General features: G+C 66.4%; 101 protein-coding genes, 1 pseudogene and 1 riboswitch (1 of these 103 running past the window's edge). Of the genes and pseudogenes, 47 read left to right on the top strand and 55 right to left on the bottom strand.

From position 1 onward, the window contains the following. Positions 1-190 precede the first annotated feature (190 nt). A riboswitch (cobalamin riboswitch) is annotated at positions 191-393 on the bottom strand. Positions 394-464: 71 nt separating this feature from the next. After that, positions 465-1,859, bottom strand: coding sequence for an amidase (locus GN330_RS06560; protein WP_156711801.1), 1,395 nt, complete (start codon positions 1,857-1,859; stop codon positions 465-467). A gap of 51 nt (positions 1,860-1,910) precedes the next feature. Further along, positions 1,911-2,816: a helix-turn-helix domain-containing protein gene (locus GN330_RS06555; RefSeq protein WP_156711800.1), complete on the bottom strand. Its 906-nt coding sequence runs from the start codon at positions 2,814-2,816 to the stop codon at positions 1,911-1,913. 199 nt (positions 2,817-3,015) lie between these two features. On the opposite strand from GN330_RS06555, the gene GN330_RS06550 reads away from it, so the two are divergent. Beyond that, a complete protein-coding gene (locus tag GN330_RS06550; RefSeq protein ID WP_156711799.1) occupies positions 3,016-3,459 on the top strand; it encodes a YtoQ family protein in 444 nt (147 codons plus the stop codon). A gap of 86 nt (positions 3,460-3,545) precedes the next feature. Here the strand turns inward: GN330_RS06550 and GN330_RS06545 are convergent, their stop codons facing one another. Next, positions 3,546-4,298: a helix-turn-helix transcriptional regulator gene (locus GN330_RS06545; RefSeq protein ID WP_246188514.1), complete on the bottom strand. Its 753-nt coding sequence runs from the start codon at positions 4,296-4,298 to the stop codon at positions 3,546-3,548. A gap of 308 nt (positions 4,299-4,606) precedes the next feature. Between GN330_RS06545 and GN330_RS06540 the strand changes: the two genes are divergently transcribed. The 5 genes from GN330_RS06540 (at position 4,607) to GN330_RS06520 (ending at position 9,256) form a co-directional block, all read left to right on the top strand. Continuing rightward, on the top strand, positions 4,607-5,806 hold the full coding sequence (locus GN330_RS06540; RefSeq protein WP_156711797.1) for an acyl-CoA dehydrogenase family protein: 1,200 nt from the start codon (positions 4,607-4,609) through the stop codon (positions 5,804-5,806). Positions 5,807-5,862: 56 nt separating this feature from the next. Further along, complete coding sequence (locus GN330_RS06535) at positions 5,863-6,429, top strand: NAD(P)H-dependent oxidoreductase (protein ID WP_156711796.1); 567 nt, start codon at positions 5,863-5,865, stop codon at positions 6,427-6,429. 20 nt (positions 6,430-6,449) lie between these two features. After that, positions 6,450-7,235, top strand: coding sequence for an alpha/beta fold hydrolase (locus GN330_RS06530; RefSeq protein WP_156711795.1), 786 nt, complete (start codon positions 6,450-6,452; stop codon positions 7,233-7,235). Positions 7,236-7,277: 42 nt separating this feature from the next. Next, entirely contained in the window at positions 7,278-7,736 is a 459-nt protein-coding gene (locus tag GN330_RS06525; protein WP_246188513.1) for a cupin domain-containing protein, read from the top strand. A gap of 434 nt (positions 7,737-8,170) precedes the next feature. Next, positions 8,171-9,256, top strand: a complete 1,086-nt coding sequence (locus tag GN330_RS06520; protein WP_197435054.1) for an endonuclease/exonuclease/phosphatase family protein — start codon at positions 8,171-8,173, stop codon at positions 9,254-9,256. 10 nt (positions 9,257-9,266) lie between these two features. On the opposite strand, the gene GN330_RS06515 is transcribed toward GN330_RS06520, so the two are convergent. The 11 genes and pseudogenes from GN330_RS06515 to sppA all read right to left on the bottom strand — a co-directional run bounded on the left by GN330_RS06515 (position 9,267) and on the right by sppA (position 19,862). Further along, entirely contained in the window at positions 9,267-10,040 is a 774-nt protein-coding gene (locus GN330_RS06515; RefSeq protein ID WP_156711793.1) for an MBL fold metallo-hydrolase, read from the bottom strand. Between the two features lie 158 nt (positions 10,041-10,198). Next, on the bottom strand, positions 10,199-11,035 hold the full coding sequence (olsB, locus tag GN330_RS06510; RefSeq protein WP_246188575.1) for a l-ornithine N(alpha)-acyltransferase: 837 nt from the start codon (positions 11,033-11,035) through the stop codon (positions 10,199-10,201). Between the two features lie 116 nt (positions 11,036-11,151). Then, a complete protein-coding gene (locus tag GN330_RS06505; protein WP_156711791.1) occupies positions 11,152-13,440 on the bottom strand; it encodes a hybrid sensor histidine kinase/response regulator in 2,289 nt (762 codons plus the stop codon). Between the two features lie 91 nt (positions 13,441-13,531). Then, on the bottom strand, positions 13,532-14,527 hold the full coding sequence (gene acuI / locus GN330_RS06500; protein ID WP_156711790.1) for an acrylyl-CoA reductase (NADPH): 996 nt from the start codon (positions 14,525-14,527) through the stop codon (positions 13,532-13,534). A 61-nt stretch (positions 14,528-14,588) separates the two neighbouring features. Next, positions 14,589-15,068 carry a signal peptidase II gene (gene lspA / locus GN330_RS06495; protein ID WP_156711789.1) on the bottom strand — a complete coding sequence of 160 codons (480 nt, stop codon included), beginning with the start codon at positions 15,066-15,068 and terminating at the stop codon, positions 14,589-14,591. Then, complete coding sequence (locus GN330_RS06490) at positions 15,065-15,922, bottom strand: TrmH family RNA methyltransferase (protein ID WP_156711788.1); 858 nt, start codon at positions 15,920-15,922, stop codon at positions 15,065-15,067. Before GN330_RS06490 ends, lspA begins: the two co-directional genes overlap by 4 nt. Then, complete coding sequence (locus tag GN330_RS06485) at positions 15,919-16,980, bottom strand: RsmD family RNA methyltransferase (RefSeq protein WP_343040333.1); 1,062 nt, start codon at positions 16,978-16,980, stop codon at positions 15,919-15,921. Before GN330_RS06485 ends, GN330_RS06490 begins: the two co-directional genes overlap by 4 nt. A gap of 85 nt (positions 16,981-17,065) precedes the next feature. Beyond that, positions 17,066-18,031 (bottom strand): bifunctional Delta(1)-pyrroline-2-carboxylate/Delta(1)-piperideine-2-carboxylate reductase, encoded by a 966-nt coding sequence (gene lhpI / locus GN330_RS06480; protein WP_156711787.1) that lies wholly within the window; start codon positions 18,029-18,031, stop codon positions 17,066-17,068. Positions 18,032-18,094: 63 nt separating this feature from the next. Next, complete coding sequence (locus GN330_RS06475) at positions 18,095-18,424, bottom strand: lipopolysaccharide assembly protein LapA domain-containing protein (RefSeq protein ID WP_156711981.1); 330 nt, start codon at positions 18,422-18,424, stop codon at positions 18,095-18,097. A 130-nt stretch (positions 18,425-18,554) separates the two neighbouring features. Next, positions 18,555-18,848 (bottom strand): annotated as a pseudogene (locus GN330_RS06470) (integration host factor subunit beta); the annotation flags it as partial. Between the two features lie 33 nt (positions 18,849-18,881). Then, positions 18,882-19,862 (bottom strand): signal peptide peptidase SppA, encoded by a 981-nt coding sequence (sppA, locus tag GN330_RS06465; RefSeq protein WP_156711785.1) that lies wholly within the window; start codon positions 19,860-19,862, stop codon positions 18,882-18,884. A 310-nt stretch (positions 19,863-20,172) separates the two neighbouring features. Between sppA and lptC the strand changes: the two genes are divergently transcribed. From lptC to ptsN, 6 genes are all read left to right on the top strand, one after another. Beyond that, complete coding sequence (lptC, locus tag GN330_RS06460) at positions 20,173-20,856, top strand: LPS export ABC transporter periplasmic protein LptC (RefSeq protein WP_156711784.1); 684 nt, start codon at positions 20,173-20,175, stop codon at positions 20,854-20,856. Position 20,857: 1 nt separating this feature from the next. Next, positions 20,858-21,418 carry an LptA/OstA family protein gene (locus GN330_RS06455; protein WP_156711783.1) on the top strand — a complete coding sequence of 187 codons (561 nt, stop codon included), beginning with the start codon at positions 20,858-20,860 and terminating at the stop codon, positions 21,416-21,418. 98 nt (positions 21,419-21,516) lie between these two features. Then, on the top strand, positions 21,517-22,230 hold the full coding sequence (gene lptB, locus GN330_RS06450) for an LPS export ABC transporter ATP-binding protein (protein WP_246188573.1): 714 nt from the start codon (positions 21,517-21,519) through the stop codon (positions 22,228-22,230). Between the two features lie 130 nt (positions 22,231-22,360). Then, positions 22,361-23,893, top strand: coding sequence for an RNA polymerase factor sigma-54 (rpoN, locus tag GN330_RS06445; RefSeq protein WP_156711781.1), 1,533 nt, complete (start codon positions 22,361-22,363; stop codon positions 23,891-23,893). A gap of 240 nt (positions 23,894-24,133) precedes the next feature. Further along, entirely contained in the window at positions 24,134-24,718 is a 585-nt protein-coding gene (gene hpf / locus GN330_RS06440; protein WP_156711780.1) for a ribosome hibernation-promoting factor, HPF/YfiA family, read from the top strand. 118 nt (positions 24,719-24,836) lie between these two features. Next, positions 24,837-25,301: a PTS IIA-like nitrogen regulatory protein PtsN gene (ptsN, locus tag GN330_RS06435; protein WP_156711779.1), complete on the top strand. Its 465-nt coding sequence runs from the start codon at positions 24,837-24,839 to the stop codon at positions 25,299-25,301. A 135-nt stretch (positions 25,302-25,436) separates the two neighbouring features. On the opposite strand, the gene GN330_RS06430 is transcribed toward ptsN, so the two are convergent. Both GN330_RS06430 and GN330_RS06425 read right to left on the bottom strand, forming a co-directional pair. Further along, positions 25,437-25,703 (bottom strand): BQ00720 family protein, encoded by a 267-nt coding sequence (locus tag GN330_RS06430; protein WP_246188512.1) that lies wholly within the window; start codon positions 25,701-25,703, stop codon positions 25,437-25,439. A 64-nt stretch (positions 25,704-25,767) separates the two neighbouring features. Further along, entirely contained in the window at positions 25,768-26,193 is a 426-nt protein-coding gene (locus tag GN330_RS06425) for an Hsp20 family protein (protein WP_156711778.1), read from the bottom strand. Between the two features lie 113 nt (positions 26,194-26,306). Between GN330_RS06425 and GN330_RS06420 the strand changes: the two genes are divergently transcribed. Then, positions 26,307-27,248, top strand: a complete 942-nt coding sequence (locus GN330_RS06420) for a nucleoside hydrolase (protein WP_156711777.1) — start codon at positions 26,307-26,309, stop codon at positions 27,246-27,248. A gap of 148 nt (positions 27,249-27,396) precedes the next feature. On the opposite strand, the gene GN330_RS06415 is transcribed toward GN330_RS06420, so the two are convergent. The 4 genes from GN330_RS06415 to GN330_RS06400 form a co-directional block, all read right to left on the bottom strand. After that, positions 27,397-27,768 carry a hypothetical protein gene (locus tag GN330_RS06415; RefSeq protein WP_156711776.1) on the bottom strand — a complete coding sequence of 124 codons (372 nt, stop codon included), beginning with the start codon at positions 27,766-27,768 and terminating at the stop codon, positions 27,397-27,399. After that, entirely contained in the window at positions 27,765-28,658 is an 894-nt protein-coding gene (locus GN330_RS06410) for a ribokinase (protein ID WP_156711775.1), read from the bottom strand. The genes GN330_RS06415 and GN330_RS06410 overlap by 4 nt, the downstream gene beginning before the upstream one ends. A 151-nt stretch (positions 28,659-28,809) precedes the next feature. After that, positions 28,810-29,688 carry a methylated-DNA--[protein]-cysteine S-methyltransferase gene (locus GN330_RS06405; protein ID WP_156711774.1) on the bottom strand — a complete coding sequence of 293 codons (879 nt, stop codon included), beginning with the start codon at positions 29,686-29,688 and terminating at the stop codon, positions 28,810-28,812. Positions 29,689-29,768: 80 nt separating this feature from the next. Then, entirely contained in the window at positions 29,769-30,254 is a 486-nt protein-coding gene (locus tag GN330_RS06400) for a DUF2244 domain-containing protein (protein WP_156711773.1), read from the bottom strand. A gap of 21 nt (positions 30,255-30,275) precedes the next feature. Here GN330_RS06400 and nth point away from each other — a divergent pair, with 21 nt between their 5' ends. Together nth and rpsU are read left to right on the top strand one after the other, a co-directional pair. Further along, a complete protein-coding gene (gene nth, locus GN330_RS06395; RefSeq protein WP_156711772.1) occupies positions 30,276-31,022 on the top strand; it encodes an endonuclease III in 747 nt (248 codons plus the stop codon). Between the two features lie 258 nt (positions 31,023-31,280). Then, positions 31,281-31,574, top strand: a complete 294-nt coding sequence (rpsU, locus tag GN330_RS06390; RefSeq protein ID WP_156711771.1) for a 30S ribosomal protein S21 — start codon at positions 31,281-31,283, stop codon at positions 31,572-31,574. A 234-nt stretch (positions 31,575-31,808) separates the two neighbouring features. Here rpsU and GN330_RS06385 read toward each other — a convergent pair whose 3' ends face one another. From GN330_RS06385 to GN330_RS06350, 8 genes are all read right to left on the bottom strand, one after another. After that, a complete protein-coding gene (locus GN330_RS06385) occupies positions 31,809-33,113 on the bottom strand; it encodes a polyhydroxyalkanoate depolymerase (RefSeq protein ID WP_156711770.1) in 1,305 nt (434 codons plus the stop codon). A gap of 125 nt (positions 33,114-33,238) precedes the next feature. Beyond that, entirely contained in the window at positions 33,239-33,763 is a 525-nt protein-coding gene (locus tag GN330_RS06380) for a GNAT family N-acetyltransferase (RefSeq protein ID WP_156711769.1), read from the bottom strand. Positions 33,764-33,777: 14 nt separating this feature from the next. Beyond that, a complete protein-coding gene (locus tag GN330_RS06375) occupies positions 33,778-34,071 on the bottom strand; it encodes a DUF1330 domain-containing protein (protein ID WP_156711768.1) in 294 nt (97 codons plus the stop codon). Positions 34,072-34,098: 27 nt separating this feature from the next. Then, entirely contained in the window at positions 34,099-34,797 is a 699-nt protein-coding gene (pyrF, locus tag GN330_RS06370) for an orotidine-5'-phosphate decarboxylase (protein WP_156711767.1), read from the bottom strand. Then, on the bottom strand, positions 34,797-35,387 hold the full coding sequence (locus GN330_RS06365; RefSeq protein WP_156711766.1) for an NADPH-dependent FMN reductase: 591 nt from the start codon (positions 35,385-35,387) through the stop codon (positions 34,797-34,799). The genes pyrF and GN330_RS06365 overlap by 1 nt, the downstream gene beginning before the upstream one ends. A 326-nt stretch (positions 35,388-35,713) precedes the next feature. Beyond that, the gene (locus GN330_RS06360) at positions 35,714-36,331 is read right to left on the bottom strand and encodes a transglutaminase-like cysteine peptidase (RefSeq protein WP_246188511.1); all 618 of its coding nucleotides are present in this window, start codon (positions 36,329-36,331) and stop codon (positions 35,714-35,716) included. 137 nt (positions 36,332-36,468) lie between these two features. After that, positions 36,469-36,906: an alternative ribosome rescue aminoacyl-tRNA hydrolase ArfB gene (gene arfB / locus GN330_RS06355; RefSeq protein ID WP_156711765.1), complete on the bottom strand. Its 438-nt coding sequence runs from the start codon at positions 36,904-36,906 to the stop codon at positions 36,469-36,471. Positions 36,907-37,072: 166 nt separating this feature from the next. Further along, positions 37,073-38,683, bottom strand: coding sequence for a phosphoenolpyruvate carboxykinase (locus GN330_RS06350; RefSeq protein WP_156711764.1), 1,611 nt, complete (start codon positions 38,681-38,683; stop codon positions 37,073-37,075). A gap of 351 nt (positions 38,684-39,034) precedes the next feature. On the opposite strand from GN330_RS06350, the gene GN330_RS06345 reads away from it, so the two are divergent. The 12 genes from GN330_RS06345 (at position 39,035) to trxA (ending at position 56,869) form a co-directional block, all read left to right on the top strand. Then, a complete protein-coding gene (locus tag GN330_RS06345) occupies positions 39,035-39,736 on the top strand; it encodes a response regulator transcription factor (RefSeq protein ID WP_156711763.1) in 702 nt (233 codons plus the stop codon). A gap of 35 nt (positions 39,737-39,771) precedes the next feature. Continuing rightward, positions 39,772-41,541 (top strand): sensor histidine kinase, encoded by a 1,770-nt coding sequence (locus GN330_RS06340; RefSeq protein WP_156711762.1) that lies wholly within the window; start codon positions 39,772-39,774, stop codon positions 41,539-41,541. Between the two features lie 22 nt (positions 41,542-41,563). Beyond that, a complete protein-coding gene (locus GN330_RS06335) occupies positions 41,564-42,031 on the top strand; it encodes an HPr kinase/phosphorylase (protein WP_156711761.1) in 468 nt (155 codons plus the stop codon). Positions 42,032-42,426: 395 nt separating this feature from the next. Beyond that, on the top strand, positions 42,427-42,828 hold the full coding sequence (locus GN330_RS06330) for a PTS sugar transporter subunit IIA (RefSeq protein ID WP_156711760.1): 402 nt from the start codon (positions 42,427-42,429) through the stop codon (positions 42,826-42,828). Next, positions 42,825-43,115: an HPr family phosphocarrier protein gene (locus GN330_RS06325; RefSeq protein WP_156711759.1), complete on the top strand. Its 291-nt coding sequence runs from the start codon at positions 42,825-42,827 to the stop codon at positions 43,113-43,115. The genes GN330_RS06330 and GN330_RS06325 overlap by 4 nt, the downstream gene beginning before the upstream one ends. A 325-nt stretch (positions 43,116-43,440) precedes the next feature. Beyond that, entirely contained in the window at positions 43,441-44,841 is a 1,401-nt protein-coding gene (ahcY, locus tag GN330_RS06320) for an adenosylhomocysteinase (RefSeq protein ID WP_156711758.1), read from the top strand. Between the two features lie 202 nt (positions 44,842-45,043). Next, the gene (locus tag GN330_RS06315) at positions 45,044-47,602 is read left to right on the top strand and encodes a sensor histidine kinase (protein ID WP_156711757.1); all 2,559 of its coding nucleotides are present in this window, start codon (positions 45,044-45,046) and stop codon (positions 47,600-47,602) included. A 6-nt stretch (positions 47,603-47,608) separates the two neighbouring features. Further along, a complete protein-coding gene (gene tsaE / locus GN330_RS06310; RefSeq protein WP_281349365.1) occupies positions 47,609-49,102 on the top strand; it encodes a tRNA (adenosine(37)-N6)-threonylcarbamoyltransferase complex ATPase subunit type 1 TsaE in 1,494 nt (497 codons plus the stop codon). Further along, positions 49,099-49,833: a nucleotidyltransferase family protein gene (locus tag GN330_RS06305; protein WP_156711756.1), complete on the top strand. Its 735-nt coding sequence runs from the start codon at positions 49,099-49,101 to the stop codon at positions 49,831-49,833. Before tsaE ends, GN330_RS06305 begins: the two co-directional genes overlap by 4 nt. Next, positions 49,830-52,955, top strand: coding sequence for a double-strand break repair protein AddB (gene addB / locus GN330_RS06300; protein ID WP_343040325.1), 3,126 nt, complete (start codon positions 49,830-49,832; stop codon positions 52,953-52,955). The genes GN330_RS06305 and addB overlap by 4 nt, the downstream gene beginning before the upstream one ends. Continuing rightward, positions 52,952-56,473 (top strand): double-strand break repair helicase AddA, encoded by a 3,522-nt coding sequence (addA, locus tag GN330_RS06295; protein ID WP_156711754.1) that lies wholly within the window; start codon positions 52,952-52,954, stop codon positions 56,471-56,473. The genes addB and addA overlap by 4 nt, the downstream gene beginning before the upstream one ends. 72 nt (positions 56,474-56,545) lie before the next feature. Continuing rightward, positions 56,546-56,869: a thioredoxin gene (gene trxA, locus GN330_RS06290; protein WP_156711753.1), complete on the top strand. Its 324-nt coding sequence runs from the start codon at positions 56,546-56,548 to the stop codon at positions 56,867-56,869. A 161-nt stretch (positions 56,870-57,030) separates the two neighbouring features. Here trxA and GN330_RS06285 read toward each other — a convergent pair whose 3' ends face one another. The 3 genes from GN330_RS06285 to GN330_RS06275 all read right to left on the bottom strand — a co-directional run bounded on the left by GN330_RS06285 (position 57,031) and on the right by GN330_RS06275 (position 60,208). Beyond that, on the bottom strand, positions 57,031-58,362 hold the full coding sequence (locus GN330_RS06285) for a bifunctional folylpolyglutamate synthase/dihydrofolate synthase (protein WP_343040368.1): 1,332 nt from the start codon (positions 58,360-58,362) through the stop codon (positions 57,031-57,033). 155 nt (positions 58,363-58,517) lie between these two features. Next, positions 58,518-59,441, bottom strand: coding sequence for an acetyl-CoA carboxylase, carboxyltransferase subunit beta (accD, locus tag GN330_RS06280; protein WP_156711751.1), 924 nt, complete (start codon positions 59,439-59,441; stop codon positions 58,518-58,520). A 125-nt stretch (positions 59,442-59,566) separates the two neighbouring features. Then, on the bottom strand, positions 59,567-60,208 hold the full coding sequence (locus tag GN330_RS06275; protein ID WP_156711750.1) for a phosphoribosylanthranilate isomerase: 642 nt from the start codon (positions 60,206-60,208) through the stop codon (positions 59,567-59,569). Between the two features lie 121 nt (positions 60,209-60,329). Between GN330_RS06275 and GN330_RS06270 the strand changes: the two genes are divergently transcribed. After that, positions 60,330-61,418 (top strand): AI-2E family transporter, encoded by a 1,089-nt coding sequence (locus GN330_RS06270; protein ID WP_246188510.1) that lies wholly within the window; start codon positions 60,330-60,332, stop codon positions 61,416-61,418. A 73-nt stretch (positions 61,419-61,491) separates the two neighbouring features. Here the strand turns inward: GN330_RS06270 and GN330_RS06265 are convergent, their stop codons facing one another. Further along, positions 61,492-62,250, bottom strand: coding sequence for a M48 family metallopeptidase (locus GN330_RS06265; RefSeq protein ID WP_156711749.1), 759 nt, complete (start codon positions 62,248-62,250; stop codon positions 61,492-61,494). 156 nt (positions 62,251-62,406) lie between these two features. On the opposite strand from GN330_RS06265, the gene GN330_RS06260 reads away from it, so the two are divergent. Next, complete coding sequence (locus GN330_RS06260) at positions 62,407-62,679, top strand: hypothetical protein (protein ID WP_197435053.1); 273 nt, start codon at positions 62,407-62,409, stop codon at positions 62,677-62,679. A 73-nt stretch (positions 62,680-62,752) separates the two neighbouring features. Here the strand turns inward: GN330_RS06260 and GN330_RS06255 are convergent, their stop codons facing one another. Further along, a complete protein-coding gene (locus tag GN330_RS06255; protein ID WP_156711747.1) occupies positions 62,753-63,196 on the bottom strand; it encodes a DUF2852 domain-containing protein in 444 nt (147 codons plus the stop codon). Positions 63,197-63,417: 221 nt separating this feature from the next. Next, entirely contained in the window at positions 63,418-64,197 is a 780-nt protein-coding gene (locus GN330_RS06250; RefSeq protein WP_156711746.1) for an alpha/beta hydrolase, read from the bottom strand. A 209-nt stretch (positions 64,198-64,406) separates the two neighbouring features. Between GN330_RS06250 and infC the strand changes: the two genes are divergently transcribed. The 8 genes from infC (at position 64,407) to GN330_RS06210 (ending at position 74,982) form a co-directional block, all read left to right on the top strand. After that, positions 64,407-64,943, top strand: a complete 537-nt coding sequence (gene infC, locus GN330_RS06245) for a translation initiation factor IF-3 (RefSeq protein ID WP_106573047.1) — start codon at positions 64,407-64,409, stop codon at positions 64,941-64,943. Positions 64,944-65,241: 298 nt separating this feature from the next. Beyond that, positions 65,242-65,442 carry a 50S ribosomal protein L35 gene (gene rpmI, locus GN330_RS06240; protein ID WP_156711744.1) on the top strand — a complete coding sequence of 67 codons (201 nt, stop codon included), beginning with the start codon at positions 65,242-65,244 and terminating at the stop codon, positions 65,440-65,442. 41 nt (positions 65,443-65,483) lie between these two features. Further along, positions 65,484-65,885: a 50S ribosomal protein L20 gene (rplT, locus tag GN330_RS06235; RefSeq protein ID WP_156711743.1), complete on the top strand. Its 402-nt coding sequence runs from the start codon at positions 65,484-65,486 to the stop codon at positions 65,883-65,885. Between the two features lie 158 nt (positions 65,886-66,043). Then, positions 66,044-67,129, top strand: coding sequence for a phenylalanine--tRNA ligase subunit alpha (gene pheS / locus GN330_RS06230; RefSeq protein WP_156711742.1), 1,086 nt, complete (start codon positions 66,044-66,046; stop codon positions 67,127-67,129). Further along, positions 67,126-67,551: a GFA family protein gene (locus GN330_RS06225; protein ID WP_343040321.1), complete on the top strand. Its 426-nt coding sequence runs from the start codon at positions 67,126-67,128 to the stop codon at positions 67,549-67,551. The genes pheS and GN330_RS06225 overlap by 4 nt, the downstream gene beginning before the upstream one ends. Further along, positions 67,548-70,124, top strand: a complete 2,577-nt coding sequence (gene ytpR, locus GN330_RS24190; protein WP_156711741.1) for a YtpR family tRNA-binding protein — start codon at positions 67,548-67,550, stop codon at positions 70,122-70,124. The genes GN330_RS06225 and ytpR overlap by 4 nt, the downstream gene beginning before the upstream one ends. 144 nt (positions 70,125-70,268) lie before the next feature. Further along, positions 70,269-71,255, top strand: coding sequence for a Gfo/Idh/MocA family protein (locus tag GN330_RS06215; protein WP_156711740.1), 987 nt, complete (start codon positions 70,269-70,271; stop codon positions 71,253-71,255). A 94-nt stretch (positions 71,256-71,349) separates the two neighbouring features. Next, positions 71,350-74,982, top strand: a complete 3,633-nt coding sequence (locus GN330_RS06210) for a CHAT domain-containing tetratricopeptide repeat protein (protein WP_156711739.1) — start codon at positions 71,350-71,352, stop codon at positions 74,980-74,982. Between the two features lie 83 nt (positions 74,983-75,065). On the opposite strand, the gene GN330_RS06205 is transcribed toward GN330_RS06210, so the two are convergent. Further along, a complete protein-coding gene (locus GN330_RS06205) occupies positions 75,066-76,760 on the bottom strand; it encodes a glycine/sarcosine N-methyltransferase (protein ID WP_156711738.1) in 1,695 nt (564 codons plus the stop codon). A 452-nt stretch (positions 76,761-77,212) separates the two neighbouring features. Beyond that, positions 77,213-78,331: a zinc metalloprotease HtpX gene (locus GN330_RS06200; RefSeq protein ID WP_156711737.1), complete on the bottom strand. Its 1,119-nt coding sequence runs from the start codon at positions 78,329-78,331 to the stop codon at positions 77,213-77,215. A 307-nt stretch (positions 78,332-78,638) separates the two neighbouring features. On the opposite strand from GN330_RS06200, the gene dnaK reads away from it, so the two are divergent. Next, positions 78,639-80,555: a molecular chaperone DnaK gene (dnaK, locus tag GN330_RS06195; RefSeq protein WP_156711736.1), complete on the top strand. Its 1,917-nt coding sequence runs from the start codon at positions 78,639-78,641 to the stop codon at positions 80,553-80,555. Between the two features lie 339 nt (positions 80,556-80,894). Continuing rightward, positions 80,895-82,013 carry an acyltransferase family protein gene (locus GN330_RS06190; protein ID WP_156711735.1) on the top strand — a complete coding sequence of 373 codons (1,119 nt, stop codon included), beginning with the start codon at positions 80,895-80,897 and terminating at the stop codon, positions 82,011-82,013. A gap of 193 nt (positions 82,014-82,206) precedes the next feature. On the opposite strand, the gene hemA is transcribed toward GN330_RS06190, so the two are convergent. The 3 genes from hemA to GN330_RS06175 form a co-directional block, all read right to left on the bottom strand. Beyond that, a complete protein-coding gene (gene hemA, locus GN330_RS06185; RefSeq protein ID WP_156711734.1) occupies positions 82,207-83,421 on the bottom strand; it encodes a 5-aminolevulinate synthase in 1,215 nt (404 codons plus the stop codon). 269 nt (positions 83,422-83,690) lie between these two features. Continuing rightward, on the bottom strand, positions 83,691-84,392 hold the full coding sequence (locus tag GN330_RS06180; RefSeq protein WP_156711733.1) for a histidine utilization transcriptional repressor HutC: 702 nt from the start codon (positions 84,390-84,392) through the stop codon (positions 83,691-83,693). Next, complete coding sequence (locus GN330_RS06175; protein ID WP_156711732.1) at positions 84,389-85,759, bottom strand: formimidoylglutamate deiminase; 1,371 nt, start codon at positions 85,757-85,759, stop codon at positions 84,389-84,391. Before GN330_RS06175 ends, GN330_RS06180 begins: the two co-directional genes overlap by 4 nt. An 80-nt stretch (positions 85,760-85,839) precedes the next feature. Here GN330_RS06175 and hutI point away from each other — a divergent pair, with 80 nt between their 5' ends. The 7 genes from hutI (at position 85,840) to GN330_RS06140 (ending at position 94,343) form a co-directional block, all read left to right on the top strand. Further along, positions 85,840-87,048 carry an imidazolonepropionase gene (gene hutI / locus GN330_RS06170; protein ID WP_156711731.1) on the top strand — a complete coding sequence of 403 codons (1,209 nt, stop codon included), beginning with the start codon at positions 85,840-85,842 and terminating at the stop codon, positions 87,046-87,048. Then, positions 87,045-88,586 (top strand): histidine ammonia-lyase, encoded by a 1,542-nt coding sequence (gene hutH, locus GN330_RS06165; RefSeq protein WP_156711730.1) that lies wholly within the window; start codon positions 87,045-87,047, stop codon positions 88,584-88,586. Before hutI ends, hutH begins: the two co-directional genes overlap by 4 nt. Further along, complete coding sequence (gene hutG, locus GN330_RS06160) at positions 88,583-89,395, top strand: N-formylglutamate deformylase (protein ID WP_156711729.1); 813 nt, start codon at positions 88,583-88,585, stop codon at positions 89,393-89,395. The genes hutH and hutG overlap by 4 nt, the downstream gene beginning before the upstream one ends. Next, positions 89,392-91,065, top strand: coding sequence for a urocanate hydratase (hutU, locus tag GN330_RS06155; RefSeq protein ID WP_156711728.1), 1,674 nt, complete (start codon positions 89,392-89,394; stop codon positions 91,063-91,065). The genes hutG and hutU overlap by 4 nt, the downstream gene beginning before the upstream one ends. A gap of 86 nt (positions 91,066-91,151) precedes the next feature. Beyond that, positions 91,152-92,243: a TRAP transporter substrate-binding protein gene (locus GN330_RS06150; protein ID WP_156711727.1), complete on the top strand. Its 1,092-nt coding sequence runs from the start codon at positions 91,152-91,154 to the stop codon at positions 92,241-92,243. A gap of 52 nt (positions 92,244-92,295) precedes the next feature. Further along, entirely contained in the window at positions 92,296-92,799 is a 504-nt protein-coding gene (locus GN330_RS06145; protein WP_156711726.1) for a TRAP transporter small permease subunit, read from the top strand. Next, positions 92,799-94,343: a TRAP transporter large permease gene (locus tag GN330_RS06140; protein ID WP_197435077.1), complete on the top strand. Its 1,545-nt coding sequence runs from the start codon at positions 92,799-92,801 to the stop codon at positions 94,341-94,343. The genes GN330_RS06145 and GN330_RS06140 overlap by 1 nt, the downstream gene beginning before the upstream one ends. Before the next feature lie 117 nt (positions 94,344-94,460). On the opposite strand, the gene mgrA is transcribed toward GN330_RS06140, so the two are convergent. The 11 genes from mgrA to GN330_RS06090 form a co-directional block, all read right to left on the bottom strand. Next, positions 94,461-95,507, bottom strand: a complete 1,047-nt coding sequence (mgrA, locus tag GN330_RS06135; protein ID WP_156711725.1) for an L-glyceraldehyde 3-phosphate reductase — start codon at positions 95,505-95,507, stop codon at positions 94,461-94,463. Positions 95,508-95,547: 40 nt separating this feature from the next. Beyond that, positions 95,548-96,960: an NADP-dependent phosphogluconate dehydrogenase gene (gene gndA, locus GN330_RS06130; RefSeq protein WP_156711724.1), complete on the bottom strand. Its 1,413-nt coding sequence runs from the start codon at positions 96,958-96,960 to the stop codon at positions 95,548-95,550. A gap of 36 nt (positions 96,961-96,996) precedes the next feature. Next, a complete protein-coding gene (locus GN330_RS06125) occupies positions 96,997-97,947 on the bottom strand; it encodes a glycosyltransferase (RefSeq protein WP_197435052.1) in 951 nt (316 codons plus the stop codon). A gap of 4 nt (positions 97,948-97,951) precedes the next feature. Further along, a complete protein-coding gene (locus GN330_RS06120) occupies positions 97,952-99,703 on the bottom strand; it encodes an ABC transporter ATP-binding protein (RefSeq protein ID WP_156711722.1) in 1,752 nt (583 codons plus the stop codon). Next, positions 99,703-100,926 carry a glycosyltransferase family protein gene (locus GN330_RS06115; RefSeq protein WP_156711721.1) on the bottom strand — a complete coding sequence of 408 codons (1,224 nt, stop codon included), beginning with the start codon at positions 100,924-100,926 and terminating at the stop codon, positions 99,703-99,705. The genes GN330_RS06120 and GN330_RS06115 overlap by 1 nt, the downstream gene beginning before the upstream one ends. A gap of 99 nt (positions 100,927-101,025) precedes the next feature. After that, on the bottom strand, positions 101,026-101,766 hold the full coding sequence (locus tag GN330_RS06110; RefSeq protein WP_156711720.1) for a GNAT family N-acetyltransferase: 741 nt from the start codon (positions 101,764-101,766) through the stop codon (positions 101,026-101,028). Beyond that, the gene (locus GN330_RS06105) at positions 101,763-102,770 is read right to left on the bottom strand and encodes a glycosyltransferase (RefSeq protein WP_156711719.1); all 1,008 of its coding nucleotides are present in this window, start codon (positions 102,768-102,770) and stop codon (positions 101,763-101,765) included. The genes GN330_RS06110 and GN330_RS06105 overlap by 4 nt, the downstream gene beginning before the upstream one ends. Then, on the bottom strand, positions 102,767-104,002 hold the full coding sequence (locus GN330_RS06100; protein ID WP_156711718.1) for a lipid-A-disaccharide synthase-related protein: 1,236 nt from the start codon (positions 104,000-104,002) through the stop codon (positions 102,767-102,769). The genes GN330_RS06105 and GN330_RS06100 overlap by 4 nt, the downstream gene beginning before the upstream one ends. Further along, a complete protein-coding gene (locus GN330_RS23410; RefSeq protein WP_197435051.1) occupies positions 103,999-104,790 on the bottom strand; it encodes a DUF2334 domain-containing protein in 792 nt (263 codons plus the stop codon). The genes GN330_RS06100 and GN330_RS23410 overlap by 4 nt, the downstream gene beginning before the upstream one ends. Positions 104,791-104,867: 77 nt before the next feature. Then, positions 104,868-106,475, bottom strand: a complete 1,608-nt coding sequence (locus GN330_RS23405; protein ID WP_197435050.1) for an ArnT family glycosyltransferase — start codon at positions 106,473-106,475, stop codon at positions 104,868-104,870. A gap of 18 nt (positions 106,476-106,493) precedes the next feature. Next, a complete protein-coding gene (locus GN330_RS06090) occupies positions 106,494-107,699 on the bottom strand; it encodes an LptF/LptG family permease (protein ID WP_156711717.1) in 1,206 nt (401 codons plus the stop codon). 281 nt (positions 107,700-107,980) lie between these two features. On the opposite strand from GN330_RS06090, the gene GN330_RS06085 reads away from it, so the two are divergent. Next, on the top strand, positions 107,981-109,693 hold the full coding sequence (locus tag GN330_RS06085) for an ArnT family glycosyltransferase (RefSeq protein ID WP_156711716.1): 1,713 nt from the start codon (positions 107,981-107,983) through the stop codon (positions 109,691-109,693). A 15-nt stretch (positions 109,694-109,708) separates the two neighbouring features. Here GN330_RS06085 and GN330_RS06080 read toward each other — a convergent pair whose 3' ends face one another. The 5 genes from GN330_RS06080 to GN330_RS06060 all read right to left on the bottom strand — a co-directional run. Continuing rightward, entirely contained in the window at positions 109,709-110,566 is an 858-nt protein-coding gene (locus GN330_RS06080; RefSeq protein WP_156711715.1) for a sugar phosphate isomerase/epimerase family protein, read from the bottom strand. Between the two features lie 42 nt (positions 110,567-110,608). Beyond that, positions 110,609-111,607, bottom strand: coding sequence for an ABC transporter ATP-binding protein (locus GN330_RS06075; RefSeq protein ID WP_156711714.1), 999 nt, complete (start codon positions 111,605-111,607; stop codon positions 110,609-110,611). A 73-nt stretch (positions 111,608-111,680) separates the two neighbouring features. Continuing rightward, complete coding sequence (locus tag GN330_RS06070) at positions 111,681-112,742, bottom strand: Gfo/Idh/MocA family protein (RefSeq protein WP_156711713.1); 1,062 nt, start codon at positions 112,740-112,742, stop codon at positions 111,681-111,683. Beyond that, positions 112,739-113,578, bottom strand: a complete 840-nt coding sequence (locus GN330_RS06065; RefSeq protein ID WP_156711712.1) for a carbohydrate ABC transporter permease — start codon at positions 113,576-113,578, stop codon at positions 112,739-112,741. Before GN330_RS06065 ends, GN330_RS06070 begins: the two co-directional genes overlap by 4 nt. A gap of 11 nt (positions 113,579-113,589) precedes the next feature. After that, positions 113,590-114,246 carry the 3' portion of a carbohydrate ABC transporter permease gene (locus GN330_RS06060; RefSeq protein ID WP_156711711.1) on the bottom strand. 273 nt of this gene lie beyond the right edge of the window, so 657 of the gene's 930 nt are visible here — the last part of the coding sequence; its start codon lies beyond the right edge, outside the window; it ends in the stop codon at positions 113,590-113,592.

Genomic DNA, 114,246 nt, shown 5'->3' with positions numbered 1-114,246 from the left:
GTCCCTTGTGCGGTTGGTCGCGCAACGCGGCATGGCGTTGCGCGGCATCAATCAACCGCAGGCGGAGATCGGTCTTGGGCAAATCGGCAGACATAGGCGTCCTCACCCCTCGGCCGTTCCCGGCTGCGGCAACACTTCATCAAATGTCACCGCAACGGACGGCCGCGCCGGGACACACCCCGTGTCCTGGCATGGGTGACCGGTCCTGGCAGGTCTCCTGACTTCCGTCTCGTCGCCCGGGTCCGCCTTCCCGGCCGCGAACGGCCAGTGGCATCATGGAAGCGGGCTCAACGGTTACAGTTGCGGGGGCAGCCACGGATTTGGCCGGCATGCGGCCTCACCGTGTTCCCTTTTCATCCGCCCGAGGGCGGAACCAGTTCCGTGCGCGACCCTAGAGATATCAGCAAAAGCTTGTCAAGCGCATGCGCGGACAACTCCAGCGTGGTCCATCGGAAAGTTCTCCCTCATCGTTCCGTGCCAGAATAGGCCGGGAGGCGCGTCTCGATCGTGGCGCAGAGATCGAGCAGCGCCCGCTCCCTGCCCGGCTTGCCGACAACCTGGACGCCGAGCGGAATTCCGTTCGCATCGCGCCCGATCGGCAGTGTGACCACAGGCCACCCCAGCAAGGTGACCGGGACGGCGAAGCGGGTCAGTGCGTCGAAATAGAAGAGCGGACCGGCGGCGGTGTCGAAGCGCTGTGCGTAGTCGCGCACCCCGGCCCTGTCCGAGCTTGGATCGAGATGTCGGAACGCACACAGGCCGGTGACCGGCAGCACCAGCGCGTCGACGCCGTCAAAACGCGCGGCGGCCTCGCGCCGCGCTACGGCCATGCGCGCCAGATTGTCGGCATGGCGCGTGCCGTCCCTGCGATATCCGGTGTGAACGTGGGCGAGGAAACCTGGCGAGCGGCGCGCCGGGCTCCGGTCGCGCCGCAGCAGCCAGCGGATCGGCGCGGGAATCAGCGCACCGGTCTCGTAGCCCATGATCTCGCCGAACAGCCGGTAGCTCTCGGGCTTAAACAGCGGTCGCATCGGGTCGGGCTCGACCGTGACGCCCGTGGCGGCGAGCCGGGTGGAAAACCCGTCCCAGACCGTGCGTGCCGCTGCCTCCATCGGCGCGGGCCCATCCGGCGTCCACAGGCCGATCCGGTACGATCCCGACGTTTCTTTTCCGGCTTCGGCTCCGGCAAGACAGTCCCAGAGAAAGGCGAGATCGTCGACCCGCCGCGCGATCGGCCCTATCCGCGCGAAGTGCTGCAGGCGCTGTCCGCCGGGCAGCATGCCGTCGGCAGGCCAGCCGCCCTCCGTCGGGGTGAGCGAGGTCACGCCGCACCATGCCGCCGGCAGGCGAAGCGAGCCGGCAAGATCGGCGCCGATATCGAGAAGGCTCATGCCGCTCGCCACCGCCGCCGCGCCGCCGCCCGAGCTGCCGCCTGCGGTGAAGCGGGGATCGTGCGGATTGCTGGTACGGCCGCGACGGCGGTTGAACGTCTGGAAATCGAGCGCGTTGGGCGGCAACGCGGTCTTGCCGGTCACCTCGGCGCCGAGCCCGACCAGCCTGGCCACGATCGACGCGCTCGCCCGGTCCGCGCGCCGGCTGGGGCGCTCGAGCCCGAATGTCCGCGGCCACCCCTCTGCCGCGATCTGGTCCTTGACCGTGACGGGCAGACCGTTCAGCGGCCCTTTTGCCGCGCGGGGCGACTGTTCGCGACGGGCCTCGAAAGCGTTGACGACCGGTTCGACGTCTTCGCGTCGTGCGCGCAAGGCGCGGTAGAGGGTTTCGCGCGTCGTATCGTCGGCGAGCTCGGCGACGGTCTCGCGCAAAGGGCGGGTCAGGATTTCAGGTATGTCGACGGTCATGATCTTCTCCAACGGTCTGTTCGCCCCGTTGGATACGCCCCGCCGACCGGCCTAGGCTTTCCCGATCGTGCTTTTGTGGACGGGAAGGTGGACAAGCGCACTCAGCGCTGTGCCCGGTGCCTCGATCCGCGACGTCAGATAGGTTTCCACCATCCATCCGGGACGCAGCGTCAGGTTCAGCCGCCCCAGACCGACGCGCGCGGCGCGATGCCAAGTCAGGTGCAGCGTGTTCAGCGGCCCCTTATGGGGAAAGACTGCGTAGAGCCCGGCCTCGATCCGCGTCCGCCCCTCCGCCCAGGCCAGGCTGCGCTCGGTGTCGAAAAGCGCGCCGAAATGGGCGACGGCGCTCTGATCCTCGAAGGCGGCGGGGCCTTGGGCATAGCCGGCAGCGAAAGCCGCCTCGTCCTTGCCCAAGATGCGCGCCAGCTCGCCGAACGCGGCTCGTGTCGCAGCCAGGTCGGGAAAGTAGCGCCCGTCGATCATGCCGGTCGCCCGCCGCCAGCACAGCCATTGCTGCGGCATCTCCACCAGATCGCAGGCCATGGCGAACGATCGAGCCTCGACGGGTTTCAGGAAAGGACGCGGCGGCGCGCCGCACAGGGCCGGATCGAGCCCATCGCGGCGAAAGGCATCGGGCGTGATGCCGAAATGCGCCTTGAAGGCACGCGTCAGCGCCGCGTGGGTCTCGAACCCGCAATCGAGTGCGATGTCGAGAATGCGCGCGTCGGTTTGGCAGAGCGCGATCGCCGCGCGCTCGAGCCGCCTGCTTCGGAGATAGCCGGCGACCGTTTCCCCGGTGGCCTCCGCGAAGCGGCGCTGGAAATGATGCTGAGCCATTCCGCTATCCCTGGCGAGGTCGGCGATGCGGTGGCGGGCAGTCAGGTCACGCTCGATCGCCGCGCAGGCACGGGCGATATTGGTGGCAGTCCCGGCGAACCTTTCGGACGGAGCAGGCATCGCCCGTCACTACGGAAAAATCGTCGCCGATCAAAGCCCGTAAAGCGCGCGGCCGGCTCGGATGCCGGCCCCACCTTCGAGCGTGCGCCGGCCGCGGCGGGAAAATTTTCGAGAATGCCTGCTGCAGGACATAGCGTGTTCGTGATAGCCGTTCGGCCACATGTCATCATCATCCAGCGAAACCGAACGGGAGGTTCCCATGCAGCTCAACGTCTATCTGGCAGGTGAAATCCATACCGACTGGCGCGAGACGATCATGATGGCCTGCGAGGGTCTCGACATCGACTGGTTCGGACCCGTAACCGACCACGATGCCTCCGACGATTGCGGCGTGGAGATATTCGGCGCCGAAAGCGAGAAATTCTGGCACGACCGCAAGGGCGCGCTGCTCAACGCCATGCGCATCCGCACCGGCATCGAGCGCGCCGACGTGCTGGTGGTGTGTTTCGGCGAAAAATACCGGCAATGGAATGCGGCCTTCGACGCCGGCTATGCGGTCGCCCTGGGCAAACCGGTCATCGTTCTGCATCCGACGGAGTTCGACCACGCGCTGAAGGAGGTCGACGCCGCCGCCAACGCAGTCGCCCGCACCCCCGGCGAAGTGGCGCGCGCGCTGCGCTATCTGGTCACCGGCACCCTTTGAGGCAGGTTGCCGCCATTACCGGCAAAACGGCGTGCCCCGATCAAGACCGACCGCGCAGGCGCATGCACTCCGGATCGGAAGACGTCTCAACCGGGCGCGGCGCGACCGGCCGGAGCCGACAGCCGGGCAGCCAGTTCGGTCCGGTTGCGGACGCCGAAACGGTGACGGAGATTGGCCACGTGCTCCTTCACCGTGTTTTCGGAGATCGACATGGCGCGGGCGATCTCCTTGTTGCTGCGTCCCAGGCGCACCTGGCGCGCAACCTCGGCCGAGCGGGGCGGCAAGGCGGCTTCGACACTGTTTCTGGACTGCGCGTGTGGACCAAGTCCGCTTTCGGCGATCCGGTCCAGCGCAATCGAACTCGTGCGGCAGATGATGTCCATGCGTTCGCGCACAAGCTCGTTGGAGCGGCTGCCATGCCCAAGGCCGGCTGTGTACAAGATACCCGCCAGTTCGCCGTCGAGGCATAACGGACCGCATAGATTGCCGTCATAACCCCAGCGCCTGAGCAGCCTGAACATTTCGCTGTGGCGCCAATGGCGGTCGCCATAGATCGACATGCCGGTGGTCGCGACAGGCCGGTGATGCAGGCTTTCGATCAACGGATCGTTGGCACCCAGCCGCTCGGTATAGTCGTCGAGCATGCCGGGATCGACGTGGTGACTGTATTTGAGCACCGGCATCGACCCGTCGAGCAAATAGAAACCGAGCGTCGGCGAGCCGACAAGTCGGCTCACGGCACGCTGGCAGGCGAGCCCGAGTTCGCTCATCGAACCGCTGCAGGCGATCGACGCCACGCAGTCGGCCAGCACGGCCTCCGTTACGTGCGGAGCATGCATTCCTCCCGTCCTCCCGACTTCGGCCTCCTCGTCCGATCCGATCGTCCGAACCGCCCCTCCCAGGCCGGTCCCCCGGCTGGTCGCGCACAGGCTTTGACCAGTCGAGCATGTCATCATATCGCGTCGTGCCGCCGGCACCTACCCCTCCGGGCGCAGGGGTTGTCGCCTGGAGCAGGCCGCCAGCATGGTTGTCACATCGGGCGCCGGGCGTGACCGCATACGCAGCGACCAGCCGGCGATAGTTCGACGACAATCACGCGGCGGCGATCGGGTCTCCGCGCCACGGATTCCACAGGGAGCGCAGATCGATGAACGTCCACCCCAAGCAACGTGAATATCTCGAACGCGTCGACGAGATCCTGCCGCTCGTGGAGGAACGCGCCGGCGCGGCCGAAGCGCAGGGACACCTGACCGACGACGTCGTGGCCGCGATGCGCAGTTCCGGGCTCTACACGATGATGTATCCGGCCGCCGTCGGCGGCGGCGACGCGACGCTGGTCGAGATGATGCGCGTCGTCGAGCGCCTGTCGCACGCCCACGCCTCGGTCGGCTGGTGCACGATGGTCAACAACATGGAAGGCATGATGATGGCGGCCTTCATCGCCGACGAAGGCATCGCCACCGTGTTCGCCAACGGGCCGGACATCACGATCGCCGGCAACGGCGTGCCGCGCGGTTTCGCGCGTCCGGTCGACGGCGGCTACATGATCCGCGGACGCTGGGCCTATGGCAGTGGCATCCATCACGCCGAATGGATCCACACGGGCTGCTTCATCACCGACCAGGAGGGCAACATGGTGATGGGCGAGGACGGCCCGAAGATCATCATCACCCACCATCCCCGCGACACGATCAAGCTGCTCGGCAACTGGGACGTGCTCGGCCTGCGCGCCACCGGCAGCTACGACTACACCTTGCCGGACGGGCAGGAGGAACTGTTCGTGCCCGCCACGATGACCTATAATTTCGACGACACGGTGCCGCTGCGCGGCGGTCCGCAATGCGGTCTCGGCCTGGCCGGGCTCAGCGCGTTCGGCCACACGAGCTGGGCACTCGGCGTCGGCCGGCGCGTCCTCGACGAACTGGCCAAGGTGATCGTCGAGCGCACCGATCCGTTCGGCAAATCGGCCGACAGCCCGAGCTTCCGGTTCCAGTTCGCGCAGGCCGAAGCACGCTACCGCGCCGCACGCGCGCTCGCTTATGAGACGTGGCTCGCCATCGACGCGCGCGCCATGAAGGGCGAAGCCCAGCCGCTCGAGGCGGTGACGATGGCCAAATTGTGCCTGCGCCACCTGCACGACGTGATCTCCGACGTCGCCACTTTCGCCCATCGCGCCGCGCGTGGCGCCTCCCTGCACGCCACCCCGATGCAGCGCGTCTATCGCGACATCCACGCCGGCACCCAGCATATTCTGATGGCCGACCAGATCGTCGAGGAATGCGGGCGCGCCTTGCTCGGCTCAACCGGCGAGAACGCCGAGTGGACCGTCTTCGGCATCAAGGGATGACGCCCGACCTCCACCGCCCGCCGCATGGCCGACAGAGATCCGCCGGGAGAACGCCGATGAATGCCGAGCCCGCCCAGCGTGCGCCGCGGATCGTCGGCTTTTGCGGCACGACCTGGCGTCCGGCCCGCGCCCGCGCGCTGGTTGACGCCGTCGGCGGCGAATTACGGCGCGCGCACGGCCTGCACCCGGTCATCCACGATCTGGTCGATGTCGTGCCTGATTTGTGCTCGACACGGCCCGAGGGGATGGGGCCGCGCGGCCGCGCGCTTCTGGCCGAATTGCAGGCAGCCGACGGCATCGTCATCGGCTGCCCGGTGTTCCAGGGTTCCTTCCCGGGCCTGTTCAAGCACGTCTTCGACATGATCGCGCCGGGTGCGTTGCGCGACCGGCCGGTGCTCTTGACGGCGGTGGGCGGCGGCATGCGCCATTCGCTGATGGTGGAGCATCAGCTTCGCCCGCTGTTCGGCTTCTTCGAGGCCCGGACCGTGCCGACCGCCGTATATGCCTGCGCGGCCGAACTCGAGCCGGGCCGGCCGCTGCCGGCGCCGCTGACGGCGCGGATCGGCATCGCCGCGGAGCAGTTCGCCAGGCAGTTCGACCACCGCAGGGCTTCGGCCGCATGACAACAGGAAAACGAACCGCCATGAAAGACACCCATCTGCAGGGTTTTGCCCGCACGAGCCGGACGATCAACGGTATCCGGACCGAATTGCTGGAGATCGGCGACGGTCCGCCGCTGGTCTTCCTGCACGGAACCGGCACCTTCACCGGCTTCGAGATGGCGAGGCAATGGGCCGCCTCGCATCGGGTAATCATCCCGTTCCACCCGAATTTCGGACTGTCGGCCGACAGTCCCGACTATGACGGTATCGAGGACTACGTGCTGCATTATCTCGACCTGTTCGACAGCCTCGGACTCGGAGCGGTCGATCTGGTCGGCTTTTCACTCGGCGGCTGGATCGCGGCCGAACTCGCCCTGCGTCAGCCCGCACGTGTCTCCAGACTGGTGCTGGTGGCTCCGGCGGGGCTGGTCGACCCGCAGGCGCCGGCCCCGAACCTGTTCGCGTTCGAGTCACAGGAGGTGCCGGCCTATCTCGCCCACGACCCAACGCGGATCCTGCATTATCTTCCGGCCGGGCCGGACGCGGCGTTTGAGGCGGCGCTGGGACGCGAGATGGGCGCGGCGCAGCGGATTGCCGGCGGCAACATCCAGGGCAATCCCTTGCTTTCGCGCTGGCTGCACCGCCTGACGATGCCGGTCCTGCTGCTGTGGGGCGCCAAGGACCGGCTGCGTCCGACGGCGCAAGCGCAAAGCTGGGCCGACCGGCTGCCCGATGCCCGAACGCATCTGGTCGCCGAGACCGGCCATCTCGTTTTCGAGGAAACCCCCGAGGCGGCGCGGGTCGTCACCGATTTCCTGGGCGACTGAGCCTTTTCCAGAATCACGACACACAGCGGAGCAAGTCAGCACATGAGCTTTCCCACCGATACCATGCCCGCCGGCATCACCACCAAGGACGAGGCTACGGACGGCCTGGTGTGGAGCATTCTCGGCCAGACCTACACGCTCAAGCAGACCGCGGCGGATTCGATGGCCTGGCATGCCGTCTTTCCGTCGGGAACCTTCGTGCCGCCGCACGTGCACCCGACGCAGGACGAATTCGTCTATGTGCTTGGCGGCGTCTATACGATCTGGCTCGACGGCAAGGAGCAACAGGCACGGCCCGGCGACCTCGTGCGCATGCCGAGGGGTATCGCGCACGGCATTTTCAACAAGGGCGACGAAACCGCCACCAGCCTGTTCTGGGTGACGCCGCGGCGTTCCCTGCAGGAGCTGTTCGCGCGCATCCACAACGTTCCCGACCCGGCCGAGGTGGTGCGCATCGCCGCCGAGCACGAGGTCGACTTCCTGCCGCCACCGGCGGCGTAACTCTCCCGGCGGGCGTCGTCCGCCACGCAAGACGGCGCCCACGCGGCCGCGCGGATCCCGTCCGATCTCCACGCGCCGGACCGGCTCAAGGCGGTCGCCGGTGTCCATGAAATCGCCACGGGCAAGGTCGATTTCTTGTAGCGCTTTGCAAAAAAGTCTCCCTATCACGGCCGCGCGGCAACGAAGCGTCAACGTGATGCGGGTCGTCGTCCGGGGCGGGGTCCGTTCGCCCAAGCGAAGCTGATCCCGCCCGATTTTTCCGTGATCCGGCCATGACCCCGGTCCTAACTATGGATATCTGTCCCGACACCGCGGCCGACGGTGCGGCAAACAGGGTCGGAACGCTCCGGCGGCAATACCGTTATCGTCAGGCTTGGCAGCGGCAAGCAAGCCGCGCAAGATACCGTGTTTGCACGGGAGGAGACGAGGCGACGATGGCGCTCGCGATCTATCTCTTGCTTGCGGCGGTGCTTCTCGCCGGCACGCTGCTGCCTGTCCTGCCGGTTGCACACGGCCTTGTCCGCGTCGGCGATTTTCCGCGCCAGCAATATCTCGCGCTGGCGCTTGTGTTGCTAGCGGCCGCGCCGTTTGTCGCCGACTGGACGGCGATATGGCTCGGGGTGCTCGCCGTGCTGGCGGCGACCGCGTTCGTTCAGATTGCGCTGATCGCGGAATTCACGCCGCTTGCGCGCAAACAATCCTCTGGCTTCGACCCGCGTCAGGACGACGGAGACGCTTTCCGCCTCGTCGCCGCCAACGTCAAGATGTCGAACCGGCAGCGCGAGGCCATGCGTGCCGAACTGGCGCGCGCCGATCCCGACATCCTGGTGCTGATGGAAGTGGATGACGGTTGGGCCGAGACGCTGTCATCCCTGACCGGCCGGTATCCGCATGTCGTGTCGCGCCCGCAAAACAACAGCTACGGCATGATCGTCGCAAGCAAGCTGGAACTCGCCGACATCGTGGTCGACTGTTTGCTGACCGCGGACGTGCCGTCGGTGGTGACGACGGTTCGAACGAAGGCGGGCAGGCTTTTCCGGCTCTACGCCATTCATCCCGAGCCGCCTGTGCCGCACCGCGGCACCACGGGCCGCGACGGCGAAACCGCCCTCGTCGCGCTCAGGGCGAGGAAGGAGACGCGGCCTGTCGTCGTAACCGGCGACCTCAACGACGTCGCCTGGTCGAAGACGACCCGCCGCTTTCGCCGTCTCAGCCGCCTGCTCGACCCGCGTATCGGCCGATCCGTGTTTTCCACCTTCGACGCCCGCATTCCGTTGTTGCGCTGGCCTCTCGACCATTTGTTCCATTCCGCCGAGTTCCGGCTTGCCGGCATGCGGCGCCTGGCACCGTGCGGCTCCGACCATTTCCCGGTCGCGTTCGATCTGGTGCTGTGCTCCGAGCCCGACGCGGACAGCCACCCCCAACCGGCCGATGGCGACGACGTCGCACACGCGCGCGAATTGGTCGAATCCGCCCGCAAACGTGACGAAAAGCCGATCGGCGGCGACTGGGAGACCTGACGGCGCCGGATCAGCCGTACCAGGGCCCCTGAACGATTTCGGTCTCAACTCCCGCTTCGGCAACCTTGCCGGCGAAGGCCTGCGGATCGCTGCCCTTATAGTGGTACGGATAGGCGTAATCCGGCTTGAATTCGGCGACGGCCGAACTCGCCTGGTCGATATCCATCGTGAACGGCAAGTTCATCGGCACGAAGGCGACGTGGATATTCTCCAGCGCCCGCATTTCGGGGATATCCTCGGTGTCGCCGGCGATATAGACGCGGCGGCCGTCGATCGTCAGCACATAGCCGTTGTCGCGGCCCTCGGGATGGTATTTCAGCCGCTCCTCGGTGGTGTTGTAGGCCGGAATCGCGTCGACCGTGAGCGCGCCGATATCGGTGCTCTGGCCATTGCCGATGGCGGTGGCCCTGGACTTGAGATCGTCGGGCAGCATGTCGAAGACGGCCGGATTGGTGATCAGCCGGGTGCCGTCTGCGACCAGCGCCGCCAGCGTCTCGACATTGTAGTGGTCGCCGTGCTCGTGCGTGATCAGGATCAGGTCGGGGGCCGGCCGGCCCTGATAGGCCTCGGCTCCACCAACCGGATCGTTGTAGATCACCAGGCCCGGCACGGTCATGACAAAGGATGCGTGGGCGATGGGGTGGACGGTGATTTTTCCGCTATCGGTTTCATAGCTGTCACCGCTATCCTGGCCGCGGGCGTGAAACGGCACCAGTGTGGTCGCGCCGAACCCGACGAGGCCTGCGGCACCGAGCTTGAGAGTATCGCGTCGTGTGAAGGTCATTCCTTCCTCCGTTCGCTGAAGAAACGTCTTGCATGTCGCACGGACGGGTAAGATCCTCCCACATTCCGCGCCGGCGGCAATTGACGATAATGTGAGCGGGTCGGGACGAGCAGCCGTCGCGCAGGCAGCCGCTGCAGCCGAAGCGCCGTTGCGACGGGTCAGGCCGCGAAGCGCTGGGCGTCGGCGCCGTAATAATTGATGTAGCGGCCGGCGATCCATTCGACGGGCAGGATCACGAACACGTCGGTGGTGTGGAAATCGGCATCCACCACGCAGCCCTCGCCGAACCGGGCCCCGACCCGCATATACCCCTTGATCAGCGGCGGCAGCTCGGCCATCGCGGCGCGGGTGTCGATCGCTTCGGCCGGCATCAGGTCCATCGTCTGGTAGCGCGACGGAACGGCGCGGACGCGCCACGCGCCTTCGGCGCGGAATTTATGGGCGAGATAAGACAGGCCCCGCGCATGGGCGGCCGGGAAGACGCCCGGGAAGGACGCGCAGCCGGTCATCACGTCGATGCGATGGCGTCGGCAATAGGCCCAGATGCCCTGCCACAACAGCTCGACCGTGCGCTTGGAGCGATAATCGGGCAGGACGCAGGAACGACCCAGCTCGAGGAACCGGCGATCGGAATGCCGGGCCAGCAGCGATTCGAGCTCGAACTCGTCGGTGGAATAGAACCCGCCGGCCGAAGCGGCGATTTCCTGGCGCAGAAGCCGGTAGGTGCCGACAATGCGACAGGAATCGGGGCCGGGCAGCGTCGTGTCGAAAACAAGCAGGTGATCGCAGATCGAATCGAAATGATCGGCATCGCGCCGCTGCTGCAACTCGCCGCGTGCGCCGAGCTCATCGTAAAATACGCGGTAACGCACCTCCTGCGCGGCCGCGATTTCGGTCTCGTCACGGGCAAGGCGGACATCGAGCGTGCCGATTCGGCCCAGCACCTCGCCCGGCGCCACGACCGTTTCCAAGCCGCGGGCGGCTGGCGAAGGCATGTCCTTCCCGATCGCGCGCATCGGCATGGTCGATTCTCCCTCGTCGCGAGACTGCTCGCGCAGATACGAAGCCACTACTACAATAGGATGACAGCGGACTCGCCGCAAGCATAGCCTCAGGCCGCGGCCTGATGGCGGACGGCCTCCACCAGTTCGTGAGGGTCGAGCGGCTTGGTCACAAAACCGTTGGCGCCGTGGGACAGTACATCGTGACGGGTCTTTTCCTGACTGTCGGCCGACAGCACCATGATCGGTATCGCGGCAAGCCCTTTTTCCTCCTCATGCTTGCGGATAAGGGCGATGGCGTCGAGCCCGTCCATGACCGGCATATGCAGATCCATCAGGACGATATCGAAGGGACGGCGGACGCGCGCGGCACGCACCGCGTCAACGGCGGCCTTGCCGTCGCGGACGTGATGAACGGTATTGCCCGCCTTTTCGAGCACCGAACGAGCCATCAGAGCGTTGATCTCGTTGTCCTCGGCAATCAGCACATGCAGGCCCGAAGCGGCCTTGGCGGCCGGCTTGCGGCGTTTGACCTCAAGGCGGTGAACCGTGCCGTGGGGCGCCAATTCGCCGGCGCCATGGGTCAGGATGCGCAACATGGTTCGCCCGCGCACCGGGCGAGCCAGGAAGGTCGCGTACCCGACCGAACGGTACTGGAACAGGCGGCCCCGATCGCCGGGGGCGATCAGGATCACGCCTTCGAGCGCGCGGGCGGAAACGCTGCGAAGCCTGTCTAGGGTCGTCCCGTCGCCCGATTCGAAGGCAGCGTCGATCAGAACGATCTCGAACGGATCCTTGCGTGCGCGAATCAACTTCTCCGCGTCGGAAGGGCTGCGGGCCACCGAAGCGCTGCCGCCATGGGCGCTCGCGGTCGCCATCATGGCCTCGGCTTCGACCGCGTTCGCCGATACGATCAGGATCGATTTGCCGTTGAGAGCCGCCGGACGGTCCTGCGTGAACACGGTGTCAGCGGGCAAAGGCAGGTCGAAGGAGAATTCCGAGCCCTTGCCGACCTCGCTCTCCACGACGATGCGCCCGCCCATGGCATCGACGATGCGCTTGGAGATCGCGAGCCCGAGCCCCGCACCGCCATGTTTGCGTGTCGGCGTGCCGTCGACCTGCTCGAATTCGCGGAAGATGCGCCCGATCTCGGCCGTCGTCAGGCCGGGACCGCTGTCGACGACCGAAAAGCGCAAGGCCGGCGGCTCGCCATCGCCGCTGATGTCGACACGAACCGTCACGCCGCCTTCCTCGGTGAACTTGACGGCGTTGCCGATGAGGTTGAGCATGATCTGCCGCAGGCGTCCGGGATCGGCCTCGATGGAGGCCGGCACGCCTTGCGCGATATGGCAGCCGAGACCGATATTCTTGGCGAAGGCGCGTGCCGCCATCAGCTCCACGACATTCTCGACCAGTTCGTGCGGCGACATCTGCTGCGGCTCGAGTTCGAGTCGGCCGGCCTCGATCTTGGAAAAATCGAGCAGATCCTCGATCAGCGCCAGGAGCGCGTTCGCGGAGGTGGAGACGGCTCCGACATAGGTGCGTTGTTCGGGCGACAGATCGGTATCGGCCATAAGCTTGGCCATACCCATGATGCCGTTCATCGGCGTGCGGATTTCATGGCTGACCGTGGCCAGGAAACGCGATTTGGCCTGGCTCGCGAATTCGGCCCGTTCTCGCGCCGCGATCAACGCCGTCTCGGCGCGTTTGCGTGCGGTGATGTCGCGCGCGATGGTGCGGTGCGACACCGTTCCGGTTTCCTCGTCGCGCACCGATAGCTCGATCCAGGAAAACCAGCGCATTCCTTCCGGTGTTTCGATCGGAACGTCGGCCGAACTCAGATATTCTCCGTCGGCAAAGGCGGCGTCGGAAACCATGCCTACATCGACGCCAAGCTCGTCCAGCGTGCGTCCGCATAGATCGCGCGGCTCGCGGCTGAAAATCTCCGCGAACACGCGGTTGGCATAGACGATCCGGCCGTCCCTGTCCCGGTGCACGACGATATCGCCAAGCGCGTCGATCAGCCCGCGGAAACGCTCCTCGCTTTCGCGCAGCTCCCACATGCGGTCGGCGAGTTCCTCGATCTCGGCGCGGGTGCGCTCGGCGTCCGAGTGCGAAAGCGCCTCGACACGCCGATCCTGCGTGATCATGGCCCCGAGAACGGCCAGGCCGGCGAGGCCGGTGCCGACGAGGCCGAGGCTCAGGAGTTGCGGCGCGCCGGACAGGAACGACAGTCCGGCAAGGACAAGAACCGCCACGACGATGGCCAGACTGCCCAGAACATGGCGGTCGTGCGCACGAGACACCATCGAGGAGGCGCGCTCGAGCCGCCGCGGCACGGCGGCTGCGATGCGCCGTGTCGATGGCGGGTGCCTGGAGAAAATCTTCCTCGCGTCCATGGCCGGACACTAGCCCGGCACTGATTAGGGAAGATTTTGGCTGCCTGCTAAAATTTTAGCGAAACCAGTGGGTTTGCTTGCCGGATGCCGTTCAGGCGCTCATATCGACCACGACGCGTCCGCGAATGCGGCCCTCCACGATCGCCTTCGCCGCCTCGATGATGCCATCGAAGCCGATCATGGTCGACAACGCCGACAGCTTGTTGCGATCGAGGTCGTCGGACAGCCTGCGCCACGCCTCCTCGCGCAGGCCAAGCGGCGCCATTACCGAATCGATGCCGAGCAGGGAAACACCGCGCAGGATGAAGGGCGCGACGCTCGACGGCAGATCCATGCCCTGGGCGAGGCCGCAGGCCGCGACCGCGCCACCATAGGAGGTCATGGACAAGACATTCGCCAGCGTATGGCTGCCGACGGCGTCGACGCCGCCCGCCCAGCGTTCCTTGCCGAGCGGCCGGGCCGGGCCGGAGAGCTCGTCGCGGTCGATGATCTCGGCCGCGCCCAATTCCTTCAGATAGGCCTCCTCGCTGGTCCGCCCGGTCGAGGCGACGACGTGATAACCCAATCGGGACAGGATGGAGACGGCGACCGAGCCGACGCCGCCGGCCGCGCCGGTGACGACGACCGGGCCGCGGTCGGGCGAAATCCCGTGGCGCTCGAGCGCCATGACACACAGCATGGCGGTATAACCGGCCGTGCCGATCGCCATCGCGTCGAGCGGCGTCATCGTCCCGGGCAGCGGCACCAGCCAGTCGCCGCTGACGCGGGCACGCCCGGCAAAGGCGCCGTAATGGGTCTCGCCCACGCCCCAGCCATTGAGGACGACCTTGTCGCCCTCCTTCCAGCGGGCGTGACCGGACGACAGCACCGTGCCGGCAAAGTCGATCCCCGGGATCAGCGGAAAGCGGCGGATCACAGGTGCCTTGCCGGTGATGGCGAGGCCGTCCTTATAGTTCACCGTCGTCGCTTCGACGGCGACCGTCACATCCCCTTCCATCAGATCCGCCTCGGACATCTCCTCAACGCGTACGGCCTGGGTCTTGTCCTCGTTGCGGGAGACGAGAATGGCTCGGAAGGTTTCGGACATTGGGCTTTCCACGGTCTGGTTGCACGACTGAGCCCGACTGTGCTGGCTCGGGGCGGCCAGGTCAACTGCCGCCGGAGCGCCGCTGTCGCCGCCACAGCAGGATTTCCTGCAGGATGACCAGCCCGGCGCCGAGCGTGATCATCACGTCGGCGAGGTTGAAGACGGCGAACGACCAGACCGGCGTGTGAAACAGCACGTAATCGACCACGTAGCCGAGCCACACGCGATCGATGAGATTGCCGAGCGCGCCGGCGATGATCAGCGCGAAACCGAGCCGGGCGGCGAGCTGATCCGCGTCGCTGCGCGCCGCAAGCCACAGCACGAACAGGATCACCGCCGAGGTGACGATCACCAGGGCGGTGTCGCCCAAATCCGCAAACAGCGAAAAGGCGATGCCGTAATTGCGGGTGTGAAACAGCGCCAGAAAAGGTAACAGGTCGATCCGATCGTGGAGCGCCATGCCGCCTTCCACCAGGCGCTTGATCCATTGATCGAGCACCACCCCGCCCGCCACGATCGCCAGATAACCCAATCGCATCATGCCGAGGGACCATCCAGAGCAAGGGCCGAGCGCCTGATTTCGTAAAGCATGACGCCGGTGGCGACCGCGAGGTTGAGCGAATCGGCGCGGCCGGCCTGGGGAATGCGCAACAGCCGGTCGCAGGCCGATGCCAGGCTGTCGGGCAGACCCTGCTGTTCGTTGCCCATCACAAGCACGACCGGCCGACCGGCATAGTCAAGGCTGCGATAGTCGACCGCACCCTCGAGATGGGTGCCGGCGACGAGCCCCGAAAACCCGGCCCGCCAGGCCAGGAACGCATCGGCCGAGGCCCGCGCCACCGGCACGGCGAAGATCGACCCCATGGTCGCGCGCACCGTTTCCGTGGCGAAGGGATCGGTGCACTCGCCGACCAGGATGACGCCGCGGGCGCCGACCGCGTCGACGGTGCGGATGATGGTGCCGAGATTGCCCGGGTCGCGGACCCGGTCGAGCGCGACCCAGACATCGTCGCCGGCGGGCGCAATCTCGGCGAGCGGCATCCAGCGCTGCGCGAACACGCCGGCCACGGCCTGCGGATTGTCGCGCCGCGAGATCGCCGCCATCACCTTGTCGTTGACTTCCAAGACGAGGCCGCCGGCGGCCACGACGCGCGCGGCGGTCTTTTCGACCAGGGCGTTGCCCAGCGCCGATCTGGAAAACAGCAGCGTGTCGAGCCGCCAGCCGAGATCGAGCGCGTCGATGACCAGCTTCAGCCCCTCGGCCAGAAACGCGCCCTGCTGGTCGCGGTGCTTCTTCATCGACAGGGCGCGGATGTCCTTGACCGCCGGATTGGCGAGGCTGGTCACTTCCTTGACCTGGCCGACGCGGCGGCCGGTTGGCGAGGGCGGCGTCATGCGCGCACCCAGCGTGAAAACAGCGAGGTCGACAGCGCGCGCCCGGCCGCCTTTTCGCGGATCACGAGTTCGCCCGATTCGACCCTGCCGCCGAGCCCGGCGCAGGCATCGCGCATCAGGGCGTGGATGGCGAAGAACGAGGCGCGGATGGAGTAGGTGGTGAGCACGAGCGCGATCGGCTTGTCGGCCAGGATGGCGCGGCAATTGGCGACCATCGACGGCAGGTGCTCGAACAACTGCCAGACCTCGCCCTTCGGGCCACGGCCATAGGCGGGCGGGTCGAGCAGGATGACCTCGTAACGCTTGCCGCGGCGACCCTCGCGTTCGACGAATTTGGCTGCATCCTCGCAAATCCAGCGGATCGGCCGGTCAGCGAGCCGCGCGACCTCCTGGTTCTCGCGCGCCCAGGTGATCGCCTTCTTGGAGGCGTCGACATGGGTGACCTCGGCGCCGGCGCGCGCGGCCACCAGTGAGGCGAGCCCGGTATAGCCGAACAGGTTGAGGACCCTGACGGGGCGGTTGGCCGCCCTGATGCGGGTTTCCATGTCGGCCCAGTGCGAGGCCTGCTCGGGAAAGACGCCGACATGGCGAAAGGAGGTGAAGCGGCCGAGATAGTCGATGCCGTCATGGCGCATCGGCCAGGTTTCGCCGAGCGGGGCGGCGGGAAAGCGCCAGCGTCCCATGCCCTCCTCGTCGATGTCGCCGGTGAAGACGGCGTCGATCGCCTCCCATTCGGCCGCCGGCAGAGCCCGGCCCCAAATGGCCTGGCCCTCCGGCCGCCTGATGCGGTAGGGGCCGTATTGCTCGAGCTTTTCGCCGTCGCCGCTGTCGAGCAGCGCGTAATCGTCGTTCGGGCCGACCTCGAGAATCAGCGGCACGGTCTGCGCCGGCAAGGGCGCGCCGGGACGCGCTATGATGTGGGGACGGGCCCGAGCGTCGGACGGGTTGCCCTCGTCCTCGTCGGGCCTGACCTTGGCCGCCAATGCCTCGCGCCGCTCCGGCCGACTGCCGGCGGCGGACGACCGCGCGGCGCGGCGCTTGTCGCGGGACGGTTTCACGGCCAGTCGCTTCCTTTGAACATTGCCGGCTTTTGACACAGCGCCGGCCGGCGCGCAACGCGGCGCACGCACGGTTCCGGTCGTTCTAGCGCTCCGTCGCCTCGTAGACGGCGACGCCTGCGGCTAGGTCCTCCAGAGCGGCGCCGACCGACTTGAACAGCGTGATCTCGTCGGCGTCGCGCCTTCCGGCCCGTTCGCCACGCGTCAACTCGTATAGGTCGGCAAGAATCCGCTCGGGGGTCAAGACGCCCGACTGCAGCGGCTGGACGATGTCGCCGGCTTCCTTGGTGGCGCCGGCACGGGTGTCGACAAAGACCCGCGCGCGGCGGACCGCCTCGTCGTCGGCCTCGCGCATGGCCGGCGTGAAGCCGCCGACGAGATCGACATGGACGCCCGGCCGCAGCGCGGCGCCCTTTATCAGCGGTTCGGTCGAGATCGTCGCCGCCGAAACGATGTCGGCCCAGCCGAGCGCGGTGTCGAGATCGCCGGCAACCGCTGCGGCAAAGCCGAGATCGCGCAGTCCCGCCGCCGCCTTCTCGGCGTTTTCGGCGGTGCGGTTCCATATCCTGATTTCGGTGATCGGACGCACCGCGGCATGCGCCCGGACGAGAAACGGGCACAGCGCGCCGGCGCCGAGGACGAGCAGGCGGGCGGCATCGGCGCGTGCGAGATAGCTTGCCGCCAGGGCCGAGGCGCAGGCGGTGCGCCATTGCGTGAGGCGCTGGCCGTCGATCAGCGCGCGCGGCTCGCCGGTCTTGCCGTCGAGCAGCAGGTAAAGCCCGTTCACCGCCGGCAGGCCGACTGCGTTGTTGTCGGGGGTGACGGTGACGATCTTGACCCCGATATAACCGCCATCCGAGGTGCCGGCTTTTTCGAAATCGCCCCAGGCCGGCATCAGCAGCAGGGTGGAGGCGGCGCCGTCCGGCCGCTCGACCGTATGGTGGTGACGCACCGGCTGCACCGCGCCGTCGCGAAAACTTGCCCGCAGGGCGTCCACCAGCCCCTTGAAAGTGAGTGAACGGTCGACCTGGTCCCGATCGATCATGCGCATCACGCCGCACTCCTTCCCACTGATATCGACGATGGAAGAAAACCGGACCGTCTGGGTCCAATCTCAGGCGCGCGTGGCCGGCACGCCGGCGCCTGCGTCCGGTGCGCTCTGGCTGGTCTGGCGCAGCAGGTTCTGCACTTCCTTGCTCTTGGCGCGCGCCTCGCGTCGATAACGGCCCTGACGCAACCAGGTGACGAGGCTGCCGATGATCATGCCGCAGGCGAGCGCCAGAAACAGCAGCACGAACAGCGGCAGGGCGGTCGTCAGCGCCGGATTGCCGGGATTGAAGGGATCGAGCGTGAAAGCGACCGGCGCGCGGTTGGCCACGGCGAGCGCGATCAGCGCTACCGCCACCGGTACCACCACGATAATGAGCACGACGCGGTTCAGCATCTTCACTCCGAATATCCGTCCACGGAACCCTTGGCCGCGACTTTTCCCGAAACCCGGCCTGTCGGCTTCCGGGCCACGCTCCACGCCGTTCGCGTAACCCGAGCCGGCACGGCGCGCAAGCGCGACCGTCTCATTTTGCGTTGAGGCGCTCGCGCAATTCCTTGCCGGTCTTGAAAAAGGGAATCCACTTTTCCTCGACGTCGACCGCGTCGCCGGTACGCGGATTGCGCCCGATGCGCGCGGGCCGATTCTTGACCGAAAAGGCGCCAAAGCCGCGCAGTTCGACTCTGTTTCCTTCGGCCAGTGCCTCGCTGATTTCCTCGAAAATGGCATTCACAATGTTTTCGACATCGCGCAGAAACAGATGCGGATTGCGATTTGCAATCGTCTGTACGAGTTCGGATTTTATCATTTTGCGCCGATCCTGTTTTGCCCGAAATCCTTGATTGTCCGAGCTTTATTGTTCCCCTGCCGCTCCCTCGGCAGGTTGCCAGAGCGATACCAGACCGTCAAGCAACAGCCGCTCCGCGCCAAGCGCGCGCAGCAGCGCGGTGCCGCCTTTTCCCAGCCCCAGCCCGTCTTCGGCTCCCCCCACGAGCGACTTGATCAAAAGATAGGGTGAAGTGGTCCGTTTCGGCTTCCATTCGATCACGTCGAGTTCGGTGTCGACCCCGTTCGATTTCAGCCACGCAAGCGCTGCCTCCTCGCCGCCGAGAGCGTCGACGAGCTTGCGCTCGAGCGCCTGGCGCCCGGTGAAGACGGAACCGTCGGCAAGCCGCTCGGTTTCGGCGCGCGACAGCGGCCGCCGCTCGGTGACGAGACCGACGAACCAGTCGTAGGAATCGAGGATCATGGCGCGGATCATGGCGCGCTCCTCCTCGGTGGTCGGATTGAACGGCGAGGGCTCGGCCTTGAGCGGCGAGGATTTTATTTCCTCAAGCTTGATGCCGACCTTGTCCATCAATCCGGTCAGGTCGGGAAACTGCACCAGGACGCCGATCGAGCCGACGATCGATGATTTACGGGCCACGATATGATCGCTCGCGCTGGCGATCATATAGCCGGCCGAGGCGGCGAGCGTGCCGACCTGGGCCACGACGGGCTTTTTCTCGGCCAGGCGGCGCACCGCCTCGAAGATCGCCTCGCCGCCGGCCGTGGTGCCGCCGGGCGAATCGATCGCCAGGATCACGCCCTTGACCCTGTCGGTCTCGGCAATCCGCTCGAGGCGATCGAGAAGCTCCTCGTCCTCGGTGATGGTGCCTTCGATGCGGACCTTGGCGATCTGGTCGCTGCCGCTGCCGGGCAGGCTGTCGCCGAACAGGCGAAAACCGTAGGCGGCAATAGCCAGCGCGGCCACCACAAGCGCGACGACGCGCCAGAAGGTGAGTTTCCGCCGCAAGCGGCGGCGGTCTATGAGGTCGTCGGCGCGCAATGCCATTTATGCCTCGCAAGAATCGTCTTTGGTGCCGGTGTCTTAGACCAGATCGAGCATGCAATGAAACGCCCCGGAGCGGACATTTCTATGCTGTGCGGCTTCACCCCGCAGCTTGAGAGACCTGTCGTTTCGGCAAAATCCTCGCCTGTCACCCAAAAATAACCATATTGGACTGAAAATCGAGATAAGAAGTACATATCCTGAAACAGGCGGGTTTGACCGATGCGGAAAAGCCGTCATTTCATGGAATGTCCAATCCAGCGCGAAACCGACATACTGATGATTTCGACAGCCCTCAAACAGGAGCGAGCCTTTGCATAGCGCGCATGGCCTGGAACCCGGCGCGATCGGGCGCGAGGAAGCCGCTTTTCTCAAGGCCAGGCGCTATTCCAGAAAGGTGCGCGTCGTCAAACTCGCCCTGCCCCTGGTCGGAGCTGCGCTCGCGATCGGCTTTTTTGGCTATTCCTACCTGCTGTCGCCCAGTTCGGTGTCGATCGGCGTCGAGGGCACGGCGGTGCGCGACGGCAAGCTGGTGATGGCGAACCCGAAGGTGACCGGATACACCAAGGAAAACCTGCCCTACACGCTGACGGCAATGCGCGCGATCCAGGATCTGTCGCAGACCGGGATGATCCAGCTCGAGGAAATCGACGCGAAATTTCCGGTCGACGATAACAATTGGGCGCGGGTGCTGGCCCGCACCGGGACCTACGACGACACCGGCAACACGCTTGACATTACCAGCCCCGTCACATTCAAGACCACCGACGGCATGACCGCCAATTTGAAGTCGGCGTTCATCAATATCGAGGCGGGCGAGATGAGCACGGCCGAGCCGGTCGACATTCTGCAGGATGGTTCCAGGGTGACGGCCGACACGTTCAAGGTGCTGGACAAGGGCAAGGTGTTCGTTTTCGAAAAACGCGTCCGGGTCATGATCGAGCCGCGGAAGCGGCCTGACGGAACGCCGCGCGACGAAGCCAAAGCCGGGAACTGAAATGAACAAAGTCGCGATTGTCCTGTCCGGTCTCGGCCTGAGCGCCCTTCTGGCGGGAGCGGCGCAGGCCCAATCCGAACCCCGTGTGACGGGACTGCAGCTTTCGGGGGACGAACCGATCCAGATCGAAAGCGACCGGCTTGAGGTGCGCGACGCCGAGGGAATCGCGATCTTCACTGGCAATGTGAACGTGGTTCAGGGGCCGACCCTGCTCAAATCGGGCAAGATGACGGTCTACTATGCCACCGACGGAACCGCGGAACCCTCGGCGGCCGGCCCGGATGCGAGCCGCATCGAAAGGCTGGAAGTCGACGAGAACGTCTATGTCAAGACGGAAACGCAGGTCGCGACCGCGGACAAGGCGTCCTTCGACATGAAAACGGAAGTTTTGGTCATGACGGGCAAGGAGGTCGTGCTCTCCGACGACGGCAACGTGCTGGTCGGCTGCAAGCTCACGGTCCAGATGGCGACCGGCCACGCGCTGCTTGACGGCTGCGGCCAGAGCGAGGGCGCGAAAGGGCGGGTGAAGATGCTGCTTCAGCCCAAATCCCAAAGCCAATAGGCCATGTCTTGACCGTATTCTCGAGATTTTTTGGCGGCGGCAGCAATGGTGGCGAGACGACGGGCGTTCGTCCCGACCGCGAGAAGTACAAGGGCACCCTGATCGCGCGCGGCCTGTCGAAGAGCTATCGCGGGCGCTCTGTGGTCAGCGGCGTGTCGATCGGCCTGCGCGCCGGCGAGGCCGTCGGCCTGCTGGGACCGAACGGAGCCGGCAAGACCACCTGTTTCTACATGGTGACCGGGCTGGTGCCGGTCGATGAAGGCATGATCGAGATCGACGGCTTCGACGTGACGACCATGCCCATGTACCGGCGCGCACGGCTCGGCATCGGCTATCTCCCGCAAGAGGCCTCAATCTTCCGCGGCCTGACCGTCGAGGGCAATATCCGTGCCGTGCTGGAGGTGGTTGAGAAAAACCGCAAACGCCGCGACGAGAAGCTCGACGAGCTTCTCGAGGAGTTTCACATTCCCCATCTGCGCAAAGCGCCGGCGCTGTCGCTGTCCGGTGGCGAGCGCAGGCGGCTCGAGATCGCGCGCGCGCTGGCCTCCAACCCCAATTTCATGCTGCTCGACGAGCCGTTTGCCGGCGTCGATCCGATCGCGGTGTCCGACATCCAGCAATTGGTGCGCCACCTGACCGCGCGCGGCATCGGCGTGCTGATTACCGATCACAACGTTCGCGAGACGCTGGGGCTGATCGACCGCGCCTATATCCTGCATGCCGGCCAGGTGCTTACCCATGGTCGTGCCGCGGACATCGTCAACAACCCGGACGTGCGCCGCCTTTACCTCGGCGAAGGCTTTTCCTTGTAGGTTTCCCGCAAGTCGGGCTTCCGGCACGGTTTCGCCGTACGGAGCTTGACAAGCAAGAGCCGGGCCAGTTTCTAGTGGCTCTGAGATTTTCGGGCAATGATCCGGGAGCGGCGGAAACGCGGGATTCTTGATGGCGCTGACAGCAAAACTCCAGCTGCGCCAGTCGCAGTCGCTGGTGATGACGCCGCAACTGATGCAGTCGATCCGGCTGCTGCAGTTGACTCATCATGAGCTGGAGCGCTTCATCGACGAGGAGATCGAACGCAATCCGCTGATCGAGCGCCAGGACAGTGACGAAGCCGGGACGGAGCCCGGCATGTTCGAGGCGGATGCCGGCGAGAGCCATGGCGAGGGCGACTGGTTCGAAACCAGCCTCAACAACAACGCCGAAACGCTGGCCGGCCAATTCGACACCACGCTCGAGAACGTCTTTCCCGACGATCCCGGCGGCGGCGACCGGCTTGGCCCCGCCTTGTCGGCGAGTTGGAAATCAGGCGCCGGCGCGGGGCCGGGCCCCGGCGCGACCGGCACGGACGGTTTCGATTTCGAGGACGTGACGGCGGCCGCGCCGAGCCTGCGTGACCATGTGCGCGAGCAATTGACGCTCGCCTTTGCCGGCCTCACCGAGAGACTGATCGCGGCCGATCTCGCCGAGGGCCTCGATGAATGCGGCTATCTGCGGGTCGATGTGACGGAGGTCGCCGGGCGGCTCAATGTGGAGACCGGAGCGGTGGAGGCGGTTCTGCGGATCTGCCAGGCTTGCGACCCGGCCGGGCTTTTCGCCCGCGACCTGTCGGAATGCCTCGCCCTGCAGCTCGAGCGGCGACAAAGGCTCGACCCGGCGATGCGCGCGCTTCTCGACCATCTCGACCTGCTCGCGCGGCGCGATTTTGCCGCATTGCGGAAATTGTGCGGTGTCGACGAAAGCGACCTCATCGACATGTTGACCGAAATCCGCGCCCTCGACCCCAAGCCGGGGTCGGCTTTCCTCCACAGCGGCATCGAGACGGTGCTGCCGGACGTCGTGGTCTCCGCCGCGCCGCATGGCGGCTGGGCGGTCGAACTCAATCCCGACGCCCTGCCGCGCGTGCTTGTCGACCAGACTTATTTTGCACGCGTTTCGCGCGAGGCAAGCTCGGCGGAGGACCGCGAATTCGTCTCGCAATGCATGCAGAACGCCAATTGGCTGACACGCAGCCTCGACCAGCGCGCCAGGACCATTTTGAAGGTCACCTCCGAGATCGTGAAACAGCAGGACGCGTTCCTGGCCTACGGAATCGGCCACATGCGGCCACTCAATTTGCGCACGGTGGCTGACGCGATCGGCATGCATGAATCGACCGTCAGCCGGGTGACGGCCAACAAATATGTGCTGACGCCGCGCGGCATGTTCGAACTGCGCTTCTTCTTCACCGCGGCCATCGCCTCGGCCGAGGGCGGCGAGGCCCATTCGGCCGAGGCCGTCAGGCACCACATCCGCGAGATGATCGCCCAGGAAAATCCCGCGAAAGTGCTGTCCGACGACGCGCTTGTGGATATCCTGAGGAAAACCGGGATCGACATCGCCCGCCGCACGGTCGCCAAGTACCGGGAAAGCATGAGCATTCCCTCTTCGGTCCAAAGGCGCCGCGAAAAGCGTGCCATGGCCGCAGCAGCCCCGTGAACACGGCGGGTCGAGGCCGGGCACGGGCCCCGCGTTGACAAACCCGGATGGAGTGACTAGAAGCCCCGCCACCCGACGGGCGGTCGCCGATCGCGGCCGCGGCAGGACGATGGCGGAACGGTATTCCGGAATTTTTCACTGAAGCCAGCACTGGTGTCGCCGCGGAACCTTGTAAGCGGCGGCCACGGGTATAAACTCGGGCGATTGCATCATGTGTGGCAAGGAAAGGTCGGCTTTCAAATGAGCCTGCGCATTTCTGGCAAGCAAATGGAAATCGGTGATGCGTTCCGCGCACGCATCGACGATCGGATAGCCGAAGCGGTCAACAAATATTTCGACGGAGGCTTCTCGGGACGGGTGACGGTCGAAAAGACCGGCTCGCGCTTCGCCGCGGACTGCATGCTGCATCTCGACACCGGGATGACGCTGCAGGCGGAAGGCAGGGCGCAGGACCCGCAGGCCGCCTTCGACGCGGCGGCCGACCGGGTCGAAAAGCGGCTGCGCCGCTATAAGCGACGGCTGAAATCGCATCAGGGCGCGCCCGAAGAAGCGGCCTGGACCGACATCGCCTACACGATCATGGCGCCGGTCGCGGAAGAGGACGAGGAAGTTCCCGAAGACTTCGCGCCCGCCGTTGTGGCCGAATCCTCGCTTGCACTCAAAACGATGTCGGTGGCTTCCGCTGTCATCGAACTCGATACCAAGGACAGTCCCGTCTACGTATTTCGTAATGCCGGGACAGACGCCGTCAACATCGTCTATCGGCGGGAGGACGGCAATATCGGCTGGATCGACCCTTCAACGGTTTCCGGCAACGGTGCCTAGGGCCAGACCCCATTGCTATGACTGAATGGGCTCTGACCCTAGATCCACGATCTGACAGCCGCGGCGCTCCTTTATCGAGGAGCCTCGGAGCGGTATGCAGAGAAAGGAATGCGCGAAAATGGACCTCAGCGATCTGATCGAGGTTCCGGCGGTGCTGCCGGCCTTGAAGGCGAATTCCAAAAAGCAGGTGCTGCAGCTTCTGGCCGAAAAGGCCAGCGCCATCACCGGTCTTTCGGAGCGCGAGATTTTTGATACGATCTTGCAGCGTGAGCGGCTCGGCTCGACGGGCGTCGGCAACGGGATCGCGATCCCGCATGGCAAGCTTCCCGGCGTGGACGCGATCACCGGCGTCTTCGCCCGACTGGAAACGCCGGTCGATTTCGAGGCGCTCGACGACCAGCCGGTCGATCTGGTGTTTTTGCTGATCGCGCCGGAAGGCGCCGGCGCCGACCATCTCAAGGCGCTGTCGCGGATCGCCCGCGTGCTGCGCGACAGCGACACCGTGGCCAAGATCCGCGGCACCAAGGACGCCTCGGCGATTCACACCTTCTTGGCCTCCACCCCGGCCTCGCACGCCGCATAGGCATCGAGGCCCGCGGCGCGCGATCTTCAACTCAGGCGTGACCGGCGTTTTTTCGGAAACCGGCGCCTGATTTTTGCAATCACAGGCTGAAGGGCGGCGAGGCTCGGCCGCCCGGCTCGACGTGTACTGCTGCGGTCAGTGAATGCTGAGCGGCGTCAAATCGTTCTGGATCGCCGCGCCGAGCGCGCTTTCGCGCTCGTCGGTCAGCATGATCGGCTGGCCGTTGGCGGCGAACAGCGCCCACAATTCGAGCCCCGGAGCCATGTCGGGCAGGCCGGGATATCGCCCGCGCAGATCGTCGCTGGACACCTTGCGCAGATACGCGACCGCACCCTCGCCGAGATGCGCGAACTGCGTCTGGCTCATGGTCGTTTTGACGTCGTGATTCTCGTTATGCGTCATGGCAGCCTCCATCCGTCGGACCACCCACCCGGGCCGGCCCTCTTCAGAGCTATCGGTGCAGAAATCAGTCTTTCACCGAGATGTTTATTTTTTGTACATGGTGCTCGGGTTCCGGCCGGTCGAGATCGACCGACAGCAGACCGTTCTTCAGTTCGGCGCCGATCACGCGCATGCCTTCGGCGAGCACGAAAGCGCGCTGGAACTGGCGCGCCGCGATGCCGCGGTGCAAAAAATCGCGCTCGACGTCATCGACCTGCTTGCCACGGATGACGAGCTGGTTGTTTTCGGTTGCGACATCAAGATTGCTCTCGCAAAATCCAGCCACCGCGAGCGTGATCCTGAGACAGTCGCCGCCGCCATTGTGGCCGCGTATGCGCTCGATATTGTACGGCGGATACCCGTCGGCGGCCTTCGTCGCCCGCTCCAGGGTCTTTTCCATCGCCTCGAACCCCAGAAGCAGCGGGCTCGAAAAAGGCGTCATTCGCGTCATCATCATGTCCTCAAAGAGCGACGTGGATAGTAGAAAACCCAGATGGCGTTTTTCCACATGCACCTGATATGGTCCGCTCCAACAACGAGTTCAAGTAGGTTTGGAGGATGCCGATGGCCGGCGGACGCAAGATCATTATCGATACCGATCCGGGCCAGGACGACGCAATCGCCATCCTTCTCGCCCTGGCCAGCCCCGAGCTCGACGTGCTCGGCATCACGGCGGTCGCCGGCAATGTGCCGCTGGCGCTGACGGAAAAGAACGCGCGCAAGATCTGCGAACTGGCCGGCAGGCCCGAGACGAAAGTCTTCGCAGGAGCGGTCCGCCCGCTGGCGCGCACGCTGGTCACGGCCGAGCATGTCCACGGCCGCACCGGCCTTGACGGGCCCGACCTGCCCGAACCGGCAATGGAACTGCAAAACGACTATGCCGTCGACTTCATCGTCGACACGCTGATGGCCGAGGAGGCCGGCCAGGTGACGCTGTGCCCGCTCGGGCCGCTGACCAATATCGCGCTGGCGCTGATCCGCGAACCGCGCATCGCCCCCAGGATCCGCGAGATCGTGCTGATGGGCGGCGGGTTCTTCGAGGGCGGCAACGTCACGCCGGCGGCGGAGTTCAACATCTATGTCGACCCGCAGGCGGCCGACATCGTGCTTGGCGCCGGCATTCCCGTGGTGATGATGCCGCTCGACGTCACCCACAAGGCGCTGACGACCGCCAGGCGCGTCGCCCGCTTTCGCGACCTGGGCACGTCGGTGGGCACGGCGACGGCCGCGCTGCTGGAATTTTTCGAACGCTTCGACGAGGAGAAATACGGCACCGATGGCGGTCCGCTGCACGATCCCTGCGTGATCGCTTATCTTCTCGAGCCAGAACTCTTCGGCGGACGGTCGTGCAATGTCGCGGTCGAAACCGCCTCGGAGCTGACGATGGGGATGACCGTCGTCGACTGGTGGGGCGTCACCGATCGGCCGAAGAACGCCATGGTCATGCGCGACATCGACGCCGACGGGTTTTTCGAACTTCTGACCGAAAGGCTGGGCCGTCTTTAGACTATCTGGGGACAAGCGCCGGCGCGCCCGCGAATGGGAGAACAGCCGGCGGGATATTCGCCGCGCCGGCCTCGGCGATGCTGCGATGGGGCGAGATCTTTTTTCGTCCATGCACCGGGCGGCGCGCGAAGCGGTTCCTTACGTTCGTTCAGTTCAGCGCGTAATGCGACGTGCCGTCCGGCTTGACGGTGTGAAGGATCGTCACCTTCGTCCCCGGCTCGATGCCGGCGGAGCCTTCGACCACGACTGTTTCGGCGCTGTTGTCGATGCGAATGGTGATACGCGCCCCTGAGGCCGCGCCGTCTTCGGCCGGCTCGACGGTCACCACACTGCCCAGCATTTCCATCTGCTCGAAGATCGGCTTGTTGTCCTGCATCAGCCAGATGATGATCGGACCGGCCAGGAGCACGCCGATCAGAACGATCGGCAAGAGCAGCGTCAGGCGGATACGCCGGAGCCAGCCGGACCGTTCAGCCAGCATATCGTGGATCGCGCGCGCCTTGTCCTCGCCGGAGGTCATCGCCGCGCCTCGACATCCTCGGCGAGCGGGATCGCAGGCTGGGCGCCCGGCTTGAGGCAGGCGAGCGAGCCGGCGACTGCGGCACGGCGCAAGGCGGCTTCGAGGGCTTCGCCCCGTTCCAGGGCTGCGCCCAGATAGCCGCAAAACGTATCGCCGGCGCCGACCGTGTCGACCGGCGTGACCGCAAGCGCGGCGACGCGGTAAAACCCGTCGGGCGATGCGGCAAGCACGCCCTCGCCACCGAGCGTGACCACGACGGTACGCCCCGTCGTGGCGACGAAGTCGCGCATGCGCGCCTCGCGCCCGTCGCCCCCGAGCCCGAGCGCGCGCGCGCAAAGGTCGAACTCGGTTTCATTGGCCACGACATAATCGGCGAGCGCAGGCAGATCGACGGCCTCGTCGCTATAGGGCGCGGTGTTGAGCACGGAGACGGCGCCGGCCGCGCGCGCGGCCTGGAGCGCGGCGCGGATCGTATCGAGCGGGATTTCCTGCTGCATCAACACCACGTCGCCCGCATCGAGCGCGGCCTTGGTCACGTCGCCCGGCAGCACAGCCGCGTTGGCGCCGGCCACGACGGCGATCATGTTTTCCCCGTCGGCTCCGACGAGAATGAGGGCGGTGCCGGTCGAGGCATGGGTTTCGCCGACGCCTGTCAGGTCAACGCCACCCCGGTCGAGGAGAGCCAGCGCCTCCGCGGCAAAGGCATCCTTGCCGACCGCGCCGACCATGCGCACCGCCGCGCCGGCCCGCGCCGCCGCCAGCGCCTGATTGGCGCCCTTGCCGCCGGGCGTGTTGGAAAACGTATCTCCCGCGACGGTCTCGCCCGGGCCGGGTAGACGCCCGACAGTGGCGATCAGGTCGAGATTGATGGAACCGATGACAATGACCAACAGACGCCTCCCGCAAACCGGCGGCGACGCTAACGCATCAGGCGTTAAAATGGAATCAGCACGCTGGCGGGCCGCTCCGGCTAGATTAACGAGACCTGACCATCGGCGCGTGTCGAATTGGCCACCGTTCGCGGCGTGCCGCGCCCCCGACTTATGTTTCGGTCTGGCCAGCCTCCCAGCCGAGGATCGCCCGCTTGCGTGTCAGGCCCCAATGATAGCCGGTAAGCGCGCCCGACTTGCCGAGCGCGCGATGGCAGGGCACGACGAAGGAGAGTGGATTGGCGCCGACCGCCGCGCCGACGGCACGGCTCGCCCTGGGCGCACCGATCTCGGCGGCAATCGCCGAATAGGGCTTTGCGCGGCCCATCGGAATGCGCAACAGCGCCTCCCAGACCCGGACCTGGAAATCCGTGCCGATCAGCACGACCCGCAACGGCTCCTCGTGACGCCAGCGGCCGGGATCGAAGATGCGCGCGGCATAGGGCGCGGTCGCGGCCATGTCCTCGACATAGGCGGCATTCGGCCAGCGGCCGGCCATGTCGTCGAGGGCGGCGCGCTCGCCGCCGGCGTCGCAAAAGGCGAGACCGGCGAGGCCGCGTTCGGTCACCATGACCAGCGCGACGCCGAACGGCGAGATGTGAAAGCCGTAGCGGATCGTCAGGCCGGCGCCACGGGTTTTGTAGTCGCCGGGCGACATCGCCTCATGGGTGACGAACAAATCATGCAGCCGGCCGGGCCCCGACATGCCGAGTTCGAGCGCGGTCTCCAGAAGTGGCGTGCCCTCATCAAGAAGCCGGCGCGCATGGTCGAGCGTGACCGCCTGCAAAAACGCCTTCGGCGACAGCCCGGCCCAGCGGGTGAACAATTTCTGCAGCCCGGTCGGCGTCTCGCCGACATCGGCGGCCAGATCCTCCAGGGACGGTTGGTCGCGATAGTCGAGGCTGATCTTTTCGATAACGCGGCGCACGATCTCGTAGTCGCCACCTTCGGGGGTGATGTCGCGTTCAAGGACTGCGGTGTGAGCGTTCATGGTCATATCTCCTTGAACGCCAATATCGTCCCGCCGCACAGCGATCTCCACCCGATTCCTGACAACTTCAAGCTTCGCTTTCAGCGCATTTTGGCGCTCGCCAGCGCGCGGCCGAATTCGGCCGCGAAACTTTCGCGATCGCCCGGGTTGAGGAAGCCGCCGAGCGGCACCCGTCGTCCCGGCGCCTCGACTGCCATCCCGGTAATGCCGATCTCGTCATGACGGGCGACCGAAAAACGGGCCCAGAACGGATTGAACCGGTGCTCCTCGGTGCGCCCTGACGGCGCGGTTTTGCGGATCGCCACGCGAGTGCGCGACACAGACACTTCCTCGCGGGCGCGGGCGGCGCGGTAGTTGACGCGAAAGGCGATATAAAGCGCCAGGATATCGAGGCCGAAAAAGCCGAAGACCGGCCAGGCGCCGGCGGCGAGGAAGAACAGCCCGACCGCACCCCATCCCGCCACCAGCGCGCCCATCAACAGGATGAAGCCGGTCCGGCCGAGCGAGCGGTGCGGCGTAAGCAGCGCCTTGAAGAAAGGTTGGTCCGCAGCATAGGTTTCGCTCATGAGAGGGATTATAGAGCCTTCATGCTGAAGCCAAAGGACAAAAAGGCCGCACGCGCGCCAGCCCGCGCGAAGACGCCGCGCAAGAAGCCCCGGTCGCGCTATTCTTCCGACGAGGTGCGCGAGATTTTCCGCCGTTTCGCGGTGCAGCGCCCAGAGCCCAAGGGCGAGCTTGAACATGTCAACGCCTTCACGCTGCTGGTCGCGGTGGTGCTGTCGGCCCAGGCGACCGATATCGGCGTCAACAAGGCGACGCGCGGGCTGTTCGCCGTCGCCGACACGCCGCAAAAGATGCTGGCGCTCGGCGAGGACAGGGTCGGCGATCATATCCGCACCATCGGACTGTGGCGCAACAAGGCCAAAAACGTCATCGCGCTGTCGCAAGCGCTGATTCGCGATCATGACGGACAGGTGCCGGCCGACCGCGACCAACTGACCAAACTGCCGGGCGTCGGCCGCAAGACCGCCAACGTGGTGCTGAACATGGCGTTCGGGCAGCCGACATTCGCCGTCGATACGCATATATTGCGGATCGGCAACCGGCTGGGGCTGGCACCCGGCAAGACGCCCGACGAGGTCGAAAAGCGCTTCCTGGACATCATTCCACAGGACTATCTGCGCCACGCCCATCACTGGCTGATCCTGCACGGACGCTATGTGTGCAAGGCGCGCAAGCCCGAATGCGAACGCTGCGTGATTGCCGATCTGTGCCAGGCCGCTGAAAAGACCAGTGCAATCCCCGCCGCCCTCACGCCGATAGAAATCGGCTGAAGACGGGCCTGACGGCGTTGGCGCGGCCTTCCTTGCACTTCGCGGCCGGATGGATTACATCGTGCCCACATCCTGATTGCCCGGCGTATGTGCAGACGGTCCCCGACCGTTCCACGCCAGCCCGCTGAGAGGCGAAGGCTTTCGTTTCGCCCCCGGGAAGGGAAACAGTTCCGTGTCGTACCAGTTCAGGACGCGGGCCACACCGGCCGCAAGGCTGTTTGCAACCAGCGACGCTGTCGCGCAGACGAAGGAAGACCATTGCAGGTACTTGTCAGAGACAACAATGTCGAGCAGGCGCTCAAGGTGCTGAAGAAGAAGATGCAGCGCGAGGGCGTGTTTCGCGAGATGAAGGCGCGCCGGTCCTATGAGAAGCCGTCGCAGCGCCGCGCACGCGAAAAGGCCGAGGCCGTTCGGCGCTCGCGCAAGGCCGCCCGCAAGCTGGCGCAGCGCGAAGGGCTGTTGCCCGGACCGAAGAAGAAGCCGCGTCCGGTGCGCCCGGGCGCGCCGCGTCCCCAGGCTGCCGGCGCCGCCGCGACGCCGGGCCAGGCCTGAGCCGACCCTTTACGGCTTTAAAGTCGATCGGGCCGCGCGCCTCCCGCACGGAGGCACGCGGCCCGTTTTTCGTTACGCAGGTCCGCTCTCGATCCGTTCTGCTTTTCGCGGAATCGCAGACCGGCTCTATTTTATTGTTTTGACGCCTTTCCGAACGGCGAACCGGTTTCCACTTCGCCTGGAAACGCTCTCTCCCGCGCCGCCCGTGCGCGGCAGGGTCGGTCAGGCCCTGAATCAGGCCTTGGTGCGCCCCGCCGACTTGGCGGCGGCCTTTTTGGCGGGCAGGTGCCGGCCGAGCGCGTCGCGGTTTTCACGGCCATAGCTGGTGATGAAATCGACGATGCGCGGCACGATCTCGGCGCGGAAGCGCGAGCCGTTGAAGACGCCGTAATGGCCGACGGCCGGCTGCATGTAGTGCACGCGCATGTCGTCGGGAATATTGGTGCACAGCGTCTGCGCGGCCTTGGTCTGGCCGACGCCGGAAATATCGTCGTTCTCGCCCTCGACCGTCATCAGCGCGATCGAGCGGATCGCCGCCGGATCGACCGGTTCGCCGCGATGGGTCATCTCGCCCTTGGGCAAAGCGTGGCGGATGAACACCGTGTCGACCGTCTGCAGGTAGAACTCGGCCGTCAGATCCATCACCGCGAGATACTCGTCGTAAAAATCGCGGTGCTTGTCGGCCGAATCGCCGTCATTCTTGACCAGATGCAGGAAGAAATCCTTGTGGGCGATGATGTGCCGGTCGAGATTCATGCTCATGAAGCCCGAAAGCTGCAGAAAGCCCGGATAGACCTCGCGGGCGAAGCCGGGATTGGGCCAGGGAACCTGCATGATGGCGTTGTCGCGGAACCAGGCGAGGTCCTTTTCCTCGGCGAGTTGGTTGACGGCGGTCGGGTTGATGCGCGTGTCGATCGGCCCGCCCATCAGCGTCATGGTCGAGGGCGCGAATTTATCGCCGCGCGCTTCCATTACCGCGGCAGCCGCCAGGACCGGCACGGAGGGCTGGCACACGGCCATGACATGCGTGTCAGGCCCGAGCGCGTGCAGCATCTCGATGACGTAGTCGATATAGTCGTCGAGGTCGAAACGCCCCTTGGAGAGCGGTACCGTGCGGGCGTCGACCCAATCGGTGATATGAACGTCGGCGTGTGGCAGCATCGCCTCGACCGTGCCGCGCAACAGGGTCGCGTAGTGTCCCGACATCGGCGCCACGATCAAAAGCTTGGGATCGGGCTTGCGGCCGGCCGGCAGGTCGCGCCTGAAACGGATTACGTTGCAGAACGGCCGCTTCCAGACGATTTCCTCGCTGACCGGCACTTGCTTCCAGTCGACCACGGCGGAGGTCAGGCCGAAATCGGGCTTGCCGTAACGCCGCGTGGTGCGCTCGAACATTTCCGCCATCGCCGCGGCAGAGCGCCCGAACGCGGTGTGGGAGAGCGGGTTGAGCGGATTGCTGTAAAACAGCCGCGTCGCGTCCGCCACCGCGCGATAGGGCTGGATCGCGGCATGATTCCACTCATAGGCCTGATAAAACATCGAAATGTACCGCCTTCCGTTCCGATAGCCGCCCAGAATCGCGACGCGAAGGTTAATTAGTTATGACCGATGACGGTAACAGGCTTTTGCTGCATTGCAATAGAGCCGTTTCGCTCTGCACCAAGCTAATCGCCGATGCGACGCACCATCAGGACGCGCGCCGATGCCTCGACGCCCGGCGGCACCTCACGCAGGAACCGGGCCCGCAATGCCGGCTCCGCGCGCGCCGGTTCCAGCTCGACAAATCCCAGCTTGCGATAGAAGGGGGCGTTGAAGGGCACGGCGCGGAAGGTCGAAAGCGCGGCGTTGCGATAGCCCGAGCGCCTTGCCGCGGCGAGCGCGGCCCGCACCAGTGCCGTGCCGAGCCCGCGCCGGCCATGGGCGGGGTCGACGGAAAGCTCCATCAGGTAAAAATAGCCGCCGATATCGCCGGCCACGACAAAACCGGCCGGCATGGCGTCCCCGCTCTCGGCGACGAGCACGCTGTTTCCGGCCGTAAAGCGGGCGAACTCCTGCAACGTACGCGGCGCCTCTTCGGCGAGCGCGGGATAACCGTGGTCGGCGAACAGGCGTGCGGCCGCCGTCTCCACCGCGATCAGCCGCCTGGTCTCGTCGGGCCGGGCGCTTCTGATGGCATAACCGACCGGCAGGGCGGGGATGCCGCTCAGCCTTCGTAGCCCTCGACTATGACCATTTCGGCGTCGGCGACCGTCACCCGGATCGCCTTGGCCGCCTGGTATTCGGGCGAATTATAGCAATCCTTCGCCGCCTGCAGGGAGGGAAACTCGATGACGACGTTGCGCGCGCGGCCCTTACCTTCCATCGCCTCGTAGGCGCCGCCGCGCGCCAGGAAATTGGCGCCGTATCTTTCGAAGGCCGGCTTCGCGGTCGCGACATAGTCCTTGTAGCGTTCGGGATCGCGGACATCGACATGAGCGATCCAATAGGCTTTCGGCATTGTTTCTCCTCCCGGGACGGTTCTGGTTCAGGCCGTTTGCATTTCGGCGACGATCGCCTGGGCGGCGGCGCGGCGGTCGCGGGCGCCGACGATCGGGCGGGCGACGACGAGATGGCTGGCGCCGGCGCGCATCGCGTCTGCCGGCGTCATCACCCGTTTCTGGTCGCCATGTGCGGCACCGGCCGGGCGGATGCCCGGCGTCACCAGCGCCAGTTCCGGTCCGACGATCGCGCGCACGGCCGTCGCCTCGGTGGCTGCGCAGACGATGCCGCCCATGCCCGCTTCGCGCGCCTGGCGCGCGCGGCGTTCGACCAGCGCGCGGGCGTCGAAACCGTATCCGGCCTCGGTGAGGTCGCGATCGTCCATCGAGGTGAGCACGGTCACGCCGAGCAGGCACAGATCGCTGCCGGCGGCCGCCTCGACGGCGGCGCGCATCGCTTTGGGATAGGCGTGGACGGTGAGCATCGACACGCCCATCGCTGCCACGTTCTCGACGCCCTCGGCCACGGTGTTGTCGATGTCGAGCAGCTTCATGTCGAGAAATACGCTCTTGCCCGAGGCGACGAGATCGCGCGCCAGTTCGAGCCCGCCGGCGAACACAAGCCGATAGCCGATCTTGAAGAAGGAGACGACGCCGTCGAGCTCCGAAACCGCCTTTTCGGCCGTCGCCACATCCGGTAGGTCGAGCCCGACGATCAGTCTTTCGGCAACGTTGTTCGCGATCATCACATATCCACCCTTGTCGACAGCATCGAGGCCCGCTCGATCAGCGTGCGGCAGACCTTCTCCAGCATCTTGTGCTGGCGCTCGTTGTTCAGCCGCCCCTCTTCGTCGAAGGCATCGGCCGCGCCCGAGACCGAGCATTGCGGGGTGATGATCTCGGCCTGGCAATTCATCAACACGGCGCGCAGATGATAGAGGCCGCGCGCGCCGCCGAACTGGCCGTTGGACGACGAGCACAGGCCGACGACCTTGTTTTGATAAGGTTGCAGGGGCGCGGCGCCGTCCTTGCGGACCCGGCTGACCCAGTCGAGCGTGTTCTTGAGCAGCGGCGGGATCGAGGCATTGTATTCGGGACTGGCGATCAAAAGCCCGTCATGGGCTGAGAACAGGCGCGCGAGCTTGAGCGCGTTTTCGGGGATGCCCTTTTCCTTTTCCAGATCCTCATCCATGATCGGCAGCGGATAATCCTCCAGCGAAATACGAGTGACCTCCGCGCCCTGCAGGGCCAGTTCCTTCATGGCCGCGTCCGCGGTGCGGCCGCTGAACGCGCCGGTGCGGATCGAGCCCGCGAAAACGAGGATTCTTGCGGTCATGTCCAACTCTGTCGATTTCGGTTCCAGTCCGGGTATAGGGGATATGCGCGGCAAATCAATCGTGACGGCCGATGTCGGACCATTCGCCGACGGGTAGGGCGTCAACGGTCGGCGTGCGCAGCTTCGCGCGGCGCGCGACGCCGCTTTCGTCCTATCGCCGCCGGCCTTCGACGCCGGCCTGGCCGATCAGCGCGATCAAAATACCCGTCCTGACAAGCGCGTCGGGCAAAAACCGACGGAATCGCTGCATCGGATAGAGCGATAGGAAGCGTTGAGGGGCACCGGCCCGGGCCGGGTTTCTGGCGAAAGCGGCGGCCGGGTTCGGCTCAGCGATTGACCGAGCCGACGAACCGGTTGCGCTCGGCGTAGAGATTGACCCAGCGGCCGGTATGGTTGCTGGCCTGACGTTTCAAGAACCGGTAGCCGGTCTTGCTCCACGGGCGGATATCGTCGCGCAGATTGTCGAGAATGAAGTCGCCCTTGTCGGTGCGCACGGTCAAAACCGCGTGGCCCTCGCCGTCAGGCTTGCGCACCACGGTGATCAGCAGGTTGGTAAGCGACACGCCCTTGCCCTGCAGCAGGCGGCGCTTTTCAAGCACGTAATCCTCGCAATCGCCGACACCGTCGGGATAGCTCCACACCTCGTCCTTGCCGAAAATGTCGATGTCGTTCATCGGCTTGACGGCGCGGTTGACCGACACGTTCACGCGCGACAACGTCGACAACAAGTTCTTGGTGAGCCGCGCGGGACCGCGGTCGCGCATGGCGATGGAACATTCGCGCGGATTGGCCTTGCAGAACTCGTAATGGCCGATCGGCTGCGAGGTCAGGCTGCCGGTCACCATGGAATCGACCGGCTGCGCGGCGGCAGGCGCGAACGCCCCGGCCACGAGCAGTGCCGCGAGGATCAATGGCCGGAGTCCCAGCGTCGTCTTGCCATGCATCGGCTCGCCCCCTGCAGCCCGTGTCTTATCGTTAAGAAAAGGTTAAGAGGCTTGCACCGCCGCTGTCAATTCACGACACCGCCAATCCCAAGATCATGGTTACCATCCACAGGCGCCAGGGCACTGGCCCGGGCCGGTCAATCGCCGTCGACGCGCCCGCGGGTCTTCTTGATCGCCGAGCGGCCTGCCTTGGCCTTCAAACGGCGTTCAACCGCCCCTTTCGACGGCCGCGTCTTCTTGCGTGGCGGCGGCGGCGGTTCGGCGGCGCGGGCGACGAGCGCGAGCAGGCGCTGGCGCGCATCCTCGCGATTGCGCTCCTGGGTCCTGAACCGGCCGGCCTCGATGACGATCACGCCGTCCTTGGTGGCGCGCTGGCCGGCCAACTTCAGAAGGCGATCGCGTACTTGATCCGGCAGGCCGCGCGCATTGCGCACGTCGAACCGCAATTGGACCGCCGTGGCGACCTTGTTGACGTTCTGGCCGCCCGGGCCGGAGGAGCGGATGAAATGCTCCTCGAGTTCGGCCTCGCCGACCGTCACGCCGGACGCGATCGAAAAAACCTCTTCGCCGGCCATACTCTTCTCCTGGGGTCCGGCCCCGACTTGCGGCGCGGTTTAGCAAGGAGAGCCTTCGTCGTTTTGCCGAACCCGCCACAGCACACACATGCCGCGCCGCAGCCAAAAAGAAAAGGCCCGGCGCGAGGCCGGGCCGATATCGGAACGGGAAACCCTCCCGGAACCGTTATTCGGCCGCCACCTGAACCTGCGGCGCTGCGCTGCGCACGCCGGCGTCGACATGGGCCTCGAACTTGGCGAAATTGTCGATGAACATGCCGACCAGCTTGGCGGCCTGCCGGTCATAGGCGGCCTGGTCGGCCCAGGTCGCGCGCGGATCGAGAATGGCGGCGTCGACGTCGGGCACGGCAACCGGCACCTCGAAGCCGAAATTCGGATCGGTGCGGAACTCGCAGGCGTTGAGCGAGCCCTCCAGCGCCGCCGTCAGCAGCGCGCGCGTGGCCTTGATGGGCATGCGCGAACCGGTGCCGTAGGCGCCGCCGGTCCAGCCGGTGTTGACCAGCCAGCAATCGACGCCGTGACGGGCGATCAGCTCACGCAGGAGATTGCCGTATTCGGCCGGATGGCGCGGCATGAAGGGGGCGCCGAAGCAGGTGGAGAAGGTCGCTTCCGGCTCGGTCACGCCCTTTTCGGTGCCGGCGACCTTGGCGGTGTAGCCGGACAGGAAATGATACATCGCCTGGGCCGGCGACAGCCGGGCGATCGGCGGCAGAATGCCGAACGCGTCGGCCGTCAGCATGATGATGTTTTGCGGATGGCCGGCGCGGCCGCTGTCGCTGGCATTGGGGATGAAATGCAGCGGATAGGCGCAGCGCGTATTTTCGGTCAGCGACCCGTCGTCGAAATCGGGAACGCGGTTCTCGTCCAAAACGACGTTTTCGAGCACGGTGCCGAAACGGCGCGTCGTGGCGAAGATTTCCGGTTCGGCGGCGGCCGACAGGCGGATGGTCTTGGCGTAGCAGCCGCCCTCGAAATTGAAGATGCCGTCCTCGCCCCAGCCATGTTCGTCGTCGCCGATCAGCGTGCGACGCGGGTCGGCCGAGAGCGTGGTCTTGCCGGTGCCCGACAGTCCGAAAAACACCGCCGCGTCGCCGTCGGGGCCGACATTGGCCGAGCAGTGCATCGGCATGACGCCGCCATTTGGGAGCAGATAGTTGAGCACCGTGAACACCGACTTCTTCATTTCGCCGGCATAGGAGGTGCCGCCGATCAGCACGATCATGCGGCTGAGATCGACCGCGATCACCGTCTCGCCGCGGGTGCCGTGGCGCGCCGGGTCGGCGCGGAACGAAGGGAGGTCGATAATGGTCAGTTTCGGCTCGAACGTGTCGAGCGCCGCACGGTCGGGGCGGATCAGAAGATTGCGGATGAACAGCGAATGCCACGCATATTCGGTCACGACCCTGGTCGGGAGCCTGTTTTCAGGATCCGCGCCACCGGCAAGGTCCTGCACGAACAGGTCTCGGTCCTCGACCTGGGCCTGGAAATCGGCCAGCAGAAGATCGAACTGCTCGGGCGTGATGGCGTTGTTGTTGTCCCACCACACATGCGGCTCGCTGGCGGCATCGCGCACGACGACCTTGTCCTTGGCGGAACGGCCGGTGTGCTGGCCGGTCAGGGCAACGAGCGCGCCATGCGCGGTCAGCCGGGCCTCGCCGCGGCGCAACGCCTCCTCGTAGAGCTCGGCTTCGCAGAGATTGTAGTGGGCGGCCCCCGCCTTGCCGAGCCCGATAGTGTCGATCCCGCAACGGGGATTGCGCTTGCCGATCTCTCGCATTCGTTCCGCTCCCTGGCGTCCTTTTTTGCGTTGGTTCGCACGCCGATGCGCTAACCTCGACCCGGCAAGCATCGGCCAAAGGTCACAAACAGAAAAGCCTTTTTGTTTCAAATCATTAATCGATTTAAATTTTTTGAAATTTTCTTAAATCGTTTAAAAACGGTTTGCCTGTTGAAAAAGGGTTAAATTTTTCCACCCTTGGCGACGCGTCATGCACAGGCAATGCGGCGGCCGCGCGGTCGCGCATGTGACACGACCTTCGATCTGTGCCACATTTTGTACCCAATTTGTCCGCCTATAGCCCTTTCCGGAAGCAGGAAGGGACGCCCGCTTATGAGGGATACGTTTGACATGGCAACGATCGCGCTCGTCGACGATGACCGCAACATCCTGACTTCGGTCTCCATCGCCCTGGAATCGGAGGGCTATCGCGTGGAAACCTATACTGACGGAGCGTCCGCGCTCGACGGCTTTTCCGCCCGCCCGCCCAATCTCGCCATTCTCGACATCAAGATGCCGCGCATGGACGGAATGGAACTGCTGCGCCGGCTGCGGCAGAAATCGGACATGCCGGTGATCTTCCTGACGTCGAAGGATGACGAGATCGACGAACTGTTCGGCCTCAAGATGGGCGCCGACGACTTCATCCGCAAACCATTCTCGCAGCGCCTGCTGGTCGAGCGGGTCAAGGCGGTGCTGCGCCGCGCCAACGCGCGCGAAGCCGCCGCCAAATCGCCCGGCACCCAGACGAAGTCGCTCGAGCGCGGACAGCTCGTCATGGATCAGGAGCGCCACACCTGCACCTGGAAGGGCGAACCGGTCATCCTGACGGTGACCGAGTTCCTGATCCTGCATTCGCTGGCCCAGCGTCCCGGCGTGGTCAAGAGTCGTGACGCGCTGATGGATTCGGCCTATGACGAACAGGTCTATGTTGACGACCGCACGATCGACAGCCACATCAAGCGCCTCAGGAAGAAGTTCAAGGTGGTCGATCAGGAATTCGACATGATCGAAACGCTTTATGGTGTTGGATACCGCTTCCGCGAGGCGTGAAACTGGGACAGGCGTCGGGTGGAACCCGGCAACAGATGGTGGCCGAAACCGAACGCAAACGGACAGGCACGGCAAGAAGCAGTCCATCCGTCGTCGGATGGCTGACCGTGCCCCTGCGCCGGTTTCTGGGCCATCACATCTTTTCCAGCCTGACCCGGCGCATCCTGTTTCTCAATCTCGCCGCGCTCGGTGTGCTCGTTCTTGGCATTCTTTACCTGAACCAGTTCCGCGACGGGCTGATCGAGGCGCGGGTCGAAAGCCTGATGACCCAGGGCGAGATCATCGCCGCCGCCGTCGCCGCCTCCGCCACGGTCGAGACCGACGCAATCAGCATCGACCCGGAAAAACTGCTCGAACTGCAGGCCGGCGAAAGCCTGGCGCCGGGTACCGACCAGCTCGACAGCCTCGAATTCCCCATCAATCCCGAGCTGGTCGCGCCCCTTCTGCGCCGTTTGATCTCGCCAACGCGCACCCGCGCGCGGATTTATGATCGTGACGCCAACCTGCTTCTGGATTCGCGTCATCTCTATTCGCGCGGCCAGATCCTGCGCTACGACCTGCCGCCGCTCGAGGAGGCCGAGCCGGATTTCTTCGACCGCGTCGAAAAGTTCATCTCCGATTTCTTCCGCCGCAGCGACCTGCCGCTTTATCGCGAACAGCCGGGCGGCAACGGAGCGGCCTATCCGGAGGTGATGCGGGCGCTGATCGGCACGCCCGGCTTTGTCGTGCGCATCAGCGAACAGGGCGAGATGATCGTGTCGGTGGCCGTGCCCGTCCAACGCTTCCGCGCCGTTCTGGGCGTACTTTTGTTGTCGACCCAGGGCGGCGACATCGACAAGATCGTCGCCGACGAGCGCAAGGCCATCTTCCGCGTTTTCGGCGTCGCCGCGCTGGTGACCGCGATTTTGTCGATGCTGCTCGCCTCCACGATCGCCAATCCGCTGCGGCGGCTGTCGGCGGCGGCGGTGCGCGTGCGGCGCGGGGTGAGGAGCCGCGAGGAAATTCCCGACTTTTCCGAGCGGCAGGACGAGATCGGCAATTTGTCGATCGCGCTGCGCGATATGACAAAGGCGCTTTACGCCCGCATCGATGCGATCGAGAGTTTCGCCGCCGACGTCTCGCATGAACTCAAGAACCCGCTGACCTCGCTGCGCAGCGCGGTCGAGACGCTGCCGCTGGCTCGCAACGAGGATTCACGCAGCCGGCTGCTGGCGATTATCCAGCACGACGTGCGCCGGCTCGACCGCCTGATCACCGATATTTCCGATGCCTCCCGGCTCGACGCCGAACTCGCGCGCGCCGATGCCGCGCCGCTCGACCTGCAGAAGTTCCTGACCGAGCTCGTCGCGGCCGCCGGCGCGCATACGCGTGACAAGAAACAGGTCGCAATCGAATTCCGTATCGCCAAGGCCGGCCAGAACGGGCGCGGTTTCCTGGTCAACGGCCACGATCTCCGGCTCGGCCAGGTCTTCACCAACCTGCTCGAAAATGCCCGCTCCTTCGTGCCGGACGAGGGCGGACGCGTCCAGTTGACGCTCGCGCGCAGCGCCCGCAACATCATCGTCACCATCGACGACAACGGACCGGGAATCCGCGCCGAGAACATCGATCGCATCTTCGAGCGGTTTTACACCGACCGGCCGCAGGGCGAGGCGTTTGGGCAGAATTCGGGGCTCGGCCTGTCGATCAGCCGGCAGATCGTCGAGGCCCATGGCGGCACGCTGACCGCCGAAAACATCCCCGGAAGCAAATCCGGCGACGTGCGCGGCGCGCGCTTCATCGTCAAGCTGCCCGCCGAAGTTTGAGGAAAACACCCGTGACCGGCCGATGAAAAACGTTCATGCAAGCGGGCTTGTCATCGGCGACCGCGGCGTGATCGTGATGGGGCCGTCTGGGGCCGGTAAATCGACGCTGGCGCTTGCCCTCGTGGCGCGCTGCCGGGCGAGCGGCGTGCCGGCCCGGCTTGTCGGCGACGACCGGCTCTTGCTTCGTCGGCACGGCTCCAGGGTGGTGGCGCGGGTGCCCGACACGATCGCCGGGCTGGCCGAAATTTACGGATATGGCCCGATCGCGGAGGCACATGAACAGGCGGCGGTGATCGATTTGTGCGTCAGGCTGATGCCGGCGCGGGACGTGCCGCGCCTCGACCCCGGCGGCGCGGAGCTGGTGGAGGAGGTCGAAATCGCCGCGCTCATCGCCGCCGAGCGTGCCGCCACCGCCGCGATACCGGCCATTCTCGCCCGGCTGGAAGCGCTCGGCCGGTCAAAGACTGGTTGCGACGAAACGCGCGCCTGAGCGCTGCGGCCTGTCGGCGCGGGCGGACATCATCGCCGTGCCGGCGGCGCCGGATCGACACGGGAACGGACAGTACTGCTGACGACGAATATCGTTGCCTTTCAATTCGTTACAGGGAATTTTCCGAGGCGAACGGCATTCGTAGGAGCCGATTTGATTCCCGTCCTCCCGCCACGCCGAACCACTGAAAACGGTCGGAGTTCGCCATCGTTTCCCGTGTTTTTCGCCCGCGCGAACCCGTTTTCGGCCATATTGATCGGACGTGATCCGACATTTGGGCTTGTCAAAGGCCGGCCCGTCGACAAGATAGCGCACCTGCCGCCGGGTTGGCGGGCGACGAAAATGTAGAACAGATGCGCTCCGATCCAGGGAGCGCTGACGGGAGCGAAGCATTCATGATCGGAGTCGTGCTGGTCACGCACGGTCGCCTTGCCGAAGAATTCCGGCATGCCGTCGAACATGTCGTCGGGTCCCAGGACGCTTTCGAGACCGTACCCATCGAAGCCGACGACGATATCGAACTGCGTCGACAGGACATCGTCGAGGCCGTCGCGAGGGTCGATGACGGCGCCGGCGTGGTCATCCTCACCGACATGTTCGGCGGCACGCCGTCCAACCTCGCCATCTCGGTGATGGAGCCCGGGCGCATCGAGGTGATCGCGGGCATGAACCTGCCCATGCTGATCAAGCTCACCAGCGTGCGCGCCAATAACGACATGGCCGCGGCGCTGGAAGGCGCCCAGGCCGCCGGGCGCAAATATATCAACGTGGCGAGCCGGGTCCTGAACGGCAAATGACGACGACGCGCGAAGACATGATCGTGCGCGACCTCGAGATCGTCAACAAGCGCGGTCTGCACGCACGCGCCTCGGCGCGCTTCGTCCAGCTCGCCGGCAGTTTCGAGGCGGAGGTGACGGTGGAAAAGGACGGCGTTTCGGTCGGCGGCACCTCGATCATGGGACTGATGATGCTGGCGGCGAGCCCCGGCTGCAGCATTCGCGTCACCGCAACCGGCGCTGACGCGGCACGGGCCATGGCGGCGCTGGAAACGCTGATCGCCAACCGCTTCGGCGAGGATATATGAGGGCAACGCCGTGATGCCCGTCGCGATCCCTGGCGGACGACCGGACGGGCACACCGCATATGCACAGATAAAGATTTCCTTATATCCTGTTGTGAGGCTTTCGCCGATCTGCTAGACAGCGCCCCGTCGGGCAGGGCGCACCCGCGCCCGCAGGCGCTCGTCGTGCGGTCTGAACCAACCGGATCCGCAGCGTGCCGCGGCACATGCGCCGGTCGGTAACGGCCGCGCCCGCCCCGCGCACCGTCCGACGAGAGTTCGAATGACCGGCCGGCTTATTCATCACCGCCGCCGGCTGCCGCGCAGCGAAGACATCAGGAGTAATGCGATGACAGAAAAACTGGATTACAAGGTCGCGGATATCGCGCTGGCGGACTGGGGCCGCAAGGAGATCGATATCGCCGAAACCGAAATGCCGGGTCTGATGGCGTGCCGGGAGGAATTCGGCGAGGCGCGGCCGCTGAAAGGCGCGCGCATCACCGGTTCGCTGCACATGACGATCCAGACGGCCGTGCTGATCGAAACGCTGCAGGCGCTGGGCGCGGAGGTCCGCTGGGCCTCGTGCAACATCTTCTCGACCCAGGATCACGCCGCCGCCGCCATCGCGGCCACCGGCACGCCGGTCTTCGCCATCAAGGGCGAAACGCTCGAGGACTATTGGAATTATTCCGACGCGATCTTCCAGTGGCCGGACGGCGAACCGTCCAACATGATCCTCGACGACGGCGGTGACGCCACCATGTATATCCTGATCGGCGCGCGCGCCGAGGCCGGTGAGGACGTTCTGTCGAAGCCCGGCAACGAGGAAGAGGAAATCCTCTTCAAGCAGATCAAGAAACGCATGGCCGAAACGCCCGGTTTCTTCACCCGCCAGCGCGACGCCATCAAGGGCGTGACGGAAGAGACGACCACCGGCGTGAACCGGCTCTACCAGCTGCAGAAGAAGGGGCTGCTGCCCTTCCCCGCCATCAACGTCAACGATTCGGTCACCAAGTCGAAATTCGACAACAAATATGGCTGCAAGGAATCGCTGGTCGACGGCATTCGCCGCGCCACCGACGTGATGATGGCTGGCAAGGTTGCCGTGGTCTGCGGTTATGGCGATGTCGGCAAGGGCTCCGCCGCCTCGCTGCGCGGCGCCGGCGCCCGCGTCAAGGTGACCGAGGTCGACCCGATCTGCGCGCTGCAGGCCTCGATGGACGGTTTCGAGGTCGTGACGCTCGACCAGGCCGCGCCGACCGCCGATATCGTGATCACCACGACCGGCAACAAGGACGTGATCACCATCGATCACATGCGCAAGATGAAGGATATGGCCATCGTCGGCAATATCGGCCATTTCGACAACGAGATTCAGATCGCTGCGTTGCGCAACCTGAAATGGACCAACATCAAGCCGCAGGTCGACATGATCGAGTTTCCCGGCGGCAACCGCATCCTGCTTCTGTCGGAAGGGCGCCTGCTCAATCTCGGCAACGCCACCGGCCATCCGAGCTTCGTGATGTCGGCCTCGTTCACCAACCAGGTGCTCGCTCAGATCGAGCTGTGGACCAAGGGGGCGAACTACCAGAACGAGGTCTATGTGCTCCCTAAGCACCTGGACGAGAAGGTGGCGCGCCTGCATCTCGACAAGCTCGGCGCGACATTGACAACGCTGTCGGACGACCAGGCGAGCTATATCGGGGTGACACCGACAGGTCCGTTCAAGCCTGAACACTACAGATATTGATCTAGCGGACCAACAACACAAGATATTGATGCCGGGCGGTTGACAAACCGCCCGGCATTACTTTTGTCGCACGCCCTTCTTCACGCCGATTCGCTTGGCCGGTACAGTGACGTGATTCGCCATGATGGCGCGCCCGGGACGGGGCATTGCCGACGATGCGGCCGGGCGGCCATGGCGTTCACGCGGCGGAGAGGAAAAGGGAATGCGAGGACAAGGCCCGCAGGATTCGGGGATCAGCGGGCATGACAAGCGAGCCAGGACAGCAGACCGACCGGATTACGCAGGCAGCCGGCGGGTGCGCTTGCGCATTGCGGCGGGCGCCGGGCTGGCCTGCTATCTGTCGTCGACGATCCTCGCGCGCGCCCAGGATATTCCCAAAGCCGGGTTCGACGCTTTCGGAGACACGGCATTCGGCGCGTCCGAGGTGATCCAGATCGCCACCTTCGCCGGCGTGATGGGCGCCGCGATGGTGTCGGCTATATGGCTCATTCGAGAGCGTGGCCGCATCGCCGCCGAAAATCTCGTGCTGCGGGAGCGGATCGCGGAGCTGAACGCGGCGGTGCAGCGCGCCGAAGCGATGCTGACCACCAAGGACCAAAGAACCGTGGTGTGGTCGGGCGAACGACACAAGCCGGACCTTGTCGGCACTCTGTCGGCTGCTCCCGGCGTTCCCGACGAGCGCAGTTCCTTCCTGGCCTTCGGACGCTGGCTGACGGCGCGCTCGGCCGCCATGCTCGATAATGCGATCGCCGCGCTGCGCGAAACCGGAACATCCTTCGATCTTGTCGTGGAGGCGCAGTCGGGCACCTTGCTGGAGGTGCTGGGCCGTAAATCGACTTCGCACGCGATCGTGCGTTTTCTGTCGCTGACCCGCCGGCAGACGGAGCATGCCGCGCTCAAGGCCGACCATGCCGCGCTGGCGGTCGACCACGAGGCCGTACTGGCGCTGGTCGCCAGTCTCGACATGCCATTCTGGCTGCGTAGCGAGACCGGCCGGTTGCGCACCGTCAACGCGGCCTATGCCGCGGCGGTGGATTGCGACACGCCCGACGCAGCGATTGCCCAGGGCAAGGAACTGCTGGCGACCCAGGCGCGGGAAAACATAGCGCGGCAACACCTGACCGAACCGGCATTGCACCGGAATCTTCCCGCCGTCGTCGACGGGGACCGCAGGCTTTATTCCGTGACCAGCGTTTGCGCCAATGGCGTGGCCGCCGGCCTGGCGGTCGACAAGAGTGATATCGAGGCGCTGCGGGCCGAGTATGAACGCACCGTCAAAAGCCACGCCGAAACGCTCGACCAGCTTTCGACGGCGGTCGCAATCTACGACGCCGACCAGAAGCTGCGCTTCTTCAACCAGGCCTTCCAGAAATTGTGGGAACTCGACAGTGCCTTCCTGGAGGCGCGGCCCGACAACACCATGTTTCTCGACCGCCTGCGCAGTGACGGCAAACTCGCCGAGCAACCGGAATGGCGGCGCTGGAAGGAAAACCTGCTATCGGCCTACCGGGCCGTGGAGCCGCAGGAACATTGGTGGCACATCCCCGACGGGCGCACGATCCGCGTCGTCGCCAGCGCGCATCCGCAAGGCGGCGTGACCTGGGTGTTCGAGAACATGACCGAGCGCTTCGACCTGGAGAGCCGGTACAATGCGGCCGTGCGCGTCCAGGGCGAAACGCTCGACAATCTCGCCGAAGGGGTTGCCGTTTTCGGGCCTGACGGACGCGTCAGGCTGTTCAATCCGGCCTTCATCGCGCTGTGGCGCCTCGACGGGGCCGAAATCGGCACCAACACCCATATCGCCAAGATCCGCGACGCGTGCGAGCGAAACTGCCCGCAAAGTCCGTGGACCGACTTCGTCGCCGCCGTGACCGGTTTCGACGACGAACGGCTCGAAACGCACGGCAAAACGGAACTCGTCGACGGCACGATCCTGTCCTATGCGATGATCCCGCTGCCCAACGGGCAGGTCATGACGACCTTCGTCGACGTGACCGACGGCGTGAACTTCGAACGCGCGCTGCAGGACAAGAACGAGGCGCTGCAGAAAGCCGACCAGCTCAAGAACGACTTCGTGCAGCACGTCTCCTACGAATTGCGGTCTCCGCTGACCAACATTATCGGCTTCACCGAATTGCTGATGATGCCCGATACGGGTCCCCTCAACGAGCGCCAGCGCGATTATGTCGACCATATCGCCTCCTCCTCCTCGGTGCTGTTGACGATCGTCAACGACATACTCGACCTGGCTACGGTCGACGCCGGCATCATGCAGCTCGAGATCGGCGAGGTGCAGGTCACACGCATCGTCGGCGAGGCGGCCGAACTGATCGGCGAAAAGCTGCGCGAACACCAGATCGCGATCGCGGTCGACACCAAGGAGGCACCGCCGAGCCTGCATGCCGACGAGAACAGGCTGCGTCAGATCCTGTTCAATCTTTTGTCCAACGCCGCCAATTACGCCCCCGAGCGCAGCACGATCGCGCTCACGTGCCGGATGACCGGCGACCAGGTCGAATTCCGCGTCCATGACGACGGACCCGGCATGCCGCCGGAAATCCTCGATGCCGCCTTCGAGCGCTTCGAGCCCCATGCCAATGGCGGCCGCCGCCGTGGCGCCGGCCTCGGCCTGTCGATCGTCAAGAGCTTTGTCGAGTTGCATGGCGGCTCGGTCGAGATCGACACCGGCGAAGCGCGCGGCACCACCGTCACCTGCCGCTTTCCGGTCGCGCCGAAAGGGGTACGGGCGGCAGCGGAGTAAAGGCGGTTGCGTATCGTCCTGCCCGACGAGGCGGCCACGGTTCGATTGGGTGAAAACCTCGCCATGGCACTTACGCCCGGAGACGTCGTGCGGCTGCAAGGCGACCTCGGCGCCGGCAAGACGGCGCTGGCACGCGCGATCATTCGCGCCGTCGCCGCCGAGGCGGATCTCGAGGTTCCCTCGCCAACCTTCACGCTGGTGCAAAGCTACGCGCTGCGCTTCGATCTGCACCATTGCGACCTCTACCGGCTGGCCGCGCCGGACGAACTCGACGAACTCGGCTTCGACGAGCTGGCCGAGACCGGGGTGGTGCTGGTCGAATGGCCCGAGCGCGCCGGCGACCGTCTCGACGGGGCCGCGTTGACGGTGCGGCTCGACCATCATGGCGACGGGCGGCTGGCGACGATCGACGGCGCAGCAGGTGCGATGGCGCGGCTCGCCCGTTCGCTGGCGGCACGGCGTTTCCTTGATAAGGCCGGCCGGGGTGCCGCCCATCGGCACCATTTGCAGGGCGACGCCTCCTACCGCACCTACGAGACCGTGACGGCCGGCGGCGAGCGCACCATCCTCATGAACGCGCCCGAGCAACCGGCCGGGCCGCCGCTCAGGGACGGCCGCTCATACAATCAGATCGCGCACCGGGCCTTGTCGGTCACGCCGTTCGTGGCGATGGCGAACGCCCTGCGCGCGCGCGGGTTCTGCGCGCCGCGCATCGAGGCCGCCGATCTCGACGAGGGTTTCCTGCTGCTCGAGCATCTGGGAACCGGCCGGTTCCTGTCGGAGGCCGGCGAACCGGTGGCGGAGCGCTATTTTGAGGCCGCGCGCCTGCTCGCCGCGCTGCACGACAAAGCCTGGCCGGACAGCCTGCCGGTCGCCGGCCGCGCGCCCTACCGCGTCCCGCCCTACGATCGCGATGCTTTGATGATCGAGGCGGAGCTTTTTATCGACTGGTATGCGCCGCATGTGCTCGGCCGGGCCGCCGACGCGGCGCTGAAGGCGCGTTTCGCAGCCGCCTGGAACACGGTATTCGACACGATCCGGGACGCCGAAACCGGCATCGTCCTGCGCGACTTTCATTCGCCCAATTTCGTCTGGCGGGCAGAACGGCAGGGCTTCGACCGGATCGGGCTGCTCGATTTCCAGGATGCGCTGATCGGCCCGACGGCCTACGACCTCGCATCGCTGGCCCAGGATGCGCGCGTGACGATCCCCGAGGGGCTGGAGCGGCAGATCGTGTCGGCCTATTGTGCGGCCAGGCAATCGGCCGGGCCGTTCGACGCGCAGCGGCTGGAACGGGATTTCGCGGTCATGGCGGCGCAGCGCAACTCAAAAATTCTCGGCATCTTCGTGCGCCTCGACCGCGGCGAAGGCAAGGCCGGCTACCTGCGCCACCTGCCGCGCATCCGGACCTATCTCGAGCGCGCGCTGCGTCACCCCGCCCTGGCGCCCGTCGCCGCCTTCTACCGCGACAACGCGCTTTTGGACGAGGCCGCGCCATGAGCACGGTCCCCGCCACCGCGATGGTGCTTTCGGCCGGGCTCGGCCTGCGCCTGCGCCCGATCACCGAAACCCTGCCGAAACCGCTGGTGAAAATCGGCGGCAAGGCGATGCTCGACCGGGCGCTCGACGCGCTGGCCGAGGCCGGCACCACGACCGCCGTGGTCAACGTCCACCATCTGGGCGTCCGCATCATCGACCATGTCGCCGCGCGGCAACGGCCGAAAACGCTGATATCGGACGAACGCGCCGTGCTGCTCGATTCGGCCGGCGGCATCGTCAAGGCGCTGCCGCTGCTGGGAGCCCAGCCGTTTTTCGTCGTCAATTCCGACACGTTCTGGATCGACCAGGGTCAATCCAACCTCGTCCGGCTGGCCGCCGCCTGGGACGAGGACCGCATGGACATCCTTTTGATGCTCGCCGACCCGGCGCTCGCGGTTGGCCATAGCGGCGGCGCCGATTTCTCGGTCGACAAGTCCGGGCGGCTGCAGCGGGCGCGCGGGGCGCCGGACGGAGCCATCTATGCCGGGGCGGCGATCCTTCATCCACGCATCTTCGCGGGCGCGACAGCCGAGCCGCATTCGCTCAATCGCTATTTCGACCAGGCGATCGCCCGGGGCCGACTGTTCGGACAGCACCTCGCCGGCCGCTGGATCACGGTCGGCACACCCGAGGCGATTGCGCTCGCCGAGGCCGCGCTGGAAGCGGCGATGGCGGAGGCCGAGGCGCGGTGAGAACCGCGCCGCGCCTCTATTCGATCCCCCCCGGCGCGGCCTTTCTGCCGACCTTGGCCGAAGCCCTGTTGAACGGCACGCTGGTCGAGGATTTCGTCTTCGGCGGCGATCCGCTGACGCTCGCCGACGTGACCCTCTACGTGCCGACACGCCGGGCAGCGCGCGCGCTGCGCAGCACCTTCGTCGACCGACTCGGCTCCGGCTCGGCGATCCTGCCGGTCATCCGACCGCTCGGCGATTTCGACGAGGACGCCGCCCTGTTCGACGAACAGGGCGCGGCCGGGCTCGACCTCGCCCCGCCGATCGCGCCGATGGAACGCCTGCTGGCGCTCGCGCCGCTTGCGCAGGCCTGGAAAAGACGGCTGCCGGCCCATGTCGCCGCCCTGTTCGAGGAGGAGATCACGGTACCGGCCTCGATGGCCGACGCGATCTGGCTGGCGCGCGACCTCGCCGCCTTGATGGACGAAATCGAGACCGAGGACGCGGACTGGAGCGCGCTCGCCTCGCTGGCCGGCGGCGATCTCGCCGCCTGGTGGCAGGTGACGCTGGAATTTCTCGAAATCGTCACCACGGCCTGGCCGCGGGCGCTTAAAGAGCGGGACCGCGCCAACCCGGCCGCGCACCGCAACGCCCTGATCGACGCCGAAGCCCGGCGGCTTGCCGCCGCGCCGCCGCGCGGGCCGGTGATCGCCGCCGGCTCGACCGGTTCCATTCCGGCCACCGCGCGCTTGTTGTCGGCGGTCGCCCGCCTGCCGCGTGGCGCTGTGGTGCTGCCCGGCCTCGATCCGGCGCTCGACGAGCGGTCGTGGAACGCGATCGGCGACCCGCGCCAGCCGGGCTCGGCCTTCGGCCACCCGCAATACGGGTTGAAGAAGCTGCTCGCCACCATCGGCGCGGGGCGGCACGACGTGGCCGAGATCGGCCAAGCACCGCCGGCGCTGGCCGCACGGGCGCGGATCGTCAACGAAGCGCTGCGGCCGGCAGAAACCACCGATGCCTGGATTGACGGCCGCGCGACGGTCGAGGCCGGGCTCGCGGCCGGCGCGCTCGACGAGGTGGTGCTGGTGGAAGCGGCGCACGAACGCGAGGAAGGGCTCGCCGCGGCGATCGCGCTGCGCCGGGGTCTGGCTGAGGGCGCGAACCATGTCGCGCTCGTCACCGGCGACCGGGCGCTCGCCCGCCGGGTCGTCTCGGAATTGTCGCGCTTCAACATCACGGCAGACGATTCCGGTGGCGCCCTTCTGGCGCGCGCCATGCCCGGCCAGTTCCTGACCGACCTCGTCGCCGCCGTGTTTTCTCCCGGCGACCCGGTGCCGCTGCTGGCATTGTTCAAACATCCACTGTTCCGGCTCGGCCGCGACCGCGCCACGGCGCGCCGGCTCGGCGAGCTGATCGAACTGGTGGCGCTGCGCGGCGGCACCGGGCGTCCCGACATCGCCACGCTCGCCGCGCTGTTCGACCGCCGCCTCGACGATTTCGCCGCCGACCCACGCAAGCCATACTGGCTCGCCCGGCTCGGCGCCAGCGACATCGAGGCCGCGCGCGGCCTGCTCGCAGAGCTCGCCGAGGTCGTCGCGCCGCTTGCCGCGCGACGCCGGTCCGAAGAGACCGGTGTGGCCGAGATCGCCCGGCTGACCGTCGAGCTTCTGGAACGGCTGGCGCGCGACGATACCGGCGATCTCGTCGCGCTTTACGGCGGCGACGCCGGCGAGGCGCTGGCCGGCTTCCTGCGCGGGTTGACCGAAAATACCGCCGAAATCGCCTTTGACGGCACGGAATGGCCGGCGATCCTCGCGGCCCTGATCGCGCCGGAAACGGTCAAGCCGTCCATGGCCGGCGACAGCCGCGTGTCGATCTGGGGCGCGCTGGAGGCGCGGCTGCAATCGGTCGATCTCATGGTGGTCGCCGGCCTCAACGAGGGGGTGTGGCCGGCCGGCGCCCAGGCCGACCGTTTCATGTCGCGGATGATGAAGGCCGGGCTTTCGCTCGAGCCGCCCGAACGCCGGATCGGGCTTGCCGCGCATGATTTCGTCATGGCCGCCGGGTCCCCGAAACTGGTGCTGACCCGCGCCGCGCGCCAGGGCGACGCGCCCTCGGTGCCGTCGCGCTGGCTGCAACGGCTGCTGGCCGTGATCGGTCCCGACGAGGCCGCGCGCCTGCGGGAACGCGGCGCCGCCTTGACCGGCTGGGCACGCGCGCTCGACACCGGCCCCGACATCGCCTTCGTGCCGCGTCCGGCGCCGACGCCGCCGCTCGACACGCGGCCGCGACGGTTCTCGGTCACCGAGGTCGAGACGCTGCGGCGCGACCCCTATGCGATCTATGCCAAGCGCATCCTGAGACTGGAACCGCTGCAACCCTTGCTGCGCGATCCGGGCGCGGCCGAACGCGGCACGCTGTTTCACGACATCCTGCACCGCTTCACCGAGACCGGCGCCGACCCGCACGCCAGCGACGCGGCCGAACGGCTCGTCGCGGTCGCGCGGCGCTGCTTCGCCGAGGCCGGCCTGCCGGCCGATGTCGAGGCGGTCTGGTGGCCGCGCTTCAGCGCCATGGCGGAAAACCTCATCGCCTTCGAACGGGCGCGGGCAGGCGCCATCGCGGCCGCCCATGCCGAGCTCAAAGCCGAGCCGCAGATTATCGGCGTCACCGGAGCGCATCTGTCGGGCCGCGCCGACCGGATCGACGTTCTTATCGACGGACGGGCCGACATCCTCGACTACAAGACCGGCTCCGGTCCCTCGCGCGGCCAGGCCCACACGCTGGTCTCGCCGCAGCTTGCGCTCGAAGCCGCGCTTCTGGAGCGCGGCGCGTTCGCAGCAATCGGACCCTGCGCGCCGGCCGATCTCGCCTATGTGCGGCTGAGGCCGAACGGCGCGGTCGAGACCGAATCGATCCTCACCTATAAACGCCAGACGCGCGGCGCGCCGGAATTGGCCACGGAGGCCTGGCAGCGGCTCGAACGGCTGGTCGCGCATTATCAGGAGCCGGCCAACGGCTATCTGTCGCGCGCGCTGCCGTTCCGGGAGGGCGACACGGATGGCGACTACGACCATCTCGCCCGGGTGCTCGAATGGTCGGCCGGCGGCGATGGCGGCGACGACGGCGGGGATGAGGCATGAGCGGATCGCGGACTATTCCCGCCGACACGCTGGCGAACCAGGCGCTGGCATCCGATCCCGGCCTGTCGGCCTGGGTTTCGGCCAATGCCGGCTCGGGCAAGACGCATGTGCTGTCGCGCCGGGTGATGCGGCTTCTGCTCGAAGGGGTCGACCCCGCCCGCATCCTGTGCCTGACCTATACCAAGGCGGCGGCGGCCAACATGGCGACCCGGGTGTTTGCCGATCTCGGCCGCTGGGCGACGCTCGACGACGGCACGCTTGCTTCCGAAATCGAGGCGCTGGAGCAGAAGCGGCCCGATAAAGGGCGGGTGCGGCTGGCGCGCCGGCTTTTCGCGCGGGCGCTGGAAACGCCGGGCGGGCTGAAGATCCAGACTATCCATGCTTTTTGCGAGGCGCTTTTGCACCGCTTCCCGCTCGAGGCCAACATTGCCGGCCATTTCGAGCTGCTCGACGGGCGCATGGAGCAGGCGCTGGTTGCCGAGGCGAGGCGCGACCTGCTCGCCGGCGTCAGCGATGGCGACGATGCCGGCATCGCCGAGGCGTTCGCCACCGTGCTCGCGGCCGGCGGCGAACACGGGCTGGAAACGCTTTTGAACGAAATCGTCGGCAAGCGCGACGCGCTCAGGCGCTTCATCGCCGCGATCGGCGGCGACGGCGGCGTTTTCGCCGACCTCCTGGAGGAGTTCGGCTTTTCGGGCGACGAGGACGAGGCCGGCATCATCGCCGCTTCCTGGCCGGACGCTTATTTCGACGCCGGGCTCGCCGCCCGCTTCGGGGCGGTCGCGCGCGAAGCAAAGAAGAAGACCGCGGAGGCGTTCGCCGCCGGGCTGGCCGCCGCCTGCGCGGCGCCCCCCATTGAGGGCTTTTCTGCCGCGCGCGCGCTGTTTTTGAATGAAAAGAAGGCCGGCATGGCCGAACCCCGCCCGACCGAACGTATCCTGGCCAAGGGCGTGGCTGAGTATTTCCCGGAGTTTGCGAGCGAATTCGCGCGCGCCGCCGACTGTATCGCCGCCGCCGCCGACCGGCTTTCCACCTGGCGCATGGTCGCGCGCAGCCGCGCCGCGCTGACGCTGGCCGACTGGCTGATCGCTCGCTACGAGCGGTTGAAATCGGCGCGCGGCTTTCTCGACTTCAACGATTTGATCACGCGCACGGTGTGGCTGTTGTCGCGCACGGATGTCGGCGCCTGGGTGCAATACAGGCTTGACCAGGGCATCGACCACATCCTCGTCGACGAGGCGCAGGACACCAGTCCCGACCAGTGGCAGGTGGTGGCGCGGCTGACCGAGGATTTCTTCGCCGGCGCGGGCGCCAGAAGCGAGACGAACCGCACCATCTTCGCCGTCGGCGACGAAAAGCAGTCGATCTATTCCTTCCAGGGCGCCGAGCCGGAGGCCTTCGAGCGCTACAAACGCGAATTCTCGCGCCGGGTGGAAAGCGCCGGCGGTCGTTTCGCACCGGTGACGCTCGCCCATTCCTTCCGCTCGACCGAGGACGTGCTGGCCGCCGTCGACCAGGTGTTCGCCGTCGAGGAGGCTCGCGCCGGCCTGACCCGCGATCCCGAGCCGATCGAGCATAAGGCGATCCGCGTCGGCGAGCCCGGCCATGTCGAATTGTGGGACCAGATCGCGCCCGAACAGGTCGAGGAGCCGGAGGACTGGACCGAACCGGTCGACCATGCCTCGGCGCCGGCGGCGCGGCTGGCCGAGATCGTCGCCGACACGGTCGCACACTGGCTGAAGACCGGCGAGGTCATCGAAGGCCGTGGCCGGCCGGTGACGCCGGGCGACGTTCTCGTTCTGGTGCGCAAGCGCGACCGGTTCATCAATGCGCTGTCGCGGGCGCTGAAGAACCGCGAGATCGCGGTCGCCGGCGCCGACCGGCTCAACCTGCGCGCCCATATCGCGGTGCAGGACATGATGGCGCTCGCCCGCTTCGTCCTGCAGCCGCAGGACGACCTGTCGCTGGCCACGCTGCTGAAGAGCCCGGTCTTCGGCCTCGACGAGGAGGCGCTTTACGCGCTTGCGGCCGATCGCGGCCCGGCGCGCTCGCTTTACGGCGCGCTGCGCGCACGCGCGGATGCCGAACCGCGCTGGCAGGCGATCGCCGCCGACCTGGCGCGCTGGCGCGGCGAGGCCGACACCGGCTCGGTGTTCGCCTTCTTCGCCGCGATCCTGGCGCGCGACGGCGTGCGCCGCAAGATGGTGCGCCGGCTGGGCCATGAGGCCGGCGACATACTCGACGAGTTCCTGAATTTCTGCCTGGCCGCCGAACAGGCCGGCACGAACGGGCTGGAAGCCTTTCTGGCGACGCTGGAAAACGCCGGTCCCGACATACGCCGCGAAATGGACCAGGCGCGCGACGAGGTCCGCATCATGACCGTGCACGCTTCCAAGGGACTGGAAGCGCCGATCGTCATCCTGGTCGACAACGGCGCGGCGCCGTTTTCGGACAGCCATCTGCCGCGACTGATGCCGTTCCGCTCGCAAAAACGGCTGTGGGCCGATGACGGGTTCGTATGGCGCTCCGGCGCCGACACCGCCAATCGCCGGACCAGGGCGATAGCCGACGGCATCGCGCACCGGGCGCGCGAGGAATATCGGCGGCTGCTTTATGTCGGCATGACCAGGGCGGAGGACAGGCTGATCATCTGCGGCTATCGCGGCGTGCGCGCGCCGCAGGACGGCATCTGGCACACACTGGCGCAAGCCGCCTTCGCCACCGGGCCCGTCATCGCCGCCCAACATCCGGTCGCCGAGCTGGGCGTGCGGCGGTTCCGCGTCACGCACCAGCGCGCGGCGCCGGACGTCACAGCTGAGGCAATCGAAGAACCGAAGGCACCGGACCTGCCCGGTTTTCTCACCGAAGCGCTGCCGCCACCGCCCGCCTTGCCGCGCCCGCTCTCGCCTTCGGGGACGGGGCTTTTGATCGAGGCGGGGCGCGAGGAGGGGGTGCGCGACGCCTCGCCGGTGCTTGCGCCGGCCGGCGCGGCATCGCCGGCGGCGCGGCGCGGCACCGCGATCCACCGCCTGCTGCAGATGCTGCCGGCCGCTCCTCCAGATGCGCGCGAAGCGGCCGCGCGCCGCTATCTCGACCGGTTCGGTGCCGACTGGCCGGCGGCAGAGCGCGAGAGCGCGTGGCGCTCGGTGCGCGACATTCTCGAAAATCCCGATTTCGCGCCGGTATTCGCGACCGGTTCGCGCGCCGAAGTGGCGCTGATGGGCACATTGCGCTTCGGCGCGGTGGAGCGCGCCGTTTCGGGCAAGATCGACCGGCTGGCGGTCACCGACAAAAACGTGCTGATCGTCGACTACAAGACCAACCGGCCGCCGCCAACGACGCTGGAGACAGTGCCGCCGGCCTATCTCGCCCAGCTCGCGCTCTACCGCGCCCTGCTGCAGCCGCTTTATGCCGGCCGCAGCGTCGAGGCCGCCCTCTTGTTCACCGAAGCGCCCGCGCTCGTCCGGGTGCCGGACGCCGCGCTGGACGAAGCCCTTGCCCGACTCACGCCGGCGTGAGACAAACGCCGCTTGACGGGCGTGGCGCCGATCCCCACATGCAGCCCGAAACGATTGATCAAGGAGATCGCGATGTCCCCTCTCACGACGGACAAGGACAATTTCAAGACCGACGTGCTCGAGTCAGCCGAACCGGTCGTGGTCGATTTCTGGGCCGAGTGGTGCGGCCCGTGCAAGATGATCGCGCCGTCGCTGGAGGAAATCTCCAAGGAAATGGCCGGCAAGGTGAAGGTCGCCAAGGTCAATATCGACGAGAACCCGGAACTGGCCGCCCAGTTCGGCGTCCGTTCGATCCCGACCTTGATGCTGTTCAAGGGCGGTGAAGTGGCCGACATCAAGGTCGGCGCGGCGCCGAAGACCGCGCTGTCGGCCTGGATCGACAACGCGGTCGCGTAACCGGATCCGAACGCAGACGAAAAGCCCGGCCGCCGCGCCGGGGTTTTTTGTTGCCGGGCGCAGGGTCGGCTCCGCCGGGCCGGAGGCAGCCTGGTGCCGCGGATGCGGACGCGGCGGGGCCGTGCCGGCTACCGGTGGCCGCGGTCGAAATATGATGCGGCCTATTGCGGCGGGGTGCCGTTTTCGGCCAGCACTTCCCCGATCAGATAAAGCGATCCGCAAATCAGGATGCGCGGCGGCGGTTCGGCATCGTCCCATGTCGCGCGCAAGAGCTTCAGCGCGTCGGCCGGCGAATGGATCGGCTCGGCCGACAGCCCGGCCTCGTTGGCTCGCACGGCAAGCTCCGCATTGGGCACGCCGGCCTCGGTATTGTTGACCGGCACCGTAAAAACGTGTCGCGCCATGCCCGCGAAGGCGCGAAAATAGTTCACCTGGTCCTTGGTGTTGAGCATGCCGCAGATCAGGAAAAGCGGGCGCGAATGCCGGTCTTCCTGCTCGGCCAGCGTCTCGGCTATCACCGCCGCCGCGCCGGGATTGTGGCCGCCGTCGATCCACAGTTCCGATCCTTCGGGCGCCAGCGCGGCCATCAGCCCGTCGCCCAGGCGCTGCAGGCGGCCCGGCCAGCGCACGCTGGTCATGGCGCGTTCGACATCGCCGGTGCTGATCGGAAACCCGGCCGCCTTGACCGCCGCGATCGCGGCGGCGGCGTTGGCGAGCTGGTGTCGGCCGGCAAGCCCCGGCATCGGCAGGTCCATCAGGCCGTCCTCGTCCTGGTAAACCATGCGGCCATGTTCTGACATGGCCAGGAAATCCTGGCCGTAGATGAAACAGGGCGCGTCCAGCCTCTCGGCGGTCGACACGATCACCTCGCGCACCGTGTCGGAATCCTGATGACCGACCACGACCGGCACGCCGGCCTTGATGATCCCAGCCTTCTCCACCGCGATCAGCTCGACGCGGTCGCCCAGATAGGATTCGTGGTCGAGCGAGATCGGCATGATGACCGATACCGCCGGCCGCTCGATCATGTTGGTGGCGTCGAAGCGACCGCCGAGACCGACTTCGAGGATCGCGACATCGGCGGGATGTTCGCAAAACAGCAGGAAGCCGACGGCGGTCAGGATCTCGAAGACGGTGATCTTGTCGCCGGCATTGGCCTCCGCGACCCGTTTGACCGCGTCGGCGAGCACGTCGTCTGCCACCAGGCGTCCGCCGCCCGGCGCCCCCAGCCGATAGCGCTCGTGCCAGTTGACGAGATGCGGCGAGGTATGGACATGCGTCGTCAGCCCCGCTTCCTCGATCAGCGCGCGCGCGAAGGCGGCTGCCGAGCCCTTGCCGTTGGTGCCGGCGATGTGGATCACCGGCGGCAGACGGCGATGCGGATTGCCGAGCCGGTCGAGCAGCCGTGCGATACGCCCCAGCGACAGGTCGAACCCTTTCGGGTGAAGCGTGGACAGCCGCGCGATCTCGCGGTCGGCCTTGCTGGTCAAAATCTGCATATCCCTTCCAAGATCATGGCTGGGTGGGTTGAGTCCGATGGTGATGCTGTCTGGCGCAGGCCATCATCCCCGTCGAAACCGGCACCCGTTTTTTTAGGCTCATGCCGCAACGCGGTTCGTCCGCGCGGCGCCGGCCCGACATCCGCGAGTTAGGCGCGGGGCTGTTCCTCGGGCGTTTCCGGCAGCGGCGCTGCCGGTTCTGCCTGCGCCATCACCTGTTCCTGCGGCGCATGGACCAGGATTTTGAGCAGGCGCGCGATGGTGGGCTTGAGTTCCGTGCGCGGCACGACCATGTCGACCATGCCGTGCTCCATCAGATATTCGGCCCGCTGGAAACCCTCGGGCAGTTTCTCGCGAATGGTCTGCGCGATCACTCTCGGCCCGGCAAAGCCGATCAGGGCGCCGGGCTCGGCGATATGGACGTCGCCGATCATCGCGTAGGAGGCGGTGACGCCGCCCGTCGTCGGATTGGTGAGCACCACCAGATAGGGCAGCCCGGCCTCCTTCAGACGATCGACCGCGATCGTGGTGCGCGGCAATTGCATCAGCGACAGAATGCCCTCCTGCATGCGCGCCCCGCCCGAGGCGGCGAACAGGACGAGCGGGCGCTTCATCTCGAGGGCGGTCTCCAGCGCGTGGATGATCGCCTCGCCGGCGGCCATGCCGAGAGAGCCGCCCATGAAGGCGAAGTCCTGGACGACGGCGACGATCGGCAGTCCCTCGATGGTTCCGGTCGCGCCGAGCACGGTGTCGTCCATGCCGGTCTTGGCGCGGTTTTCACGCAGCCGGTCGGTATAACGCTTCTCGTCGCGGAATTTCAGCGGATCGGTGGCGACCTTCGGGTTTCCAAGCGCCTCGAACCGGCCATCGTCAAAGAAGAATTTCAACCGCTGGCGCGCCGAAATCTTCATGTGATGGCCGGACGAAGGGATCACCCATTGATTGTCCTCAAGATCCTTGTGAAAGACCATCTCGCCGGTTTCGGGACATTTGATCCACAAATTCTCCGGCATGTCGCGCCGGCCGAGCATGGAATTGATCTTGGGCCGGACGTAGTTGGTGATCCAGTTCATCGGTCGGTCTCCGCGTTCAGGAGAAGATGGGGCCGTCGGTCCGCCGTCGCAAGACATCGTCGCGGCGGCGTTCTTCAGGGGTACGGCCGGGGCGGGCCCGGCTTTCGGCGGGAATTCGGACGCGCTCAGCCAGCGTTTGCGCTCACAGCCTCAAGGAAAGCTTCGATCAAGGCAACATCCTTCTGGCCGGGTGCGCTCTCGACCCCGGACGACACGTCGATGCCCGGCGGAGAGAGCAGGCGCAGCGCCTCGCCGATATTGGCTTTGTTGAGGCCGCCTGAAAGCATGTAGTCGACGGACGGGTCAAGCCCGGCCAGCACCCGCCAGTCGAAGGCAACGCCGTTGCCGCCGGGAAGCGCGGAGCCTTTAGGGGGCTTGGCGTCGAACAGGAACCGGTCGGCGATGCCGCGATAGGCCTCGACGGGGTCGAGGTCGGCGGACGCGCTCACCGAAAACGCCTTCATCACCGGCAGGCCGTGCCGTGCCCTGACCGCGGCCACGCGCTCAGGCGTTTCGCGCCCGTGCAATTGCAGCATGTCGGGCTCCATCGCCGCTACGATGGCGTCGAGCGTGGCGTCGTCGGCGTCGACGGCCACGGCCACGGCCAGGGCGCGCCCGCGCGCCGCGCGCCGCAGACCGCCCGCCGTGCCAGGGTCGACATGGCGCGGGCTCTTGTCGAAAAAGATGAAGCCGACATGGCTGGCGCCGCCCGCCAGCGCGGCGGCGACCGCTTCGGCCGTGCTCAATCCGCAGATCTTGATATCCATTTTCCCGCAATACCCCCGCCACATGCCAATGTCGAGGCGCGCGCCACAGGCGCCGTGACGGGCCTAGGCGAACCTTTTGCGCCCTGATGTGTTATCGAAGGGGGAATAACGGGATTTTTCGATGAACATGTTCGAATGGGGCGGATACCGCCGCCCGGCGTCTAGGGCGGCTTTGGATCCCGACTTGTTGCTTGCGCGCGGCGCGATGATTGCCCTGCTCTTGATCGGGCTGTTGGGTTTCGTCTTCATGCTGGTCGCGGGCAAGTTCATTCTGGCGCCGCTGTGCCTGGCGATCGTCATCGGGTTGATGCTCGGACCGATCGCCACCCGGCTGGAAAAGCGCGGCCTGCCGTCCTGGCTGTCGGCGGCGATCGTTTGTCTGCTGTTTGTGGCGCTGGTCGCGCTGTTCGCCGCCGCTTTGATCGGGCCTTTGTCCTACTGGACCGGGGAACTGCCGCGCATCTGGCAGAAACTGCAGATCCAGCTCGCCCAGCTTCGCGAACCCATCAACACGCTTCGCGACGTGCAAAACGAGTTGCGCACGGTCACCGGCGGGTCGGGCGTCACGGTGGAGGTCGACGAGGGCGGCGACGTGACCGACATCGCGATCATGGCGCCGGCGCTCGGCGCCCAGGTGCTGCTTTTCCTGGCGAGCCTGTTCTTCTTCGTCGCGACGCGCCACGATATCCGCACAGGTATTATGAAGGTCGTCATCAACCGCCGCCTGCGCTGGCGCACCGCGCATATCTTCAGGGATGTCGAGACCCTGGTGTCGCGCTACCTGCTGTCGATCGCCGTCATCAATGTCGCGCTCGGCATCGCGGTCGCGCTGGTGCTTTGGATCATCGGCGTGCCGTCACCGGCGCTGTGGGGCATGCTGGCCATGCTGTTGAATTTCGTCGTCTATATCGGGCCGGCGATCATGGCCGGACTGTTGTTCGCCGTCGGGTTGGCAACGTTCGATACGCTTGCCGGCAGCTTCGTGCCGCCGCTGGCCTTCCTCGCCGTCAACCTCATGGAAGCGCAGTTCGTCACCCCGATGGTGCTCGGCCGCACGCTGACGCTGAACCCTTTCATGGTGCTTTTGGCGCTCGCGTTCTGGATCTGGGTGTGGGGCCCAATCGGTGGTTTCATCGCCATCCCGGCATTGCTGATCGCCTATGCCGTCTTCAGCAACCTCGTCCCGATCGGTCCGAAATCGCCGCGCTGAAGCATGGTCCTTTCCGAAAGCCGATGTCGCTTTCGGGATTGCATCCGAAAAAAAACCGGCGGCCCCGGACCCATCAGGTGAAGCGGATCGCCTGCAGCTTGCCGCCATTGCGTTTGAGCCAGGCCCTGGCCTCGTCGGTGCGCGGGCACAACGTCCGACACAGGCTCCAGAATTTCGGCCCGTGATTCATTTCCTTCAGATGCGCCACCTCATGCGCGACGAGATAATCGATGACGGTCGGCGGCGCCATCATGATACGCCATGAAAACGACAGCACCCCGTCGGCGGTGCATGAGCCCCAGCGGCTCGTCGTATCGCGATAGCGGATCGCCCGGGCGGGCCGACCGACCGCGCCGGCATGGCGGGCGACCAGCGCTTCGATATCGCGACGAGCCTCGCGCTTGAGGAAATCGGCCAGGCGCCGGGACAGATGCCTGCGCTCGCCATGAACGATCAGCGCCGGATCGCCGGCATCGGTCGCGACCTCCACCGTGCCGCGGCGACCCGGTTCGTGCACGATCACATGCGGCACGCCGCGCAGCGGGATCTTGATGCCGGGACGGACCTGCGGCCGGTCGGGAAATTTCTCCAGCCGCGCTTCGAGCCAGCCGCGATGGGTTTCCAGAAAACGGTCGACTTCGCGCGGCGGCAGGCCGGGCGGCACCGTCACCCGCAGCCCCTGGCCGCCGGCGTCGATCCTGAGCGTCAGGCGTCGGGCGCGCTCGTTTTCGACAATCTTGAGCGGCAGCGCGCGTCCCGCGACATCGTGCGTGCGCTCGATCGGAGCGGCACGCTTGGCGCGGGCGGGCGGTTTTCTCAATCCGGAGAACATGGAGCGACGTTAAGCGATTCGATGGCGAAGCGGGAGATCGTCATGATGCCGCGGACGACACCGCGATAGCGCAGTTTTCCTCGAACCTTTTTTCACCCTGCGGCGACCAAGCATCAGCGCCGGGATCGGCCCGTCGCAAAAAGGGAAGGGAACACCATGTTCAGGAAAATAGTCATGCTGACGGCCGTCGTTTCGCTCGCCGCCTTTGCGACGTCGCTCGCTGCGGACGCCTATGCCCGCGACGGAGGCGGACCGCCGGCGCACGTCTACAAGCGCTCCAAGCCGGCCAAAACCACAAGACCCGCGACCACGTCGTCGGTCGAAACCGACCGGCAGGGCGGCGAAAAGCCCGAAAAACGCCGTCCGGCCAGCAAGTCATGTCCCGCCGGGGGAAGCCGTACTCAGTGCGACAACCGAGGCGGGCGCTGACCGTCCTTGCTGCGGCCAACAAAAAACGGCGTCGCTGACGCGGCGCCGTTTCGCGTTCGTTCCTGACCGGTCTTTACTCGTCGAGTAGACCGGTAGACTTGTCCTCGCTCGACTTCTCGCTGCGTCGGCGCTCGCGGTCGGCCATGAAGCGGTCGAACTCTTCCTGGTCCTTGGCCCGACGCAGTTCGCGCAGATAATCGTCGAACTCCTCGCGCATTTCTTCCAGCTTGCGCCGTTCGGCCTCGATGCGCTCGAGCTCTTTGCTGCGCCAGTCGTCGAAGGCGACATTGCCGGTATGCGCATGGCGGCCATAACGACCACCCTTGCGCGGGCGGCAGGCCGCGAAAAGGCCATCCGTCGCCTCGTTGACGTCGCGCTTGAAACCATCGAGCCGATCGCCCCACAAGATGTAAGCGAGCATGGCGAGGCCAAGCGGCCAGAACACGATGAAGCCAAGCACCATCAGCGCAATCGTCGCCGGCGTCCAGGCCGGGCGGATCAGTGCACTCGTGGTCATATTTTCCGGTTCCTTCCGTTCGAAACAGCCCATCCGGCTGCATGATTTCGAGATGGGCACAGGGCGGAGGCGTTTCAAGATAACCGCCAGGTGAAACCGGGTAACATATTAAGAAATTTATCTTTTTTCAGGCGCTCCGCTGACGGCCGGTGGCTTTTCAGCGCCTCCGACCCAGCGCCGCTACTGCGCAAAAGCCGGTATCGGCACCAAGGTGACGGTCGTCAGTTCGAGCCCGCGCGCGTGGCGAGATCGGCGACCGCACAACGCAGAAGCGCGATATCCTGCGGCCGCGACAGCCGGTGATCGCCATCGCGGATCAGCGTCAGCGTGACATCCTCGGCCGGGAGATGGTCGACCAGTTTCAGCGCATGCGCATAGGGCACGTCCGGGTCCTGCATGCCCTGCAGGACCGTCACCGGGCAATGGGTCTCGATCAGGCCGGTGAGCACGCGGTTGCGCGCGCCGTCCTCAAACAGTGCGCGGGTATAAAGGTCGGGCTCGGGCCCATACTCGGACGGTTCCTCGAAATAGCCCTTTTGCTCCAGGTCGCGGCGATGGCGGTCCGTCAGGTGCGGTTCCATCAGTTCGACGGTGAAGTCGGGCGCCGGCGCGATCAGCACGAGGCCGGCGACGCGATCGTCGGCACTGCCGCGATTGAGTTCCTGCACCATGCGCAGCGCGATCCAGGCGCCCATCGATGAGCCGACCAGGATCTGGGGGCCGTCGGTGAACTGACGAAAGACCGCCAGGCTTTCGGCCAGCCAGCGCGAAATCGTGCCGTCGCGGAACGCGCCGCCGGATTCGCCGTGGCCGGAATAATCGTGCCGGACACAGGCATGGCCGCTCTCGGCCGCCCACAAATCGAGCTGCTCGGCCTTGGTTCCCAGCATGTCGGAGCGATAGCCGCCAAGCCAGACCAGCCCGGGAGCGCGGCCCCGGCGGCGCCTGACCGCGATCGGCACGCTGTCGACATCGAGCATTTCCGTGGGGTGTTGTGCCATGCGCTGTTCTCCGGGCGCCCTTTTGGCACAGGGTACGGCGCCCGAAAAGGCCCGCCTTTCACCTTGCCGCCGGTCCAAGCGGGAAGATGGTTTTTTTTGCGCCTTCGTGCTATTGACATGGCCCCGAACGCACCGACATAGACCGCTCGATGCCTGGGGCGGGCCGGATTGCCGTCCCCGAACGTCAACGGAACAAGGAGAACACGACCATTCGCAGACCTTACAAAGCCGCGGCCCCCGTCAAGGAAGGCCCGCGCGCCAATCGCGACATCCGGGCCCCCAGGGTCCAGCTCATCGACCCCGACGGACAGAACCGGGGCGCTGTTTCCATTCAAGAAGCCCTGGAAGCGGCCGAGGATCTCGGGCTCGACCTGGTCGAGATCGCGCCGAATTCCGATCCGCCGGTGTGCAAGATCATCGATCTCGGCAAGCTGAAATACCAGACCCAGAAAAAGGCGGCCGAGGCGCGGCGCAACCAGAAGGTCATCGAGATCAAAGAGATCAAGATGCGCCCGAATATCGACGACCACGATTACGAGACCAAGATGAAGGCCGTGCGCCGGTTTTTCGAGGAAGGCGACAAGGTCAAGCTGACGCTGCGCTTTCGCGGTCGCGAGATGGCCCATCTGGAGCTCGGCATGCAGCTTTTGAACCGGGTGCGCGCCGAAGTCGAGGAAATCGCCAAGGTCGAGGCCGAACCCAAGCTCGAAGGCCGCCAGATGATGATGGTTCTTTCTCCGCGATGAGCCGACCGACGGCCACGGGCGGCATCGGTCGCGGCCCGTGGCGCCGGCGGCAGAACGCCTGACGCCGGCGCTGCCAGGAGGTGCCGGGCGGGGTCGGCTTGCGATTGCTGGGCTCCCGACCGCGTGATTTCCAGCGGGCTTCTTGCCCCTTGCTCTCCGACGCCCCAGTCGTTATAAGGCCGCGTTCAAAGAGCCGCCCGGCAGGGCATGCCGTGGCGGTTTCTTATGCTTTCCGGATGCTGGTCCATCCGGAGCGTCATAACCTCGCTTGCGAGGCAAATAAGAAGAGGAAAGCAAAATGCCCAAGATGAAGACCAAATCGTCGGTCAAGAAGCGGTTCAAGGTGACCGCGACCGGCAAGGTGAAGGTTCAGGCCGCTGGCAAGCGCCACGGCATGATCAAGCGCTCCAACAAGTTCATCCGTAACGCACGCGGCACGACCGTTCTTTCCGATCCGGACGCCCGGATCGTGAAGAAGTTCATGCCCTACGGCCTTTGAAACGCCGGACGCTGCAGGAAGAGATTTAAGGAGAGCATGTCATGGCCCGCGTAAAGAGGGGCGTTACCGCCCACGCCAAGCACAAAAAAGTTATGAAAGCCGCCAAGGGTTTCTACGGCCGGCGCAAGAACACCATCCGCATCGCCAAGCAGGCGGTCGAGAAGTCGCTGCAATACGCCTATCGCGATCGCAAGAACCGCAAGCGCAATTTCCGCGCCCTGTGGATCCAGCGCATCAATGCCGGCGCCCGCGAGCACGGCCTGAGCTATGGCCGCCTGATCGACGGTCTCAACAAGGCCGGCATCGAGGTCGACCGCAAGGTTCTCGCCGACATGGCGGTGCACGAGCCGCAGGCCTTCGCGGCGCTGGTCGCCAAGGCGAAGACCGCGCTGGAATATCTGAAAGACACGACCCCGAACGCTTTTGAGCGCGCTGTAGCCTAACCAGCGCCTTCCCAAGCTTTCGAAAACTGGTATTTGGGAAACCCGCGCTGGCAGGGCCGGCGCGGGTTTTTCCGTGTGAGGCGCAAGACACCGATCCGGCCGACCGGATCGCGAAACGGTACCGACAAAGGCAAGCGAGCAAGGCCGTGACCGAACAGATGACAGACTTGAAAACGCTTGAGGCGACTTTGCTGGCCGAGATCGCGGCCGCATCCGACGAGGCGGCGATCGAAGCCGTGCGCGTGTCGGCCCTCGGCAAGAAGGGCTCCGTCTCCGAACGGCTGAAGATGCTGGGGACGATGTCGCCGGAGGAGCGCAAGCAGATGGGCCCGGCGATCAACGGGCTGAAGAACAGCGTCGGCGAGGCGCTGGCCGCGCGCAAGGCCGAACTGCACAAGGAGGCGATCGCCGCGCGCCTGGCGGCCGAAACCGTCGACGTCACGCTGCCGGTGCGGCAGGCGCCGGCCGAGCGCGGCCGCATTCATCCGATCAGCCAGGTGATCGACGAGATCACCGCGATCTTCGGCGATCTCGGCTTCGCGATCGCCGAGGGGCCCGACATCGAGACCGACTATTACAATTTCACCGCGCTGAACTTCCCCGAAGGCCACCCCGCGCGCGAAATGCACGACACGTTCTTCTTCCCGCCCGGCGAGAACGGCGAGCGCAAGCTGCTGCGCACCCATACCTCGCCGGTGCAGATCCACACCATGGAGGCGCAAAAGCCGCCGATCCGCATCGTCATTCCGGGCAAGACCTACCGGCAGGATTCCGACGCCACCCATTCGCCGATGTTCCACCAGCTCGAGGGGCTGGTCGTCGACCGGACCTCGACCGTGGCCAACATGAAATGGGTGCTGGAGGAGTTCTGCAAGGCGTTCTTCGAGGTGCCGTCGCTCAACATGCGCTTCCGGCCGTCCTTCTTCCCGTTCACCGAGCCGTCGCTGGAACTCGACATCCAGTGCGACCGGTCCAGGCCGGGCGAGGTGCGTTTCGGCGAGGGCTCCGACTGGATGGAAATCCTCGGCTGCGGCATGGTCCATCCCAACGTGCTGGGAATGTCCGGGCTCGACCCGGACGAATATCAGGGCTTTGCCTGGGGCATGGGCATCGACCGGATCGCAACGCTGAAATACGGCATGCCGGACCTGCGCGACTATTTCAACGCCGATACGCGCTGGCTGCAGCATTACGGCTTCCGCCCGCTCGACCTGCCGACGCTGTTTGGAGGGCTGAGCACGTGACCGACACCCCCCACACCGGCGGCTGCCGCTGCGGTGCCGTGCGCTTTTCCGCCTCGGTCGCGCCGCACCACATCAGCTATTGTCATTGTCACGACTGCCGCCGCGCCGGCGGCGCGCCGGTCTCCGCGTTCGTCGGCTTCAAGAAGGAGTATGTGACGTTCGACGGCGACACGCTGAAAGCCTTCGAGAACGGCCCGGTGGCGCGCAGCTTCTGTGGGGTCTGCGGTTCGCCGGTCGCCTATGTCGACGACCGGCTGGCGGACGATGTGTGGATCGCACTCGGCGCCATGGACCAGCCGGCCGCCTACAAGCCCAGCCATCACGCCTATGTGCGCGAGCAACTGCCGTTCGTGCATATGCCGGATTCGCTGCCGCGACACGTCAAATTCAGCGTACCGAGACCGACGGAAGACACGCAATGAAATTCACCCTTTCCTGGCTCAAGGACCATCTCGACACCGACGCCTCGCTCGACGAGATCGTCGAACGGCTGACCATGATCGGGCTCGAGGTCGAATCCGTCGACGACAAGGCGTCGCTGAAGCCGTTCGTGATCGCCAGGGTGCTGACGGCCGAAAAACACCCCGACGCCGACAAGCTCAAGGTGCTGTCGGTCGACACGGGCAGCGGCGCGCCGGTGCAGGTGGTGTGCGGCGCCCCCAACGCGCGCGCCGGGCTGGTCGGCGCCTTTGCAGCGCCGGGCGCCTATGTGCCGGGCATCGACGTCACGCTGTCGGTCGGCAAGATCCGCGGCGTGGAGAGCCACGGCATGATGTGCTCGGAACGCGAATTGCAGCTTTCCGATGAGCATACCGGCATTATCGACCTGCCCGAAAACGCGCCGGTGGGCGCGTCCTTCGCCGCATGGGCCAAGCTCGACGATCCGGTGATCGAGATCGGCCTGACGCCGAACCGCCCCGACGCCACCGGCGTTTACGGCATCGCCCGCGACCTCGCCGCCAGCGGGCTCGGCACACTCAAGTCGGGCGCGGTCGAACCGGTCGAAGGCGAGGGCAAATGCCCGGTTTCCGTCACGCTCGAGGCGCCCGATCTGTGCCCCGGCTTCGCGCTCAGACTGGTGCGGGGGGTGAAGAACGGGCCGTCGCCGAAATGGCTGCAGCAGCGACTGATCGCCATTGGGCTCAGGCCGATCAACGCGCTGGTCGACATCACCAATTACGTTACCTTCGACCGCGGCCGGCCGCTGCACGTGTTCGACGCGGCCAAGGTGAAGGGCAACCTCGTCGTCCGCCGGGCGAAAACCTCCGAAGAAGTGGGTGATTTGGTTGAAGAACGGTTCTTGGACCTGAAGAAGAGAGGATTGGGTGTCGAGCTTCTGACTGAATGGGAGTCATACGGTCTCACTAGAATGGCTTCCGCTGTGTACGAGTTATATGAGCGTATTGAAGCTCTCGACGGCTATGGATACGAGCTGACGCCCGACATGTGCGTGATCGCCGACGACAACGGCGTGGAATCGATCGCCGGCATCATGGGCGGCGAGCTTTCGGGCTGCGAGGACGGCACCACCGACGTGCTGATCGAATCCGCGCTCTGGGATCCGATGGCGACGGCGCGCACCGGCCGCGAACTTGGCATCATCACCGACGCACGCTACCGGTTCGAACGCGGCGTCGATCCGGAGTTCATGGTCGCCGGCCTGGATCTGGGCACGCGCATGGTGCTCGAATTCTGCGGCGGCACGCCGAGCGAACCGGAAATCGTGCTGGGCACGCCGACCGCCAAGGACGGAGAGATTGTCGGTGAAACCGGCCACCATTACCGCGAAGTCGACTTCCCGCTGTCGGAGACCAAGCGCCTGACCGGCCTGGACGTGGAGCGGGCCGAAAGCATCGCCATCCTGAAGCGCCTCGGTTTCGTTCCGAAAGGCGCGACGGACGGCGCGGTCGTGCGCTTCGTCGTGCCGTCCTGGCGCCCCGACGTCGATGGCAAGGCCGATCTGGTCGAGGAGGTGATGCGCATTCACGGCGTCAACCGGATCGCGCCGGCGCCGCTGCCGCAGACGACGGCCGTCGGCAGCCGCATCCTGACCACGCTGCAAAACCGCACCCGCGCCGCGCGCCGCGCGCTGGCCGTGCGCGGCATGATGGAGGCGGTCACCTGGTCGTTCATTCCCGAACGCCACGCCGCGCTGTTCGGCGGCGGCGCGCCGGCGCTGAAACTGTCGAACCCGATCGCCGCCGACATGTCGGACATGCGGCCCTCGCTGCTGCCGGGCCTGATCGCGGCGGCGCAGCGCAACGCCGATCGCGGTTTCGGCGACATCGCCCTGTTCGAGGTCTCGGGCACCTATCAAGGCGACCGGCCAGAAGACCAGCGCCGGGTCGCCGGCGGCATCCGCCGCGGCACTGCCACGCTGGAAGGCGCGGGCCGGCACTGGGCCGGCAACGCGGCTTCCGTCGGCGTGTTCGACGCCAAGGCCGACGCGCTCGCCGCGCTGGAGGCGGCCGGCGCGCCGGTCGACAAGCTGACGATCGAGGCCGGCGGGCCGGACTGGTATCACCCCGGCCGTTCCGGCACGATCAGGCTCGGGCCGAAAAACCTGCTCGGCACGTTCGGCGAGTTCCATCCCGATACGCTGGAGGCGCTCGACGCGGCCGGGCCGATCTGCGGCTTCGAGGTCTATCTCGACGCCCTGCCCGAACCCAAGGCCAAGGCGACCCGCACCAAGCCGCGCCTCGACCTGTCGCCGTTCCAGGCGGTCAAGCGCGATTTCGCCTTCGTCGTCGACAGAAGCGTGGCCGCCGGCGCACTCACGCGCGCGGTCGCGGCGGCCGACAAGAAGCTGATTGCCGGCGTGTCGGTGTTCGACGTGTTCGAGGGCGCCGCGCTCGGGGCTGGCAAGAAATCGGTGGCGATCGAGGTCGCCATCCAACCGCAGGAGCGCACGCTGACCGACGAGGATTTCGAGGCGCTGTCGGCCCGGATCGTCGCCAACGTCGAAAAGCAGACCGGCGGCGTCCTGCGCGGCTGAGGACGCCGGCCGCCCCGCCCGTTGCGACGGCCGGGGCTTGCGCAGTCGCAGCCCCTCTTAGCGGCCCGGCGGGGAGTGCGCGGCATCTTTTCATAACGATCGGCGAGCGATAGGCTGAACCCGTCGTTTCGAGGGAGATGGCCGTTGTTCCGCTGGGGTATCCTGTCCACCGCCAAGATCGCCCGCGATCATCTCCTGCCGGCCATGCAGGACGCGCAAAACGGCGTCGTCACCGCGATCGCCAGCCGCGATCTCGCCCGCGCCCGCGCGCTCGCCGACCGGTTCTCCGTGCCGCATGCCTTCGGCAGCTATGAGGACCTCCTCGCCTCGCCGGATGTCGACGGCGTCTATATTCCCCTGCCGACCGCGCAGCATGTCGAATGGGCGATCAAGGCGGCGGATGCCGGCAAGCATGTGCTGGTGGAAAAACCGCTGGCGCTGGAGGCCGGTGATATTTCCCGCGTGATCGCGGCGCGCGAGCGCAACCGCGTCGTCGTCAGCGAAGCCTTCATGGTCGTCTATCACCCGCAATGGCAAAAGGTGCGCGACCTGGTTCGGGAGGGCGGCATCGGCCGCCTGCGCCACGTGCAGGGCGCGTTTTCCTATTTCAACATCGATCCCGACAATATGCGCAACAAGCCCGAACTCGGCGGCGGCGCCCTGCCCGATATCGGCGTCTACCCGACCGTGACCACCCGCTTCGTCACCGGTCAGGAGCCGCGGCGCGTTCAGGCGACCGTGGCGCGCGATACGAGGTTCGCAACCGACATCTATGCCAGCGTGAAGGCCGATTTCGGCGCGTTCGAACTCTCCTTCTATTGCTCCACCCAGATGGCGTTGCGCCAGTCGATGGTGTTCCACGGCGACAGAGGTTTCATCGAGGTGCACGCGCCTTTCAATGCCGGCGACTACGACCATCATCGCGTCGAGCTGCACGATCAGACCCATGCCGAAGCGACCGTGTGGCGCTTTCCGGCAGCCCGGCAATACCGGCTCGAGGTCGAAGCCTTCGCGCGGGCGGCGACCGGCGAGGACGTGCCGGTGTTCACGCTCGAGGACTCGGTCAAGAACCAGAAGCTGATCGACGCGGTCTACCGCGCCGGACGCCACGACGGCTGGGAGCCCGTCTGAGCGCCGGCGCGTGCCGCTCGCACCACCGGAGGCGGCGCGGCCTTGCTCCCGCCAAAAGCCCGCGCTTTGATGCGGTCGGGTCTGGGTGGTGACAATGCATTTCGACCAAAAACGCATAGCGGGACGTAACGGGCGCCGATTGGCCGGCGGGCTGCTGCTCGGCCTGTTCCTGGCGGGTGCGCCGGTCTTTTTGCATGCCGGTCCGGCCGAGGATGCCGATGCGCAGGCAATGGCGGTCCAGCGGCTGATCGACGACGGCCGGGCCGCCGATGGCGAGGCCCTGGCGCGCGCCGCGGTCGCCGCGGCGGAGACGGATATCGGCGCGGACGCGCTGGCGACGGCCAATCTCTACCGGCTGCTCGGCGACACGCTGTTCGAGCAGCGCCGCTACGACGACGCCGAACCCTATTTCCGCAAGGCGCTCGCCGTGCGCAGGGCGACGCTGGCGCCGAACGATCCGGAAATCGCCCGCTCGGCCAACGATCTCGCGGTGACGCTGAAATCCACCGGCGCCTACCAGGAAGCCGAAAACCTCTATCGTCAGGCGCTCGCCATTCGCCAAACCGCGCTCGGCCCCGATCATCCCGACGTGGCGAAAACCTGGTTCGGCCTGGCCCGGCTTTTCGACGCCAGGGGCGACCATGCCGACGCCGCCGGCGCACTGGAGAATGCGATCGCGATCGGGGCAACCGCATTCGGTTCCGACCACAGGACCGTTATTTCATGGCGCGGCGAACGCGCGTTCATGCTGCATTTCGCCGGCGAATACGATGCGGCGGAGCCGGCCTATCGGGCGGCGATCGCGGCGGCAGAGGCGACATTCGAGGAAAGCGACGCCCATCTCGCCTCCTACCGGCAGGGTTTCGCAAATTTGCTGTTCGAGACGCGGCGGGCGGGCGAGGCCGAACCGCTTTACCGCGCGGCACTTGCCGCGCGCGAAGCCGCTCTCGGCCCGGACCATCCGGCGGTCGCCGCCTCGCTGGAGGGGCTCGGCCGGGCACTCGAGAAACAAAAGAAACCCGACGAGGCGGTCGCCGCATACCGGCGCGCCCTGCCAATCCGCGAGGCGACCGCCGGTGCGACGGCAACGGCGACCGACGCGCTCCTGATGCGGCTCGGCGTGGCGCTGATGGGCGGCGAACAGGCCGACGAGGCGGAGCGGGTGTTTCGCCGGCTGCTCGACCTGCGCGAGCGCGTGCAGGGTCCGGAGGCGGCCGGCGTCGGCGAGGCGGCGCGCTGGGTCGCCAATGCCGCCAACGCCGGCGACCGTTCCGCCGAGGCCGAAATCTTCGCCAAGCGGGCGCTGTCGATCAGCCTGGCCACCCGTGAGGCGGACGATCTGCTGACAGGCTTCGACTTCCTCGTACTCGGGCTGCTTTACTCCGGCCAGCAGCGCTTTGCAGAGGCCGACCCGCTGTTGACGCGGGCGCTGTCGATCATGGAGACCCATGGCCAGCAGAGCGAGGAGATGATCCTGACGCGTACCGCGCTCGCCTATACGCGCTTCAGCCAGCGGCGGGTCGACGAAGCGGCGACGCTCACTCAACGTTCGCTGGACGCGGTGACGGCGGCGCGCGGCGCCAAGGATCCGACGGCGGCCGAGCTGATGCTGACGCTCGCCTATATCCGGCTCGAGCAGAAGGCGCCGGCCGCGGCCGAGCGCCTGACCACGGCCGCGCGCGCCATCTATCGCGACATTCCCACCCGGCAGCGTTCCCTCATCCGCGCCGACAGCCTGCTCGGCCGGATCCGGATGGCCGAAGGCCGGTTCGACGAAGCAGGCGAAAAATTCGCCGCGGCACTCGCCTGGCTGCGGGGGCGCTTCGGCGCCGACAGCGCCGAAACAATCCCGACGCTGGCCGACCTGGGAGAAGCCGATTTCATGCGCGGCGATTTCGCCGCCGCACGGATTGCGCTCGAACGCGCGACCGCGCTCACCGAGCGCCTGGCCGCGATCAATGCGCAAAACGCATTCGCCAACCGGACCGGCACGATCGAGGATCAGGCGATCGCGCGCGGCGCGATCTTCGATCATCTAATCAAGACCTATTCGCGCCTGTCGCAGGAACAGCCGCGAGATCGGCACACTTATGCCGAAAAGGCCTTCCTGGTGGCGCAGCGCGTCATCGATTCGCGCGCGGCGGTCGCGCTTTCGCAACTCGGCGCCCGTCACGCGGCCGGAAACGGCGAGCTCGCCGGACTGGTAAGGGAACGACAGGATCTGGTCGAGCAATGGCAACGGGACGACCGCCGCCTCACCGCCCTGCATGCGCAGGACCCTTCGGGCAACAGCCCGGCAAGGATCGCGACGATCGAAACCGCGCTTTCCAAGACCGATCGCCGCATCCGGGCCATCGATGCGCGGCTTGCCGAGGCGTTTCCAGATTTCGCCACCCTGCGGCAGCCGGCGCCCAGCGGTTTCACGACCGCCCGGGCGGCGCTTGCCGAGGACGAGATTCTTCTGTTCTACGCCGATACAAGCCCGCTCGGCACGGTCGATTTCGAGACCTATCTGTGGGCGGTTCCGAAACGGGGAACGCCGCGCTGGATCAGGCTCGACAGGCCGAGCGGCGCCTTGGCTGCGGATGTGCGGCGGCTGCGCGGAATGCTGGGCGTGGGGCCGCAGGCGCGCGGGGCGCAATCGCTGGTGGCGACCGACGAGCCCGACCGCGAGGGCGCCGTGCTTGCCATCGCGGCCGGCCTTTACCAGGCAATGCTCGCGCCGGTCGCCGAGATGATCGCCGGCAAGAAACTGGTGATCGTGCCGTCGCGAAGCCTCGCCAGCCTGCCCTTTCACCTGCTGGTGAGCACGGCGCCGGAAGCCGGTCGCGCCGCGCGCTACCACGAAGCCGGCTGGCTGTTGCGCGATCACCCGATCGCGGTGCTTCCTTCCGTGTCGTCGCTTGCCGCGCTGGCTGCCGTCGCGCACTCCGGCGACGAGCGCGTCCCCTATCTCGGTTTCGCCAATCCGCTGCTGACCGGGCCGGGCGACGACGATCGGCGTGCCTTCGCGCGTACCGATTGCGGGCCGGCGGCGGCCGGCGGTCCAAAAGTGGCGCGCGCATCCATGCCGACGCTTTCGTCGCTGTTTCGCGGCGCGGTGGCGGATGTCGGCGCTGTGCGCCGGCTGGCGCCGTTGCCGGAAACGACCGACGAGGCCTGCGCGATCGCGCGGGCGCTACGGGCCGGCGACGACGCCGTCTATCTCGGCCGGGCGGCAAGCGAGGCCGGGGTCAAGCGTGTGTCGGAAGAAGGTCGGCTCGCCCGGGCGCGCATCGTGCATTTCGCCACGCACGGCCTGGTCTCCGGCGATCTGTCGGGCCTGGCCGAACCCGCCATCGTGCTGACACCGCCAGCGACGGCGACGGCGCGCGACGACGGGCTGCTGACGGCCTCGGAAGTGGCCACGCTGAAGCTTGACGCGGACTGGGTGATCCTGTCGGCCTGCAACACCGCCTCCGGCGACGGCGGCGGCGAAGCGCTGTCCGGTCTGGCGCGCGCCTTCTTTTATGCCGGCGCCCGCGCGCTGCTGGTGTCGCACTGGCCGGTCCAGTCGGATGCTGCCGTACGGCTGGTGACCGGCGCGGTCGCGGCGATGGTGGCCGATCCGCGGGTCGACCGCGCCGAGGCGCTGCGCCGCGCCATGCTGGCCGAAATCGAGGCCGGCGGCACCCGTGCCGATCCCGCCTCCTGGGCGCCGTTCATCCTGGTCGGCTCGGCGCACTGACGGCGACGAATGCCGGCCGCGCCATAAGAAACGGCGCCCCTTTGCAGGGGCGCCGTAGTCTTTCAGGCGATATCGCCTGTCTCTCAGGCCGGCTTGCGGAACAGCTGGATGCCCCAGGCCAGATGACCGGCATCGGCCGCCTTGACCCAGTTCTCGAGCCCGACCGCCATCTTGTCGAGATAGTCGCTCGAGGCGCCGCTTTCGCGCAGCTTGTCGTAATTGGCCAACAACTCCTCCCGCACCCGGAAATAGTGGGTGCGCAGATCGCCGGTCAGGTCCTGCTGCGACACGATCTCGAAGCCGAGCGCCCGCGCGGCCTCACGATAGAAGCGGAACGAGCCGAGACTGTTCAACTGCAGGCGATCATAGACCGGCTGCAACACGCCCTCTGGCACGTCGTCGGCCTGCATCGGGTCGGTGAAGACGAAATGGCCGCCGGGCTTGAGCACGCGCCAGACCTCGGCCAGCACCTTCTCGCGCTGGTCGGAATGCAGGATCGCGTCCTGGCTCCACACCACGTCCTGGCTGGCATCGGCCTCGGGAATATCCTCGAAGACACCGTGCACGACGCGGATCTTGTCGGCGAGGCCGGCACGCCGGTTCTTGTGGCGGTTGGTGTCGTTCTGGGTCTCGGAGATGTTGAGGCAGGCCGCCTCGTTGCCGAATTTCTTGACCATATGGCGCATCGAGCCGCCATAGCCGGCGCCGATGTCGAGAACCTTGGTGTCGGCATCGATCTTCGGCAGGGCCGCGATCATGCGGTCGACGGTGACCACGGAGGCGTCACGGATGTTCTTTGTGTCCTCGTAAATCCCGATATGGAGGTCCTCGCCGCCCCAGACCGTGGAGTAGAAGGTGTCGGCATCGTCGCCGTCGTAATAATCCTCGGTGACGTCGCGGATATCGGTGTGGCCCTCCTCGCGCGCCTCGCCGCCCCAGCGCACGACATGCAGGGTCGACTTCTCGGCCACGTGGACGAAGAAATCCGGGTCGCTTTCGGCATAGGTCTCCTGGAAGTCGCCGTAGGTACGCACCCGCAGGAAGCCGGCTTCCGACAACAATTTGCGCACGTAATTCTTGCGGATCGGGCACAAATTGAGCGTGTATTCGGCGCCGTCGGGAAAGCTGTATTTGAAGCGCACCAGGCTGTCGTCGATATGCTCGGGCTCGGCCGTGACCTTGTCGCCGCAATAATAGAATTTGTGCTTCGACTTGAAGCCCTCGTCGAGCATGGTGTCGTAATTGCGTTGATCGAGGATCAGGATGCCGTCATGCTTGAGCGCGGCGTAGAACTCCGCCAGTGCGCGGCGGCGGTCGGCCTCGGTGTGCAGATGGGTGAAGGAATTGCCCAGGCAGATGATTGCGTCATATTTGCCCTGGATGTCGCGGTTGAGCCAGCGCCAGTCGGCCTGCACCGTCTTCAGGATCAGCCCGCGCGACTGACCGTTCTGGAACGCCTTGGCCAGCATCGCGGCCGAACCGTCGGCCGAGGTGACGTTGAAGCCGGCTTCGTTGAGGCGCACGGAGTGGAAGCCGGTGCCGCACGCGACGTCGAGCACGGTTTCCTTGCCCCTGGCGCGCAAAACGTCGATGAAGAACTGGCCCTCGCTCTCGGCCCGGGCCGTCCAATTGATGAGTTCGTCCCACTTCTCCACGAACGTCATCACATATTCGCCGCGGTAGAGATCGGTCTCGCGGTCGGCCAGCGGATCATCGCCATAAAGCTGCTGGTCCATTTCCAGCTCGGCATTTGGCTGTTTGAGTGCTGCCTCGTTCATATCGCTCTCCGTTTCGCCTGTGGTTCGCATCGGCCGCAACCCGGCCGGCGAGGCGGGCAACAGCGGCGCGGCCCGGTACGGACCACGCGTAATGGGTGTTGAACGCCTGAGACCCGTCGGTAGGGCGGCGCCTGCCCGCGCACAAACGCGCCCGACGGGCGCGGAAAGAGACTGCGAGAGCAGAGGGTGGCCGAGATTCGGGGCGCCGGAAAAGGGCGCGGCTCCATCGACTGGAGAAGCCACCGTGATGATCGGCGCAGGATATCGTTCGAAAACGACATTGCAAGACCCAATTACGACATTGTCGCCATGGACCGACACAGGGCGGCGCGGGCGCCGTGTTTTCCCGGCGATCTCAGCGGTTTGAGCCGGCACAATATGATGCCCGCGCGCGGACCGTGGCTTTCCTTAGCCGCGCGGTTTCACGACGCGCCGTCGGCCGGCCGGACGTCTCACCACCATACGCCGCCGCGGCGGATGCGGATGCGTGGGCGCCCGGTCGGGCCGGCCAGCATGCCGGAACTGGCGGGACGATCGACGTCTTCATCCGCCAGGATGGTGGCGGTCGGCATCAGCCCGGCAAGGCGCCGGTAGTCCGCCGCTTCGGGTCGTCGACGGCCGATTGAGGGAATGAAACTCGAACGTCGTTGCGGCACGCGGCCGCCCGCATCGGCAAGCACACCCTCCTCCGGCAGGTCGGCCGCGCCCTTCAAGGCCATCAGCCGACGGACACGCTCCTCGGTCGGCGGGTGGGTGCGCAGCACCGAAGGGTCGGGGGTGCGGCCGCCGGGAAGCATCAGGCTTTCCCAAAGCCGCCCTTGCACACGCTCGAGCTTGACCAGCGCAGCGGCGAGCCCCTCGGGATCGCCGGTCAGCATGACCGCGCCGAGATCGGCGTCATATTCGCGTGTGCGCGACAGCGCCATCTGCAACAGGCCGCCGACGGTCGGCGCAGCCAACAGCACGATGACAGCCAACCAGGGCACCTGCGCCTGGTAACCGCCGGCGAAGACGAACAGGTTGAGCACCAGCGAAAGCAAGCCGACCGTCGACATCATCGAGGTGAATCGCGAAACCATGTCGGCGAAAGCCATCACCTTCACGTCCTCGTGGGCGATGTGGCTGATCTCATGGGCCAGGATGGCGGTCAGTTCGCGCAGGCTCATGCGCCGGGCAAGCGCGTCGGTTATCGCGATCGCCGAATCGTCGCGGCGGCCTACGGCAAACGCGTTCATCATGCGCGAGGGTACGACGTGAAGCGTCGGCACGGCCGGCAGCCCGGCGCGCCGGGCAAGCTCCTCCAGGACGGCAATTCCTTGCGGAAACTGCGCCCTCGAGACGGGCCTGGCCTTATACATCGACAGCACGAGACGCGGACTGACCCGGCGCATCGCCACCATGGAGACCGCGCCGATGACCAGTGCATAGACGAGCGCCGCGATGCCGCCGAACGCCCAGGCGCAGACGGCGAGGATCGAAAGGCTGCCGGCCGCGAGCAGCCAGGTGTGCACCGTATTCAGCGCGCGACTGCGTCGCTGCTGGACAAGATCGAGACTGGGTTCAGGGCTCATGCTCACAATATGGGAGCCGGGCGGGGTTTTGCCGAGTCTCGGAGATGTCGCGGGCCGGCCTTCATGCCCGACCGGCCGCGCCGCGGCTTTTTTGTTCGCCTTATAGGGGCTTGAAAGGCCCGGCTGGACGCATTTGCCAGCAAACCGCCCCGTACGGCGCTTGCGCCCCGAAATCGCTGTTCTTATATACGCCGCAACGCTGCACGCGCATTCCTTCGGGAGGCGGTGGGGCGCTTTCTTGTGAACAGGGGCTGCCGCGCCGAACGCCGCAATGGGTCCTTGGCAGCCTGCTTAGCGGAGAAGAAGAATGGCTAAAGTAATTGGTATCGACCTCGGAACCACGAATTCGTGCGTTGCGGTCATGGACGGCAAGGAACCCAAGGTCATCGAAAACGCCGAAGGTGCGCGCACGACACCGTCGATCGTCGCCTTTTCCGACGGCGAGGAACGTCTTGTCGGACAACCGGCCAAACGTCAGGCAGTGACCAATCCGGAAGGCACGATTTTCGCGGTCAAGCGCCTGATCGGCCGGCGCTACGACGACCCGATCACCGACAAGGACAAGAAGCTCGTCCCCTACAAGATCGCGAAGGCCGACAATGGCGACGCGTGGGTCGAGGTCCAGGACAAGAAATATTCGCCCTCGCAGATTTCCGCCATGGTCCTTCAGAAGATGAAGGAGACGGCGGAAAGCTATCTCGGCGAAAAGGTCGAAAAGGCCGTCATCACCGTTCCGGCCTATTTCAATGACGCCCAGCGCCAGGCCACCAAGGATGCCGGCAAGATCGCCGGCCTTGAAGTGCTCAGGATTATCAACGAGCCGACGGCGGCCGCGCTCGCCTACGGGCTCGACAAGAAGAAAGCCGGCACGATCGCCGTCTACGACCTTGGCGGCGGCACGTTCGACATCTCGATCCTTGAGATCGGCGACGGCGTGTTCGAGGTGAAGTCGACCAATGGCGATACCTTCCTCGGCGGTGAAGACTTCGACATGCGTCTGGTCAATTACCTCGCCGACGAGTTCAAGAAGGAACAGGGCATCGACCTGAAGAACGACAAGCTCGCCCTGCAGCGGCTGAAGGAAGCCGCCGAGAAGGCCAAGATCGAGCTGTCGGCGACCTCGCAGACCGAAATCAACCTGCCCTTCATCACAGCCGACCAGTCCGGCCCGAAACATTTGACGATGAAGCTCACCCGGGCGAAGTTCGAAAGCCTGGTCGAGGACCTGATCAGCCGTACCATCAACCCGTGCAAGGCGGCGCTGAAGGATGCCGGCGTGCAGGCGGGCGAGATCGACGAGGTGGTGCTGGTGGGCGGCATGACCCGCATGCCGAAGATCCAGGAAGCGGTAAAGCAGTTCTTCGGCAAGGAACCCCACAAGGGCGTGAACCCCGACGAGGTCGTCGCCATGGGCGCGGCCATCCAGGCCGGCGTTCTGCAGGGCGACGTCAAGGACGTGCTTCTGCTCGACGTGACGCCGCTGTCGCTCGGCATCGAGACGTTGGGCGGTGTGTTCACCCGCCTGATCGACCGCAACACCACGATCCCGACCAAGAAGAGCCAGGTCTTCTCGACCGCCGAGGACAACCAGTCCGCGGTCACGATCCGGGTCTTCCAGGGCGAGCGTGAAATGGCGGCCGACAACAAGGTGCTCGGCCAGTTCGACCTGGTCGGCATTCCGCCCGCGCCGCGCGGCGTGCCGCAGATCGAGGTCACCTTCGACATCGACGCCAACGGCATCGTCAACGTCTCGGCCAAGGACAAGGGCACCGGCAAGGAGCACCAGATCCGCATCCAGGCGTCGGGCGGCCTCAGCGACGACGAGATCGAGAAGATGGTCAAGGACGCCGAGACCAATGCCGAGGGCGACAAACAGCGCCGCGAGGCGGTCGAGGCCAAGAACCAGGCCGAGGCACTGGTCCATTCGTCGGAGAAGTCGCTCGCCGAATACGGTGAAAAAGTCTCCGAAGACGACCGCAACGCGATCTCGGAGGCGATCACAGCGCTGAAGGCGGCCGTCGAGGGCGACGATGTCGAAGACATCAAGACCAAGACCAACGCGCTCGCCGAGGCTTCGATGAAGCTTGGCCAGGCCATGTACGAAGCCTCGCAGGCCGAGGCAGCCGAGGGCGACGCCAAGGCCGACGCCGAAAAGAGCGGCGAGGAGGTCGTCGATGCCGATTTCGAGGAAATCGACGACGACGACAAGAAGAAGTCCGCCTGAGCGGCTTCACGATAGAATGAGTGGCCCGGCCCGAGCGCCGGGCCGGCAGGCAAAACAACAACCCTCATCCGCGGCCGCGCCGCGGATGAGGGTTTTTTGTTGCGTTACGTCGGGAGCCGGGCCGATAGCGCGGCTTCCATAGGACAATCCCGCACCCAAAGGCGCAGCCATCAGTTATGGCGAATACAACCCGCCTCGCCTTTCACGTGCACAGGCTCCAAATGCCAAGATAAGCTTGAAAAAACATGCCCCTCATAGAGAATCTATGACATTAGGGATTTCTGAAGTAATCTGTCTGAATATAGGCCGGAATTTCTTCTTGGCACCGGCTGACACGGCATGCATTACCGCATCTTCGAAACCTGGCGGCTCACCGCCGCGCTGACCATCATGATGTGGCATTTCCTGCGTTACGCGCCCCCGGGGCACGAGGCCGCGAGCGCGGCGCTTTACCGGCTGATGCCGCTGATGGAGATGTTCTTCATGATCTCCGGCTTCCTGATCATGGAGCGCTATGGCGACAGGCTCTTGAGGGAGCGCGGCAGCTTCGGCCGCTACCTGCTGCGGCGCATCGCGCGCTTCTACCCGCTCTATCTGGTTACGCTTTTGTTTTTCTGCGTCGTCGCGCTGGCGATCGATTTCGGCTTCGTGCAGACCGGCGATCCGGGCCGCTATGCCTGGTCGGCGCTTCCGGCCAATCTGCTCTTGTTGCAGGCCTGGGGCCTGACCGATACGCTGACCTTCAACTATGTCGCCTGGTCGATGTCGGCGGAATGGTTCTGCTATCTGCTCCTGCCGCTGATCATCCTGGCCTACCGGGCCGGCGGCAAGGCAGGCCTGGCGGCGATGGCGGCGTTGTCTGTACTGGTGCTGGAGCTCGCCGTGGCGGCCAACATCATCCCGTTCGCGAGTTGGCTGGAGGCCAACACCTGGGGCGCCTATCGCGCCTTCGCCGATTTCGCGCTCGGCGCCTTCGTGGCGATGGCGGTGCGCGACAGCCGGTGGCGCCTGAAAAGCCACGCGCCGGCCTGGATCGTCTTCGCGCTGGCGATCGCGGCGATGGCGACCAATCAATATTCCTACGTGATCGTGCTGCTGCTCGGGCTGGCCATGTATTGCGCCGCGCTCGCCGAACGCAACCGGCCCGACTCCTCGCTCTATCTCGCCTTCCTGCATCCGCTCGGAAAGGTGTCGCTCGGCATCTACCTGATCCACCCCGTCATCGAGAGCGTGTTGCTGGCCGTGCTCTGGCGCAAGCTCGTCGAGCCGCTCGGCGTGGTCAGTTTTTACACCTACTGGCTCGTGCCCGCCCTGGTGGTGATCGGCGTCGCCATGGCGTCCCACCGTTATTTCGAGCGTCCGGTCGGAGACCGGATCACAGGCTGGCTGCTGTCGACAAAACCGCGCGCACGGCCGGCCGAGATCGTCGTGGCGCCGGCGAACCGGGTCGGCCGCTAACGCGTTTCCAGGCGAAGTGGATACCGGTTCGCCGTTCGCAAATGCGTCAAAACAATAAGTTGGAGCCGATCTGCGATTCCGTGAAAAGCAGATCGGCTTTAGCGCGGTTCGCTTCGAGAAGCGTTCATGCTTCGCTGGAGACGCCCGCGCTCTGGACGGTCGCGCAGTCCGGTCGGAAACGAGCGCCGACGCCTCAGGCCACGGCGCGGGCCAGAGCGCATTGCGACCACAGTTCCGAAAGCGCGCGCACCAGATGATCGATGTCGGCGTCGGTGTGCAGCGGCGACGGCGTGATGCGCAGCCGCTCGGTCTTGCGCGGCACGGTCGGGTAGTTGATCGGCTGAACGTAGATGCCGTGATTGTCGAGCAAGAGGTCCGAAAGCCATTTGCACTTGGCCGCGTCGCCCACCATCACCGGCACGATATGGCTCGGATTGGGCATGGTCGGGATACCGATCGCATCGAGGCGGGCACGCACCTTGGCAACGCGGTCCTGGTGGCGGGCACGCTCGAACTGGCTTGTCTTCAAATGCCGGATCGAGGTCAGCGCGCCGGCCGCCACATGCGGCGGCAGGGCGGTGGTGAAGATGAAGCCGGAGGCGAAGGAGCGCACGAAGTCGCACAACGCGGTCGAACCGGTGATGTAGCCGCCGACGACGCCGAAAGCCTTGCCGAGCGTGCCTTCGATGATGGTGACGCGGTCCATCAGCCCCTCGCGCTCGGCAACGCCGCCGCCGCGCGGCCCGTACAGGCCGACCGCGTGCACCTCGTCGAGATAGGTCATGGCGCCGTGCTTTTCGGCGACCTCGAGGATTTCGCGGATCGGCGCGATATCGCCGTCCATGGAATAGACGCTCTCGAAGGCGACGATCTTCGGCCGATCGGGTCCGTATTCCGACAGAATCCGGTCGAGGTCGCGCACATCGTTGTGCTTCCAGATGCGCTTTTCGGCCTTGGAATGGCGGATACCCTCGATCATCGAGGCGTGATTGCCTTCGTCCGAGACGATCACGCAGCCGGGAATATTGGCGCCGAGCGTCGACAGCGTCGTCCAGTTCGAGACATAGCCGGAGGTGAAGATCAGCGCGGCTTCCTTGCCGTGCAGGTCGGCCAGTTCGCGCTCGAGCAACACATGGTAATGATTGGTGCCGGAAATGTTGCGCGTGCCGCCGGCGCCGGCGCCGCAACGCTCGAGCGCCTCGTGCATGGCCGCGATCACCTCGGGGTTCTGGCCCATGCCGAGATAATCGTTCGAGCACCACACGGTGACCTCGCGGGTCTCGTCGCCGACAAAGCGCGTCGCGCGCGGAAACGAACCCGCATGCCGCTCCAGTTCCGCGAAAACGCGATAGCGGCCCTCGTCGCGAAGGCCGTCGAGCTTCGTGGCAAATAAGGCTTCGAAGTCCATCCGTGTTCTCCTTGGAACTTTTCTAACCTGCCGGGCGGTTTTTGTCTTCCCTCGAAGACGCGGCAAAACGTTCCATTCAAAGATTTGCATATTTACACGCGACCGGTCCAGACCGCCCTTGAGCGGACGCTCGCGATCATTCCTGCCTGGTGCGTGCTCCCAAAGCCTTGATCTGGCGCAAAGCTGGCCAACCGGTCATCGACCCGGCAACGGGCAACATCGGCAGACACGGCGGCGGGAAGCACGGCCGGCGGGTGGCGGGCGCCCGTTCAAATTTCCGTCACCATGCGGTGGCCGGGCGGGTGAACCATGCGCACGAAGGTGATCGGCTTGCCCGCCAGCCATGTCATGCGCTCGGCCACGAACACGGCCTCGCCTTCAACCACCTGCAGCAGCGCGGCCTCGTCGCGGCCGGCGCGCGCGGCGCGAAAGGCGAACTCGGCGCGCGAGAACGGCGCGTTCTCGACCAGCCATTCATTCGGCCCGATCTCCTCGAAAGCCTCGCCGCGCGCTTCGGGCACCGCGTCGAGATTGATCCAGCGTTCCTCGAATTGGAACGGCGTCCGGTCGGCGAGATGCAGGCAGCGCAGATGCAGGACTTTCGCCGAGTCCGGCAGGGCAAGGCGGGCGCGCAGAAAATCCGGCGCGGCGACGACGGCGCGGCTCAGGCGCGAATAGGCGTAGGCGGCGCCCTTGGCCTCGATTTCCTTGCGCACCAGCGGAATCGCGAGCCGCGCCTCGCGTACCGGATAAAGCGCGACCCGCGTACCGGATTTGCGCTTGCGTTCGACGATCCCGGATCGCGCCAGTTCCTGCACCGCACGGTTGACGGTAGCGCGCGCCACGCCGAATTCCGCCGCCAGCGCTTCCTCGCCGGGGATCGTCGCGCCCGGTGGCCATATCCGCCGGGCGATCCGGCGTTCAAGCTCGGATTTGATGTCGCGGAAGGAGGTACGCCGATCGGTCGTCATAGCCGTGCCCTGACCGATTCCATGCAGCTTGCATAGCGCGCGACGATCGCCTCGCGGCCGAGATGCCGTCCGTCGCGGACCCTGTGGCGGCCGGCCGACCACAGATCGGTCACGGTTTCGTTGCCGCCGGCGAAGATCCAGCCGTCGAGCAGAGGGTCACCGTCTGGACCACAAAGCGCGGAGCGTGCCGGATCGATCGCGACCAGATCGGCCCAAAACCCCGGCGCGAGCACGCCGCTGTCACGGCCGAGCGCGCGCGCGCCGCCTTCAAGCGCGGTCCGGTAAAGCACCCGGCCGCTCGACTGCCCGGCATCGGCCAGCACGACGCGCAGCCGGTCGCGCAGCCGCTGCGAATATTCGAGCTGGCGCAGTTCCTCGGCAACGCTGATGCGGATATTGGAATCGGAGCCCACGCCGAACACGCCGGCGGCGGCGCGAAAGCGCGCGCCGTCGAAAATGCCGTCGCCGAGATTGCCCTCGGTGACCGGGCACAGTCCCGCCGTTGCCTGCGCGGCGGCGAGACCGGCGGTCTCCTTTTCGGTCATGTGGGTGCAATGGATCAGGCACCAGCGCCGGTCGACCGCGACCCTGTCGAGCAGCCATTCGACCGGCCGGGCGCCGTGAACCGCCAGCATCTCGTCGATTTCCTGTTCCTGCTCGGCGATGTGCATGTGGAACGGGCGGTCGCCGCGCATTCCCGCCAGCCGTTCGAGATCGGCGGCGCCGACCGCGCGCAGCGAATGGGGCGCAAATCCCCAATGGGCGTCGCCGGGCAGCGCCTTCACCGTCGCCTCGGCGCGCGATGCCAGCTCCAGATAGCGGTCGAGATCGTTGCCGAACCGCAACTGGCCGCCCGAAAGCGGCCGCCCGTCGACGCCGCCCTGGGCGTAATGCACCGGCAGCAGGGTGAGCCCGATGCCGGTTTCGGCCGCCGCCGCGGCGATGCGGGCGCCAAGTTCGCCGAGATCGGCATAGGGTGCGCCGCCGGGCTGGTGGTGCAGATAATGGAACTCCGCCACGGCGGCAAAGCCGGCCTCCTGCATTTCCATGAAGGCGAGCGCGGCGACCGCCTCGATCTCGTCGGGCGTCAGCACGTCGAGAAAGCGATACATGATCTCGCGCCAGGTCCAGAAACTGTCATGGGCGGCCGGGCCGCGCGCCTCGGCCAGACCGGCCATGGCGCGCTGGAAGGTATGGCTGTGCAGGTTCGAGGGCGCCGGCAGGAGCGCGGCCACACGGTGGCTGTCAGCCGCCGGTGCCGCGTCGGCGCTCACGCCCGCGATCCGTCCGTCCGCGCCGATCTCGACCAGAACATTCGACTGCCATCCGGCCTGGGTCAACGCTTCCCGCGCAAAAATCGACAACATGGCACTCTTTCCAATTGACTCGTTATGTCTAGACATAATAGCATTATTCTTGACTTTGAAAACCGGAAATCGACCCATCGATGACGCGCAAGATTCTTTCCGACCTGCGTATCGCCACGCTTGACGCGGGCGGCGCTCCCTACGGCCTGATCGACCGGGGCGCGATCGGCGTCGAGGCCGGCCGGATCGCCTGGGCGGCCGAGGCGGATGCGATGCCAGCCGGCTGGAGCGGCGTCGAAACCGAGTCGTTCGGCGGCCGGCTGGCGACCCCGGCCCTGGTCGATTGCCACACCCATCTGGTTTTCGGCGGCAATCGCGCCAGGGAATTCGAGCTGCGGCTGGAAGGCGCAAGCTACGAGGAGATCGCGCGCGCCGGCGGCGGCATTGTCTCAACCGTGTCGGCCACGCGCGCACTTACCGAAGACGCGCTGGTGGAATCAGCGCTGCCGCGGCTCGACCGGCTGATCGGCGAAGGCGTGGCGACCATCGAGGTCAAGTCGGGTTACGGCCTGACCGTCGCGGACGAACTGAAGATGCTGCGCGCGGCGCGCCGGCTTGAAAAGCTGCGGCCGGTGCGCGTGCGCACCAGCTATCTCGGCGCGCATGCCGTGCCCCCCGAATACAAGGACCGCGCCGACGCCTATATCGACGAGGTCGCGATCCCGGGCCTGGAGGCGGCGGGGGCCGAAGGGCTGGCCGACGCGGTCGACGGGTTCTGCGAGGGCATCGCCTTTTCGCCGGGTCAGATCGCGCGCGTCTTCGATCGCGCCAAGGCGCTCGGCCTGCCGGTCAAGCTGCACGCCGAACAATTGTCGGATCTCGGCGGCGCGAAGCTGGCGGCGTCTTACGGGGCGCTCTCGGCCGACCACCTCGAATATCTCGGTCAGGACGGCGTCGCCGCGATGGCGAAAGCCGGCAGCGTCGCCGTGCTGTTGCCGGGCGCGTTCTATTTCCTGCGCGAAACCGAGCGGCCGCCGGTCGCGGCGCTGCGCGCGGCCGGCGTGCCGATCGCGGTCGCCACCGACTGCAATCCGGGCTCCTCGCCGATGACCTCGCTGCTGCTGGCGGTCAACATGGCCTGCACCTTGTTTCGCCTGACGCCGGAAGAAGCGCTCGCCGGCGCAACGCGCGAGGCCGCGCTGGCGCTCGGTCTCGGCGACGAGATCGGCACGATTACGCCCGGCAAGCGCGCCGAGTTCGCGATCTGGGACGTCGAGCACCCGGCCGAACTGGCCTATCGGATCGGCGACAACCCGCTTTACCGCCGCATCGTGGAGGCAAGAGACTGACAATGATCGTTCTGTACCCCGGCGCCGTTCCGCTCGCCACGCTGGAAGCCGTCTACCGCGGCAACGATGCCGTCATGCTCGACGACCAGTTCCGCGCCGCCATCGCCAGCGCGGCCGCGCGCATTGCCGCCATCGTCGGCGGCGATGCGGCCGTCTACGGCATCAATACCGGCTTCGGCAAGCTCGCCAGCGTGCGCATTCCGGCACACGACGTGGCGACGCTGCAGCGCAATCTGATCCTGTCGCATTGCTGCGGCGTCGGCGCGCCGCTCTCCGACGACATCGTGCGGCTGATCATGGCGCTGAAGCTGATCTCGCTCGGGCGCGGCGCGTCGGGCGTGCGGCCGGAGACGGTAGCGCTGATCGAGGCGATGCTGGCGCGCGGCGTTCTGCCGGTGATTCCCGAAAAGGGGTCGGTCGGCGCATCGGGCGACCTTGCACCGCTTGCCCATATGACGGCGGCGATGATCGGCGAGGGCGAGGCGGTGTTCGAGGGTCAGCGCATGCCGGCCGCCGACGCGCTCGACAAGGCGGGACTGCAACCGATCGTGCTTGCCGCCAAGGAAGGGCTGGCGTTGATCAACGGCACCCAGGTGTCGACCGCGCTGGCGCTCGCCGGTCTTTTTCGCACCCACCGGGCGGCGCGCGCGGCGCTGATCACCGGCGCGCTGTCGACGGATGCCGCCATGGGCTCGACCGCGCCGTTCCACCCGGAAATTCACGCCCTGCGCGGCCATCGGGGCCAGATCGACACTGCGGCCGCGCTGCGCGCGCTGCTGGCCGGCTCGGAGATCCGCGAAAGCCATATCGAGGGCGACCAGCGCGTGCAGGACCCCTATTGTATCCGCTGCCAGCCCCAGGTCGACGGCGCCTGCCTCGACCTGCTGCGCATGGCGGCGCGGACACTCGAAATCGAAGCCAACGCCGTCACCGACAACCCGCTGGTGCTTTCGGACGGCGTCGTCTCGGGCGGGAATTTCCACGCCGAGCCGGTGGCCTTCGCCGCCGACCAGATCGCGCTCGCAATTTGCGAGATCGGCGCGATCGCCCAGCGCCGCATCGCGCTCCTGGTCGATCCGGCGCTGTCCTTCGGCCTGCCGGCCTTCCTGGCGAAGAAACCGGGGCTGAACTCGGGCCTGATGATCGCCGAGGTGACGTCGGCCGCGCTGATGTCGGAAAACAAGCAGATGGCGCACCCGGCCTCGGTCGATTCGACGCCGACCTCGGCCAATCAGGAAGACCACGTCTCCATGGCCTGCCACGGCGCCCGGCGCCTGCTCGCCATGAGCGACAACCTGGCCGGCATCGTCGGCATCGAGGCGGTGACGGCGGCCCAGGGCGTCGAGTTGCGCGCGCCGCTGAAGACCGGTCCGGAACTGATGCGCGCCCTGGAAACGATCCGCGGCGTCGTGCCGACGCTCGAGGTCGACCGCTTCATGGCCGACGATCTGGAGGCGGCGAGCGGACTGGTGCGCTCCGGCGCGCTCAACGCCAGCGTCAGCGCCGGGATCCTGCCGGAGCTGGAGGCGGCCCGATGACCCCCGTCGACGTGCACCAGGGTGCCTCGCCCGTCATCCTCGGCCTGCCGCACACGGGCACCTTCGTTCCCGATAGCGTGCGCGAGCGGCTGAACGAGCAGGGCAGGCTTCTGACCGACACCGACTGGCATGTCGACCGGCTCTATGACGGTCTGCTGGCCGGCGTCACCACGGTGCGCGCCACCTTCCACCGCTACGTCATCGACGCCAATCGCGACCCGTCCGGCCAAAGCCTTTATCCCGGTCAGAACACGACCGGGCTGGTGCCGGCGACGGATTTCGACGACCGGCCGATCTGGCGCGAGGGCGCGGAGCCGACCGACACCGACGTGGCCGAGAGACTTAACGCGTTTCACCGGCCCTATCACGCCGCGCTGGCGGCCGAGATCGCGCGCGTCAGGGCCATCCACGGCGTGGCGGTGCTTTATGACTGCCACTCGATCCGCTCCGTCTGCCCGTTCCTTTTCGAGGGCCGCCTGCCCGACTTCAACATCGGCACCGATAACGGCCGAACCTGCGCACCAGCGTTCGAAACGGCCGTCGCCGATATCTGCGCGGCAGCGGACGGCTACAGCCATGTCGTCAACGGCCGGTTTCGCGGCGGCTGGACGACGCGTCACTACGGAAAGCCCGCTGACAAGGTGCACGCCATCCAGATGGAATTGACGCAGGCCTCGCACCTGGCCTCGGAAGACCCGCCCTTCAACTACGATCCCGGGAAAGCCGAGTGGCTGCAGGTCCATCTCAAAGAAATCCTGACGCGCATCGAGGCGATCGCGTCGTCCCTGACGTCCGGAGGCCGACCATGAGCAATCCCCGCCACAATATTCGTGAAGTGCGCAGCCCGCGCGGCTCCGAACTCAACGCAAGGAGCTGGATGACGGAAGCGCCGCTCAGAATGCTGATGAACAATCTCGACCCGGATGTGGCCGAGAATCCAAACGAGTTGGTGGTCTATGGCGGCATCGGCCGCGCCGCGCGCACCTGGGACGATTTCGACCGCATCGCGGCCACCTTGAAGACGCTCGCCGACGACGAGACCCTGCTGGTGCAATCGGGCAAGCCGGTCGGCGTCTTCCGCACCCATGCCGATGCGCCGCGGGTGCTGATCGCCAATTCCAACCTCGTCCCGCACTGGGCCGACTGGAGCCATTTCAACGAGCTCGATCGCAAGGGGCTGATGATGTACGGCCAGATGACGGCCGGGTCGTGGATCTATATCGGCTCGCAGGGCATCGTGCAGGGCACCTACGAGACCTTCGTGGAGGCCGGGCGTCAGCATTATGACGGCGAGCTGACAGGCAAGTGGATCCTGACCGCCGGCCTCGGCGGCATGGGCGGCGCCCAGCCGCTGGCGGCGGTGATGGCCGGCGCCTGCTGCCTGGCGGTCGAATGCGACGAGAGCCGCATCGATTTCCGTATCCGCACCCGCTATGTCGACGAAAAGGCGACCTCGCTCGACGAGGCGCTGGCGATGATCGACCGCTGGACCCGGGCCGGCGAGGCCAAATCGGTCGGCCTGCTCGGCAACGCCGCCGAGATCGTGCCGGAACTGGTACGGCGCGGCGTGCGACCGGACATGGTCACCGACCAGACCTCGGCGCACGACCCGATCAACGGCTATTTGCCGAAAGGGTGGTCGCTGGCCGAATGGCGCGTCAAGCGCGAGAGCGACCCGCAAGCGGTGGAAAAGGCCGCCCGCGCCTCGATGCGCGAACATGTCGAGGCGATGGTCGCGTTCTGGAACCAGGGCGTGCCCACGCTCGATTACGGCAACAATATCCGCCAGGTCGCCAAGGAGGAGGGTTTCGACAACGCCTTCGCCTTTCCCGGCTTCGTGCCGGCCTATATCAGGCCGCTGTTTTGCCGCGGCATCGGCCCGTTCCGCTGGGCAGCGCTTTCGGGCGACCCGGAAGACATCTACCGCACCGACGAGAAGGTAAAGGAACTCCTGCCCGACAACGAGCCGCTGCACCGCTGGCTCGATATGGCGCGCGACCGCATCGCCTTCCAGGGCCTGCCGGCGCGCATCTGCTGGGTCGGGCTCGGCGACCGCCACCGGCTTGGCCTCGCCTTCAACGAGATGGTCGCCAAGGGCGAATTGAAGGCGCCGGTCGTGATCGGCCGCGACCATCTCGATTCGGGCTCGGTCGCCTCGCCCAACCGCGAGACCGAGGCGATGAAGGACGGTTCGGACGCGGTTTCGGACTGGCCGCTGCTCAACGCGCTTTTGAACTGCGCCTCGGGCGCGACCTGGGTGTCGCTGCATCACGGCGGCGGTGTCGGCATGGGCTTTTCGCAGCATGCCGGTATGGTGATCTGCGCCGACGGCAGCGCGGCTGCGGCACGCCGGCTGGAGCGCGTGTTGTGGAACGACCCGGCGACCGGCGTCATGCGCCATGCCGATGCCGGCTACGACATCGCGCTCGACTGGGCGCGTGAAAAGGGCCTGAGACTGCCGGCGATTCTTGGGAACTAGCGCCGTTCGCGGTCGGAAAAACGTACAAAAATGGCTCGGATCGCGGGCAAAAAATAGGGAAATTCGATAAAAAAGGGAGAGAAAAAATGAAACGCAGAGAGTTTTTGACGAAAACCGCGCTTGGCGGCATGGCGACCGGCGCGGCTTTGGCCACCCCGGCCATCGCGCAGGACAAGCGCGAATGGAAGATGGTCACGGCCTGGCCGAAAAACCTGCCGGGGCCGGGCGTGGCCGCGCAGATGCTGGCCGACCGCATCACCACGCTGTCGGGCGGGCGCATCGAGGTCAAGCTCTACGCCGCCGGCGAACTGGTGCCGGGCAACGGCGTCTTCGACGCGGTCTCGGAAGGTACGGCCGAACTCTACCATGCGGTCCCGGCCTATTGGGGCTCGAAGTCCAAGGGCATCCTGTTGTTCGGCTCGCAGCCCTTCGGCCTGAGGGCCGACGAGCAGTTCGGCTGGCTCGCCCATGGCGGCGGTCAGGCGCTCTACGACGAGATCTATGCAAGGTTCGGGTTGAAGCCGTTCCTGTGCGGCAATTCCGGCCCGCAATGGCAGGGCTGGTTCCGCGGCGAGATCAACTCGGTCGACGACCTCAAGGGCCTGCGGTTCCGCACCACCGGCCTGGCTTCGGAGATGTGCGCCAAGATCGGCATGGCGGTGCAGGCGATGGGCGGCCGCGACATGTTCCAGGCGCTGCAATCGGGCGCGCTCGACGCCGGCGAGTTCATCGGCCCGTGGTCCGACAGCGCGCTCGGCTTTCACCAGGTCGCCAAGAACTATTACTGGCCCGGCGTCGGCGAACCGTCATCGGCCGAGGAGTGCGTGGTCAACGCCAAGGCCTACGAGGATCTGCCCGACGATCTCAAGGCCGCCGTCGCGCTTGCCTGCGAGAGCCTCTACAATCCGGTGTGGACCGAATACACCACCAAGCACGCGCTGGCGCTGCAGAAGCTGGTCGCCGAGGAGGGCGTGCAGGTCAAGAAGCTGCCCGAAGAGGTGATCGTGGCGCTGGGCAACGCGGCCGGCGAGGTGATCGCGGATCTGCGCGAGGACGACGACGAGTTGGTCAAACGGATCGTGGAAAGCTTCCTGGCCTATCGCAGTTCGGTGGCCGACTATATGGTTTATGCCGATAACGGGCAGATGAACGCCCGGGCGCTCGACTATAAATACTGACTGGGCTCCGCCGGCGCTTCACAGCCGGCGGACCTCTTCACAAGGGGGCAGCATGACCGCGCTTGCCGACTGGCTCGACAGCGTGAACCGGACCGTCGGCAATCTGGTGCGCTGGTGCGCGATCCTGATGGTGCTGGTGCAGTTCGGGATCGTGCTTTTGCGGTACGTTTTCGGCATCAGCTTCATCGCGCTCAGCGAAAGCGTGCTCTACCTGCACGCGACGCTGTTCATGCTCGGCGCCGGCTACACGCTGCTGGTCGACGGCCATGTGCGCGTCGACATCTTTTACGCCAAGGCCAGCCGGCAGCGGCAGTCGGCGATCGACCTGTTCGGCCATCTCGCGCTGCTGATCCCGTCGATGACCGTGCTCCTTGTCTGGTCCTGGCCGTCGGTGCGCAATTCCTGGTCGATCCTGGAAGGCCCGATCTCGGTCGGCGGCATTCCGGCCTCCTTCCTGCTGAAATCGCTGATCCCGGCCTTCTGCGTGCTGCTTTTGATCCAGTCCGTCGCCTGCCTGCTGCGCGACCTTGCCCGCCTGCGCGAGGCCGCCGCGTGATGCCGCTCGACCTGTTGATGTTTGCCGGACTGATCGGCTGCATCCTGCTCGGTTTTCCGGTTTCGTTTTCGATCGCAGGGGTGGCGACCGTGTTCGCCTTTCTGGGCTGGGCCGCCGGCCAGATGGACATCACCCTGCTCGGCGCCCTTGGCCAGCGCGTCTTCGGCGTTCTCACCAACGACGTGCTGATCGCGATCCCGCTGTTCGTGCTGATGGGCGTGGTGCTGGAACGCAGCCGGGTGGCGGAGGAACTGCTGGAAACAATGGGCCGGCTGTTCGGCGGCCTGCGCGGCGGGCTCGGCGTTTCGGTCGTGCTGGTCGGCGCGCTGCTTGCCGCCTCGACCGGCATCGTCGGCGCGACGGTGATCGCGATGGGCATGATCGCGCTGCCGACCATGCTCCGCAACGGCTACAATCCGCGGCTCGCGTCGGGCGTGGTCTGCACCGCCGGCACGCTCGGCCAGATCATCCCGCCCTCGACGCTGTTGATCATCCTGTCCGATGTGATGTCGAACGCCTATCAGCAGGCGCAGTTCGAACAGGGCAAGTTCACGGTCGAGACGATCTCGGTCGGCCAGACCTTCGCCGCCGCGCTGCTGCCCGGTCTGACGCTGGTCGGCATCTATATCGTCTACGTGCTGGCGCGCGCCTTCCTCGTGCCCGCCGATGCGCCGCCGGCCGACACGTCCGAACCCCGCCCGGACCTCACCGCCATTATCGGCGCGATCGTGCCGCCGATCCTGTTGATCGTCGCCGTGCTCGGCGCGATCCTCGGCGGCGTCGCCACCCCGTCGGAGGCCGCCTCCGTCGGCGCGGTCGGCGCGGTGCTGATGGCGGGCTACCGCAACGGCGCGCCGACGAGCCTGATCCTGCTCGGCGCCGCAGCGCTGCTGCTGCTGGCCGTGGCGGCGGGACTGGCGCCGGTGCGCCTGCAACGCAGCGACGTCACCGTGATCGGCTGGGTCCAGGGCGCGCTCTACACAGGCCTGGCGCTCGCCGGCGTCGCCGCGATCCTGGCCTCGCTCGCCCGCATGGCCCGCATCGGCATGCTGAAACCGGCGCTCACCTCGACCATGACGGTGACGGCGATGATCTTCGCCACCATTCTGACGGCCAGCATCTTCTCGCTGGTCTTTGTCGGGCTCGGCGGCGAGGAGCGCATCGAACAGATCCTGACCGCCATGCCCGGCGGCCCGACCGGGGCGCTGATCTTCTGCATGGCGCTGGTTTTCGTGCTCGGCTTCTTCCTCGACTTCGTCGAGATCACCGTCATCCTGTTGCCGCTGATCGTGCCGGTCTTGATCCTGATGGGCCACGACCCGGTGTGGCTGGCGATCCTGCTCGCCATCAATCTGCAGACGTCGTTCCTGACGCCGCCCTTCGGCTTTTCGCTGTTTTACCTTCGCGGGGCGGCGCCGCCGGAGATCACCACCGGGCACATCTATGCCGGCGTCGCGCCGTTCATCGCGCTGCAACTGGTCGGCATGGCCATCATCTGGCTGATGCCGGCGATCGCCACCTGGCTGCCGGCGGCGATCTTTTAGAGCCGTCCTGCCATTCACGGGATCGCAGGCCGGTTCCACCTTATTGTCCTGACCCGTTTGCGAACGGCGAACCGGCCTCCGCTTCGCATCGGAACGCTCCAGGATCGCCCGTCCGCCCTATTTGCGCGCCGGCCCCTCGCGCTCGGCCGACGCCGCCCAAAGATTGACGTTGGCGTCCCGGGCGTAGCGGTCGATCTCGGCCAGTTCGGCCGCGGTGAAATCGGGATTCTTCAGGGCGCCGACGCAGTCCTCGACCTGTTCGGGCCGGCTGGCGCCGATCAACGCCGAGGTCACGCGGCCGCCGCGCAGCACCCAGCTCAGCGCCATCTGCGCCAGCGTCTGGCCGCGCCGCTCGGCGATGGCGTTGAGCGCGCGGATGTTGGCGAGCGTCGCATCGGAGAGGAAGGACGGCCTGAGCGACTTGCCCTGCGCGGCCCTGCTTTCGTCGGGGATGCCGCCAAGATATTTCCCCGTCAGCATGCCCTGCGCCAGCGGCGAGAACACGATCGACCCGATGCCGAGCTCGTCGAGCGTATCGAGCAGGCCGTCCTCCTCGACCCAGCGGTTGATCATCGAATAGCTCGGCTGGTGGATCAGGCAGGGCGTGCCGAGTTCGCGCAGGATCGCGGCCGCCTCGCGCGTGCGGCGCGCATTGTAGGAGGAGATGCCGGCGTAAAGCGCCTTGCCCGAGCGCACCGCCCGGTCGAGCGCCATCATCGTCTCCTCCAGCGGCGTGTCGGGATCGAAGCGATGCGAGTAGAAGATGTCGACATAGTCGAGGCCGAGCCGCTCGAGGCTCCGGTCGAGCGAGGCGAGCAGATATTTGCGGCTGCCCCATTCGCCATAGGGTCCCGGCCACATGTCGTAACCGGCCTTGGTCGACACGATCAGCTGATCGCGGAACCCGGAAAAATCGCTGCGCAGAATCTCGCCGAGGGCAGCTTCCGCCGCGCCGGGCGGCGGACCGTAATTGTTGGCGAGATCGAAATGGGTGATGCCGAGATCGAACGCCTTGCGGCAGATGGCCCGTTTGACCCGATGCGGGGTGTCGTCGCCGAAATTGTGCCACAGGCCGAGCGAGACGGCCGGCAATTTTAGCCCGGAACGCCCGCAACGCCGGTAGTGCATGCGCTCGTAGCGGTTCTCGGCCGGCTGCCATCCCATCGAGTTTTCCTTTCCGCGCGGGCGGGCCGCGCCGTTGTCGTCACCCCGACCAGGGGCCGTGATGGGCACCGCCGGCGTCGATCCGCTCAAAGCCGTGCGCGCCGAAATAGTCGCGCTGGGCCTGGATCAAATTGGCCGTGCCGCGCGCGGTCCGGTAGGTGTCGAAATAGGCAAGCGCGGCCGAAAGCGCCGGCACCGGAATGCCGGCCGCGGCGGCCCTGGCCACCGTGCGGCGCAGAGCCGGGTGCGCGTCCTGCATGGCCTTGACGAAGCGCGGGGCGGCCAGCAGGTTGGCCGGCGCGTCCTCGTCATAGGCACGCGCGATATCGTCGAGGAACTGCGAGCGGATGATGCAGCCCGCCCGCCATATCCGCGCCACCGTCGCCAACGGCAAGCCCCAGGCGAATTCGCGCGAAGCGGCTTCCATCACCGCGAAACCCTGCGCGTAGGCCGCGATCTTGCCGGCATAAAGGGCGCTTTCGAGATCATCGATCACGGCCCGCCTGTTCGCTTTCGAAAACGCCGTGACCGGCGCGCCGTAGAGGGCCTCGGCGGCGACGCGCTCGTCCTTCATCGCCGACAGGCTGCGGGCGGCGACCGCCGCCTCGATCGCGGTGGCCGGCACCGCCATGGTCTGTGCCTCGATCGCCGCCCAACGGCCGGTGCCCTTCTGGCCGGCCCGGTCGAGAATGACGTCGACGATGGGGTCGCCGGTTTCGGGATCCTCCGTCGCCAGCACGCTGGCGGTGATCTCGACCAGATAGGATTCCAGCCGCCCGCCATTCCAGGTTTGAAACAGCCGCGCCATTTCCCCGGCTTTCAGGCCGGCGCCGTCGCGCAAAAGTCCGTAGACCTCGGCGATCATCTGCATATCGGCATATTCGATACCATTGTGGATGGTCTTGACGAAATGTCCGGCGCCGTCCGACCCCAGATGCGCCACGCAGGGCTCGCCCCGATATTGCGCGGCGACGGCGACCAGCACGTCCTTGACGCGCAGCCAGGACGACGGTGCGCCGCCGACCATGATCGACGGACCGTTGCGCGCGCCGTCCTCGCCGCCGGAAACCCCCATGCCGATGAAGGCGAGGCCGCTGCCGTCGAGTTCGTCGAAGCGGCGCATTGTGTCGCGGAAATTGGCGTTGCCGGCATCGATCAGGATGTCGTCGGCCGAAAGCAGCGGCCTGAGCGCGCGGATCTGCTCGTCGACGACGGCACCGGCCGGCACCATCAGGATGATCGGTCGAGGCGGCCGGATCGCGGCTGCAAGGTCGGCGAGTGTGTCGCAGGGCACGATCATGGCGCCGAGCGCGCCGGCGTCCTCGGCGAAGCGGCGCGTCGTTTCGGTGGTCCGGTTCCACACGGCGATCCGGTGGCCCTTCTCGGCGATGTTGAGCGCCAGATTGGAGCCCATCACGCCAAGTCCGATCAGTCCGATTTCCGCCGTGTGCATGCTGTTCCCTTCCAAGGTTGCGCGCCCATTCACAAACTAGTTCGCCGTGCGCCGCAAGGCCGCGGCGCGCAAGGCAGCGCGTTTTTCCGGCCCGAGTCGCTCCCACATGCGCCAGCCGGCCTCGATCTCGGCATGGTTGACCAGAAGCAGGCGAAGCCAAGCCGAGTTCGGTTCCCTGCCGGTCTCAGAGGCGGCCGCAAGTCGCCCGTCGAGATCGGCCACCCGGTCGACCAGGCGGTCGAGAAGCCGGATCGCGCCAAGCTGCTTGGTCCGCCAGCCGACGGAAAGGCGCCGGTGCTTGGCATAAAACAGCGCCCCCATCGCGCCGCGCTCGCGCTCGAGCCGGATACGATCGAAAAAAGCGCGCCGCATCGCCGGCGGCTTGTAGTGGAAGACGGGCGCGGCGCCGCAATAGCGTCGTTTCAGCCCGCGCAGAGCAAGCCGCTCGAACATTTCCGGGTCTTCCCAGCCATAGGCAGTGAAGTCCTCGTCAAAGCCGCCCGCGGCCACGATGTCGGCCCGGGCCACCGATACGTTGCCGGTCGGGAAGGGATTGCGATGCCAGCCCGCAAAGCGATGGCGCGGCGGCGACGCCTCTGCCGGCGGCTCCAAGACGTCAACGATCGGACCGGTGACGACCGAGCCCGGCCGGCGCGCCTGCGCAGCGGCGTGCTGTTGCAGGAAGTCGGGCGCGACCAGGCAATCGTCGTCGAGAAAAACGAGCGTATCGCCACGGGCCAGTTCGAGCGCGCGGTTGCGCGCCGCGGCGGCGGCGGCATGAACGGCAAGCCGCGTTACGACGAGATTTTCCCGAGCGAATTCCCGCAGAACGGCCTCGGTATCGTCGCTTGAGGCGTCGTCGACCACGATCACCTCATAGGCGTCGGGAGCAAGCGTCTGGGTGAACAGGCGCGGCAAGGACAGCCGCAGCACGGCCGCGCGGTTGCGGGTCGGCACGATGACGCTGAGGGTTCCGGCGCCGGTCACCGCCTCACTCCGCCACCGTGCCGGGCTCGGGTTCGTGCATCTGCTCCCGGTAGAGCCGGCGATAGAGCCCGCCGCGCCCGAACAGCGTTTCGTGATCGCCATCCTCGACGATCCGACCGCGGTCGAGCACGATGATCCTGTCGACGCCACGCACCGTGCTGATCCTGTGCGCCACGATCAGCGTCGTGCGCCCGGCCGAGACGCGCTCTATCGCATCGCGCACGAGCTGTTCGGACACGGTGTCGAGCGCGGAGGTCGGTTCGTCGAGCATCAGGATCGGCGGGTCCTTCAGGAAGGCGCGCGCGATCGCGATGCGCTGCCTCTGACCGAGCGACAGGTTGAGACCGCGGACAGCGACCGGCGCGTCGTAGCCGCCCGGGAGGCGCCGGGCGAACTCGTCGACATGGGCCGCGTGTGCGGCCTGCATGACCTTTTCCATCGGTGCGTCCGGGTCGCCGAGGCGGATGTTGTCGATCAGGCTGCTCTCGAAGATCGCCGGCTCCTGGAAGACGATGCCGATCGATCCCCGCAAATCGGCAAGCCGCATGGCCGCGACGTCCGTGCCGTCAATCACCACCCGGCCGGCCTCGGGCGACAGAAAGCGTGGCAGAAGGTCGAGCAGGGTCGACTTGCCGGCGCCGCTCGGCCCGACAATGGCGACACGCTGCCCGGCCGGGATGGTCAGGTCGAAATCCTCGAAGGCGAAGCCGCCCGGCTGGTGCAGGAACCGCACCTTGTCGAAGCGGATATCACCGCGCAGCGGCGCGTCAGCCGGCGTCGCGGTGCCGTCGCGCTCGCGCGGCAGGCCCATGATGACCTCGAAGCGCTCGAGCACGGCGAAGAGCTGGATCAACTGGCCGATCGAGTGGCTACCTTCCTGCAGCGACGGGTAGGCCAGGCCGACGATCACCAGGAAGGAGGTCAGCTCCCCGAGCGATATCAAGCCGCGCGACAGCATGAAGGCGCTGGCGAACATCATCGCCGATATGCCGAGCGCGGCCGCCATGGCGACGGCGGCGGGATGCAGCGATTCCATCATGTCGCGTTCGATCTGGACGGTGAGCGCCCCGCGGTTGAGCACTTCGAATTGCCGAATCGACTGGTCTTCGAGGCAATAGGATTTGATCTCCTTGGCGCCGCGCACCGTTTCCTCGAACCGCCCGACCAGCGTCGCCAGCTGCCGCTGCGACAAATGTGCCTTGGCGTGCAACGTGCGGCCGAAGCGCGAGGTGATCCAGGCGAGCGGGCTGACGAGCACGATCGCGCAGACGAAAAGCCGCCAATTGGTCCAGGCCATCGCGACGGAGAAGCAGACCACCAGGATGATCGCCGGAATCAGCGAAGCGACCACCCGGGTCATGGCGTGCTGGAAAACCTGCAGATCGTTGGAGAAGCTCGAGACCAGCTCGCCGCCGCGCAAGGCATGCAGGTTGCGCGGCGCGGTCGCCAGAATGTCGGTGAAGATGCGCATGCGCACCGAAGCGGTGATGCGCTGACTCAGCCGCGTCATCAGATAGACCCGGACGAAGGTGAACACCGAGGCGGCGCCGAAAATCGCCAGGCCGAGCGCCAGGTGCCATGCCAGCGCCATCGTTTCGCCGCTAGGGAACACCGACCGGACAAGCGTTGCCGCCCAGCCCGGCATCAACAAATAGAGGCCGGCCGAAACCGCCGTCGCGACAAGCGCGGCGACGAACTCGCTGCGCCGCCGCCACAGTTCGCCGGCAAGCCAGGAGATATGACGTGTGACGGCCATCAGGCGGCCTGTGGGACGAGATCGGCCACGAGCGCCTCGGCGACACGGCGAGCGGCGCCTGGCGCGCCCATAGCGAGGCGCAGTTCGCTTTCCATCGCGGCGAGATCGCCGCCGAGCATGTCGAGCACCGCCGCGGCGATCTGCGCGGCGGTCAGGCGGCCGACGATCTCGGGCGTCACCATCCTGCCCGCGCGTCGATTGGGGTGCGCGGTGAAGGACAAGGTACGCAGATAAGCGTGGCCGAGCGCGCGCTTGATGTATTTTCCACCCAGCGGCAGGCGGCCAATATGACCGGCAAGGCCGGGCATCGGGCTGGTTTCGGCCCAGTAAGTCGGCAGCGTCACCAGCATCGGCAGCCCCAGCGCGGCGAGCTCGGCCGTATTGGAGCCGGGCAGGGTCAGGGCAAGACGCGCGCGCGCCGCGGCGTCCGCCGGGCGGGCGACCTCGATGGCGTTGCCACCGGGCGTGAGAAGGCGGGCGCCGTCACCGTCCCGCCGCCAATCGAGCGCGACCGCGTCGATCGGGCGGCCGTCATCGACGTCAGATAGATTGGCCAGGAAATCCAACGAGAGATAATCCGATTTCGCCAGCACCCATTCGATATCCGGGCGCTGGCGCGACACCAGGTCGGCGACGGCGCCGTAGAAGGGCAGGATGTATTTGGCGATGTAGTCGCGGCTGCCGGGATAAAGGGCGATCACGGTCCTATCGCGCTGACGGGTAAAGCGTTCGGGACAGCGCAGCCTGGCGGCATCGACCATCAACTCGCCGACATAGGTTTCATTCGGAACCGGCACGCCGTGTTCGTCTCCGGCGAGACCGGAATAAAATACCCGGTCGAAACGCCACTCCATGGCCGAGCGCGCCTCGAGATAGGCATGACAGGGGCGACCGAGCCGCTTGGCGATCAACCAGGTGAGATAGCGGTCGCCGCCGAGATGGAAGACCAGCCCCGGCAGGTCGCGCTCGATACCGGCCGGTGTTCGGTTGCGCGTGATCAGCGCTTTTGACGCCTCGATCGCGCAATGACCGTCGACAAAGGAAAACTGGCGGATGACGTCGCTTTCGGCACCGCTGGAGAAAACACATGGAACGATGGCGGCCGTAATCCGGATATCGGGCGCGATGTCCTTGAGGGCATTGGCAAGCGGGTAGAGCCAGCCGGACACTTCGCCCGGTCCGTTCACGGTGAAAACGATCTCAGCCTGAGCGCGAGATCCCATCAATTTCCCTTTTCGGCATCAACCGAACGGCCGGGACATGGCCTTGAAGGGAGAGACGCGCCGCGCAATGTGCCGCGCGTGCAATTCCATTCCCGCCCGTCAGATACGGAAGTCGCGCGCAATCCACAAGAGCCACATCCGGTAGGTTTCGAGCTTGATGCCCCAAACGCGGTTGACCATCGGTTTTTCGACGCCGCGCACGATGCGATGGAAACTGGAAGGACTCTCGGCGTAATAATCCATCAGGTCGTCGCGCTTGTAGTTGTTGACCATATGCTGCCACGGCCCCCCGCTTACCGGCTCCTCGACCTGGCCGTGCAGCCCGGCGACCCCCAACGCCTTCAGGCGGTCGAGGAAGATGACCGCCATGGTGGAATAGTAGCGGCCACCATGCGCCTTGCGCAAAAGGTTGCAATGATAATGGGCCGGAAACCGCTCGACCGGCACGGGCGGGGCTTCCTTCCAGGAGCGAAACAGCAAATAGCGTATTGTGCGCCGTGTCACGGGCTCGCGGTAACGGCCGGTGGCAAGCCGCCACAGCATCTTGGCGACCAGGGGCGGCATGATGCGCCGGGACATCAATTTGACATGACGCCGCGCGTCGACGCAGCCGAACAGATAGCCGACGACCGCGCCGTCCTCCTCCACGACGAGGCAGGATTCGGGTTCGTGATCGGTGTAGTAATTGCACCAATAATCGGCGAAAAGCTCATCGTCCTCGAACACCGCCCGGGAGCCGAGATTGCGATAGGCGGTCTTGCGGCAGATCTTGCGCACGGCATCGCGGTCGCGCGGTTCAAAGGGTCGGATGGTTCCCGTTCTCGATCGTGCGGGGCTCATGGCGCTTTCACCGGGTCCTTGCCGGGTTGGCGATAGACCCGTCCGCCCCATGTCACGCGCGGATCGAGCGCGACGGCCACAATGACCCACAGCCCGATCGCGATCGCCAGCGGCTCGTAGAAAAGCGCCAGTGGCAAAAGCCGGCGGAGCCCGCCAGCGAGAAGGTTGGCGGCGACGAAGGCGGCACCGGCAAGATAGCGGACCGCGAAGGCGGCCCAGAGCGCCGCCGATCCGCTGGCGAGTGCGGCAATGGCGAAGATCGGCAGCAGCGCCATCCAGGCGGCAAGCGCCACCGAAAGCGGCGCGACCGGGCCAGAGCCGACGCGCTTGGCGCGCGCGATCAGGCTTTGCCAGTCTGGAGCAGCGCGTACGCTCACCGTCGGGTCGTCATAGGCTATCCGGCAACCCGTCCTGGCGAGCGAGCGCGCAAAGGCGAGATCTTCGGTGAGGGTCGGCCCGATCGCCGCGAACCCGCCAACGGCGAGGTAGGCCGACCGCAAAAAGCAGAAATTGCCGAACAGAACGCCCCGATCGAGCCCAAGCCAGGACAAAAGCCAGCACACGCCGAGATAGAACGCGGCGTCGACGCTCTGCCAGGCCGCAAGCGCGCCGCCGCCGCGAAACCGCACCCGTCCCGCCACCGCGTCGGCACGGCCGTCGAGGATTTGAGCGGTCATGCGCCTCAGCCAGTCCGGCTCCACCAACGCGTCTGCGTCGAGGACGAGCACGATCTGCCCGCGCGCGGCGCGAAAACCGAGATCAAGCGCATTCTGGCGCGCGGTCAAGGACGTCGCCGCCGCCTCGTCGATGCGGATGAGACGCAGCCCCTCGACAGCGCAGGCGCGCGCGACCCCGGCCGTGTCGTCGGTGCTCCGGTCGTCGACCACAACGATTTCGAGTTCATCGTCGGCGACGCCGTCCTGGCGGGAGATCGCGTGCAGGCAGGCGGCAATGGCATCGCCTTCATTATGCGCGGTGACGACCACCGAAAAGCGCGGGCTCATGCCGCTTTTCCCGGCGTGGCGCCGTCCACGGCGCGGAGCCTGGCACTGGCAAGTCCGGCCAGGATGTGGCCGGCGATGGCGCGGCTGGCGCCGGGTTCGCCCATGCGTTCACGGCCGGCCGCCTGCATGCGCGCCCGCGCCTGCGGATCGGCGAGCAGGCGCGACACCGCGCCGGCGATCGCCTCCGGCCGGCGCGCCGCGGCGACGGCGGCCGGGCCGAAATACTCTATCTTCATGCGCACATATTTTTCACCCTGCGAGCCCGATCCGGGCACCGTGATCAGCGGCAGGCCGAGCCCGATCGCCTGTTCGTTGGCGGTGCCCGCCATGCCGACGGCCAACGTCGCCCTGTGCAGGATGTCGGCGAACGCGTCGGTTGCCAACATGGCGGAAGACGCCGCGGGTCCGCGATAAAAGATCGGCCCCGACCCGCCTTGTGCGGCGTCGGCAGACGGCCGCCATGCGGCCGCACGCGGGTCCTCGGCGATCAGCCGCCGGGTCGCCTCGAGGTCGGCGTCGGGATGGAGCGCGAAGGCAAAACACAACGGGTCCACCCCGGGCGCGACGGAGGCGGCCGCCTCGAGAAGGTCGAGCAGGTTTTCGGTCGCGTCGGCACGCGACCCGGGCAGCATGGCGACGACTGTCGTTTTATCGGCGACACCCAGACCGCGCCCGCTCACATCGAGCTCGTCCATCATCGGATTGCCGAGATAAAGCGTCGGCACGCGCGCGCGCTCCAGCTCGCTCACCGTAAAGGCGTCACGCGGGAAGGTCGTCAGGCAATGCCGTCTCAAGAGCCTCTTTTCCAGGCCGGTATAGCCGTGCAGGGCGTCATAATAGGAGGATTTGGCCGAACCGACAAAATAGAACGGGGTACGCGCCAGAACGGCGGCGGCGATCGGCACGATGTCGCCGACCGCCACCATCACGCGGTAACGGCCGGCCATGGCGCGCGCGGCGCGGACCTGGCGCCAGTGGGTCGCGATCCAACCGGCCTGCAGGTCGCGCCACATCATCGACCAGTCGAGCGTCGCGAACCCTTCGCTGGGCAGCGTGTTGAGCGCGCCGACCACCGGGACGCCGGCCTTGCGAAAGGCATTGCCGGCGCCGACCATCGGCCAGGCTTCGATGGCGAGTGCGTCCGGTCCGGCCTGCGCGCGGAGCTGTTTCAGGACCTTGACGGCGATCGTATCCTCGCCGTGACCGTTGCCGAGAAAAAGCACGTCCTTCATGGCGGTTCCGCCTCGCCGGCCGCAGCGGAGGCGCACGTGCCCTGCCAGCGCGCGGCCGCCTCGTCGAGGCTGACGGGCCGCCAGCCATCGGCCTCGAGCGTCCGCACAAAAGCTTCGATCTCGATCCGGATCGCGGGGCGGATCGCGTCGGCGGGATGCAGCGTCAAGCGAAACGGGGTCTGCGTGCGCAGCAGCCTGGCAGTGGCCGGCCGGCGGGCCAGGCCGGCGAGGGCCGCCTTGAGGCGGCGCTCGCCCTCGTCGAAATTCAACGCCGGACAGGGCACGAAACCGCCGTCATGCATCAATCCGCGTGCCGTCTGGTGGTGCGCTATCCCGACCCGGCCGAGCGCGGCGGCGACCGTCGGCGCCTGCTGCCAGCGCGGCGCACAGAACCAGCGCGGAGCCGCGCCAAGCGTCTCGACCAGCATCGCCCGGCCCTTGCGCAGCCGGTCGAGCGCCTCGTCGCGGCCGAGCCGGGCAAATTCGGAGCGGTTGTCGTGGCCGTAAACCAGCCAGTTCCAGAACTCGGGACCGAGCGAATGGGTCCAGCCATGCAAAACCTTTTCGCCGCGATGGGCCTGCAGGCGCGCGACGAGCGCGCCGTCTCGCTCGAGCGGTTCCCGTCCCTGCCAATTCGGCACGACCAGCAGGGCGGCACGGTCTCGGGCGGCGGGCGGCAACAGGGCGAGCAGCTCTTCGAGCGACGCCTCCATCCGCGGATGGACGTCGTGAACCTCCGGTATGTAGAACCGGGACCATCCGTCTGGCTTCAAGCGCGGCTTCGACACCGATCGACTTTCCAGCTCGCAAAGACCATCAGCCACCGTGCCTGGCGCGCCAGGACGCATGGGCCATGACATCTTTCCTATCGCTCCACGCCGGCCGCCGCAATCACCAGCACGGCGCCCGCCAACGGCACCTCGGCAACGATTTCCAGCGTCGCGTCCTCCGCGAAATCGCGCCGCCAGCGCGGACGCGGCATGACGACCAGCGGCTTTTCCTGCGCCTCGATCCAGGCCCGAAGCGCGTCCCGGTCGCGAAATTCCGGGTAGGTCGCCTTGAGATCGTGGCCGAGCACACCGCGCACCAACCCGTAGGCGGCGAGGCGATGGCCGCCTTGCAGATAGGGCTGCAGCGCCGCGGCGACCGGTTTCGGACTGAAGACGGCGTTGAGCGAGGGCATGACGGCCAGCCCGACGGCGTTGATCCAAAGGGTCTGTCCGGCAAGCAAGACCGCCAGCGTGACGACCGCCGCGCGCCGGCGCGCCCGAAACAGGGCGAGCGCCGTCGCGGCGGACAGCGCCGCGCACAGGACGAGACCGGGCAGCCAGAGCCGATAGGGCACGACGGCGGGCGCGACCACCAGCACGCCTGCGATCAACACGAAAAACAGCGCCACCGCAGCCCAGAAACGCCCCCGGGAGGCCGGCGCCAGGCGCAGCAGCCTGGCCGCGGCCAGGATCGACAGCGGCAGCAGCAGCGGCAGCAGGTAATATTCGTGCTTTTCCCCGACCAGGCTGACGATCACGAAACCCGAGAGCGCAGCCGACCAGGCATACCGAAACCCGTCGGCGGCCGGCGCGGCGCCGCGCGACGCATTTCTGCCGGCCGGCATGAGGAAAACCAGGCTCCAGGGCAAGAAGACCAGCGGCAGGGTGGCGACATAGCGCAGCATGCCGAGCACGCCGTCGCGGCCGTTTGCGACACGCTCGCCGATCTGGCCAGAAAAGATCGCCTCGACATAGGCCGGACCGCCGGCCAGGCCGATGCCGTAGACCCACAGGCCGACAAGTCCGAGCCCAAGCGCGAGCCCGAGCCCGACATCGACCGCGGCAAGCCGTTTGAGATTCCGCCCCAGGATCAGAAACGACACCAGCGCGGCAAGCGGCAGCGCGGCCCCGAACGGCCCCTTGGTCAGGGTCGCCAGCGCCGCAAACACGAATCCCCATATCATGGCGGGCGATGTGGACCGGGTGCGCGCGCCGACGAAAAGGCAGGCCCACGACAGGCCGATGAGCGCGGTGAACAAAAAGTCCATGCGCGCATAATGGGAGAGCACGAGAACGTAGGTGCCGGTGGCGAAGATGACGGACGCCGTCAGCCCCACGCCGCGCCCGACGCCGACGGCGCGCGCCAACGCCAGCAAAGCCAGCATCGCCGCGGCCACCGTGAGTGCATGCACGGACAGCAACAATGGCGCGTCGATCGTCCCCCGCAACCAGACGAAGGGCGCGAGCAGCCAGAAATAGACCGGCGGCTTGTCCGGGTAGACACCGCCGTTCAAACGCAGGGCGAGCCAGTCGCCCTGTTCGACCATGTGGCGCAGCACGTCGGCGTGGCGGACCTCGTCGGCCCACCACAGATCACGCGACCACACAAGCAGCACGTGCTGCGCGGCGACTATGAAAAGCACAACGAGCCACGGCCTGCGCAGCAACCAACGCAGCCGATGAAAAATATGCCGGTCGGTCATGGAAGCCCGGACGCCCGCTCACCCGCCATCGGCGGCGGCGACCGGCTGGTCGACGCCCCGCCTGGACAGGCGGGGCGCGCTCGGCGCCGCTGTCTCGCCGCCGGAATAAGACGCCGGCAGACGTCGCCAGCGCCCGAATCGTAGCGACCGGCCGTCGCCGAACGCGAACGCTGAAAACAAGGCAAAGGCGCCGATCGGAATCGCATAGGCGAATATCGCGGCGAGTGTGCTTTGGCCCGATCCGTCGAGCGCCAGATAGCCGACGCCGCGCACCAGAAACCCCGAAAGCGCGGCACCCAGCAGGAGGATGCGCTGCCGCGAACGCATCGAGCGTGCGCCGCCGCCGAACACGATCAGAAGCGGCGCGAAGGCGAGCGGGTAGAGCCAGTCGGTGAACCGGCGATTGATTTCCTTGGCGACCTTGTCGGGCGGGAACCCGGGCTCGGCGGAAGCGGGATCGAGTGCCAGCAGGTCGCCGGTATGATATTGCCGCGGCGAATAGTTGACGCCCATACGGCCGCGATAGGTGAACAGGTCGAGCGACAGGGTCTGGAAACGGATCGAGCTGAGCTTGCCCGGTTCGGAGTCCGACTGCATCTCGCCATTGGTCAGCAACAGGAAGCCGCCGCCCTTCACCGGGGCGAGCTGTCCGCTCCTGGCGTGGATATAGGATGTGCGCTCGCTGGTGCGCCGGTCGACGATGAACACGCCGAGCAATTCGCCCTCGGCGCCGAACGAATCCACCGAGATGAACAGCCCGTCCTCGATCTCCTTGAATTCGCCGGCGCTGACGGCGGCGCGAACCAGGTCGGCATTGGCGGTGGCGGCGATGTCGCGGACCTTGCGGTTGGCCAGCGGCTCCACCCATACGCTGACGACGAAACACAAGGCCGCCGTCAGCGCGGCAAGCAGGAAGACGGGGCGGATATAGGTCGCCGGGCCGGCGCCGGCGGCCTCGATCACCGCGAGTTCGGAATCGGCATTCATGGCATCCAGGATCACGATCGCGCCGACCAGGAAGGCAAACGGGGCGATCGCGACCAGAACCGTCGGCACCAGCATCAGCGCCAGCGTCACCAGCGTCAGGAAGGACTGGCGCGACTCGACCAGGAAGCCGATGTGATTGAGAAGCTGGGTGGTGAGAATGACGAGCGTCAGGATCGCCAGCGCGATGGTGGCGAATTCGAACATCCGCCGAAAGATGTAGCGCTCCACCAGATTCATTCAGCCATTCCGCCACCGGCCGGGGGTGCCGGGGCGCGCCCCGCTTGAAAAATGCCCGCAGACGTTAGCAGTATTGCGCCGGGGAAGGAATGGCGCGCATAAGACGCCATCCTGGCGGCCGCGGCGGCCGCCGGAGCCCCCGATCCGGGAAGGGATATGCGATTGCGCGGGTGCAGGGCATTCGACACAGGCGATCGGCTAGGCCTGTTGGCGGTGCGGGCAAAAGACGAGGACAACCGCCCGGACCAGGCTCGCGACCGGATGCCGGGCGGTGACGGGGGATGCGGATCGCGATGATGCACGCCGGATCGGGCGACCGCACGGGCGCGAACCCCGTTTCGCGCTGGATCGGGCTGGCCACGCGCCATCCCTATCTGGTGCTGTTGCTGATCCTGGCGGTTCAGACCCTGCCGACACTGTGGGTCAAGGATGTCTGGTTCACCGACGAGACCCGCCACGCCGCCGCCTTCATGCAGATGATGGAGAACGGCTATTGGCTGGTGCTTTACCTGTCCGATGTGCCCTATCCCGACAAGCCGCCGCTCTATTTCTGGATGGTTGCCGGCATTTCCTGGCTCGTCGGCAGCCGCGAACCGGTGGTCTTCAACCTGGCCGCGGCGATCTCGGCCGGGATTTTGGTGTCGGTGACGGTGTTCGCGGCGCGCCAGTTCGGCCTCGGGCGGCGGGTCGCGCTCCTGGCCGGGCTGGTTCTCCTGTCGAACCACTTCTTCATCGAGCGGGCGCACATGCCGCGCATGGATCTGCTGTTTGCCGCCTTCATCGTGCTTGGCCATGTGTTTTTCTTCAAGGCCTATGACGGCGCGGCACGACGGACGCAGATGTGGGCGCTGGCCGGCTTCGCCGCGACGGCCGCCGCGCTGTTGACCAAGGGGCCGGCCGGCCTGCTGATGCCGATTTTGTCGCTCACCGTGTGGCTGGCGCGCCAGCGACGGTGGAGCGCGCTGCGGTCGAAAACGACGCTCGCCGGCCTCGGCCTGCTGCTTGCCGTCGGCGCGCTCTACCTCGTCGGCGTCTATCTGGTCGAAGGACCGGATTTCATCCGCGCGATCCTGATCGACCAGACCTGGAACCGCGCCGTCGACACGCCGCGCCTGTCGAATCCGGTCTATTTCTACCTGCACAAGCTGGCCGAGATCCTGCTGCCGTGGTCGCTGATCCTGTTCTTTTTGCCCTGGCGGCGGCTCGTCCAGCCCGCCTCGTGGCGCCGGCTTCTCCGCGCCGACCCGCATGCCGGCGCCAGGCAGCGCGGGCTCGGTTACGTGTGGTGCGCCCTGCTTGTCAGCCTGGGTCTGATCTCCAGCTTCGACTACAAGATCGCCTTTCTGCTCGTCCCGCTTTATCCACTGTGCGCGCTGCTGATCGCCGAAGCGATCCTGCGCATGGCGGCGGTGACGCGCCGGCGCTATTTCCTTGCAATCGGCCTGGTGCTCGCCACCGTGGCGGCAGCGCTGCCCTTTGCGCATCACCTGACCTTGTGGCCCGCGCGCGTGCAAGGTGGCGCGATCGTCATGATCGCGGCGCTACCGTTGGTCGCCGCGGTCCTGGCGTTGCGCGGAAGCCGGCCGCTGGTATTCGGCATGGCGATGGCGGTCGGCATGACGCTGGCGATCCTGCCCTATTACCTGATCACGATCCGGGGGCTGAACGACACCATGTCGCCCCGCGCCCAGGCGGAAATCCTGGCCGCGCGCGGCGATGCCGGCGACGCGCTCTATTTCTACCACCCCCATAGCGGCGGCATTTACGACTACCATGCCGGCCGCGCCATCGCGCATGTGTCGACCTGGCCGGCGCTGGCACGCGCCGTCGCCGCGCACGATTGCGGTACCGTGGCGATGCGCGAAAAGGACTGGCGGCAGCGGGCGGCGGACCTGCCGAACCCGGTCGCGGTCGACCGGCGCATCGTCGACTACGACATCTACGTGGTGATGGCCTGGCGCGCGAAGGGCGCGGCCTGCGCGGCGCCGACCTGACGCCGGGCGCCGGCCTCACGCGGTGCCGGCCGCCTGCCAGCCGGCGCGGATATGGGCGATGCCGTCGCGGTAGACCGCCTCGGGGCTTTCGGCGAAGTCGCGCCAGACCTTGGTGGCCGCCGCCAGATCCTTGAGGCCGCGGCCGAAGGCCTCAATCGTCAGCCAGCGGTCGTAACCGGAACCGCGGATCGCCCGAAAAGTGTCAGCCCAGGGAACGTTGCCGCGGCCGGGCACGCCGCGGTCGTTTTCGGAAATATGGACGTGGACGATGTGGCCGAGATTGCGCTCGAACGCGGCGATCGGCTCCTGCTCCTCGATATTGGCGTGGAAGGTGTCGTACATCGCCTTGATATGCGGATGATCGATCCGGTCGAGATGGTCGGCGAGCGCGTCCATCGTGTTGAGGAGATAACATTCGAAGCGGTTGAGCGCCTCGAGCCCGATGGTCACGCCCCTTTGCGCCGCATGGTCGCCGATCGCGCGCTGGGCCGCGACGGAACGCTGCAACTCGGCCGCCGTCGGCCCCTCGCCGGAAAAGTGGCCGAGCGTGGAGTGCAGCGGGCCGGACAGCGTGTCGGCGCCGAGCGCGGCCGTGCAGTCGATCGCCCATTTCATGTAGTCGACACCGGCCGCGCGCGTGGTCGCATCCGGCGAAATCAGGTTCATCGCCGGGTCGCCGATTGCTGACACTGCGGTGCGTTGCAGCCCGATCGCGTCGAGCAGGGCGCCGAGCCGCGCATAGTCGTCCGGCACGCCCTCGAAGACGGGGATTTCGACGCCGTCGTAGCCGGCCCGTTTCAGGTCTCTGAGCAGCGCCTCGTGCGTCGCCTCGACATGGGTCGTCCACAAGAACATGCAAAAGCCGATCTTCATCGACGGTTCCCCCGCTCGTCTCCAGCCGCGCCCGTCGGGCGGTCAGCGCAGCGTACGACCTTCGGCGTCGAACCGGCAAGTGCGGGCGGGATCGGGCGTGGCGAAGATGGTTTCGCCGGCCTCGGCTCTGAATTCGCCGAAAATGCGCGCGGTCAGCAGGCCGGCCTTTTCGGTATCGATATAAAGATTGGTGTCGGCGCCGAGATGCTCGGCGTGAATGACCGTGCCCTTCCAGTCGCCCTTGTCGCGGTCGACGGCCAGATGTTCGGGCCGCACGCCGACGGTCCGGGCGGTTTCGCCCAGCCGCGCCCCGTCGATGAAGTTCATCTTCGGCGAGCCGATGAAGCCGGCGACGAATTCGTTGGCCGGGTTGTTGTAGAGCTCCATCGGCGCGCCGATCTGCTCGACGCGGCCGGCGTTGAGAACCACGATCCGGTCGGCGAGCGTCATCGCCTCGACCTGATCGTGGGTGACGTAGATCATCGTCGCCGACAGCCGCTTGTGCAGTTGCGCGATCTCCAGCCTGGTGTTGACGCGCAGCGCTGCGTCGAGATTGGACAGCGGCTCGTCGAACAAAAACAGTTTGGGCTCGCGCACCACCGCGCGGCCGATCGCCACGCGCTGACGCTGGCCGCCCGACAACTCGGCCGGCCGCCGCGCCAGATAGGGTTCGAGCGACAGCATGGTCGACGCGATCTCGATCCGCCGGGCGATTTCGGCCGCCGGCGCGCCGGACTGTTTCAGCCCCAGCCCCATATTGTCGCGCACGCTCAGATGCGGATAAAGCGCGTAGGTCTGGAACACCATGGCGATGCCGCGCTTGGCCGGCGGCACGGTGTTGACGCGCACGCCGCCGATGGCCACGTCGCCCGCGGTCGCGTCCTCCAGCCCGGCGATGATCCGCAGCAGAGTCGACTTGCCGCAGCCGGACGGGCCGACAAAGACGACAAATTCGCCGTCGGCAACCTCCAGATCGATGCCCTTGAGCACCTCCACCTGGCCGAAGGATTTGCGGATGTTTTCGAGTTTCAGCGCGTCCATGGGAAGTCCCTTCGCTTGCCGCAACCACCCGGCCGGGCGCGAACCTGCGACCCTTTGCAATCCTTGCGCCCGCTCACAGCCGGACCGCTTTTTGCGAGCGCACGCTTTCGTCGGCGGCGAGACAAATGCGTAGCGATGTAACCGCATCGTCCATGTGCCGCGCCAGATCGATATCCTGGCGGATCGCGCTGAGCACAAAAGCCTGCTCAAGATCGCACAGGCCCTGATGATCCGGTTCGCCCTGCATCGACAGGAGTTCGTCGGCGCGGACGAAGCGCCCCTCCGCGTCCGTCTCGGCGCGATGCAGTCTGATGACCCCGGTCCTGGTGTGGGTGTCGACGTCGTCGGATCTCGCGTCGTTGTCCATGACGATCGATACGCTACCGTTTGGCGAGATCACGTCCTTCACGAAAAAGGCGGTTTCCGACATCATCGGCCCCCAGCCGGCCTCGTACCAGCCGACGGACCCATCGTCGAACAACACCTGGAGATGACCGTAATTATACATGTCCGGCGCGATCTCGTCGGAAAGCCTGAGGCCCATGCCGCGCACCTCGACCGGCCGGGCGTCGGTGATCTGGCACATCGCGTCGAGATAATGCACGCCGCAATCGACGATCGGCGCGGTGGTCTTCATGAGCTGCTTGTGCGTCGCCCAGCTTGGCCCGCTCGATTGCTGGTTCAGGTTCATGCGAAAGACGTAGGGGCCGCCGAGCGCCCTCGCCTCGGCGATCAGCCGCATCCAGGACGGGTGGTGGCGCAGAATGTAGCCGACGACGAGCTTGCGGTCGTTGGCCCTGGCGGCGGCCACGACACGCTCGGCATCGGCGAGAGTGGTCGCCAGCGGCTTTTCGACAAAGACATGCGCGCCGGCCTCGATCGCCATGACGGCGTAGTCGGCATGACTGTCGGAATAGGTGTTGATAGAGACCAGTTCGGGGCGCAGTTCATCGAGCGCGGCGGCGAAGGCACGCCGGAGCGGGTAATGCGACAGGACCGGCGGCAGGACCACGTCCGAACGGTCGAGCAGGCAGACGATCTCGAACCCCGGATTTTCGTGATAGGCCAGCGCGTGGCCGAGCCCCATCGTGCCAAGCCCGGCAACGAGAACGCGGACGGAATCGCTCCGGCTCATTTGACGGCTCCGGAGGTGATGCCGCGGATCAGTTGCCGCGAGAAGATCAGATAAAGGACCATCACCGGCAGGATGGCCAGAGACAGGGCGGCCAGCACCGCGTTCCAGTTGGTGACGAACTGGCCGAGGAAGAGCTGCGCGCCGAGCGTGACGGTCTTGGTGGCCTCGGCCGGCGCCAGGATCAGCGGAAACCACAGATCGTTCCAGATCGGGATCATCGTGAACACCGCGACGGTGGCCATGGGCGGGCGCAGCAGCGGCAGCACCAGGCGGAAGAAGATGCGGTATTCCGACAGGCCGTCGATGCGCCCGGCATTCTTGAGATCGTCGGAGATCTGGCGGGTGAACTCGGTCAGGATGAAGATCGCCAGCGGCAGCCCCTGGGCGGAATAGACCAGCACCAGAGCGGTCAGCGTGTTGACCAGGCCGCTCGCCACCATCATCTCCAGGATCGCCACCGTGCCGAGACGGATCGGGATCATGATGCCGAGCGCCAGGTAAAGCCCCATCAGCGCGTTGCCGCGGAAGCGGTATTCGGCGAGCGCGAACGCGGCCATGGCGCCGAAGACGAGCACGATCGCCAGCGCCGCCACGGTGACGACGACGCTGTTTTGGAAATAGAGCGGGAAATTGCCCTGCGCCAGCACCGTCTGGTAGCCGATCAGGTCGAAGGTCTCGGCGTTCGGCGGCGACAGCGGCGAGCGAAAGATCGCCTTGCGCGACTTGAACGAGTTCATCACCACGATCAGCACCGGGAAAAGCGCGATCAGGGTGTAAACGATCAGGATCGCGTGGGCGGCTGCCGTGCGGGCGGGGGAGGATCTGGCCTGGCTCATCGTCGCCCCCTTCAGAACTGGTAGCGCCTGAGGCGCGTCTGGATGGCGAAGAGATACAGACACACACCCGCCAGGATGATGAAGAACATGATCGAGGCGATGGTGGCGCCCATATTGGGATCGCCGATCTGCAACTGGAAGCCGAAGAAGGTGCGGTAGAGGAAGGTGCCGAGAATGTCGGTCGCGTAGTTCGGACCGGCAAGCGCGCCCTGGGCCGAGTAGATCAGGTCGAAGGCGTTGAAATTGCCGACGAAGGTGAGGATGGAGATGATGCCGATAGCCGGCAGGATCAGCGGCAGCTGGATCTTCCAGAACTGGGAAAAGCCGGTGATGCCGTCGCATTCGGCGGCCTCGAGGATTTCTTCCGGGATAGACAGCAGGGCCGCATAGATCAGCATCATCGGAATGCCGACGAACTGCCACACCGAGATCAGGCCCAGCGTGGTCAGCGCGTAGTCTTCCTTACCCAGCCAGGGAGTGAAGAGGTGCTTGAGCCCGATCATGTCGAGCAGTTCCGGCGCCACGCCCCATAGCGGGCTGAGGATCAGTTTCCAGGTAAAGCCGACGATCACGAAGGACAGGATGGTCGGCACGAAGATGGCGGTGCGGTAAAAGGCGGAGAATCGCAGGCGCGGGTGGCTCAAAAGCGCGGCCAGCAGCACGCCGAT

The organism is Nitratireductor arenosus (assembly GCF_009742725.1).
Lineage (GTDB): Bacteria > Pseudomonadota > Alphaproteobacteria > Rhizobiales > Rhizobiaceae > Mangrovimarina > Mangrovimarina arenosa.
The sequence above is the reverse complement of the archived record's forward strand: the minus strand, read 5'-3'. Positions and strand labels throughout refer to the sequence as shown.

Excerpts from the sequence above, each read along its gene's own strand:
- GN330_RS06400 (WP_156711773.1), bottom strand. The coding sequence starts at position 30,254 with ATGAGCGAAACCTATGCTGCGGACCAACCTTTCTTCAAGGCGCTGCTT.
- rpoN (WP_156711781.1), top strand. The coding sequence starts at position 22,361 with ATGGCGCTGACAGCAAAACTCCAGCTGCGCCAGTCGCAGTCGCTGGTG.
- GN330_RS06375 (WP_156711768.1), bottom strand. The coding sequence starts at position 34,071 with ATGCCGAAAGCCTATTGGATCGCTCATGTCGATGTCCGCGATCCCGAA.
- hutI (WP_156711731.1), top strand. The coding sequence starts at position 85,840 with ATGACGCGCAAGATTCTTTCCGACCTGCGTATCGCCACGCTTGACGCG.
- GN330_RS06330 (WP_156711760.1), top strand. The coding sequence starts at position 42,427 with ATGATCGGAGTCGTGCTGGTCACGCACGGTCGCCTTGCCGAAGAATTC.
- GN330_RS06100 (WP_156711718.1), bottom strand. The coding sequence starts at position 104,002 with ATGAAGGACGTGCTTTTTCTCGGCAACGGTCACGGCGAGGATACGATC.
- addA (WP_156711754.1), top strand. The coding sequence starts at position 52,952 with ATGAGCGGATCGCGGACTATTCCCGCCGACACGCTGGCGAACCAGGCG.
- gndA (WP_156711724.1), bottom strand. The coding sequence starts at position 96,960 with ATGCACACGGCGGAAATCGGACTGATCGGACTTGGCGTGATGGGCTCC.
- GN330_RS06075 (WP_156711714.1), bottom strand. The coding sequence starts at position 111,607 with ATGGACGCGCTGAAACTCGAAAACATCCGCAAATCCTTCGGCCAGGTG.
- GN330_RS06515 (WP_156711793.1), bottom strand. The coding sequence starts at position 10,040 with ATGACCTTCACACGACGCGATACTCTCAAGCTCGGTGCCGCAGGCCTC.
- hutG (WP_156711729.1), top strand. The coding sequence starts at position 88,583 with ATGACCCCCGTCGACGTGCACCAGGGTGCCTCGCCCGTCATCCTCGGC.
- GN330_RS06325 (WP_156711759.1), top strand. The coding sequence starts at position 42,825 with ATGACGACGACGCGCGAAGACATGATCGTGCGCGACCTCGAGATCGTC.
- ptsN (WP_156711779.1), top strand. The coding sequence starts at position 24,837 with ATGGACCTCAGCGATCTGATCGAGGTTCCGGCGGTGCTGCCGGCCTTG.
- GN330_RS06475 (WP_156711981.1), bottom strand. The coding sequence starts at position 18,424 with ATGCTGAACCGCGTCGTGCTCATTATCGTGGTGGTACCGGTGGCGGTA.
- GN330_RS06530 (WP_156711795.1), top strand. The coding sequence starts at position 6,450 with ATGAAAGACACCCATCTGCAGGGTTTTGCCCGCACGAGCCGGACGATC.
- GN330_RS06505 (WP_156711791.1), bottom strand. The coding sequence starts at position 13,440 with ATGGACGCGAGGAAGATTTTCTCCAGGCACCCGCCATCGACACGGCGC.
- GN330_RS06085 (WP_156711716.1), top strand. The coding sequence starts at position 107,981 with ATGCGGATCGCGATGATGCACGCCGGATCGGGCGACCGCACGGGCGCG.
- GN330_RS06335 (WP_156711761.1), top strand. The coding sequence starts at position 41,564 with ATGAAAAACGTTCATGCAAGCGGGCTTGTCATCGGCGACCGCGGCGTG.
- mgrA (WP_156711725.1), bottom strand. The coding sequence starts at position 95,507 with ATGGGATGGCAGCCGGCCGAGAACCGCTACGAGCGCATGCACTACCGG.
- GN330_RS06540 (WP_156711797.1), top strand. The coding sequence starts at position 4,607 with ATGAACGTCCACCCCAAGCAACGTGAATATCTCGAACGCGTCGACGAG.
- lspA (WP_156711789.1), bottom strand. The coding sequence starts at position 15,068 with ATGATGCGATTGGGTTATCTGGCGATCGTGGCGGGCGGGGTGGTGCTC.
- GN330_RS06210 (WP_156711739.1), top strand. The coding sequence starts at position 71,350 with ATGCATTTCGACCAAAAACGCATAGCGGGACGTAACGGGCGCCGATTG.
- dnaK (WP_156711736.1), top strand. The coding sequence starts at position 78,639 with ATGGCTAAAGTAATTGGTATCGACCTCGGAACCACGAATTCGTGCGTT.
- GN330_RS06140 (WP_197435077.1), top strand. The coding sequence starts at position 92,799 with ATGCCGCTCGACCTGTTGATGTTTGCCGGACTGATCGGCTGCATCCTG.
- GN330_RS06415 (WP_156711776.1), bottom strand. The coding sequence starts at position 27,768 with ATGACCTCCGGCGAGGACAAGGCGCGCGCGATCCACGATATGCTGGCT.
- GN330_RS06345 (WP_156711763.1), top strand. The coding sequence starts at position 39,035 with ATGGCAACGATCGCGCTCGTCGACGATGACCGCAACATCCTGACTTCG.
- GN330_RS06550 (WP_156711799.1), top strand. The coding sequence starts at position 3,016 with ATGCAGCTCAACGTCTATCTGGCAGGTGAAATCCATACCGACTGGCGC.
- GN330_RS06555 (WP_156711800.1), bottom strand. The coding sequence starts at position 2,816 with ATGCCTGCTCCGTCCGAAAGGTTCGCCGGGACTGCCACCAATATCGCC.
- nth (WP_156711772.1), top strand. The coding sequence starts at position 30,276 with ATGCTGAAGCCAAAGGACAAAAAGGCCGCACGCGCGCCAGCCCGCGCG.
- trxA (WP_156711753.1), top strand. The coding sequence starts at position 56,546 with ATGTCCCCTCTCACGACGGACAAGGACAATTTCAAGACCGACGTGCTC.
- pheS (WP_156711742.1), top strand. The coding sequence starts at position 66,044 with ATGACAGACTTGAAAACGCTTGAGGCGACTTTGCTGGCCGAGATCGCG.
- arfB (WP_156711765.1), bottom strand. The coding sequence starts at position 36,906 with ATGGCCGGCGAAGAGGTTTTTTCGATCGCGTCCGGCGTGACGGTCGGC.
- GN330_RS06120 (WP_156711722.1), bottom strand. The coding sequence starts at position 99,703 with ATGGCCGTCACACGTCATATCTCCTGGCTTGCCGGCGAACTGTGGCGG.
- GN330_RS06405 (WP_156711774.1), bottom strand. The coding sequence starts at position 29,688 with ATGAACGCTCACACCGCAGTCCTTGAACGCGACATCACCCCCGAAGGT.
- GN330_RS06260 (WP_197435053.1), top strand. The coding sequence starts at position 62,407 with ATGTTCAGGAAAATAGTCATGCTGACGGCCGTCGTTTCGCTCGCCGCC.
- GN330_RS06535 (WP_156711796.1), top strand. The coding sequence starts at position 5,863 with ATGAATGCCGAGCCCGCCCAGCGTGCGCCGCGGATCGTCGGCTTTTGC.
- GN330_RS06205 (WP_156711738.1), bottom strand. The coding sequence starts at position 76,760 with ATGAACGAGGCAGCACTCAAACAGCCAAATGCCGAGCTGGAAATGGAC.
- ytpR (WP_156711741.1), top strand. The coding sequence starts at position 67,548 with ATGAAATTCACCCTTTCCTGGCTCAAGGACCATCTCGACACCGACGCC.
- GN330_RS06255 (WP_156711747.1), bottom strand. The coding sequence starts at position 63,196 with ATGACCACGAGTGCACTGATCCGCCCGGCCTGGACGCCGGCGACGATT.
- GN330_RS06420 (WP_156711777.1), top strand. The coding sequence starts at position 26,307 with ATGGCCGGCGGACGCAAGATCATTATCGATACCGATCCGGGCCAGGAC.
- acuI (WP_156711790.1), bottom strand. The coding sequence starts at position 14,527 with ATGTCCGAAACCTTCCGAGCCATTCTCGTCTCCCGCAACGAGGACAAG.
- GN330_RS06350 (WP_156711764.1), bottom strand. The coding sequence starts at position 38,683 with ATGCGAGAGATCGGCAAGCGCAATCCCCGTTGCGGGATCGACACTATC.
- GN330_RS06520 (WP_197435054.1), top strand. The coding sequence starts at position 8,171 with ATGGCGCTCGCGATCTATCTCTTGCTTGCGGCGGTGCTTCTCGCCGGC.
- GN330_RS06270 (WP_246188510.1), top strand. The coding sequence starts at position 60,330 with ATGAACATGTTCGAATGGGGCGGATACCGCCGCCCGGCGTCTAGGGCG.
- GN330_RS06275 (WP_156711750.1), bottom strand. The coding sequence starts at position 60,208 with ATGGATATCAAGATCTGCGGATTGAGCACGGCCGAAGCGGTCGCCGCC.
- olsB (WP_246188575.1), bottom strand. The coding sequence starts at position 11,035 with ATGCCTTCGCCAGCCGCCCGCGGCTTGGAAACGGTCGTGGCGCCGGGC.
- GN330_RS06200 (WP_156711737.1), bottom strand. The coding sequence starts at position 78,331 with ATGAGCCCTGAACCCAGTCTCGATCTTGTCCAGCAGCGACGCAGTCGC.
- GN330_RS06145 (WP_156711726.1), top strand. The coding sequence starts at position 92,296 with ATGACCGCGCTTGCCGACTGGCTCGACAGCGTGAACCGGACCGTCGGC.
- GN330_RS06080 (WP_156711715.1), bottom strand. The coding sequence starts at position 110,566 with ATGAAGATCGGCTTTTGCATGTTCTTGTGGACGACCCATGTCGAGGCG.
- ahcY (WP_156711758.1), top strand. The coding sequence starts at position 43,441 with ATGACAGAAAAACTGGATTACAAGGTCGCGGATATCGCGCTGGCGGAC.
- GN330_RS06265 (WP_156711749.1), bottom strand. The coding sequence starts at position 62,250 with ATGTTCTCCGGATTGAGAAAACCGCCCGCCCGCGCCAAGCGTGCCGCT.
- lhpI (WP_156711787.1), bottom strand. The coding sequence starts at position 18,031 with ATGCGCATGATCGATCGGGACCAGGTCGACCGTTCACTCACTTTCAAG.
- GN330_RS06065 (WP_156711712.1), bottom strand. The coding sequence starts at position 113,578 with ATGAGCCAGGCCAGATCCTCCCCCGCCCGCACGGCAGCCGCCCACGCG.
- hutU (WP_156711728.1), top strand. The coding sequence starts at position 89,392 with ATGAGCAATCCCCGCCACAATATTCGTGAAGTGCGCAGCCCGCGCGGC.
- GN330_RS06365 (WP_156711766.1), bottom strand. The coding sequence starts at position 35,387 with ATGACCGCAAGAATCCTCGTTTTCGCGGGCTCGATCCGCACCGGCGCG.
- pyrF (WP_156711767.1), bottom strand. The coding sequence starts at position 34,797 with ATGATCGCGAACAACGTTGCCGAAAGACTGATCGTCGGGCTCGACCTA.
- GN330_RS06455 (WP_156711783.1), top strand. The coding sequence starts at position 20,858 with ATGAACAAAGTCGCGATTGTCCTGTCCGGTCTCGGCCTGAGCGCCCTT.
- hemA (WP_156711734.1), bottom strand. The coding sequence starts at position 83,421 with ATGGACTTCGAAGCCTTATTTGCCACGAAGCTCGACGGCCTTCGCGAC.
- GN330_RS06360 (WP_246188511.1), bottom strand. The coding sequence starts at position 36,331 with ATGCATGGCAAGACGACGCTGGGACTCCGGCCATTGATCCTCGCGGCA.
- GN330_RS06180 (WP_156711733.1), bottom strand. The coding sequence starts at position 84,392 with ATGACGACCGATCGGCGTACCTCCTTCCGCGACATCAAATCCGAGCTT.
- GN330_RS06105 (WP_156711719.1), bottom strand. The coding sequence starts at position 102,770 with ATGAGCCCGCGCTTTTCGGTGGTCGTCACCGCGCATAATGAAGGCGAT.
- GN330_RS06305 (WP_156711756.1), top strand. The coding sequence starts at position 49,099 with ATGAGCACGGTCCCCGCCACCGCGATGGTGCTTTCGGCCGGGCTCGGC.
- sppA (WP_156711785.1), bottom strand. The coding sequence starts at position 19,862 with ATGGCATTGCGCGCCGACGACCTCATAGACCGCCGCCGCTTGCGGCGG.
- GN330_RS06525 (WP_246188513.1), top strand. The coding sequence starts at position 7,278 with ATGAGCTTTCCCACCGATACCATGCCCGCCGGCATCACCACCAAGGAC.
- GN330_RS06385 (WP_156711770.1), bottom strand. The coding sequence starts at position 33,113 with ATGTTTTATCAGGCCTATGAGTGGAATCATGCCGCGATCCAGCCCTAT.
- rpmI (WP_156711744.1), top strand. The coding sequence starts at position 65,242 with ATGCCCAAGATGAAGACCAAATCGTCGGTCAAGAAGCGGTTCAAGGTG.
- GN330_RS06110 (WP_156711720.1), bottom strand. The coding sequence starts at position 101,766 with ATGAGCCCCGCACGATCGAGAACGGGAACCATCCGACCCTTTGAACCG.
- GN330_RS06545 (WP_246188514.1), bottom strand. The coding sequence starts at position 4,298 with ATGCATGCTCCGCACGTAACGGAGGCCGTGCTGGCCGACTGCGTGGCG.
- GN330_RS06175 (WP_156711732.1), bottom strand. The coding sequence starts at position 85,759 with ATGTTGTCGATTTTTGCGCGGGAAGCGTTGACCCAGGCCGGATGGCAG.
- rplT (WP_156711743.1), top strand. The coding sequence starts at position 65,484 with ATGGCCCGCGTAAAGAGGGGCGTTACCGCCCACGCCAAGCACAAAAAA.
- GN330_RS06425 (WP_156711778.1), bottom strand. The coding sequence starts at position 26,193 with ATGACGCGAATGACGCCTTTTTCGAGCCCGCTGCTTCTGGGGTTCGAG.
- GN330_RS06115 (WP_156711721.1), bottom strand. The coding sequence starts at position 100,926 with ATGGGATCTCGCGCTCAGGCTGAGATCGTTTTCACCGTGAACGGACCG.
- GN330_RS06490 (WP_156711788.1), bottom strand. The coding sequence starts at position 15,922 with ATGACGCCGCCCTCGCCAACCGGCCGCCGCGTCGGCCAGGTCAAGGAA.
- accD (WP_156711751.1), bottom strand. The coding sequence starts at position 59,441 with ATGAACTGGATCACCAACTACGTCCGGCCCAAGATCAATTCCATGCTC.
- hpf (WP_156711780.1), top strand. The coding sequence starts at position 24,134 with ATGAGCCTGCGCATTTCTGGCAAGCAAATGGAAATCGGTGATGCGTTC.
- GN330_RS06315 (WP_156711757.1), top strand. The coding sequence starts at position 45,044 with ATGCGAGGACAAGGCCCGCAGGATTCGGGGATCAGCGGGCATGACAAG.
- GN330_RS06070 (WP_156711713.1), bottom strand. The coding sequence starts at position 112,742 with ATGAGCCGGAGCGATTCCGTCCGCGTTCTCGTTGCCGGGCTTGGCACG.
- GN330_RS06090 (WP_156711717.1), bottom strand. The coding sequence starts at position 107,699 with ATGAATCTGGTGGAGCGCTACATCTTTCGGCGGATGTTCGAATTCGCC.
- GN330_RS06560 (WP_156711801.1), bottom strand. The coding sequence starts at position 1,859 with ATGACCGTCGACATACCTGAAATCCTGACCCGCCCTTTGCGCGAGACC.
- GN330_RS23405 (WP_197435050.1), bottom strand. The coding sequence starts at position 106,475 with ATGACCGACCGGCATATTTTTCATCGGCTGCGTTGGTTGCTGCGCAGG.
- GN330_RS06340 (WP_156711762.1), top strand. The coding sequence starts at position 39,772 with ATGGTGGCCGAAACCGAACGCAAACGGACAGGCACGGCAAGAAGCAGT.
- GN330_RS06250 (WP_156711746.1), bottom strand. The coding sequence starts at position 64,197 with ATGGCACAACACCCCACGGAAATGCTCGATGTCGACAGCGTGCCGATC.
- GN330_RS06430 (WP_246188512.1), bottom strand. The coding sequence starts at position 25,703 with ATGACGCATAACGAGAATCACGACGTCAAAACGACCATGAGCCAGACG.
- GN330_RS06190 (WP_156711735.1), top strand. The coding sequence starts at position 80,895 with ATGCATTACCGCATCTTCGAAACCTGGCGGCTCACCGCCGCGCTGACC.
- GN330_RS06150 (WP_156711727.1), top strand. The coding sequence starts at position 91,152 with ATGAAACGCAGAGAGTTTTTGACGAAAACCGCGCTTGGCGGCATGGCG.